The 115343-nt window shown below is 69.5% G+C and carries 98 protein-coding genes and 3 pseudogenes (1 of these 101 running past the window's edge); 31 read left to right on the plus strand and 70 right to left on the minus strand.

The window, feature by feature from the left end:
• The first annotated feature begins 335 nt into the window (after positions 1–335).
• Positions 336–545, plus strand: a complete 210-nt coding sequence (locus IPN03_05210) for a hypothetical protein (protein MBK9373124.1) — start codon at positions 336–338, stop codon at positions 543–545.
• A gap of 154 nt (positions 546–699) precedes the next feature.
• A complete protein-coding gene (locus tag IPN03_05215) occupies positions 700–969 on the plus strand; it encodes a hypothetical protein (GenBank protein MBK9373125.1) in 270 nt (89 codons plus the stop codon).
• A gap of 134 nt (positions 970–1103) precedes the next feature.
• On the opposite strand, the gene IPN03_05220 is transcribed toward IPN03_05215, so the two are convergent.
• The 12 genes from IPN03_05220 to IPN03_05275 form a co-directional block, all read right to left on the minus strand.
• Positions 1104–2111 (minus strand): protein phosphatase 2C domain-containing protein, encoded by a 1008-nt coding sequence (locus IPN03_05220; GenBank protein ID MBK9373126.1) that lies wholly within the window; start codon positions 2109–2111, stop codon positions 1104–1106.
• The gene (locus IPN03_05225) at positions 2072–2548 is read right to left on the minus strand and encodes a hypothetical protein (protein MBK9373127.1); all 477 of its coding nucleotides are present in this window, start codon (positions 2546–2548) and stop codon (positions 2072–2074) included. The genes IPN03_05220 and IPN03_05225 overlap by 40 nt, the downstream gene beginning before the upstream one ends.
• Before the next feature lie 40 nt (positions 2549–2588).
• Entirely contained in the window at positions 2589–3959 is a 1371-nt protein-coding gene (locus tag IPN03_05230) for a VWA domain-containing protein (protein ID MBK9373128.1), read from the minus strand.
• A 427-nt stretch (positions 3960–4386) separates the two neighbouring features.
• Complete coding sequence (locus IPN03_05235) at positions 4387–5313, minus strand: hypothetical protein (GenBank protein ID MBK9373129.1); 927 nt, start codon at positions 5311–5313, stop codon at positions 4387–4389.
• A 4-nt stretch (positions 5314–5317) separates the two neighbouring features.
• Positions 5318–5638 carry a hypothetical protein gene (locus IPN03_05240; GenBank protein MBK9373130.1) on the minus strand — a complete coding sequence of 107 codons (321 nt, stop codon included), beginning with the start codon at positions 5636–5638 and terminating at the stop codon, positions 5318–5320.
• Positions 5639–6407: 769 nt separating this feature from the next.
• Positions 6408–6698 carry a hypothetical protein gene (locus IPN03_05245; GenBank protein ID MBK9373131.1) on the minus strand — a complete coding sequence of 97 codons (291 nt, stop codon included), beginning with the start codon at positions 6696–6698 and terminating at the stop codon, positions 6408–6410.
• Positions 6699–6771: 73 nt separating this feature from the next.
• Entirely contained in the window at positions 6772–8697 is a 1926-nt protein-coding gene (locus IPN03_05250; GenBank protein ID MBK9373132.1) for a hypothetical protein, read from the minus strand.
• Positions 8694–9110, minus strand: a complete 417-nt coding sequence (locus IPN03_05255) for a hypothetical protein (GenBank protein ID MBK9373133.1) — start codon at positions 9108–9110, stop codon at positions 8694–8696. The genes IPN03_05250 and IPN03_05255 overlap by 4 nt, the downstream gene beginning before the upstream one ends.
• Positions 9111–9117: 7 nt before the next feature.
• Positions 9118–9348: a hypothetical protein gene (locus IPN03_05260; protein ID MBK9373134.1), complete on the minus strand. Its 231-nt coding sequence runs from the start codon at positions 9346–9348 to the stop codon at positions 9118–9120.
• A gap of 68 nt (positions 9349–9416) precedes the next feature.
• Positions 9417–9830 carry a hypothetical protein gene (locus IPN03_05265; protein ID MBK9373135.1) on the minus strand — a complete coding sequence of 138 codons (414 nt, stop codon included), beginning with the start codon at positions 9828–9830 and terminating at the stop codon, positions 9417–9419.
• Between the two features lie 178 nt (positions 9831–10008).
• On the minus strand, positions 10009–11445 hold the full coding sequence (locus tag IPN03_05270; protein ID MBK9373136.1) for a HAMP domain-containing protein: 1437 nt from the start codon (positions 11443–11445) through the stop codon (positions 10009–10011).
• On the minus strand, positions 11442–12116 hold the full coding sequence (locus IPN03_05275; GenBank protein ID MBK9373137.1) for a response regulator transcription factor: 675 nt from the start codon (positions 12114–12116) through the stop codon (positions 11442–11444). Before IPN03_05275 ends, IPN03_05270 begins: the two co-directional genes overlap by 4 nt.
• 651 nt (positions 12117–12767) lie before the next feature.
• Between IPN03_05275 and IPN03_05280 the strand changes: the two genes are divergently transcribed.
• The 9 genes from IPN03_05280 to IPN03_05320 all read left to right on the plus strand — a co-directional run bounded on the left by IPN03_05280 (position 12768) and on the right by IPN03_05320 (position 25137).
• Entirely contained in the window at positions 12768–14102 is a 1335-nt protein-coding gene (locus tag IPN03_05280) for a TolC family protein (protein MBK9373138.1), read from the plus strand.
• A gap of 8 nt (positions 14103–14110) precedes the next feature.
• Positions 14111–15595 (plus strand): efflux RND transporter periplasmic adaptor subunit, encoded by a 1485-nt coding sequence (locus tag IPN03_05285; GenBank protein ID MBK9373139.1) that lies wholly within the window; start codon positions 14111–14113, stop codon positions 15593–15595.
• Between the two features lie 50 nt (positions 15596–15645).
• On the plus strand, positions 15646–18945 hold the full coding sequence (locus IPN03_05290; protein ID MBK9373140.1) for an efflux RND transporter permease subunit: 3300 nt from the start codon (positions 15646–15648) through the stop codon (positions 18943–18945).
• Positions 18946–18986: 41 nt separating this feature from the next.
• Positions 18987–19460: a hypothetical protein gene (locus IPN03_05295; protein ID MBK9373141.1), complete on the plus strand. Its 474-nt coding sequence runs from the start codon at positions 18987–18989 to the stop codon at positions 19458–19460.
• A gap of 10 nt (positions 19461–19470) precedes the next feature.
• Entirely contained in the window at positions 19471–19992 is a 522-nt protein-coding gene (locus IPN03_05300; protein MBK9373142.1) for a hypothetical protein, read from the plus strand.
• 243 nt (positions 19993–20235) lie between these two features.
• A complete protein-coding gene (locus IPN03_05305; protein MBK9373143.1) occupies positions 20236–20655 on the plus strand; it encodes a hypothetical protein in 420 nt (139 codons plus the stop codon).
• A 40-nt stretch (positions 20656–20695) separates the two neighbouring features.
• Positions 20696–21217: a hypothetical protein gene (locus IPN03_05310; protein ID MBK9373144.1), complete on the plus strand. Its 522-nt coding sequence runs from the start codon at positions 20696–20698 to the stop codon at positions 21215–21217.
• Between the two features lie 54 nt (positions 21218–21271).
• Positions 21272–23623, plus strand: a complete 2352-nt coding sequence (locus IPN03_05315) for a heavy metal translocating P-type ATPase (GenBank protein ID MBK9373145.1) — start codon at positions 21272–21274, stop codon at positions 23621–23623.
• Positions 23620–25137: a serine/threonine protein kinase gene (locus tag IPN03_05320; GenBank protein ID MBK9373146.1), complete on the plus strand. Its 1518-nt coding sequence runs from the start codon at positions 23620–23622 to the stop codon at positions 25135–25137. The genes IPN03_05315 and IPN03_05320 overlap by 4 nt, the downstream gene beginning before the upstream one ends.
• A 73-nt stretch (positions 25138–25210) precedes the next feature.
• Here the strand turns inward: IPN03_05320 and IPN03_05325 are convergent, their stop codons facing one another.
• From IPN03_05325 to IPN03_05335, 3 genes are all read right to left on the minus strand, one after another.
• Positions 25211–25684: a class I SAM-dependent methyltransferase gene (locus IPN03_05325; GenBank protein MBK9373147.1), complete on the minus strand. Its 474-nt coding sequence runs from the start codon at positions 25682–25684 to the stop codon at positions 25211–25213.
• Positions 25685–25903: 219 nt separating this feature from the next.
• On the minus strand, positions 25904–26794 hold the full coding sequence (locus tag IPN03_05330) for a hypothetical protein (GenBank protein ID MBK9373148.1): 891 nt from the start codon (positions 26792–26794) through the stop codon (positions 25904–25906).
• Positions 26791–27351 carry a methyltransferase domain-containing protein gene (locus IPN03_05335; protein MBK9373149.1) on the minus strand — a complete coding sequence of 187 codons (561 nt, stop codon included), beginning with the start codon at positions 27349–27351 and terminating at the stop codon, positions 26791–26793. The genes IPN03_05330 and IPN03_05335 overlap by 4 nt, the downstream gene beginning before the upstream one ends.
• A 756-nt stretch (positions 27352–28107) precedes the next feature.
• Here IPN03_05335 and IPN03_05340 point away from each other — a divergent pair.
• Positions 28108–28395 (plus strand): hypothetical protein, encoded by a 288-nt coding sequence (locus IPN03_05340; GenBank protein ID MBK9373150.1) that lies wholly within the window; start codon positions 28108–28110, stop codon positions 28393–28395.
• Between the two features lie 89 nt (positions 28396–28484).
• On the plus strand, positions 28485–28889 hold the full coding sequence (locus IPN03_05345) for a hypothetical protein (GenBank protein MBK9373151.1): 405 nt from the start codon (positions 28485–28487) through the stop codon (positions 28887–28889).
• A 3-nt stretch (positions 28890–28892) separates the two neighbouring features.
• Here the strand turns inward: IPN03_05345 and IPN03_05350 are convergent, their stop codons facing one another.
• On the minus strand, positions 28893–29546 hold the full coding sequence (locus IPN03_05350) for a response regulator (GenBank protein ID MBK9373152.1): 654 nt from the start codon (positions 29544–29546) through the stop codon (positions 28893–28895).
• Positions 29547–29699: 153 nt separating this feature from the next.
• Here IPN03_05350 and IPN03_05355 point away from each other — a divergent pair, with 153 nt between their 5' ends.
• The 4 genes from IPN03_05355 to IPN03_05370 all read left to right on the plus strand — a co-directional run bounded on the left by IPN03_05355 (position 29700) and on the right by IPN03_05370 (position 32332).
• Positions 29700–30113 (plus strand): hypothetical protein, encoded by a 414-nt coding sequence (locus tag IPN03_05355; GenBank protein MBK9373153.1) that lies wholly within the window; start codon positions 29700–29702, stop codon positions 30111–30113.
• Between the two features lie 28 nt (positions 30114–30141).
• On the plus strand, positions 30142–30759 hold the full coding sequence (locus IPN03_05360) for a cytochrome c (protein ID MBK9373154.1): 618 nt from the start codon (positions 30142–30144) through the stop codon (positions 30757–30759).
• A gap of 390 nt (positions 30760–31149) precedes the next feature.
• Positions 31150–31512, plus strand: coding sequence for a hypothetical protein (locus IPN03_05365; protein ID MBK9373155.1), 363 nt, complete (start codon positions 31150–31152; stop codon positions 31510–31512).
• Between the two features lie 106 nt (positions 31513–31618).
• Positions 31619–32332: a hypothetical protein gene (locus IPN03_05370; protein ID MBK9373156.1), complete on the plus strand. Its 714-nt coding sequence runs from the start codon at positions 31619–31621 to the stop codon at positions 32330–32332.
• A 365-nt stretch (positions 32333–32697) separates the two neighbouring features.
• Here the strand turns inward: IPN03_05370 and IPN03_05375 are convergent, their stop codons facing one another.
• The 25 genes and pseudogenes from IPN03_05375 to IPN03_05495 form a co-directional block, all read right to left on the minus strand.
• Complete coding sequence (locus IPN03_05375) at positions 32698–33633, minus strand: multicopper oxidase domain-containing protein (protein MBK9373157.1); 936 nt, start codon at positions 33631–33633, stop codon at positions 32698–32700.
• A gap of 86 nt (positions 33634–33719) precedes the next feature.
• Entirely contained in the window at positions 33720–34415 is a 696-nt protein-coding gene (locus IPN03_05380) for a hypothetical protein (GenBank protein MBK9373158.1), read from the minus strand.
• 210 nt (positions 34416–34625) lie between these two features.
• Positions 34626–35354 (minus strand): FecR domain-containing protein, encoded by a 729-nt coding sequence (locus tag IPN03_05385; protein MBK9373159.1) that lies wholly within the window; start codon positions 35352–35354, stop codon positions 34626–34628.
• Complete coding sequence (locus IPN03_05390; protein ID MBK9373160.1) at positions 35351–36736, minus strand: sigma-54-dependent Fis family transcriptional regulator; 1386 nt, start codon at positions 36734–36736, stop codon at positions 35351–35353. Before IPN03_05390 ends, IPN03_05385 begins: the two co-directional genes overlap by 4 nt.
• A 20-nt stretch (positions 36737–36756) precedes the next feature.
• Complete coding sequence (locus tag IPN03_05395) at positions 36757–37158, minus strand: HAMP domain-containing histidine kinase (protein ID MBK9373161.1); 402 nt, start codon at positions 37156–37158, stop codon at positions 36757–36759.
• On the minus strand, positions 37044–38546 hold the full coding sequence (locus tag IPN03_05400) for a CHASE2 domain-containing protein (protein MBK9373162.1): 1503 nt from the start codon (positions 38544–38546) through the stop codon (positions 37044–37046). The genes IPN03_05395 and IPN03_05400 overlap by 115 nt, the downstream gene beginning before the upstream one ends.
• 152 nt (positions 38547–38698) lie before the next feature.
• On the minus strand, positions 38699–41002 hold the full coding sequence (gene ccsA, locus IPN03_05405; GenBank protein MBK9373163.1) for a cytochrome c biogenesis protein CcsA: 2304 nt from the start codon (positions 41000–41002) through the stop codon (positions 38699–38701).
• Between the two features lie 208 nt (positions 41003–41210).
• Entirely contained in the window at positions 41211–43514 is a 2304-nt protein-coding gene (gene cadA, locus IPN03_05410) for a cadmium-translocating P-type ATPase (GenBank protein ID MBK9373164.1), read from the minus strand.
• Positions 43504–46608 (minus strand): efflux RND transporter permease subunit, encoded by a 3105-nt coding sequence (locus IPN03_05415; GenBank protein MBK9373165.1) that lies wholly within the window; start codon positions 46606–46608, stop codon positions 43504–43506. Before IPN03_05415 ends, cadA begins: the two co-directional genes overlap by 11 nt.
• Position 46609: 1 nt before the next feature.
• Complete coding sequence (locus tag IPN03_05420; GenBank protein ID MBK9373166.1) at positions 46610–47845, minus strand: efflux RND transporter periplasmic adaptor subunit; 1236 nt, start codon at positions 47843–47845, stop codon at positions 46610–46612.
• On the minus strand, positions 47842–49101 hold the full coding sequence (locus tag IPN03_05425; protein ID MBK9373167.1) for a TolC family protein: 1260 nt from the start codon (positions 49099–49101) through the stop codon (positions 47842–47844). Before IPN03_05425 ends, IPN03_05420 begins: the two co-directional genes overlap by 4 nt.
• Before the next feature lie 228 nt (positions 49102–49329).
• The gene (locus IPN03_05430; GenBank protein ID MBK9373168.1) at positions 49330–49632 is read right to left on the minus strand and encodes a hypothetical protein; all 303 of its coding nucleotides are present in this window, start codon (positions 49630–49632) and stop codon (positions 49330–49332) included.
• 678 nt (positions 49633–50310) lie between these two features.
• Positions 50311–50624, minus strand: a pseudogene (locus IPN03_05435) (hypothetical protein).
• Positions 50625–50674: 50 nt separating this feature from the next.
• On the minus strand, positions 50675–53176 hold the full coding sequence (locus IPN03_05440; protein MBK9373169.1) for a DEAD/DEAH box helicase family protein: 2502 nt from the start codon (positions 53174–53176) through the stop codon (positions 50675–50677).
• Complete coding sequence (locus IPN03_05445) at positions 53173–53667, minus strand: DUF3368 domain-containing protein (protein MBK9373170.1); 495 nt, start codon at positions 53665–53667, stop codon at positions 53173–53175. Before IPN03_05445 ends, IPN03_05440 begins: the two co-directional genes overlap by 4 nt.
• Positions 53648–53908, minus strand: a complete 261-nt coding sequence (locus tag IPN03_05450; protein ID MBK9373171.1) for a UPF0175 family protein — start codon at positions 53906–53908, stop codon at positions 53648–53650. Before IPN03_05450 ends, IPN03_05445 begins: the two co-directional genes overlap by 20 nt.
• 324 nt (positions 53909–54232) lie before the next feature.
• Positions 54233–54934: a hypothetical protein gene (locus IPN03_05455; protein ID MBK9373172.1), complete on the minus strand. Its 702-nt coding sequence runs from the start codon at positions 54932–54934 to the stop codon at positions 54233–54235.
• 20 nt (positions 54935–54954) lie between these two features.
• Complete coding sequence (locus tag IPN03_05460) at positions 54955–55467, minus strand: hypothetical protein (protein ID MBK9373173.1); 513 nt, start codon at positions 55465–55467, stop codon at positions 54955–54957.
• Positions 55468–55982: 515 nt separating this feature from the next.
• A complete protein-coding gene (locus tag IPN03_05465; GenBank protein MBK9373174.1) occupies positions 55983–56327 on the minus strand; it encodes a DUF86 domain-containing protein in 345 nt (114 codons plus the stop codon).
• Positions 56320–56613, minus strand: coding sequence for a nucleotidyltransferase family protein (locus tag IPN03_05470; protein MBK9373175.1), 294 nt, complete (start codon positions 56611–56613; stop codon positions 56320–56322). Before IPN03_05470 ends, IPN03_05465 begins: the two co-directional genes overlap by 8 nt.
• Positions 56614–56655: 42 nt before the next feature.
• Positions 56656–56736: pseudogene (locus tag IPN03_05475) on the minus strand (transposase).
• 63 nt (positions 56737–56799) lie between these two features.
• Positions 56800–57660, minus strand: a complete 861-nt coding sequence (locus IPN03_05480) for a phosphatidate cytidylyltransferase (protein ID MBK9373176.1) — start codon at positions 57658–57660, stop codon at positions 56800–56802.
• A 59-nt stretch (positions 57661–57719) separates the two neighbouring features.
• Positions 57720–58307, minus strand: coding sequence for a 1-acyl-sn-glycerol-3-phosphate acyltransferase (locus tag IPN03_05485; GenBank protein MBK9373177.1), 588 nt, complete (start codon positions 58305–58307; stop codon positions 57720–57722).
• Between the two features lie 92 nt (positions 58308–58399).
• On the minus strand, positions 58400–59680 hold the full coding sequence (locus IPN03_05490) for a serine/threonine protein phosphatase (GenBank protein MBK9373178.1): 1281 nt from the start codon (positions 59678–59680) through the stop codon (positions 58400–58402).
• Positions 59677–61437 carry a bifunctional alpha/beta hydrolase/class I SAM-dependent methyltransferase gene (locus IPN03_05495; protein ID MBK9373179.1) on the minus strand — a complete coding sequence of 587 codons (1761 nt, stop codon included), beginning with the start codon at positions 61435–61437 and terminating at the stop codon, positions 59677–59679. Before IPN03_05495 ends, IPN03_05490 begins: the two co-directional genes overlap by 4 nt.
• A 139-nt stretch (positions 61438–61576) precedes the next feature.
• Between IPN03_05495 and IPN03_05500 the strand changes: the two genes are divergently transcribed.
• The gene (locus IPN03_05500; GenBank protein ID MBK9373180.1) at positions 61577–61990 is read left to right on the plus strand and encodes a hypothetical protein; all 414 of its coding nucleotides are present in this window, start codon (positions 61577–61579) and stop codon (positions 61988–61990) included.
• Between the two features lie 158 nt (positions 61991–62148).
• On the opposite strand, the gene IPN03_05505 is transcribed toward IPN03_05500, so the two are convergent.
• The 4 genes from IPN03_05505 to IPN03_05520 all read right to left on the minus strand — a co-directional run bounded on the left by IPN03_05505 (position 62149) and on the right by IPN03_05520 (position 65730).
• Complete coding sequence (locus tag IPN03_05505; GenBank protein MBK9373181.1) at positions 62149–62892, minus strand: aldo/keto reductase; 744 nt, start codon at positions 62890–62892, stop codon at positions 62149–62151.
• 56 nt (positions 62893–62948) lie between these two features.
• Positions 62949–64037: an alpha/beta hydrolase gene (locus IPN03_05510; protein ID MBK9373182.1), complete on the minus strand. Its 1089-nt coding sequence runs from the start codon at positions 64035–64037 to the stop codon at positions 62949–62951.
• Between the two features lie 64 nt (positions 64038–64101).
• The gene (locus IPN03_05515; protein MBK9373183.1) at positions 64102–64479 is read right to left on the minus strand and encodes a hypothetical protein; all 378 of its coding nucleotides are present in this window, start codon (positions 64477–64479) and stop codon (positions 64102–64104) included.
• Between the two features lie 27 nt (positions 64480–64506).
• The gene (locus IPN03_05520) at positions 64507–65730 is read right to left on the minus strand and encodes an NAD(P)-dependent alcohol dehydrogenase (GenBank protein ID MBK9373184.1); all 1224 of its coding nucleotides are present in this window, start codon (positions 65728–65730) and stop codon (positions 64507–64509) included.
• A 99-nt stretch (positions 65731–65829) separates the two neighbouring features.
• Between IPN03_05520 and IPN03_05525 the strand changes: the two genes are divergently transcribed.
• Positions 65830–66720: a LysR family transcriptional regulator gene (locus IPN03_05525; protein MBK9373185.1), complete on the plus strand. Its 891-nt coding sequence runs from the start codon at positions 65830–65832 to the stop codon at positions 66718–66720.
• A gap of 33 nt (positions 66721–66753) precedes the next feature.
• On the opposite strand, the gene IPN03_05530 is transcribed toward IPN03_05525, so the two are convergent.
• The 4 genes from IPN03_05530 to IPN03_05545 all read right to left on the minus strand — a co-directional run bounded on the left by IPN03_05530 (position 66754) and on the right by IPN03_05545 (position 70300).
• Positions 66754–67713: an EamA family transporter gene (locus IPN03_05530; protein MBK9373186.1), complete on the minus strand. Its 960-nt coding sequence runs from the start codon at positions 67711–67713 to the stop codon at positions 66754–66756.
• Between the two features lie 44 nt (positions 67714–67757).
• The gene (locus tag IPN03_05535; GenBank protein MBK9373187.1) at positions 67758–68822 is read right to left on the minus strand and encodes a metallophosphoesterase; all 1065 of its coding nucleotides are present in this window, start codon (positions 68820–68822) and stop codon (positions 67758–67760) included.
• Between the two features lie 52 nt (positions 68823–68874).
• On the minus strand, positions 68875–69528 hold the full coding sequence (locus IPN03_05540; GenBank protein ID MBK9373188.1) for a hypothetical protein: 654 nt from the start codon (positions 69526–69528) through the stop codon (positions 68875–68877).
• Positions 69529–69634: 106 nt separating this feature from the next.
• Positions 69635–70300 (minus strand): DNA alkylation repair protein, encoded by a 666-nt coding sequence (locus tag IPN03_05545; protein MBK9373189.1) that lies wholly within the window; start codon positions 70298–70300, stop codon positions 69635–69637.
• A 564-nt stretch (positions 70301–70864) separates the two neighbouring features.
• Here IPN03_05545 and IPN03_05550 point away from each other — a divergent pair.
• Positions 70865–71281, plus strand: coding sequence for a transcriptional repressor (locus tag IPN03_05550; GenBank protein MBK9373190.1), 417 nt, complete (start codon positions 70865–70867; stop codon positions 71279–71281).
• 1 nt (position 71282) lies between these two features.
• Entirely contained in the window at positions 71283–73478 is a 2196-nt protein-coding gene (gene katG, locus IPN03_05555) for a catalase/peroxidase HPI (GenBank protein MBK9373191.1), read from the plus strand.
• A gap of 31 nt (positions 73479–73509) precedes the next feature.
• On the opposite strand, the gene IPN03_05560 is transcribed toward katG, so the two are convergent.
• The 8 genes from IPN03_05560 to IPN03_05595 all read right to left on the minus strand — a co-directional run bounded on the left by IPN03_05560 (position 73510) and on the right by IPN03_05595 (position 82548).
• Positions 73510–75042 (minus strand): aldehyde dehydrogenase family protein, encoded by a 1533-nt coding sequence (locus IPN03_05560; GenBank protein MBK9373192.1) that lies wholly within the window; start codon positions 75040–75042, stop codon positions 73510–73512.
• 102 nt (positions 75043–75144) lie between these two features.
• A complete protein-coding gene (locus IPN03_05565; protein MBK9373193.1) occupies positions 75145–75903 on the minus strand; it encodes a ParA family protein in 759 nt (252 codons plus the stop codon).
• Between the two features lie 64 nt (positions 75904–75967).
• Positions 75968–76960, minus strand: coding sequence for an aldo/keto reductase (locus IPN03_05570; protein MBK9373194.1), 993 nt, complete (start codon positions 76958–76960; stop codon positions 75968–75970).
• Between the two features lie 35 nt (positions 76961–76995).
• Positions 76996–77652, minus strand: coding sequence for a cytochrome c biogenesis protein CcdA (locus IPN03_05575; GenBank protein MBK9373195.1), 657 nt, complete (start codon positions 77650–77652; stop codon positions 76996–76998).
• Between the two features lie 15 nt (positions 77653–77667).
• Positions 77668–78081 carry a hypothetical protein gene (locus IPN03_05580; protein ID MBK9373196.1) on the minus strand — a complete coding sequence of 138 codons (414 nt, stop codon included), beginning with the start codon at positions 78079–78081 and terminating at the stop codon, positions 77668–77670.
• Between the two features lie 61 nt (positions 78082–78142).
• The gene (locus IPN03_05585) at positions 78143–78538 is read right to left on the minus strand and encodes an OsmC family protein (protein MBK9373197.1); all 396 of its coding nucleotides are present in this window, start codon (positions 78536–78538) and stop codon (positions 78143–78145) included.
• 69 nt (positions 78539–78607) lie between these two features.
• Positions 78608–80395 (minus strand): long-chain fatty acid--CoA ligase, encoded by a 1788-nt coding sequence (locus tag IPN03_05590; protein ID MBK9373198.1) that lies wholly within the window; start codon positions 80393–80395, stop codon positions 78608–78610.
• A 50-nt stretch (positions 80396–80445) separates the two neighbouring features.
• Positions 80446–82548, minus strand: a complete 2103-nt coding sequence (locus tag IPN03_05595; protein ID MBK9373199.1) for a dehydrogenase — start codon at positions 82546–82548, stop codon at positions 80446–80448.
• A 173-nt stretch (positions 82549–82721) separates the two neighbouring features.
• On the opposite strand from IPN03_05595, the gene IPN03_05600 reads away from it, so the two are divergent.
• On the plus strand, positions 82722–85649 hold the full coding sequence (locus IPN03_05600; GenBank protein MBK9373200.1) for a DUF3300 domain-containing protein: 2928 nt from the start codon (positions 82722–82724) through the stop codon (positions 85647–85649).
• Positions 85650–85781: 132 nt separating this feature from the next.
• Here the strand turns inward: IPN03_05600 and IPN03_05605 are convergent, their stop codons facing one another.
• The 3 genes from IPN03_05605 to IPN03_05615 form a co-directional block, all read right to left on the minus strand.
• A complete protein-coding gene (locus IPN03_05605; protein ID MBK9373201.1) occupies positions 85782–87923 on the minus strand; it encodes a hypothetical protein in 2142 nt (713 codons plus the stop codon).
• 52 nt (positions 87924–87975) lie between these two features.
• A complete protein-coding gene (locus tag IPN03_05610; protein ID MBK9373202.1) occupies positions 87976–88743 on the minus strand; it encodes a sulfite exporter TauE/SafE family protein in 768 nt (255 codons plus the stop codon).
• A gap of 130 nt (positions 88744–88873) precedes the next feature.
• A complete protein-coding gene (locus IPN03_05615; GenBank protein ID MBK9373203.1) occupies positions 88874–89554 on the minus strand; it encodes a glycine cleavage system protein H in 681 nt (226 codons plus the stop codon).
• Positions 89555–89899: 345 nt separating this feature from the next.
• Between IPN03_05615 and glgC the strand changes: the two genes are divergently transcribed.
• The 3 genes from glgC to IPN03_05630 are packed head-to-tail and all read left to right on the plus strand — an operon-like array spanning position 89900 to position 94396.
• The gene (glgC, locus tag IPN03_05620; protein ID MBK9373204.1) at positions 89900–91201 is read left to right on the plus strand and encodes a glucose-1-phosphate adenylyltransferase; all 1302 of its coding nucleotides are present in this window, start codon (positions 89900–89902) and stop codon (positions 91199–91201) included.
• A gap of 44 nt (positions 91202–91245) precedes the next feature.
• The gene (locus IPN03_05625; protein ID MBK9373205.1) at positions 91246–93867 is read left to right on the plus strand and encodes a protein kinase; all 2622 of its coding nucleotides are present in this window, start codon (positions 91246–91248) and stop codon (positions 93865–93867) included.
• Positions 93868–93922: 55 nt separating this feature from the next.
• Positions 93923–94396, plus strand: a complete 474-nt coding sequence (locus IPN03_05630) for a hypothetical protein (protein ID MBK9373206.1) — start codon at positions 93923–93925, stop codon at positions 94394–94396.
• 19 nt (positions 94397–94415) lie between these two features.
• On the opposite strand, the gene IPN03_05635 is transcribed toward IPN03_05630, so the two are convergent.
• Entirely contained in the window at positions 94416–95348 is a 933-nt protein-coding gene (locus IPN03_05635) for an aldo/keto reductase (GenBank protein ID MBK9373207.1), read from the minus strand.
• Positions 95349–95412: 64 nt separating this feature from the next.
• On the opposite strand from IPN03_05635, the gene IPN03_05640 reads away from it, so the two are divergent.
• A complete protein-coding gene (locus IPN03_05640; protein MBK9373208.1) occupies positions 95413–96414 on the plus strand; it encodes a PepSY domain-containing protein in 1002 nt (333 codons plus the stop codon).
• Between the two features lie 12 nt (positions 96415–96426).
• Here IPN03_05640 and IPN03_05645 read toward each other — a convergent pair whose 3' ends face one another.
• Both IPN03_05645 and IPN03_05650 read right to left on the minus strand, forming a co-directional pair.
• On the minus strand, positions 96427–97332 hold the full coding sequence (locus tag IPN03_05645; GenBank protein MBK9373209.1) for a DUF1684 domain-containing protein: 906 nt from the start codon (positions 97330–97332) through the stop codon (positions 96427–96429).
• A gap of 32 nt (positions 97333–97364) precedes the next feature.
• The gene (locus IPN03_05650; protein ID MBK9373210.1) at positions 97365–99671 is read right to left on the minus strand and encodes a GAF domain-containing sensor histidine kinase; all 2307 of its coding nucleotides are present in this window, start codon (positions 99669–99671) and stop codon (positions 97365–97367) included.
• A 271-nt stretch (positions 99672–99942) separates the two neighbouring features.
• On the opposite strand from IPN03_05650, the gene IPN03_05655 reads away from it, so the two are divergent.
• Complete coding sequence (locus tag IPN03_05655; GenBank protein ID MBK9373211.1) at positions 99943–101679, plus strand: NAD-dependent malic enzyme; 1737 nt, start codon at positions 99943–99945, stop codon at positions 101677–101679.
• A 240-nt stretch (positions 101680–101919) separates the two neighbouring features.
• On the opposite strand, the gene IPN03_05660 is transcribed toward IPN03_05655, so the two are convergent.
• The 4 genes from IPN03_05660 to ric all read right to left on the minus strand — a co-directional run bounded on the left by IPN03_05660 (position 101920) and on the right by ric (position 106644).
• Complete coding sequence (locus IPN03_05660; protein MBK9373212.1) at positions 101920–102891, minus strand: quinone oxidoreductase; 972 nt, start codon at positions 102889–102891, stop codon at positions 101920–101922.
• A gap of 111 nt (positions 102892–103002) precedes the next feature.
• The gene (locus IPN03_05665) at positions 103003–103635 is read right to left on the minus strand and encodes a hypothetical protein (GenBank protein MBK9373213.1); all 633 of its coding nucleotides are present in this window, start codon (positions 103633–103635) and stop codon (positions 103003–103005) included.
• A gap of 10 nt (positions 103636–103645) precedes the next feature.
• Complete coding sequence (locus IPN03_05670; GenBank protein ID MBK9373214.1) at positions 103646–105952, minus strand: nitric-oxide reductase large subunit; 2307 nt, start codon at positions 105950–105952, stop codon at positions 103646–103648.
• Positions 105953–105966: 14 nt separating this feature from the next.
• Positions 105967–106644 (minus strand): iron-sulfur cluster repair di-iron protein, encoded by a 678-nt coding sequence (gene ric, locus IPN03_05675; GenBank protein MBK9373215.1) that lies wholly within the window; start codon positions 106642–106644, stop codon positions 105967–105969.
• Between the two features lie 80 nt (positions 106645–106724).
• On the opposite strand from ric, the pseudogene norR reads away from it, so the two are divergent.
• Positions 106725–108325: pseudogene (norR, locus tag IPN03_05680) on the plus strand (nitric oxide reductase transcriptional regulator NorR).
• 52 nt (positions 108326–108377) lie between these two features.
• Here norR and IPN03_05685 read toward each other — a convergent pair.
• Positions 108378–108764 carry a hypothetical protein gene (locus tag IPN03_05685; GenBank protein ID MBK9373216.1) on the minus strand — a complete coding sequence of 129 codons (387 nt, stop codon included), beginning with the start codon at positions 108762–108764 and terminating at the stop codon, positions 108378–108380.
• A 424-nt stretch (positions 108765–109188) separates the two neighbouring features.
• Here IPN03_05685 and IPN03_05690 point away from each other — a divergent pair, with 424 nt between their 5' ends.
• On the plus strand, positions 109189–109326 hold the full coding sequence (locus IPN03_05690) for a hypothetical protein (protein ID MBK9373217.1): 138 nt from the start codon (positions 109189–109191) through the stop codon (positions 109324–109326).
• 250 nt (positions 109327–109576) lie between these two features.
• On the opposite strand, the gene IPN03_05695 is transcribed toward IPN03_05690, so the two are convergent.
• A complete protein-coding gene (locus IPN03_05695; GenBank protein ID MBK9373218.1) occupies positions 109577–110248 on the minus strand; it encodes a hypothetical protein in 672 nt (223 codons plus the stop codon).
• 122 nt (positions 110249–110370) lie between these two features.
• Between IPN03_05695 and IPN03_05700 the strand changes: the two genes are divergently transcribed.
• Complete coding sequence (locus IPN03_05700; GenBank protein MBK9373219.1) at positions 110371–110979, plus strand: NAAT family transporter; 609 nt, start codon at positions 110371–110373, stop codon at positions 110977–110979.
• Positions 110980–111031: 52 nt separating this feature from the next.
• Here IPN03_05700 and gltA read toward each other — a convergent pair whose 3' ends face one another.
• Complete coding sequence (gltA, locus tag IPN03_05705) at positions 111032–114004, minus strand: NADPH-dependent glutamate synthase (protein MBK9373220.1); 2973 nt, start codon at positions 114002–114004, stop codon at positions 111032–111034.
• A 363-nt stretch (positions 114005–114367) separates the two neighbouring features.
• On the opposite strand from gltA, the gene IPN03_05710 reads away from it, so the two are divergent.
• On the plus strand, positions 114368–115343 hold the 5' portion of the coding sequence (locus IPN03_05710; protein MBK9373221.1) for a cobalamin-dependent protein. Its footprint extends 890 nt past the window's final position; 976 of the gene's 1866 nt are visible here — the first part of the coding sequence; the start codon lies at positions 114368–114370; its stop codon lies beyond the right edge, outside the window.

Genomic DNA, 115343 nt, shown 5'->3' on the forward strand with positions numbered 1-115343 from the left:
CCCGCAGGACTCCAGGAGAATCTGGTCGATCTTCCGGAAGACGGCATGTGCCACTGACGCTGCTGCCGCCGAGGTGCGCCCGCCCGACGCGAACTGAGGCCTCGTCGATCGGGATGACCCGGCCGTCACGGGAGGCGGAGGAGCCAGTCAGGGAATCCGCCGCCGCATGCCGGACAGGCGATCTTGGACGGGTCGACGAGGAAGGGCATGGAGCAGTTGTCGCAGATGTGGAGTGCCTTCAGCGCCGCCAGAGTGCCGACCCTCGGCGCTGGTCGACGGACGCTCGTCGGGGTCCGGACTGAAGCGAGAGGCGGAAGAGCCGCTGGAGGTCGGCGTTGATCGCCTCGCGGGGCACGCCTCCGGCGCTCTTCGGCCGGTTCGCGGGCCGGGTCGTGGACAAAGCCGCCCATCATGGCCTGCTCGAACATCTCGGGCGTCGCGTCGCCGCCGGTCAGGTGCAGGAGGAGAACGACCTCGTGCATGGTGACGCCGAAGGCGAACCGGTCGGAGCGCAGGTCGGGAATGGCCGGGTGGCCGTCGCGTAGGGCCGCCCGGAGCTCCGGGGCGATGTGAGAGGATCTCAGCCGACCATGGGCGGGGAGAGACGCGGGGCCCGGCGAAGTTGTCGAAGTCGATGATCCCGGGCTGGAGCGTGTCGCCCGCCACCGCGACGAGAACGTTCGAGGCGTGGAGGTTGCCATGCCGACGATGCCGGCTGTGGAGCGTCGACCGCGTGGGCCAGGGCGACCGCAAGCGAGGGTGTGGAAGATGGTGAGGCCTGGTGGGGAGGACCTCTTCGAGCGGTTCTCGGGAAGAGCTCGCGGCGACGTAGCCGACGCCCGACGGGCCGACGACGAGGTCGCGGGGGCCGATCAGGACCGGGCAGAGCCTATCGAGGCGCTGGGCGATGAGGTACTCGAGGCGCCGTTGCGTCTCGGCGCGGTCGAAAGCGGTCGTGGAAGAGCTTGAGGACGCCGGGTGTGCCGGTCCGCGACCGTTTGACGAGATAGGCGCAGCCCTGGCCGCCCGGCGCCAAGGCTTTCTCGATGGTCACCGACTCCCCGGAGGCGCACTGTGATGACGGTTCTGGCGGCGAGCACGGATCACCTCCCGGCCAGCGCCGGCCGCTGGACGGTGACGGCGGGGGCTGTCGCCCGGAGGGGCGGGCGTGCAGAGGATCGCGAAGCTGAGGTTGTCGTCGCAGACGTACCAGGAGCCGTCCCTGGCGGAGGCGAAGTCGGAGACGACGAGGAGGCCACGGCCTGGGCGTCGCCGTCGTGGGAGCCGAGGAGCCGAACGACGAAGCGGCGAAGCCTTCCGGAACCCGGTCGAAGACACCGTCCGTGCCGACGAGGAGAGTTGTCACCAGCGCGGCGGGGAGCTTGCCGACGACGGGCGTTCCCTGAAGGACGGGACCGAGGCTCCCGGCGACGATGTTGGCGATGCCGTCGGCCTTCTGCGGGACGAGGAACGTATCGATCGTCCCCTGCCCAGACGACGACGCCTCCGCCGTCACCGAGGTAGCAGTAGCCGTACGTTGAAGGAGTGCCGACAACGACGATCAGAGTCGAGCGAAAGCCGTCCGGGGTCCGGCCGCCCTGCTGCCGGGCCTGCCGGCAGAAGGCCGCCGCGCTGTCGAGGAGCTTGCCCGGCCACGAGCCCGGGTGGGCGGGAACCGCTGGCGACGTTCCGAGCGCCTCGGCGGCCGAAGAGCGGCGGCTCCCACCGCATGAGCCGGGCGGCCTCCCTTCCCGTGCGGGAGGCCCACCGGGGCCGTCCGCGACGGCGAGCACCGCCGTCGAGTTGACCTCGAAGGCGATCGCGGCATCCTGGTTCTCCTTCGGACGTTTCCGGTGATTGAAGCGACGCCGGCGCCCCAGCTGCGCGTGGCGGCCCTCGGCAGCGTCGCTACACCGCGGCGCTTGGCTTCGGCTATGAGGGCGCCAGGGGCGGCCTCGGGGCTCTCGGCGTTCAAGAGGGCCGGAGGTTCCGGGGAGCGGGTGGTCGGCACCTCGCTCTCCACCGCGCGATCGAGGGCGAAGTGATCTGGGCCTCGAGCCGAGGGCCGCCTCTATGCGTCCAAGCCGGAGCCGAGCTTCCGGCGGTCCCATGCGAGGTAACCGAGCCCCGAGAGAAACGCCATGCCGACGACGGTCTCGATTCCGGAAGAGGATTTCTGCTGCGGCACGCTCCCCGCGGCGGGTCGACCGGCGGGCGCCCCGGAGTTCGGCGTCGGCAGGAGGACCGGTGTGCGCGCTTCAGATGTATCGGGCTCTGGCGAGGTGCTCTCCGCGTGGGCGACCGCCTCGACCTTCACGTTCGGCTCCGCCGACGCCTGCACCGGGAGGGTGGCGCGCTCGCTGTCCTGTGGTTTCGGGGACGGGGCCTTCGGCTTCGATGACTTCGAGCTCGGGCGCTTCTGCACGGCGGGCAGCTCCTCGGGAGACGGAGAGGCGGAAGTGGCCACGGGGGTCGGGGCCGGAAGCTCCTGGGCGAGCACTCCGCTCGCCATGAGCAGCATCACGAGGAGGACGACGGCGGCCGCCACGGCGAAGAGCGCGACGGCCCACTCGACGATCGGCCACCACTTAGGGAGGTGACGCGGCGTGGGGAGGCGCCGAGGCGAGGGAACCGGGTGGGGGCGGGTGGGTTTCCTCTCGGCCGGCCGGCGGGCAGGGTGCCGGCCGACCGAGACGGCGACGGGCGAGCGGGCGGGCGACGGGGAGGTAGGAAGAGGCGAGACGGGTGCCGGAGCCGGAGCCGGCGCCGCGGGAGCACGCGGAACGGCGACCGACAGGCTCGGCGAATGACCGTCGACACCGATCTGCTGGAGGTAGTCCAGATGCTCCGGAGGGGGGACGGCGCGGCTCACGGCAGCCCTCACCGGGTGATCGACGCGAGGGGCCGGCGGCCGGGACACCGGCGGCGATGGAGCGGGTGAGCGTGGCCCCGACGGCTGCGAAGAACTTCCGGAGTTCCCGGCCGTCGCGGCACCGGTAGGCGTGCGCCGGCGAGGAAGCGATCTCGCGGAGGAACGCTTCGTCGGCGTCGGAGCCGAAGGCGACCGTCACCACGTCCGCAACCGCCTTCAAGCTGGCCGCGACCGTCCGGGCGTCGCCGCCGCAGTTGGGCCGGCCGTCGGAGAAGAGGAGGACGACCGGGCGCGACGCGGCGAGGTCCGCCGGAGCGCCGCGGGCGATTCGCTCCGCCTCGGAGAGGGCATCCGCGACGTTCGTCGAGCCGGAGGCGGTAAGCGGCGCGAGGTGCCCGACGAGGGTGTCGGCGGCTTCTGGCGGCTGGACATTCGAGACGGACGTCGAGAAGTCGATCACCGCGATGGTGAAAGCACCGCCGCTGGCGGGAGCGGCGAGCTCGGCGGCGAGCGTGCGGGAAGCGGCGTCCGCCTCCCGCGCCTTCTCGCCGGACATCGACGACGACGCGTCCCGGACGAGGATTGCGAGCTGCTGCCTGCGGCACGCGGTCAAGGGCCGGGCGAGTCCGGTCGAGAAGGTGCCGACGCGCTGGAGGGTGGGGATGACGCTCTTCACCGCGCACCTCCCGGCATCGTCATCGGGAGCGTGCCCCCAGCGCCGAAGGTCGCGATGAGCGATGCGCTCACCTGGGCGGCCGCATTCCGCAGTTCGGTGCGATCCGGCGTGTTCGAGATCGGCATCAGGAGTCCACCTGCCGCGCTCACGAGGGCCTCGAGCTCCCTTCGTCTTCTGGCAGACGGCGTAGAAGAGCAGGTCCTTGTCGCGGATCGCCTTCCCGATCTGCGTCGCGGTCGCCCCGGTCCGGTCGGGCTTCGTGTCGTCTGTGAGGAAGGCGACGAAGGCGCCGCGCGTCCGGCTCTTGTCCATGGGCCAGGGAACCGTCTCGAGGAAGTTGCGGATGCCGTCGAGGTGAGTCTCGGGTGCGTCGCCGCCGCCGCCGAAGGTGATGCCGCGGATGTCGGCCATCGCCTGCTCGCGCGTCCCGCCGGCAGTGTGGAGGACCGGCGGGCGGCTGGGCGAATGGACGACATCTTCGGGACGAGGAGGGACCCCTGTTTCCGGTTGGCGCCGATCGACGTCCCGAGCGCGGCCCCGCACGTGGGGCAAGTCGGCGGGAGCGTCCCCGTGAAAATGGACTGGCACGACGGGCAGAGCGTCAGTGGGTTTCTTCGAGGGAGCAAAGGTGGTCATGTGGATCTCCTTTCGGTGTGGTCCGGTGCGCCTGCGACCTTCACCCGAAGGGACTCTCCTGCCCTGCACTCCGTCGAACTGACTCACTTCGGCGTGCTGAAGAGCAACTGCAGCGCCCAGCGCCCTTTCGCCGCTCACTCATTCGCTCGCGCCCCTAAGCGCCGCGAAGCCGAAGGGTGCGAAATGTCTGTGGCGTGCGGGCTTACGCCGGACCGGGGTGCGAAGGCGACTTTGCACCCACCGTGAGCAGGGTCCGGAGGGCGGCGAATGCCGGCCGGCCGGCCGCTGGGGGCAGGGAGTCGACGACGACCGGAAGGGCGATCGAGGCGGAGGCCACAGCCTGCTGGATGGCCGCCACACGCCTGGAGCCCCGGGTCAGCACGGAGATGAAGGCCGGAGACGTTCCGGCGAAGGGGACGAGCGTCTCAGCGAGGGCGACGAGCCTCGGGACGAACGTCCGCCGGATCGCCTCCGTCCCGATGTCGATTTCGAGGGCCAGGAAATGCCCGGGGCTCTCACGCGTGGGCCGCCAGATGGCCAGGACGTCCGGAATCGCGGCTGGCCGCGGGTTCCACCGGCGCTCGAGGACCCAGGACGGCTGTGCCGAGGTCGGAGGGGCCGGGAGCCTCTCGATGATGAGGCGGCAGTCGACGACCCAGAGGTGATGGGCGACAGCCGACTGGGCGAGCGGGGCACGAAGGAGGAAGAGCTCGTCGTCGCGGGCGCCGTTTCTCTCGACGACGGCATCGCGGCCGGCCGGCCGGAGACGCAGGCGGTTGATGCCGACCTTGTTCCACCGCTCGATGGCGAGGAGGCCCCGCGCAGCAAGCTTCCGAATTCGACGCGAGACGACAGCCTCGCCGAGTCCGGGAAAGACCGCTTCGTGGAGCTGGTACTGCGCAGCCTCTTGCGACCGGCCGATGAACGCGAGCGCGGAGACGTCGCGATCGGTGAGCGTCTCGGGGGGCCGTCGCGGGTCGAGCGGCCCGATCGCCGCGGACCGGGGCCGCCCCGAACTTCCCGTTGCTCCGGAGAGGATGACGAGGTCGCTTCGAGCGCTGTCTCCTCGGTCCGGCGGTTCGTGCGGGGTCGGCCCCGGGTCGGCGCCCGCCCGGTCGGAGAGCACCATGGTCCTAGAACGCGACGGCTCGCGCCGGGAGAGTCTCGACGAACGTCGCCTGCTGCCTGAACTGGCGACGCACGTAGTGATCGATAGACGACGCCACGCGATCCGTGAGGTGCTCGGGGACGGTCACAGCGTACGACCGTGACCGGTCTCGCATCACGCGACCGTCGGGCGCCCTCCAGGCTCCCTCGACGTCGCCGCGGCGGGTGAAGCCGCCGGCAAGCTGGACGAGGAAGTCCTCGAAGGCGGCGAAGGCCGCGTCGGAGAACGGGGCGGTGTCGTTGTCCGCGAGCGGAACGAGGAGCTCGAGTCGGGTCGTGTCGCGCATTGAGGTGTGAGGAAGGGGATACCAGGCAGCCAGCGAGAGTCGCGTGTTCGGGCCGAGGGCTTCCTTCCGGGAGAGAGGTGTTTCGGTGGAAGTGAGATGCCTCGTGCCCCGCCAGCCGTGGACTGCCATCCTGCCGATCCCGTCCGGGACGGACGTCTCTCGCTCGAGACGAACGGCGGCGGTCGGGGGCGTTCCTGCAGGCCAGAGGGCTGGCGGGGTCGAGAGCAACCTGAGCGAGACGACAGGAGAGCCGGGGTGCGCGCCGGTCCCGGGGAGTGGGTCGGTGTCGGTGTCCGGTCTGGCAGTCAGTGCGGCCAGTGCACGTAGGCACTCCGCGCGAAGAACGCGGCGCCGACGAGTAACCAGGTGAGTGGCTCGCGGACCGCTCGCTCCGCGAACCTGAGAAACACGAACAGCGCGACCGAGAGCACGCGCAGAACGCGGAGCGTGAGCCGAAGCCACACGGATCGGCGGCGCCGACGCTTCGTCGACATAACCGGTGCGATCGAGGGGGTCTGGTCCATAGGGGTGACGGTTTGGAAGTGGTACCGGGATCAGCAGCGCACATGGCTCGGGCGTCCGCCCAAGATCGAATTCTGAAGGGGCGACGGTCACTCCGTGCCCCGCCGGGACGAGGCCGCACTCCGGAGGTGCTGCGGGGGCCACGTCGCCGTTCGCGTGTGGGGCCCGGCAGGTCTTTCGTGCAGCGTCCCGTCCCGGCGGGGCCGGTGGCGACGTCCAGGGGGAAGGGGCCGTCCGGTTGGTGCCGTCAGACGTTCTCGGTGTGGGTGTTCGCGATGCGGACGAGCTCCGGCTGAACGACAGTGGCGATGTCCTCGATCGGGTGCTCGGACCAGACGCGCACGAGGTAGACCGGGATCTCGACGACGCTCCCGAAGAGGAGGACGCGGAGACCGGTGTGCGTCGTGATTTCGATTCGCCCGTCGAGGTGTTCGCGCACGATGGAGCGGAGGTTCTCCCAGTCGGCGTCGTGAAGATCGAGGACGCCTGTAGGCGGTTGGACGGCGGGGACGACGATCCCGAAGTGGTTCTGGGGCATAGGGGTGAGGTGTAGGTGGAGTAGCGGGCGGCACCTTCCTTCCTGGCACGAGTGAATGACGAGGTCGTCACGATCAGAAGACCTTCACGGTGGCGTGGCAGCGCGCGCAGTCGAACCAGCGCGTCACCTGCCGGCAGTTCGAGCAGTAGAGGCGGCTCCCGAACTCCGTGACGCCGCAGCGGTGGCAGGTCGAGAGCACGTTGATCGGATTGACGAAGGAGCAGTGGGGACAGGCGATCGTCCCGCGCCGGACGATGGCGAGGCCGCGGGCGATCCTGCGCCACTCGCCAATCGCGCGGATCAGGTAGACCGGCGCGGCGAAGAGGTAGAGCGTCGCCAGCGCCGACAGCCGAAACGCCGTGCGGAACGTCGGGCCCACGTCTATGCCCCCGTCCCCGGTGAGCCACCCATCATCCGAAGGAGGTCCGCGATTCCGCGGACGGGCGCCGCACCCTTGGGGGCAGCCTTCTTCGGTGGAGCCGGCGGGATGGTGGCGCGGTCGACGACGTCGGCCTCGAAGCGGGCGATGAGGTCGGCCGCCGTCTTGGCCGGGACCATCGAGACGGAGGCGATCTCGCGGCGGAAGACCTCGAGGAGCTCGGCCTCGGATCGCTTCGCCATGTCCGAGGGGTCGTTCACCGTCGGGGCGCGCATCGGCAGGGCCGGCTCGCCCTTCACGTGGAGGAAGTACTTCCGGGACGGGAGGCCGACCATGAGGCGACGGAACTCCTTCTGCCTGTCTCCCTCTGAGAGCGCGGCGCCGACCTCGTCGACGAGGAGGTGGGGATAGATCCAGTCCGCTTCCTCGTGGGAGCGGGAAAATCGCCCACCACCACGTGTTGAGCTGGAGCGTCCGGACCATGGGGCCGGGCAGGGCGTTCGCTACGTCCTGGCCGCAGAAGACGACGCCGAAGCCGACCGAGCGGAGCGTCCGGGCCGCCGTCGTCAGGGGCTCGACGAGCTCGCTCCCGCCGGCCAGGAGCGTCGGCGCTTCCTCGAGGAAGAGGAGGCCCGGGCGCTTCGGGTTCCGGCGCGGCGCGCGGAGGAGGACGTCGGTCACCCGGTGGGCGGCGCGTTCTTTCCCGACGGAGGCGGGGAGCGCCATCCCTGAGCCGTAGTTTCCGAGGGTGATGCGCGGGGAGCCGGCCGGGAGGATGTTCCGGAGCGACGCGGGCGGGATGCCGATCGAGAGCCGGACCTCGGGGAACGACAGGTCGTGCTGGAACCGCCGGAGGAGTGCGTCGGCCGTGGGCCGCGCCATGTGGCGCTCGAGCTCGGCGAAGTAGTTGCGGAGGTCGGGCTCGGCGACGTCGGCGATGACCTTCGCCCGGAACGCCGGATCGGAGTAGAGCTTCGAGACGAACCGGAGGTTCGGCGGGAAGCCCTTCTCCGTGAGGAGCCACGAGAGCATGAACAGGGCCTGCTTCAGCGACTCCGTGTAGGTCTGCGGGCTGGCCTGGACCGTGGCGTCGGTCCGGAGGTGGGCGAGGTAGGCGTTCGAGACGATGCCGTCTGTATTGTCGAAGGGCGTGACGGGGGAGACGGCTTCGCGTGACCAGTCGATGACCCGGACGCGCCGCCGTATCGCCTCCCTGAGAGCGAAGTCGCCGCCGAGGTAGAGGGCGGCGAGGATCTGGCAAGTGAGGCTGTACGTCTCCGTCTTCGGATCGACGAGCTCGATCTCCACCTCGTCGCGGAGGGCCCGGGCGATCAGCTCGATCAGGAGCCCAAGGAGGAACCGGGTCTTGCCCGACCCGGGCGCCCCGATCACGAGGGCGCTCTTCATCGACGTGTCGCCCTTCACACGGACGATCTGGCCGGACGGCAGCCTTCCGAAGGTGAGTGCGCCAGGCCCGGCGAGCCGGCCGCGGACCTCTTCCATCACTTCGGACGAGGGCTTCGGCGGCGCGAGCTTCGGCAGCTCGGCGGCGACGGCCATTTCGTAGGCGCGCTTCCGCTCCCGATGGAGGATCGACCCGACGAAGTCGAGGAAGCTCACGGAGAGCCTCCGAACGGACCGAAGGTCCCGCCGGGCAGGACGGGCTTGGCGGCTTTCGGGTCCACGACCTTCTTCCCGGCCGCCTTCCGGTCGACGTAGTCGGCCCACGGGTCGCGGCTCTTCGGGTTGAAGCGCTTGCGGAGCTGGAGGATTCCGTAGGCGAGGGGAGAGAGGATCAGGAACCCGAGGAGCGTCCCGAGCGCGTCGACGCCGCTGCCAGCGCCGGTTCCGGCGTGGGGCGTGCCGCTCGAGCCGCCCATGGCGCCGATCAGCCCCACGAAGAGCGCCGGCGCCAGCGCCAGGAGGAAGAGCACTCCGGCCCACCTCCGAAGCGTCTGCCCGGCCTTCGTCGCCGAGATCGGCAGCGACAGGACGAAGACGACGCAGGCCGAAGCGATGAGGAACGAGATCACCGATTCCTCAGCGGTCGAGATCGGTCGAACTGTCGCCGGTTCCGTTCCTTCCGGCGTCGCCCGCCTGGCCGTCAACCGCGGCGGAGCCGGAGTCCTTCCGGGTCGCCCGCCGGGCCGCCCGGGTCCCGGCGAGGACCTCCTTCAGCTTCACGTAGACGGGCAACGCCTGGTCGTCCGGGAGCTCGACGCTCGTCGAGTCGTTCGCGGCGCCCTGGATCGAGACGGTGAGGGTGTGCATGGCGTCCTCCTTTCGATAGGAGGACGGTAGGGTTCACGACCGTGGTTGCCGGGACAGCGTCGAACTGCTCATTTCCCCTGGAGCTCAGCGGCGCGGAAGCCGTGGTACTCGGCGAACTTCTCCGCGTCCACGGCCAAGGCCTCGGCGTCCTTGATGTAGCGGTCGCAGTGGTCACGCATTTTGCGGAGCCACGGATTCTCAGGCGCCTTCGGGTGGGTGGCGACGGTCATCTTGTAGTCGGCGTACATCTTTCTGTGCATGGCGGCCTCCTCGCGGTAGGCCGCTGCCTTCTTCCGGTACTCGGCGGCTTTCGCGAGGTGGTCTTCCGCCGTGACGGCAACCTTGGGCGCCTGCGCGCTCTCAGACTGGGGCGCGACTGACTGTGGCAAGGCGAAGGCGCCGGACGCGGAGAGCGCAACGCAGAGGGCGAAAACAGCTGCGCGACCGAGCCGGGCAGCGTCGTGTCCGTTCATGAGTGTCATGTGCGAGTACCTCCGCGCGAATGTCCCCGGACCCCGAGCGTCCGAGGATGGGTGAGCACCAGAGGGCGGGTTGCGAGTCGCCGGACGATCCAAGGCGACCGGCGCCCGTCAGGCCCGGTGTCTTCGGAGGGAATATGCGCGGGCGAGATTAGAGCCGCCTTAGAGGAACGGCGCTTCTCTACTGCGGCTGACTTGAGGACCTTGGCACCGCCAGAATCATGCGGGTGCCGCCTTCGGACCGTTGGAGGGCGCGAATGGTCCCACCGTGCTCGCGCACGATCCACGCGCAGATGGCCAGGCCGAGGCCGGCGCCGCCGTCCACCAGCCGCGTGCGGGCGGCGTCGCTGCGGAAGAACCTCTCGAAGACGCGTTCGAGATCGGACTCAGGGATGCCGGGCCCGTCGTCGTCGACGGCGAGAAACGCGAGCTGGCCCTCGACCCACACTGTGACGCGGACCCCGCCCGCGGCGGCGTGCTGCGCTTCCGCCCCGATTGAGAACCGGACGGCGTTGTCGACGAGGTTGAGGACGAGCTGGCGAAGCCAGCGTTCATCGCCCGGTATGACGACGGCGGGCGCTGGCGCCATTTCGAGGTGGGCTCCGAGGGCGTTGGCCCGCTCCGAGAACGACTCCACCACCTCGCCGGCGAGGATGTCGAGACGAACCGGCTCGAGCTGGAAGGGAACCTTGCCGCTGTCGGCTCGCGCCAGGAGGAGGAGGTCGGCCACGATATGCCGAAGACGGCCCACCTCTTCGTTGAGGCTCGCCATCGCGGAGCGGTATTCGTCCGCCTCCCGTGGCTGACCGAGAGCCACTTCGAGAGTGCTCTGCATGTTCGCGAGCGGGCTTCGGAGCTCGTGGGAGGCGTCGGCGGTGAAGCGCTTCATCGACTCGAACGAGTTCTCGAGACGACTGATCATCTGGTTGAACGTGTCGATGAGCCGGCCGATCTCGTCAGGGACGGGACGGGTCGGGAGCCGGCGGCTGAGCTGTGTCGACTCGATCTCTCTCGCCAGCTCCGTGACCTCGACGACGGGGGCGAGCGCGCGACCGGCGAGCCAGTAGCTGACCGCGGCAGATCCTGCGACCGCGATCGGCGCGAGGAGGAGCAGTGCGAGGCGGAGGTTCGACAGAGGAAGCTCGACGTCTCCCGTTCGCTCCATGACTCGGATGACGCCCTGGCGTCCGGCATGGGACTTGTAGGGCCTCGTGTAGACCCGAAGGAGGCCGCCCTTCTCGACGTACGTGCGGAAGGCCGAGCGTTCTTCGAGGAATTGCGGCCGCGCTGCGAGCTCCTTGGCGGCCGGCACCGACTCGAGGTCGGGCGAGCGGTAGAAGACCGCCGGGTCGCCGTCGACGGAGTGGAACAGAGCGAGCTTCGAGTATCGGTTCAGCTGCGCGACCTGCTCCGGAGTCAGGTGTTCGCAGTCCTCGTGCTGCCCGATGACGGCCTGGATCGCGTCGGCCGTCTCGGTGAGCTCCCGATCGTGGTGGCGGAGGAGCTGGTCGCGGACGATGAAATAGAGACTGAGGCCGAAAGCGGCCAGGATGAGCGTGAGGACGAGGGAGTACCCCAGGGTCAGCCGTCCGCGAAACGTCCTTGGCAGCGCTCTCACTTGGGCTCCTTCAGGACGTACCCCGAACCGCGAACCGTCTGGATGAGCTTCACATCGGCGCCCTGGTCGACCTTCTTTCGGAGGTAATTGATGTAGACCTCGACGAGGTTCGAGCCGCCGTCGTAGTCGAGGTCCCAAACGTGATCCAGGATCATGGCGCGTGTCAGGACGACCCCCTTCCGCTTCATGAGGTATTCGAGGAGGCCGAATTCCTTTGAGGTGAGCTCGATCGGCCGGTTCCCGCGACGCACCGAACGGTGCACGGTGTCGAGCTCGAGGTCCCCGGCGGTGAGCGTGGTGACGGGCTCGGCCGCAGGGCGCCGGCTGATCGCCCTGAGGCGCGCGAGGAGCTCCTGAAAGCTGAAGGGCTTCGGAAGGTAGTCGTCCGCTCCGAGGTCCAGTCCCCGGACCCGGTCCTCGACTGCGGACCGGGCGCTGAGGATGAGGACGGGCGTCGCCCGGTGGCGGGTCCGCAGCTCGCGCAGGATGTCGAGGCCGCTCTTGCCGGGGAGCATCACATCCAGGATGAGAGCGTCGTAGTCGACTCCGAGCGCAAGCTCGAGCCCCAGGCGCCCATCCGGTGCCACATCCACGGCGAATCCGTGTTCCTTCAGCCCCTGCCGGATGCTGTCCAGAAGCTTCGGGTCATCTTCAACGACGAGCACTCTCATGCGTTTCACCGGCCGAATCGAAGGGTCTCACGATACCGCGGCACTAATCCGTTTCTAATGTTGGGGGGGTAAGTTCCCTGCGAGCCGAGTTGATCGTGTTTCGCCAGCAGAACCCCGCAGCCCGCACGCAGATGCCTCCCGAGACCGCCAGAGGCGGAAATCGGGGGCGCTGGTTCTATCGTGGGGCGGCTCTGGCTCTCTCCGTGCTCCTGCTCGGCGCGAACGTCGCGCCGGCTACCTGCGCGGCGACCGCGGCCCGCTGGCTGGGGGGCGAGCATCGGGGAGCCCGGGGGATTGCTGCGGTGGCGCGGTTCGCCCGGCGGGAACCCCGGGGGACACCCTGTCGGACGACTCAGAGGGGTGCTGCTGCCCGCCCGGGGGGCCCTGCAGCGTTTCTCGGGACCCCCGGGGCCCGGAAGGGCCGCCGCCCGAGGGTACGGCCCGGGCCGGGGTCTCGGAGTCGCCGGGTCGGGAAGTTGACCTGGACCTTGGTTCGGCGCGCCAGAACCTGCGGACACTGGTGCGGCGCCGGCCCGGGGACGGCCTGCTCTTCCTCCGGATCGGCATTCTCAGGATCTGATCCTGGGGCGTGGCCTTTTCGTCGCTGCCTGACGCAGGCGGCGCCCGACCACCGGAGCACGAGGTGAAGAGATGTCCATCCTATGGTCCCGACGGGGAGTCGCGCTCTGCGCCCTCCTGTCCGTCGCTGCATTCAAAACCCAGGGGGTAGAGCCTCCGCCGCCGGTGGATCGCGCCGAGGTGGAGCGTCTCGTCGCGGAGGCGCTCGAGGCGAATCCCGAGATCCGGTCGGCGCGGGCCACGGCAGCCTCTGCGGAGGCGCGGATTGACCCTGCCGGCGCTCTGCCGGACCCGATGGTCTCGCTGAGCTACGAGAACGACGGAGTTTCGCCCTCGCTCGGGACGATGGAGATGACGCGTCTCCAGCTGATGGCGCAGCAGGCGATTCCGTACCCGGGGAAGCTCCGTCTCGCCCGGGAGGTCGCGCAGAAGGACGCCGAGAGGGCGGGGACAGTGCCCCAGCGGGTCGTCCTCACAATCGGGGCTTCGGTCCGCCGCGCCTACGCGGACCTCCTCGAGGCACGCGAAGCCTTGCGGCTCGTGGACGAGCAGGCCGAAACGTGGAAAGGCATCGAGGAAGTAACCCGAGGTCGGTACGCGGCGGGTCTCGCGAGCCAGCAGGACGTCCTCCGAGCGCAGAGCGAGCGGACGCGGCTTCTTCAAGAGCGCCGCCGCGAGGAAGCAGCCGAGCTGACGGCCCTGAGCGAGCTGCGTCAGCTCCTCTTTCGGCCGCCTGACGCGCCTATTCCTACCGAGCAGCGCCTCACACCGGGACGCCTCGTGACGATCCCCTCGAGCGCGGAGACCCTCGCACGGGCCGTCGACGAGACCCCGGAGCTGAAGGAGATCGCACTCGTGAGGGAACGATCCAAGCTCTCCGTCGATCTCGCGCGCCGAAACCTCATGCCCGACTTCGTCGCCTCGGCCGCATACATGAACCGTGGAGGGCTCCCGCTCATGTGGTCCGCCGGCCTCGGCGTCTCGATCCCTCTCTGGGCCGGCCAGAAGCAGCGGCCGCTCATCGTGGAGGCCGAGACCCTCGCCTCAGCGGCAGCCGCCACCGAGGAGTCCCTCCGTCGCCGAGTCCAGGCTGCGACCGAGGAGCGTCTCATCCGCCTCAACCAGCTTGCCCAGGAAGCGCGGCTCGATGCCGAGGGAATCCTCGTGCAGGACCAGCTCTCCGTCGATGCCGCCCTCGCCAGCTACCGGACCGGCACCGTCCCCTTCGTGACGGTGCTCGAGGCGATCGGCACGTACTTCGGCGATCGCCGAGCCGCCCTCGGACGGCTGGCGAGCCTGATCCGCGCGCTGGCCGACCTCGAGGAGTTCTCTCCCGAGCGGAGCAGCCAGGCGCCCATGGCGTCTAAGACAGCCCCGGCGGCCGCCTCGGCCAGCCCGAAGATGTGAGCAGAGAAATGAAGAAGAAGCGCGTCCTCACGATCACCCTCACCGTCGCTCTGTTTGTCGTTGCCGGCGGGGTCGTCCTGGTCTCGTCCGCATGCCAGAAGAGTGGTGAACACTCGGCTGCCGCCAAGCGGTTTCACTGCCCGATGCACCCGGACGTCGTCAAGGACGGTCCCGGCGACTGCCCGATCTGCGGCATGAAGCTCGTCCCCATCGAGGAAGAGGCCCACCAGGCCGCGGTGGCGGGAACTGCCGCTCCGTCCGGGGAAAGGAAGATCCTCTTCTACCGGTCCCCGATGAATCCGCAGGAGACGTCGCCCACCCCGAAGAAGGACTCTATGGGGATGGACTTCGTCGCGGTCTACTCGGACGAAGTCGACGCGGGAGCGAAGGGGCCGGAGGGTCTCGCCACGGTCACGATCGACGCCCAGAAGCAGCAGCTGCTGGGTCTCAAGACGATCGAGGTGAAGAGGGCCTCCTTCGAAACGTCCATCCGGACGACCGGACGCGTCGCCTATGACGAGCGCAGGGTCCACCACGTCCACACGCGCTACGAGGCTTACGTCGAAGCGATCGAAGCGGACTACACGGGAAAGTACGTCAAGAAGGGCGACGTCCTGGTGAAGGTCTACAGCCCGGAGCTGTACGCGACGCAGCGGGAGTACCTGATGGCGCTCAGGGCGGCGAAGTCCACCTCGGGATCGGCGATTCCGTCCGTCTCGCAGGGTGGGCAGGACCTCGTCGCCGCCGCCCGGCAGAGGCTTCTCCTGTGGGACATCACCCCTCAGGACATCGACGCCCTCGAAAAGCGCGGCGAGCCGACCAGGACGCTGAACATCTACGCTCCGATCTCCGGATTCGTCACGGGCCGGATGGCCTATCACGGGATGAAGGTCATGCCGGCCGATTCGCTGTTCGACATCGTCGACCTCTCCGCTGTCTGGGTCATCGCGGACGTCTACGAGTACGAACTCCCGCGGCTCTCGCTCGGCCAGACGGCGGCCATGACGCTCTCGTACTGGCCCGGGAAGTCCTGGACGGGGCGCGTCACCTACGTCTACCCGGCCGTCGACGAGATGACACGAACCGTGAAGGTGCGTCTCGAGTTCGCGAACCCCAAGGCGGAGCTGAAGCCCGAGATGTACGCCCAGGTCACGATTCACGGGCAGTCCAGGGAAGCGCTCGTCCTTCCCGACGACGTCGTCATCGACAGCGGCACACGAAAGGTCGTGTTCGTGGCAGAGGGGAAGGGAAGACTCTCGCCGCGTGAGATCTCCGTTGGTGACCATGCCGGCGGCCAGTACGAGGTGACGGGAGGCCTCTCCGCAGGGGAGACCGTCGCGCGGGGCGCCAATTTCCTCGTCGACTCGGAGTCGCGCCTGAAGGCTGCTCTTTCCGCGATGACCACAGCCTCGCCCACGAAGGCGCCCGGCGAGAGGACGAAGGCGCCCGAGCCGCCCTCGCCGTCGGCGACGCCTGCCGGCCACGCCCACTGAAGGAGGACGCGATGAGCCACGCGAGCCCCAGCGAGGGCGGAGGCGAAGGGGTGATCAAGCGGATCATCCGTTTCTCCGCCGAGAACAAGTACCTCGTCCTCTCCCTCTACGTCGTCGCCATCCTGATCGCCGTCTGGGTCATGAAGCGGACGCCCCTCGACGCGATCCCGGACCAGTCCGACACGCAGGTCATCATCTACTCGAAGTGGGACCGAAGCCCCGACATCATCGAGGACCAGGTCACGTACCCGATCGTCACCGCCCTCCTGGGCGCGCCGAAGGTCAAGACGATCCGGGGCTCCTCCGACTTCGGCTTCTCCTACGTCTACGTCATCTTCGAGGACGGCACCGACCTCTACTGGGCCCGCTCCCGCGTCCTCGAGTACCTCTCGAAGATTCAGGGGAGCCTCCCCCAGGGGGTCAAGACCGAGATGGGCTCCGACGCGACGAGCGTCGGGTGGGTCTTCCAGTACGCGCTCGTCGACGAGTCGGGAACGAACAGCACCGACGAGCTGAGAACTTACCAGGACTGGTTCCTCAGGTACGCGGTCCAGTCGGTGCCGGGCGTGGCCGAGGTCGCGACGGTCGGCGGGCGGCAGAGGCAGTACCAGGTGACGATCGACCCGAACGTCCTCTCCGCCTACGGCGTGCCTCTCTCCCGCGTCGCCGAGGCGATCCGGATGAGCAACGAGGAGGTCGGCGGCCGTCTCATCGAGCTCTCGGGGCGGGAGTACATGGTGCGCGGGCGCGGCTACCTGAAGTCGGTCAAGGACATCGAGCAGATCGTCCTGAAGACGAACGAGAGGGGCACCCCGCTCACGGTCGGCGACGTCGGCCGGGTCTCGCTCGGCCCCGAGATCCGGCGGGGCGTCGCGGACCTCGACGGCGAGGGCGACGTCGTCGGCGGCATCGTGGTGATGCGAAGCGGCGAGAACGCCCTCAACGTCATCGAGCGGGTGAAGCAGAAGCTGAAGGACATCGAGCCCTCGCTGCCGAAGGGCGTGAAGGTCGTCACCACCTACGACCGCTCGGACCTCATCGAGCGCTCCATCGACACGCTGAAGGGGAAGCTGATCGAGGAGATCATCGTCGTCTCGATCATCATCCTGATCTTTCTCTGGCATGTCCCAAGCGCGATCGTCCCCATCCTCACGATTCCGATCTCGGTCGTCCTCGCGTTCATCCCGTTCGGGCAGCTCGGGCTGACGATCAACATCATGTCCCTCGCCGGGATCGCGATCTCGATCGGCGTCCTCGTCGACGGCGCGATCGTCGAGGTCGAGAACGCCTACAAGAAGCTCCAGCTCTGGAACGACGGAGGGCGGCCGGGCGACTTCCACAAGGTGCGCCTCGAAGCGCTCATGGAGGTCGGGCCGTCCGTCTTCTTCTCGCTCCTCGTCATCGCCGTCGCCTTCCTTCCCGTCTTCACGCTCGTCGACCAGGAGGGGCGCCTCTTCCGGCCGCTCGCCTACTCGAAGAACCTCGCCATGGCGATCGCAGCGTTCCTCGCGATCACGCTCGACCCGGCGCTGCGGATGCTCTTCGCGCGGATGGACTTCCTCCACTTCCGGCCGAAGTGGCTCGCCTGGGTCGTCAACCAGGTCATCGTCGGGAAGTACTACGCCGAGGAGAAGCACCCGGTCTCGAGGCTCCTCCACAGGATCTACGAGCCTCCCTGCCGGTTCGTCCTGAAGCACCCGAAGTCGACGATCGCCGCCGCCCTCCTCGCGATGGTCGCGACCGTGCCGGTCTTCTTGAAGCTCGGCTCGGAGTTCATGCCGCCCCTCTACGAGGGGAGCATCCTCTACATGCCGACGACCATGCCCGGCATCTCCGTCACGGAGGCCGAGCGGCTCCTGCAGGTGCAGGACCGGATCCTGAAGTCGTTCCCCGAGGTCGAACGGGTCTTCGGCAAGGCGGGCCGCGCCGACAGCTCGACGGACCCGGCTCCGTTCTCGATGATGGAGACGACCGTCATCCTCAAGCCCGAGAACGAATGGCGGGCACGCGAGCGCTGGTACTCTGCCTGGTCGCCGGAGTGGCTCGCGTCGGTCTTCCGCCACGTCTGGCGCGACCGCATCTCGCACGATGAGCTCGTCGACGAGATGGACCGGGCGCTGAAGATCCCCGGAACGACGAACGCCTGGACGATGCCCATCAAGGCCCGCATCGACATGCTCTCGACCGGCATCCGGACGCCGATCGGAATCAAGGTCTTCGGCTCAGACCTGAACGAGATCGAGCGGATCGGCAAGGAGATCGAGACGGCCGTGAGGGCCGTCCCCGCGACCCGCTCGGCCTTCGCGGAACGGGTCGCGGGCGGCTACTTCATCGACTTCGAGCTCAAGCGCGACCAGCTCGCCCGCTACGGTCTCACCGTGGACGACGCGAACATGGTCATCATGACGGCGATCGGCGGCGAGCCGATCACGACCCTCATCAAGGGGCGCGAGCGCTACTCCGTCTCGCTCCGCTACCCCCGCGAGCTCCGTGAAGACCTCACGCAGCTCGAGCGGGTGCTCGTCCCGACGATGTCCGGGGCGCAGGTCCCGATGGGACAGCTCGCCGACATCCGGCTCGTCCAGGGACCCTCGATGATCCGCAACGAGAACGGCCTCCTCTCGGGGTACGTCTACGTCGACTTCGACACCGGAAAGGAGGACGTCGGCGGGTTCGTCGAGGAGGCGAAGAAGGCCGTCGCCGAGAGGGTCACGCTCCCCTCCGGCTATACCCTCGTCTGGAGCGGCCAGTTCGAGAACATGATCCGCGTCCGGGAGCGGCTGAAGGTCGTCATCCCGATCACGCTCGTCCTCATCTGGCTCCTCATGTACATGAACACGAAGTCGGCGATGAAGACCTTCATCGTCCTCCTCGCCGTGCCCTTCTCGATCATCGGGGCCGTCTGGTTCCTCTGGATCCTCGGCTACAACATGTCGATCGCGGTCTGGGTCGGCGTCATCGCCCTCATGGGCCTCGACGCCGAGACGGGCGTCTTCATGCTCCTCTTCCTCGATCTCTCGTATGACGAGGCGAAGGCGAAGGGCCTCCTCCGCAACAAGGTCGAGCTGATCGAGGCGATCATCCACGGCGCCGTCAAGCGGGTCCGGCCGAAGGCGATGACCGTCTTCGCCGCGATGCTCGGCCTCATGCCGATCATGTGGTCCGTCGGAGCGGGCTCCGACGTCATGAAGAGGATCGCCGCTCCTATGGTCGGCGGCCTCGTCACGTCCTTCGCGCTCGAGCTCCTCGTCTATCCGGCGATCTACATGCTCTGGAAGCAGCGAAGCTTGCCGAAGCCGGACCCGGATGCTCCCGTCCCTGCCCCGGAACCGTCGCTGATTCCGGCATGACGTCCACCGCACCACCAGGCAAACCGATTAGGAGAAGCCCCATGACGACAGCCACCCGTCTCCGCCGCTGGATCACCGCCGCGGTCGCGGTCCTCGCCATCTCGTCGGCCGCCGCCGCCCCGCCGTCGAAGGCCGCCCCCGGGAAGATGGTCTTCAAGGACGTGAAAACGCAGACGCTGGAGTTCATCGGCTACGCCGACATGAGCCTCGCGCCGGAGCAGCAGAAGATCAAGGACGACGTCCTCTCGTCGATCCCGACCGTGTGCTGCAAGAAGTTCTCCATGAAGACGTGCTGCTGCCCGTGCAACATGGCCATGACGATCTGGGGACTCTCGAACTACATGCTCGTGGTGAAGGGCGCCGACGCGGCCCAGCTCAAGACGGCGGTCCTGGATTGGGTGAAGTTCATCGGACCCGCCGGATACACGGGCGATGCGTGCTTCAAAGGTGGCTGCAACCGGCCGTTCGCGAAGAACGGTTGCGGCGGCATGGACCACAAGAGCGTCATCTTCTAGGGGCTGAGCGATGAGACTCCTTCGAACGCTTCTCCTTTCCATGGCGATGGTGAGCCTTCCGGCCATGGCCCAGGAACACGTCCACGGCGACCGGGGGGTGCCAGACGAGGCGCCCTCGGCGGAACGGCCCGTTCGGGACCTGGATGCGGCGCTTCGCGACGAAGGGAGCGCCCTGCGTGCGCTCCGAACGAGCGTCCGCTCGCGCGAGCGCGATCGGGTTGACCGGGCGGTCGGGGACTACGTCTCGGTTCAGGATGAGCTGCGCGTCGGCCTACGCGCGGGTGGAGGGGACGAAGCGCGTGCGCGAGATGCCTCGCGGATACAGAAGGTCTGCCGGGAGAGCCTGGCGACGCTCCGTGGCCTGGCGGACGGGGCCCCGCCCGCCCTCGGGGAGCGCGTCGACGAAGCGATCGCCGCGGCGGAGCGGACTTTCGGGATCGCTGCCGAGCTCGCAGGTGAGGACGCGGACTCTGCACCGAGGACCAGCCGGGGCGGATGTGGCATGGGGAGCTCCGGCCATCGAGGGCACTGACCGCGACTCCTGACGAGGGGAGCGCGACCGGGCCTGAGGCGCCCGCGGTGTCGCGCGAAGCGAAGTGATCGATCCGGGCGGCGTCGTCCCTGCCGATCCGCGGAACGAAACGTTCCCCGGGGAGGAGCGGACGACGCCGCATCTCTCTAACGTCTCTCTAAGGTTCAGCCCCTATCTTTCCGTTCAAGCGCCGGCGCCGGCGTGAAGAGCCCGCCGCCGGAAGCGGGACCAGGAGAAGACGACATGCGCAGACCTCTCGCCACTCTCACGGCTCTCGCCCTCTCGCTCTGGCCCCTCGCGGCCCCGGCGAACCAGGGCCACGCCCACGCCCACGGCCAGGACGCAGTCCTCGGCACCATCGCCAAGGTCGAGGGCGACCGCCTGGAGGTCGCTGACCCCGACGGCAAGTCCGTCATCGTCAGCCTGACTCGCACCACCATGTACCTCAAGGGGGCTGAGGAGGCGAAGAAGGCTGACCTGAAGCCCGGGCTGAGCGTCGCCGTCGAGACGGCAGACGGGAAGGCCGGGCTCGAAGCGAAGGTCGTCCGGATCGGTCCCGCCGACGGAGCGGTCTGGGCCTGCCCGATGCACCCGGAAGTGACCGGCTCCGGTCCCGCCAAGTGCCCGAAGTGCGGCATGTTCCTCGAGAAGAAGAAGGCCTGAGGAGCGCCCGGTGTACCGAGCAGGAGCGCTCGCTCGAGTCATGGCTCGGCTCCTCTTCGGCGCGCTCCTCGGATCGGGCGCGCTGGCGGGCCAGGAGCCTCCACGTCTCGACACGTCGGTCGCTCCGTCCGCTAACGGGGAGCCGGCGAATCCAGTTGTCAGCCGGCTCGACCGCTCCGAAGAGCTTCTGGCCTCCGTCCGGACGGCCGCCGCCGAGAGAGACGGCACCGCACTGGCTTCGGCCACGGCAGCGTACGTGTCCTACCTCGCGGTCCTCCGGGACGAGATCAGCCGCGCCCCGCGTGTCGATGGCCCGGTGTTGCCGGACAAGCTCGTGGTGGGAAAGACGGTAGCTCTACAGGCGACGGAGCTCGATTCACTGGCGAAGGCGGCCCCACGGCGGCTGCGAAAGGACGTGGAGCGGGCGCTGGCCGCCGCCGACGGGCTCCTCGAGACTCTGGCGAGAGGCTGGTCGGCGCCAGCGCCAGCGGTGCGCCCGCAGGCCGAGTCGCACGCGGGCCACGGCCGCTCGACGTCGGCCTCGAGCGGTGGGCACCATTGAGGGCCTCTGCACTAGGCTCGTGCTGACGACGCGTCCGTCAGGTTGGAGGCACCCATGAATCATGACGAGCACGAGCACACCGGGCACGATCGGTCGACGGCCGGGCGGCCTCAGAAGAAGGACCCCGTCTGCGGAATGTCGGTGCCGGCGGACAGCCCGAACCGACACGAGCACGCGGGTACCGAGTTCGTGTTCTGCAGCGCGACCTGCCGCGATCGGTTCACCAGGGACCCGGGCTCGTTCCTCGAGCAGGCCCCGGCGGCCACGGCCGCTCCTTCTCGGGTCATTCCGGGGGGCTACACGTGCCCCATGCACCCGGAGATCGTGCGCGATGCGCCGGGCTCGTGTCCGATCTGCGGCATGGCGCTGGAGCTTCGGGCGCCCGCGGCGGACGCCGGAGAGAACGCCGAGCTCCGCGACATGAGCCGCCGGTTCTGGTTCTCGGTAGCGCTTACCGTGCCGCTCCTCGGCCTGGCGATGGGCGACATGCTGCCGGGAGAACCCGTGTCTGCGCTCCTCTCGGCGCGCCTGCGCACATTCCTGGAGCTGGCGCTGGCGACGCCCGTGTGTCTCTGGGCCGCGTGGCCCTTCTACGTGCGAGCCGTCCAGTCGGTGAGGAACCGCAGTCTCAACATGTTCACACTCATCGGCCTCGGCGTGAGCGTCGCGTACGGCTACAGCGTCATCGCGACGCTTCTGCCGGGCCTGTTCCCGGCCTCCTTCCGGAGCGCATCCGGCGAGGTCGCCGTTTACTTCGAAGCGGCGGGGGTCATCGTCACGTTGATCCTGCTCGGGCAGGTCCTGGAGCTTCGCGCGCGCAGCCAGACAGGCGCAGCGATTCAGAAGCTGCTCGGGATGGCGGCAACATCCGCGCGACGGATCAAGGCTGACGGTTCCGAAGAGGACGTGCTGCTGGAGGTCGTGCAGGCCGGCGACACGCTGCGGGTGCGGCCTGGCGAGAAGATACCGGTAGACGGAGTCGTGCTCGAGGGTGCGAGCTCCGTCGACGAGTCGATGGTGAGCGGCGAGCCGATACCCGTGGAGAAGGGCCCCGGCGACAAGGTCGTCGGAGCTACGGTCAACGGCACCGGAGCCCTCGTGATGCGGGCCGAGAAGGTCGGCGCCGAGACGCTTCTCTCGCGCATCGTCGCGATGGTCGCCGAGGCCCAGCGGAGCCGGGCGCCGATCCAGAAGCTCGCCGATGTCGTGGCCGGCTATTTCGTGCCGATCGTCATCCTGATCTCGATCCTCACATTCGCGGCCTGGGCGATCGTCGGGCCGGCGCCCCGAATGGCGCACGCGCTGATCAACGCCGTGGCGGTGCTCATCATCGCCTGCCCCTGTGCGCTGGGGCTCGCCACCCCGATGTCGATCATGGTGGCAACGGGCAGAGGCGCGACCATGGGCGTTCTCTTCAAGAACGCCGAGGCGATCGAGGTGCTTCGAAAGGTCGATACGCTCGTCATCGACAAGACGGGGACACTGACGGAAGGGAAGCCCGAGCTGGTGAGTGTCAAGCCGGCCGCCGGCTTCTCCGAATCCGACCTCCTCCATCTGGCCGCCAGTCTGGAACGAGGCAGCGAGCACCCGCTCGCGGCGGCCATCGTGAAGGGAGCCGAGAAGCGCGGCGTGGCTCTCTCGGGCACGGACGGGTTCGAGTCCGTGACGGGAAAGGGAGTGAAGGGAACCGTAGACGGCAGATCCGTGACGCTCGGGAACACGTCCCTGATGGCGGACCTGGGAATCGACCTCGGAGAGTTGGGGACCGACGCAGAGGCACTCCGCAAGGACGGGGAGACGGCGATGTTCGTTGCGGTCGACGGCGAGGTCGCGGGCATCCTGGGGGTGGCCGATCCGATCAAAGCCAGCACGCCCGAGGCCATCAAAGAGCTACACGGTGAGGGCCTCCGCATCGTCATGCTCACGGGCGACAGCAGAACGACCGCCGAAGCGGTCGCGAGGAAGCTCGCGATCGACGAGATCGTGGCCGAGGTGCTGCCCGATCAGAAGGCGGAGGTCGTGAAGCGGTTCCAGGCTCAGGGACGCGTCGTCGCGATGGCAGGCGACGGCATCAACGACGCCCCCGCGCTCGCACAGGCGCAGGTGGGGATCGCCATGGGGACGGGCACCGACGTCGCGATGGAGAGCGCCGGGGTCACGCTGGTGAAGGGGGACCTCCGGGGCATCGTCCGGGCGCGGCGCCTTTCCCGCAGCACGATGGCCAACATCAAGCAGAACCTCTTCTTCGCATTCGTCTACAACGCGGCAGGGGTGCCGATCGCTGCGGGTGTGCTCTACCCGGTCTTCGGGCTATTGCTCTCGCCTGTGATCGCGGCTGCCGCGATGAGCTTCAGCTCGGTCTCGGTCGTCGGAAACGCGCTCCGGCTTCGACGGGCGAAGATGTGAGCCTGGACGACGAGACGATCGAGGCGGTGCCCGGCGGCGAGAGATCGCGCCCCGGTCGCCCCGATCGCGCGACTCCGCGCTATGAGCTCGGCGAGACGCTCGGCAGCGGGGGGATGGCGACGGTCGTGCTCGCGAGGGATCGCCAGCTCGGACGCGACGTCGCCATCAAGCGCATGAGGCCCGAGCTCGCCGAGGACCCGGGGGCACGGCGCCGGTTCGAGGAGGAAGCGCTGATTCTCGCGGGGCTCGAGCATCCAGGGGCAGTCCCGGTGCACGACGCGGGGACGCTCGAAACGGGCGAGCCGTTCTACGCAATGAAGCGCGTCCAGGGACGGACCCTGAAGAGCCTCCTGTCGGCGCGGCGGCCGGAGGAGATCCGGTCGCGCCAGTCGATCACCCACTTCGTCGACGTCTTCGAGCGGGTTTGCCAGACGCTTGCCGCGGCGCACCGCCAAGGCCTGGTTCATCGCGACGTCAAGCCAGCGAACATCATGGTGGACGATATGGGCTCCGTCTACCTGGTGGACTGGGGCCTCGCCGTACGGCTCGAGGGCGACAGTCAGTCCCGCGCGCATCCAGGAGGGTCCGTTGCCGGGACGCCGGCGTACATGTCCCCCGAGCAGGCGCGTGCTGCACCGACGAACCCGGCCTCCGACGTCTTCTCGTTGGGCACGGTCCTGTACGAGATTCTGACCGGCGCGAACCCGTTCTCATCTGCCGATGCGCTCGAATCGATGCGCCGCGTTCGGGAGGAGTCGCCTGCGCCGCCCGTCGCGAGGAACCGCGCAGCCGGGAGGGCGCTCTCTGCCGTCTGCATGAAGGCCCTCGCCAGGGACCCGTCGTCGCGATACGGCTCAGCAATGGAGCTGGCGGAGGAGATCCGCCGGTACCGGGAGTTCCGTCCGGTGGACGCTGCGCCTCCGACCTTCATGGAGAGGGCTGTGAACTGGATGCGCCGGCACCCTGCGGTCGCCTCGGCCGTCGCGGCCGCGCTCGGCGTCGCCCTCCTTGGAGGAGCCGGGGTCGCCGTCCGCATCGCTTCCCGCCACAGTCTGCACGTGATGGCTTCGGAGCGCCTGGACGCCGCGGACGCGAGCCTCGCCCGAGTCGATGCCGAGATCGCTCGCGCCACCGCGGCCCGCGAAGCCGCCCCACCGGACGGTCGAGCCCGGCTCGACCTCGAGCTCGACGAGCTTCGAGCCCTGAGGTCGGAGGAGTACGAGACCGTTCACGGATTGGCCTACGCCATTCTCGGGTTCGGGGCGGGCTCGCCGGACAGGGTCATCCAGGCGCGAGTCCGCCGATATCAGGTCGAGGGCGTCGAACGCTACCTCGCCGCTGGGCAGGAGCTCGCTGCAGCTGCGTCACTGAGGAAGGCTCTCAGGGCCGCCGAGGCGGCGAATCCGCTTGGCTTCTCGAAGGACGAGATAGCGGCGATGGAGGCGAAGCTGATGCAGGTCGAGGCGAGGCTGGCAGCCTCCCGCGGACCCGAATCAGAGCCGACCGGACACTGAAGAGCCGCCGTCGGCGTGGCGTACCACCATAGAGGAGCGGCCGGAGGTCTGAACGGGCCCCACCGTCACGAGATTACTCGCAGGGCAGGCGGGCAAGGACGAGCGCAGAGGTCCCTCGGCCCAGCCGCTCGACGGCGACGCCGCTGTAGCCGTGCGCGACGAATAGCATCGTGAGCTCCTCGACCCAGGCGGAGCGGCGGACGATCTCGGGCAGCTCGTCGAATACCCGGATCGCCGCGGGCCACTCGTTCAGCGCGGTCTGTCGGAGCCGCTGAAAGTGGCGCTCCCATGCCTTGCGGACGACAGGGTGCTCCGGGTAGGTCAGGTCGTGCATGACCACGAACCCGCCCGGATTCAAGAACGACCTCAAACGCGAGACGAGGCGGGGGAGATCTGCGTACTTGGCCAGGTAGCAGCTCGTAACGGCGTCGAACCGTCCGGCAGGAGCGACGCGCTCGAACGAGCCCAGGACGAAACGTGCCCGATGGTCCCGTCGGAGATGCGCCCGCTTCAGCGCGTGGTCGAGAAGCGCGACCGAGATTTCCATACCGACGACCTCCGCCTCCGGGGAAACGATCCCGAATCATGAACGTGAGGGTCCCGGTGCCGCAGGCGAGGTCGAGAACCCGCGCCGGGGCGTCGAGGTGCGCCAGGAGCGCCTCCTTCCAGCGGCGGTCTGCGCCGCGTGTCGCTGCGAAGAGGATCTCGTCATACGCTTCTGCTGTGCCGTCGGAGAGCTCCGCTGCGATTCTCTGGTGCGGGAGCGTCATGCGCTTCTCCGGGCTGCGCTCGTGGCGGGCGGGCCCTCGCCGACACTCGGCGGGAACCACTGCGCGTCTGATTCCGCGAGCGCCGCGGAGAGCTCCTCGACGGAGCGGGCGGCGCGGCGAAGCCGGCGCTTCGTCCCGTCGTCGCGTACGGAGCTTGCTTCGAGCTGGCTCAGCTCCAGGTGAGCGTTTCTCAGAGGTCCGAGCGTTCTCTCGCGGATGCCGGCGAGGGCCGCGGCCACGGCGCAGCGCCGCTCGGCGGCGATCCACTGGCGGGTCTGCTGTTCAAGCCCCGGCCCCAGTGCTCGCAGGGCCCTCGTGAGCCGGTCGAGCTCGAGATCCGTCGCAGGGACGCTCGCGAGCCAGCCCCCGCCTTCCGTGATCCGCTCGATCTGTCGGGAGATCGTGCTGAGCGGCCCGAGGAGGCTTCGTCGGAGGATCCACTCGATGCCTGCGACGAGGCCGGCGATCGTCAGCCCGGCCTGAAAAAGCTGGATCGCGAGCGCGCTTCGGAACCGGTCGCGTACGAACCGGCCGTCGCTCCAGTAATGAAGCGTCCACCGGCCGTCGGAAAGGTCCAGCGCCTGGCAGGCCACGATCCCCGAGCCTGAGGGCGCCTGCGACGCCGAAGAGAGCGGGACGAGGTCGACCCGGCCCCCAGCCCGCTCGAAAGAAGGGGCAAGCATCCGGAGGTGCGCCCGGGCCGTCCGCGAGTCCGCTCGGAACTCGGGCATCGCGGAAAGATGCTCGAGGAACCCAGCGAGGTAAGCGACCTCCGCGCGTTCGATCTGCCGGCGATCCTCGACGACACCAAGCGTCGTGACGAGCCCGACCGTGAGGGTCGTCGACGCGACGACCCACCATCGGATTCGGGTCCGGAGGCTTTTCACGGAGCCCACCCGGAGCGCGGCTTGTACGCGGTGATGAACCCGATGGTGCCAAGGGCCGTGTTCAGCCGCAGCCGCTCGGCCACGTTCGCGAAACCCGCTTCCTCGACGAAGGCCGGCATTCGGCCCCTGGCGTGGTCCTCGGTCTCCCGGCGGCCGTCGAGTGTGCGGACGATCGAGAAGGCGAGGGCGCGGAGGCGCCCTTCCGGACGGGTGAAGTCGACGAGGACGAGGCGCCCACCCGGCTTGAGGAGCCTCGACGCCGCCGCGAGGGCGGATCGCTTCCCGGAGGGGAGGAGATGGTGGAGGAGGAGGGAGGAGGTCACGAGGTCGAAAGACTGATCGGGGAAGGGCGGATCGTCGGCCGGGCCGCGGGCCCAGGTCACGGAGATCTGCGCCTCCCGTGCCTTGTGCTCGGCGATCGCGAGGGCCGCCGGGTCGATGTCGTAGCCGACGACGGTCGCGCGGGGGTGCTCCTGTTTCAGCCGGACCGCCAGAGAGCCGGTCCCGCATCCGATGTCGAGCACGCGCTCTGCCGGCTCAGGGCGAAGGAGGGACAAGGTCAGTCGCCTCAGCTGTTCATCCCTCATGACGAGCTGCATGAGAGGGTCGAAGAGACCTGTCAGGGCGTGGAAACGTAGAGCCGGGATATATGCGGCCCCGCTCGTAGGGTCGCGCTGAAGAACCCGGACGGCGGCGTCGACGCTGACCGGTCGACCGCACGTGAGGCCCTGTTCGCTCTTTGGCATACCTACCTCTCGGATTCCTCCGCCGATACCCTTGGCGGAGCAATGAACTCGAGTTCGGTGAGACCCTGCTCCGCCTTCGCCGTCCTCTGGTCGAGAAGATAGCCCCGGCAGATTAGAGGCGCCTTAGACGAAGGAAGGGAAGCAGCGTCCGCCGTTCGGTTAGCCGATTCGCGTTTCGGGCCGCCCGCGTTCCGACCCAGGGCCGAGGGGCTTGCTGGCTCAGATCCGACCGAAGGTACCCGACGACCGTATGCCTTTCCGTGGAAGGAGCGGCACGCGTTTTAAGGCGCCTCTAATCCACTCGACCCATTCTTGAGGTCAAGAGGCAAACGGGAGCATTCCGAATGCCCCGGATCAAAGTCCTTTCACGCTCGTCCCGAAACGTAGGCCAGCCGGCGAAGCACAGCCCAAGACGATGGCAGGAGGTTCGCGATGTCCGCAGAGCGTCCCAAGGTAACTCGGCATCTGGCATCCGTCATTCTCGTCGCTTCCGCACTGATCTCGTCCGTCCGACCGGCTGCCGCTAGCCCACAAGTGCCGGCCTCCGCTGCGGCCGAGAGCCGAACCGTGATGAAGGTCGCAGTCACCCCGAAGGACCACCTCGACAGGGCCGTCGAGTATCGAAAGAAGGCCGCCGCCTACCGCGAAGAGGCGAACGTGCATCGCGAGATGATCCTGGCCCTCAAGAAGCGACTGCCGCCCGATACCCGGCCAGGAAACTACGAGCCTCCCGAGCTGGAGAAGCTGCGGAGCCACTGCAACGGCTACATCAAGGACGCAGAGGCACTGGCGGCGAAGGCGGAGAAGCTGGCCGAGTACCACGAAATGCGTGCGGCCGAGCTGAGCGGCCAGTGAGCCTGTCCAAGTGCGGGTGCGCCGCGTCTGGGCCCGAGGTGCCGACTCCGCTTCGCCTCCCGACATCCCGCCCATGGAAAGGAGCTGCCATGCTCAACCACGCTGTCCACAAGATCCAGAGCCTCGCCTTTGCCGCCCTGCTCGCAGCGCCACTCACTCTTCTGCCGCTCGTTGCGGACGCGCAACAGGAGGGAGGGGCTTACCCGATGTTCGCCGACGAAATCGCGAGGCTCCCGGAGGTTCATCTCGCAAGAGCCGAGGAATACGAAAGGAAGGCGGCGTCGTACCGCAAGGAAGCCGCCAAACAGCGAAAGCTGCTCGGGGATTCCATCACCGGGAACAGAGAACCGGAGCGGGCGGACACCGATCCGATGATTCTGGAGATGAGGCGACACTACGAAGCGTATATAGAGAAGGTGGAGGCCGTCGCGCTCGAGGCGGAGCGGTTCTCCACCTTCCATCGGAAGCAGTGGGAAACACTGCGGGGAAAGTAGCTGTCACGGAAGATCGCAGAGGGGGAAGCCCGCCCGGGCAGACGGAGCGCGGACCCGGGCCGCAGGGGGCCCGGCGCAGCGTTGCCTTTGGGGCCGGAAGGCGGGTCGAAGAGACCCGTGAGGGCGTGGAATCGGGGCGCGGGCACGAGAGGGCTCCGCCGCGCTCACCGCCTTCCCCCGGCCGATGCGGACTCGGGCGTCTTCTCGGACCCTGCGGTGAGCCCGGGCACGGGGACGGACTCCACGCTCCGGCCAGGACGCGACTCGTGAGGGGCGTTCCGCGAGGCATACCCTGAGCCGGGCCTCCAGGTCCCAGAGGCTCCCTTTCTCGACGACGAGGTCGGCGCCGAGACGGAACGCTTCCTGTCGTACCTCGGTCGTCGACGAGCCCGTCCAGACGAAGATCACGGGGCGCGGCTCGAAGCGCGCCGCCGCGGCGACGACTTCCAGGCCGTCTCGCGTGTGCCGTCCCGTGAGGTCGAGGTCCGTGACGACGGCCGCCCAGCGCCGGGCAGCCAGGAGGACCAGGGCGGAGTCGAGGTCGAGAGCCTTCGCTGCCTCGAAACCTCGCCGCGCGAGGAACTCGGCAGTACAGAACGCGAACGAGACGTCGTCCTCGACCAGGAGCAGAGTGGCGCGGGGAGAGGTTCGTTCCATGTCTCAATGTTGGGGACCGGACCTTAGAATTCGATGAGAGAGAAGGCATCTCACCCTCTAATGCTGCTCTAAGGTATGGGTCCTATCTTTCCGCCCATACACGGCTGCGGTGCGAGACGCTCGCTCAGCGGCCGATCGACAGGAGACATCGACATGCGTAAGGCTCTCTCCGTTCTCGCGGCTCTTGCTCTCGCGCTCTCGGCCGGCGTGGCCTCCGCCCACGACGGGCACGCCCATGGGAAGGAAGCGATCCTCGGTACTGTCGCGCAGGTCCACGGTGACCACCTCGAGGTGGCGGACCCCGACGGCAAGACGGTCTCCGTCACGCTCACGAGCGCGACGACCTACCTCAGGGGAGACTCCGAGGCGAAGAAGGCCGACCTGAAGCCCGGTGTGCGCGTCGCCGTGGAGACGGCCGATGGCAAGTCGGGGCTCGAGGCCAGGATCATCCGGATCGGCGCCGAGGAGAAGGCTGTCTGGACCTGCCCGATGCATCCCGAGGTGAAGAGCGCCGGCCCCGGGAAGTGCCCGAAGTGCGGCATGTTCCTGGAGAAGAAGAAGGCGTGAGGGCCGGTTCGGCCGGAGGGGGTTCGACGTGACGCGCACAGGCCGGGTCCTCCTCGTAGCGGGAGCCGTCGTCGCCGTCGGCTGCGGGTACGCCCTCGCCGCGGCCGTCCGCCGGGGGTTCAGCGCTCGCGAGGAGCCGACGAAGGCCGAGGAGGTCGTGGCACGGACCTTCCGGGGGTGGGCGACACCGGAGGCGGCGCGCCGTGTGCCGAACCCCGTCCCCACAGGCCCCGAGGTCCTCGCCCGGGCGCGGGCACACTTCGCCGACCATTGCGCGAGCTGCCACGGGAACGACGGGAGCGGGCAGACGCCAATGGGCCGCCGCCTCTACCCGCGGGCGCCCGACATGCGTTCCGGCGAGACCCAGCTCCTCACCGACGGCGAGCTCTTCTCCATCATCAGGAATGGAATCCGCCTTACCGGCATGCCCGCGTGGGGCAATGGCACGCCGCCGGAAGATGTCGGCACGTGGGAGCTCGTCCACTTCATCCGCCACCTTCCGAAGCTCACGCCGGCCGAGCTCGCGGAGATGGAGTCCCTCAACCCGAAGAGCCCGGCCGAGTACGAGAAGGCGAGGCAGATCGAGGCGTTCCTTTCCGGCTCCGGTTCGTCCGACGCGTCCCCGCGAGAACGGAGCGCGCATTGAAGCGCGAAGTGCAGCCTCGTGATGTCGTCCGGCTCGGGCAAGGGATGTAGGGCCGATGCCCATCGTCGAGCTCGTCGCCTTCGACGGCTGCCCGAACCGCGACAGGGCTCGCGCGAACCTCCGGGCGGCCCTTGCCGAAGCCGGCCTCCCGTCCGTTTGGCACGAGCTCGACGCGAGCGGACCGAACGTTCCCGACCGCGCCCGGAGCTGGGGGTCTCCGACGATTCTGGTGGACGGCGTCGACGTCTCCGGGGCATCCGCGCCACCGGGCGGCCGCGCGTCCTGTCGCCTGTACGGTTCCGCGGGTGATCACGGAGCGCCTTCCGTGGCCGTGATCGTCGCAGCGCTTCGGTCCGGATCGGCTCGTCCGGGTGACAGCGGAGCGTCATCGTGACCCCTCCAGCGGCCCGTGCTCTGAGCAGAACGAGCCTCGTCGCGGCGCTCGTCTCGGCAATCGGCGCCTCCCTCTGCTGTATCGGTCCGCCCGCTGCAGGCATGCTCGGCCTCGCCGGGGCCGGCTCCTTCGCCCTCTTCCACGAGTACCGGCCGTACCTCGCCATCGGCACGATCGTCCTGCTCTGGGCGTCAGTCGGGCTTACCTACAGGACGAGTTCCGCGGCCTGCTGCGCGACCGGGACCGATTCGAGGCCATGGAATCCAGACCCGCGCGACCGGCGATGGCGGCGTCTGCTCTGGATCGTCGTCGCCCTCACGCTTGCCTTCCTGACGATCCCCTGGTGGTTCAGCCCCTAGCGTTTCAGCTGGCGCGACGCCAGGGCGAAACACGATATGACCATAAGGTGATAGAATGACCCGTGACGAGCCAAGGCCGTCAACGGTCCGAAACAAGGAGGTTCCTATGCGGTGTCTCAAGTCCATTCTCGGTGCAGCGGCTCTCGTCAGCGCCCTCGTCACGTTTCCCGCCACGGCCCAGATGGGCGGCGGTGGGGCGAACGGCGGGCCCGGTGACGGCATGACGAACGGGACAGAGGATCTGGTCATTCCTGCGGGTGTTCGTGGAGAGGGCCGGTTCAGCTCCTTCTTCGTCACGGATCTCTGGATCAAGGCGACCGGGACCGGAACGGCAACGCTCTACTTCCACGCGGCGGACTCGACGTCGACCGCCCCAGCCGCCACGGCGACGGTGAACCTCACCCAGCCGATTACGTACCTGCCCGACGTCCTTCAGGCCAACTTCGGTCTTGCTGCGGGCTTCGGGGCGATCCGCGTAGCGGCGAGCATCCCGATCTCGGCGACCGTGCGCGTCTACAACCAGACCGGGGCGGGTGCCTATGGCCTGGCGTTCATGGGAATGCCGAGCCGGATGGGAATGACCTCAATGCCCATGGGCGGCTCTTACGGCATGGACGAATACGCGATGTACATGCTCGGGCTCCTTCCGCAGCCCGGTAACCGCGTGAACGTAAACGTCGTTGCACGGCCTCGACGGGCGCTACCGGCGTCGTCGAGATCGTCGACGCCGACGGATCGACTCCGACGGGCACGGGCGCCAAGAGCCTTCCATTCACCCTCGCGGGGTACTCTTCGCACCAGTTCAACGACGTCCTTCTGAACGTCCATTCGAAGTTCCCGACCGGTGACGCCGGCCTCCAGATCCGCGTGCGGATGAACCAGGGCGGAACCGGAATGGTGATGGCCTACGCCGTCGTGAACGACAACACGACGAATGACGGCTATGTCGTCATGGGCAGCATGATGAACGGCGGCCGTGGCATGGGCGGCGGGATGATGGGCGGGCAGTAGCCCGGCGATCGGGCGTCCGAAGCCCCTGCCGTTTCGACGAGACATAGGCAGCGATGAGGGCCTCCCTTCAAGGGAGGCATTTCTCGATCTCGTTCGTTACTGCGGCTCCGCAACGCACGGCGGCAATAGCAGCCCTGCATCGAGGCTGAGGTCCGGCAGGGCGGCTCCTCCCGTTCACGGCTCGACGACGACCATCATCGAAAGCCCGGTCGCGCCCGCCGCGCTGTCTCCCACGTGCTGCAGGTTGTGGCAGTGGAGCATCCACGTTCCTGGGTTGTCCGCTTCGAGGAGGCCGTCGTAGCGCTCCCCGGCGTTGAGCGGCAGCGTGTCCTTCCGGTAGGGCGACGGCAACGGGAAGCCGTCCGTCGCCGTGACCGTCCAGCTCATCCCGTGCAAATGCATCGGGTGGACCATGTTTCCGGTGTTCACCATCCGGAAGAGGACCCTCTCGCCCTTGCGCACGCGGATGTCGGGGACGTTCGGGCCCGTCTTTCCATTGATGAGGAGCGTCCCCGTCATCATGCCCGACGAGGACATCCCGCCCCCCATTCCCATTCCTCCGCCCATCCCCATGCCGCCGCCCATCGCGCCGGGCATGGAGCCGAGCTCACCGACGACGAGGGAGACCTCGCGGTCCCATTCCTTAGGCGCGGAAGCCGGCGGCTCGACGACGAGGAGGCCGTAAAGGCCGCGGGCGATCTGAGCAGCGGAGCTGAAGTGAGGGTGGTACCAGTACGTCCCGGGCTCGGGGGCCGGGAACTCGTACGTGAACCGCGCACCGCGCGCCACGGCCGGTGCGGTGACTCCCGGGACACCGTCCATTCCGTGGGGAACGGGGACCCCGTGCCAGTGGATCGTCGTCGCCTCGGGGAGCTGGTTCACGAGCGTGACTCTGACGACGTCTCCGGCGGAGACGCGCAGCTCGGGGCCGGGGAGCGTCTGGTTGTACGTCCAGGCGACGACCTTCTGCCCGGGCGAGATCTCCCAGGTCGAAGCGGCGGCGGTGAGGGTGAACTCGCGCACCGCGCCGAGGGCGGGGGAGGCGGCGGTCGCGGCGAGAGCCCCGAGCAGGGGGAGCGCCGCGGTCAGGCGGAGTCGGGCGGTCGTCATCGGGAGCTCCTTCTTGAGAAGAAGGGCGGCGCGACCTCGGGGTCGCGCCGCCCGGTGATCGTGGGCAGGGGCGGCTTCGCCGCGGGCTACTGATCGAGGGCGACCGTCCAGAGGAGGCGGCCGGTGAGGTCGACGGCGACGAGGCTCCGCCGCATTCCCTGGAAGCCGGCATCGCCCGGACCCATGTGCCCGGTCGTCGTGCCGCCGGTCGTCGTCGACGTCGGCGTCCCGACGAGGAGGACGAGCCGGTCCGAAGCAGCCTCGACGCGCATCGCGACGCCGTCGATGGCGAGCCGCCACGCCTCGGCGCCGGTCGTGGAGCGAAGCGCGACGAGCGCGCCCGTTCGGGGTGCAGTCCCGGTCGTGCCGTACCCGTGTGGTTCACCGGTGGAGACGACGAGGAGGTCGGCGGCGAGCGTCAGGTCCCTGATGGCGTCCGTCGACCTCCAGGACCAGGCGTTGGTGCCGTTCGGGCCGATGGCGAGGAGCTCGTCGGCGATCGCGGACGTGCCGGTGCCCGTCAGCTCCCGGGAGACGACGAACGTCGTCCCCGCAGGCGAGACGAGGACGCGGCCCATCCCTCCCATGTCGTCGCCCATGCCCCAGCCCATGCCCGAGCCGGAGCCCATCCCGCCGGTCCCTCGGGGACCCGTCGTCGACCCGCCGTGCCCGCTGCCGTGCCCACCGCTCCCCATGCCTCCGCCCATCATCTGCGCCGCGGCGGCGCCGGACAGGGAGCAGGCCAGGAACGCGATTGTCGCGATGGTTGCCGTTCGTCTCATCGATCTCACCTCTTCACGAATTGCCCCGAGCCGAGGCTCGCGGGCTGCTTTCATCAAGCGCAACGCCCGTGCCACTTCATGGGCGCTCCTTCCGGCCTCGTTCGGGTCGAAATGCCGCTTTCGGGCTTCGGCGAGGTGCCGGAGAAAGGGGCAAACCGACCCTGACCCGATCGGCGGCGCCGACGGCATCTCGCGCGGACCGGCGGGTCCTCAATGGCCCTTCGGTCCCATCGGGGTGCTGCCGTGCGAGCCGCCCCCGTGGCTCTGGGGCATCTTCCCGTCCGGCGCCGCGCCCGGCATCCCGTGCTCGGACCCGGAGGACATGCCCGTACCGCCGTGCATTCCCCAGGAGTGCTCGCTCATCCCCATCGACCTCATCGGCGTCGATCGCGGCGCCGCCATCGGGCCGAACGTGCAGGCCTCGTCGGCCCGCACGAGGACCGGAGCCGCACCGGCCTTCGTCGGCCTCACTTCCACCGTCCCCTCGAAAACTGCGAGGAACGAGCGCCCGTCTTTCGCCACCTCCAGCCCGTACCGCGTCCCGCGGACGGCGAGGAGGGCACCGGGCGCGGCGACCGTCCGCGCTTCGGCCGATCCGTCGGTCAGCGCCTCGAAGAAGGCCTTGAGGCGCCCCCTCTCCACCGTGAGAAGGACGCCCGGGGCCCCGGCCGCGAGCCGGGCGCGCGTGCTCGAACCGATCTCGAAGCGCGCCTTCCGCTCCGGCACGGAGAGCACCGCCTTTCCCCAGAACCCGGTCCGGACGAGGTCTCCGGCCGCGGCCACGTCCCCGGCGGCGACCCGCACCTCGGCCGCCTCGTCGCCTCCCGGGGCGCGCAGCACCTTGCTCTTCACCTCGTCGAAACGGTAGGCCGGCGTCCCGGGCTCGATCGCGGCCAGGATGCCGGCGGCGAGCGCGGCCAGCGGCAGGATGAGCTTCATCGTTCCTCTCCTTCGCCTCCCTCGGCGACCGGGCCTCCCGCGGCCCGCAGCTTCCGGGCGAGCGTCTTCCTCTCGATGCCGAGCAAACGCGCGGCCAGCGTCTGGTTCCCTCCCGCCGACGCGAGGACGGAGAGGATGTGGTGCCGCTCGACCTCCTCCAGCGTCGGCGGCGTCGCGGGCAGCGGCTCCCCCCCGATCGGCCTCGACCACGAGGAGGCCGCCGCGGGGCCGGCGCCCTCCTGGAGCGCGTGCTCGAGGGCTGCGGTGTCGTCGAGCCGCCCGGCGTCGATGAGCGCCCGGCGGACGACGTGGGAGAGCTCCCGGACGTTTCCCGGCCAGGTATGACCGGCGAGCCTCTCGAGGACGGCGGCCGAGACGGTCGCCACCTCGGGGAGACCGAGCTCTCGCCGCCCGAGGCGCTCGAAGTGGGTGACGAGCGCCGGCAGGTCGCTCAGCCGCTCTCGGAGCGGCGGGATTCGGATGACGTAGCCGGTAAGCCGGTAGTAGAGGTCCTCCCGGAAGCGTCCCTCGCCGACCATCCCTTTCACGTCGCGATGCGTCCCCGCCACGACGCGCACGTCGACCGCTTCGCCCGCCTCGGCCCCGACGGGGGTCACGACGCGGTCCTCGAGGAACCTCAGGAGCTTGACCTGGAACGCGGCGGACACCTCGCCGATCTCGTCGAGGAAGAGCGTCCCTCCCGCAGCCTGCGACAGCGCGCCGCGGCGATCCCGCGAGGCGTCGGTGAACGCGCCGCGCCGGTGGCCGAAGAGCTCGCTCTCGAGGAGCGTGTCGGGGATCGCCCCGCAATGGACGGGGACGAGGGGGCCGGAGCCGCGGCCGCTGAAGCGGTGGAGAGCGCGGGCGACGAGCTCCTTCCCCGTCCCCGTCTCGCCGAGGACCAGCACGGGCACTCGGAGGCGCGCGACCCGCGCGACCGCCTTGTAGACCTCGACCACCGCCGGGTGCGACCCGACGATCATGCTCTCCGGGCCGTCCTCGGCGGGCGCGTGACCGGCGGGCCGCGCGGCGAGGGCGGCCGACACGCGGTCGAGGAGGACCGAGACGTCGAACGGCTTGGCGAGGTAGTCGAAGGCGCCCGTCTCCTCCGCGGCGGCGGCCGTCTCCACCGAGCCGCGCGCCGTCATCAGGATCACCGGAGGCGGCGCCGGCCGCGCCTGGACCTCGCGAAGCACCGACAGGCCGTCGCCCCCGGGCATGTAGATGTCGCAGAGAATCACGTCCGGGCGGGCCGTCTCGAGCTCCCTCCGCGCGTCGCGCGCTCCGCGGGCGCGCGCCACCTCGAACCCGCTCGCCTCGAGGGTCAGGGCCACCATCTCCCGGATGGCGTCGTCGTCGTCGATGACGAGGGCACGCGGCATCTACGTCCTCCTTCGGGGCTCTACGCCCCCGCCCGCCGCGGGAAGCGTGACGCGGAAGAGGCTCCCCCCGAGCCGGGAGCCTCGACGTCGATGCGGCCCCCGTGCCACCTCACGATCTCGGCCACGAGGGCGAGGCCGAGACCGAGCCCCGGGACGGTCGCCGCGGAGCCCCCGCGGGCGAATCGCCGGAAGATCTCCTCTCGCTCGCCGGGCGGGATTCCCGGCCCCCGGTCGCGGACCGTGAGGCAGACCGATTCGCCGCCGGCCGGGCCCACCGCCACGTCGACCGGCTCGCCGGGCGCGAACTTCAGGGCGTTGCCGACGAGGTTGTCGACGACGCGGACGAGGAGCGCCGCATCGCCCTGTACGGCGAGCCCGGGCTCGCCCGAGAACCGGATCTCCCGCTCCGCCCCCCGAGGCAAGGAGCGCCGTTCGCTCCTGGACGAGCTCCGGGAGGTCGACGAGCGAGGAAGACCCTTCGGAAGTCCCTCAGCTTGATCCTCTCGAGGTCCAGGAGCGTCTCCACCATCTCCGCGAGCCGCGCGCTCTCCCGCGCGACCATCCCGGCGACCGACCGGCGGCGCTCCTCGCTCAGGTCGAACCCGGAGAGGAGCTGCGCGAGCCCCCGCACCGACGTCAGCGGCGTCTTGAGCTCGTGCGCCAGGACGCGGCGCGCTTCCGCGTCGTCCTTTCGCTCGCTCTCGAGAGTGGCGGCGAGCGCTTCGAGCTCGACGATGCGCCGGACCGCGACCGCGGCCCGGCGGCGGTCCGCGAGGAGGCGCCACAGCTCGGGGCCCGCCGTCGCGGCGAGGCCGCCGAACGCCGTCGCGAGGAGCGGCAGCTCCCGCCCGGCCCAGAGGAGCAACACCATCCCGGCCGGAACCGCGAGCAGGGGGACGGCGGCCGCCGCGGGAGCCAGACGAGGCGCGACCCGCCGTCGCAGAGCCGTCGCACCACCCGTCAGGAGACCGGCGAGTCCCCCGGCAACGAACGGAGGGAGCCGTTCGTACAGGTCTCCCGTCAGGAGCGACTCGGTCGCCGCCGCCTGCACGAGGACGCCCGGATCGGGCGTTCCGCGCTCCGATAGAGGCGACACGACGCGGTCTCCGACCCCTGCCGCGACCGAGCCGACGAAGCAGACCCGGCCCCGGAGCGCGCCCTCCGGCAGGCTCCCGCTCAGGACGTCCGCGGCGCTCCAGGTCGGCACCTCGTCCGCGGAACGGAAGCCGGGCCGGATCGGTGCCCCGACCGGCAAGGGGATCTCCGGCCGCAGGAGCCGGGCCGCCGCGAAAGGCATCGCGCCGAGGGAGAGCCCGTCGAGCTGCCGGGTCGCGAGGAAGCCGCGAACGACGCCGTCGCGATCGACGGCGAAGCTGACGTGCGCCACCTCTGAGGCCGCGCGCAGGCCGGAAGCGGGGAGAATCCATCGCTTTGTCCCGTCCGGCGCGGCGGCGAGGACCGACGGTCTCGCCGCGAGCGCGGTAGCGAGGGCCTCGTCGCCCGGGCGTGTCTCCGCGAGGAGGAGGTCGATCGCCACGGCGGCGGCCCCTGCCGCCCCGATCCGGTCCACGAGGGCGGCCAGGCGCTCCCGCTCCCAAGGCCACGGCCCGACAGCGCCGATCGCCTCCTCGTCGACGACGACCGCCGCGACGGATATCGCGGCCGCCCTCGGCCGGGTCCGCAGGAGCGCGTCCCGAACCAGCAGCTCGGCGGAATCGACCCAGCCCGCAGCGGCAACGAGCGTCACGAGGAACGCAGCCGCCAGCGGCGGGCCGAGACCTTCAGCCGCCCGAATCCGGGTCGCCTTCACCTCGGGGAGAGTACGTCTGCGCACATTAGAACCGCCTTAGAGGTACGGGCTCCTCGCGCGGTTCGTGCAGGCGACTGAGCACCTCCGGCGAGGCGCGGTCGAGGCCCGATCCCCCCGCTCGGGTTCGTCCCTCCCTGCTTCTCCCATCGATCTCACGCCTCCACCATCCTCTTCCGGTCGCGGAAGGCGACCCCGCAGACGACGAGGAAGACGACCTCGACGAGGGCGACGACGATCATCCACTTCACGATGGGCGAGTCGCCCATGCCGTAGGAATGCATACCCGCGTTCAGGACGTAGTTCACGCCGAGGTACGTCATCAGAATCGTCTGGAAGGCGAGGATGCTGATTGCCGCCGCGCCGAACGTCCCGATCACCTTGTCGACCTTCAGGTGGAGGATCGCCATGTAGGCGAGGAAGGCGACGAGCGACCAGACCTCCTTCGGGTCCCAGCCCCAGTAGCGGCCCCACGACGAGGCGGCCCAGACGGAGCCGGTCAGGATCCCCGCGAGGAGAAAGATCGACCCGACGTGCATGTACCAGTAGAGGAGCTCGTAGAGCTTCTCGACGAGCGCGCCGCGCCCCCTGCCGAACGCGGCGAAGCCGATCTGCATGTGTGCGACGACGACGCCGAGGGCGAGGACGGCGTAGCCGACCATGATGATTGGGACGTGGATCGCGAGCCACGGCGTCCCCGCGAGAACCGGAGCGATCGGATGGATGAAGCGGTCCATCGGGAGGAGGTCGGTGAGCGCCATCGTGAGCGCGGACATCGCGGCGGCGTTCAGGACCACGGTCCGGTTCCGCATCAGGAGGTAGGCGATCACGGCGAAGAGGCCGACGCCCCAGCCGAGGAAGAGGAGCGATTCGTACATGTTCGCCGCGGGGATCCGCTCTCCCGCGGCCCAGCGCATCCCGATCCCCCACGTCATCGCGCCGAAGCCGAGGACGAGGAGGCCGAACGAGGCCCAGTCGAGGGCCTTGCTCGCCTTCCCCGACGCCGCGATCGAGACGACGAGCGAGGCGAGGAGGACGAGCCAGGCGAGGCGCGAGGGGTTGACCCGGTTGTAGAGGATCTCCCCCTCCACCTTTTCCTTCGTCGGCCAGCCCGGAAGGCGCGGCCCGTTCGCGAGGGCAAGGAGCGCCGGCGTCGAGACCTCGAGCGGGACGTTCCAGCGGGCCTTCGGGTCGCCCGGGGAAGGGATCGGCCGGACGACGTCCCGCTGGAGGACGGCATAGAGAGCGTTGAGGCGTTCCTCGAGCTTCTCGGCGTCCTTGAGGACACCGAGACGCGGCTGGTCGTGCTGCGCGGCTTCACCGGCCGACTCGATGAGCCGCATCACCGTCGGGTTCGAGACGAGCTGGTGGAAGGATGCCTGCCTCGCCGCCGGGTCGAGGCCCGCCGCGGCGGCGAGTTCCTTGCTGACCTTCACGGCCGGTGCCGCTGACGCGCTTTTCGGGTCGAGGAGCCACCCGATGAACGTCGCCGCCGGGTCCTGGCCGTTCCAGGAGCGGGAGCCCGTCACGTTCCAGACCGTCTCTCGCGCGAGCGTGTCGAGCGGCATCACGCGTCCGTCGTGCTGCACCGGCAAGCGCTTCAGCGCCTCGACCTCTGCCGGCGTCTGCGCGCTCGCCGTGCCGGCCAGCCCCGCGAGGGCGAGGACGGCGCCGAGCGCCTTCCCCATCGTCGGAAGGGACATCCCGGCCTGCGCGACCTTCGCCTCGAGCTCGCTCCGGCTCTTCTCGCGCTCGCGAGCCTGCGAGACGCGCGTCAGGAGGACGAGGATCATCCCGAGGACCAGCGTCGCGTAGCCGGCGAAGACGACGAGCTGGCCCGGGTCCTTCGAGACTGAGAGCACAGTCGCCTCGCGCCCGCCCTGTTGCTGGTAGCTCGACTGGAAGAGTGACCAGCCGCGGTGATGGAGCGGGGTGTTCATGAAGATCCGCGTCGGAAAGCTCTTTCCAGTGTCGAGGTCGGTGACGACGACCTGGCTCGCGAAGCCCGAGGGACGCTTGGTGCCCTGGTAGGTCTCGAGGACGAAGTCGTCGAGCTTCACCGAAAAGGGGAGGTCGTGCTTCGCGAGGACCGTCCCCTTCTCGTCGACGTGCTCGACCGTCGAAGACGCCTGCCCTTCCCAGAGCCCGAGCTGCCCCTCCGTCTTCCCGAAGTAGGTCAGCGCCGCGCCGACGAAGATGAGGAGAAGAGAAGCGTGCGTCGTGACGAAGCCGATCCGCTGCTTCCCCCACGGGAAGTGGGTCGCGATCGAGCAGGCGACGTTGACCGCGAAGAGCCCCTGGAGCCCCAGGAACCACCACGAGTAGTAGACGAGCCGTCCCGCGGTCGCCGCATCCGTGCGGGACTCGAGGATCGTCCCGGCCGAGAGGCCGAGGAGGAGTACCACGAGGAGGACGACGGCGAGCTTGAGGGATGCAAGGGTGCCGACGAGCTTGTTCAAGGGTTCAGTCCATTTCTGCGCCGATCGGGCGGCAGAGCCGAAAGGCAGCTGTCGTTCACTTCAGAGGTGGAGGTGTCGAGGAGGCAGGTGCCGGCGGTGCCCCGGAGCGATCGTTTCAACTTGGCAGACCCGCGCCCTGGCCTCGGAAAACAGGGCCGTGAGCAGACCTGAGCGCTCGCGGCGCCCGGACTCCCTCCTGTCGCGTCATTCAGGTCGCTTCAGCGATCGGGTTGTGGTGCCGTCCTCCCTTCAGCGCGCGAAGGCCGTTCGCGACGGCGAGCAGCTCCGCCGCTTCGTGGGCGACGACCGTCATCGTGATGCTGATGACCCCGCTGAGCGCCACCGGTATCAGGACCGCCAGCACGACGATGGAGAAGACGACGTTCTGTCGGACGATCGACCGGACGCGCCGGCCGATGAGGAAGGCTTCGTCGAGGTGCTCGAGGCTGTCAGCCATCAGGGCCACGTCCGCAGCCTCGATCGAGGCGTCGCTCCCGAGCGCTCCCATCGCGATGCCGACGTCGGCGGCGGCCAGCGCCGGCGCGTCGTTGATCCCGTCGCCGACCATCGCGAGCGGACCGGACTCCAACGAGAGCGACTGTACGGCCTTGACCTTGTCTTCGGGCCGGAGCCCCCCGCGAGCCTCGTCGATGCCGACCGCCTGTGCGACGTTTTGGGCAACGAGGGGTCGGTCGCCCGAGAGGACGACGAGCCGGGTGACGCCTGCCGCTCGAAGGCGGCGGAGCGCCGCGGCCGCTTCGGGTCTGGGCTCATCGCGAAAGCCGAGGATTCCGAGGAGACGGCCGCCGGCGACGACGATCGCTGGCGTGATGCCCGTACCTGCAAGCTCCTCGAGCCGGTGTCCGAGACCGCCGAAGGGTGCGCCTCCGGCGTCCGGCTGGAGGATCTGCACGCGCTCGCCGTCGACGATGCCCTCGACACCCGCGCCCGGGAGCGCCCGGAACTCGCTGACGGCACGGGACGCTTCAACGCCCTTCGCCTTGGCTGCTCGGAGAACCGCTTCGGCCAGCGGATGCTCAGAGAGCGCCTCGATGGAGGTTGCCTTCCAGAGCAGCTCCCAGGCCGTCATGCCCTCCGCGGGCTCCACGACGACGAGCTCCGGCCGCCCGCGCGTGAGCGTCCCGGTCTTGTCGAAGGCAACGGTCCGGACCCGGCCGAGTACCTCGAGGTACCGGCCGCCCTTGATCAGGATGCCGTGGCGACCTGCGGCAGACATTCCGGCCGCGAATGCCACGGGCGTCGACATCGCGAGAGCGCAGGGAGCCGCCGCGACGAGGAGGACGACGGCGTACCTCGCCCACACCGAGAAGCTCGCGCCGGTTGCGATGGGGACGAGGAGAAGGAGCACCGCGGCTCCGAGGACGAGGGGAGAGTAGATGTTGGTGAAGCGCTCGACGAGCTGCTGGCTCCGGCCCTTGGACTTCTGGGCCGTCTCGACGAGCTTCACGAGGCGGCTCACGGAGTTCTCGTCCGCGGCGGCGGTGGCGCGGAAGACGAGGCTTCCGGTCCGGTTCAGGGTGCCGGCGAAGAGTCGCTCTCCGGGCTTCTTCTCGATCGGTATGGGCTCGCCGGTGAGGCTGGACTCGTCGACGGCCGAGGAGCCCTCTTCGACGACACCGTCCGTGGGAATCGATTCGCCGGGACGGACGCGAATCCGATCCCCCCGCTGGAGGCGTGCGGCCTCCACGATGGTCTCGGTTCCATCCCGGAGGACGCTCGCCTGAGCGGGGACGAGGTCGAGGAGGCGTTCGATCGCGCGTTTCGCCCGGTCGTACGTGAGGTGCTCGACGGATTCGGCCAGACCGTAGAGGAAGACGAGCGCAGCGGCCTCGTCCCAGAGGCCGAGCGCCGCGGCGCCGACGGCCGCCGCGGCCATGAGGGCCTCGATGCCGACCTCCCGGCAGTGGACGAGCTCCTCCCAGCCGTGGCGGCCCCAGTCCGCGCCTGAGAGGAGGATCGAGGCGAGGTAGAGCGGAACGACCCAGGCATGGCCGAATCCGAGCTGCTCCAGGGCGAGGCCGCCGGCGAGGAGAAGTCCGCCGGCGAGGACTCGCCGGACGGCGGGGGACCTCCAGAATGAGAGCGGGGCGAGGGAGGCGGAATCAGCCATGGGGGTTGTCGTCTGGGTAGCCGCAGAGGAGGACCTCGGGTCCCTCCTCGCCGGTCCGAATACCGACGACCCGGGCGAGAGGGCTGACGAAGATCTTTCCGTCGCCCGGGTTCCCTGTATGTGCCGTCTCCGGATCGTGTCAACGATCGCCTTCAGCTCGGCGTCGCGACAGTAGATCTCGATCCGCAGCTTCTCCTCGAACGGCTCCACCTCCGTTCGCTCGCCCCGGTGCGGCGCGTGCGCGCAGCGACGGCCGAATCCGCGGACCTCACTCACGCTCATTCCCGGGAAGTTCGGGACGAGACGGAGGGCATCGACGACCGGCTCCAGCATGAAGGGCTGAATGACGGCGACGACACCGTGCATCGACTCACTGTCCATGGGATACCTCCGTCTTCGCGGCACGGCCGGCCCGGCCGAAGAAGCTGTAGATCGTGGGGAGGATGAAGAGGGTCAGAATGGTCGATGTCACAAGGCCGCCGATCACGACAGTGGCCAGCGGCCGCTGGACCTCGGCGCCCGACCCGGTCGCGAGCGCCATCGGCACGAAGCCGAGGGATGCGACGAGGGCGGTCATCAGTACCGGACGGAGGCGCAGTCCGCACGCCTTTCGAAGGACGTCGGCGATGTCCAGGTGTGATCGTGCCTCGAGGTCGCGGATCTGCGTCATCAGGACGACGCCGTTCAGGACGGCGACGCCGAAGAGCGCGATGAACCCGACGGCCGCGGCAATCGAGAAGGGAAGCCCTCGGAGGGCCAGTGCGATGACGCCGCCCGTGGCGGCCAGCGGGACGTTGAGGTAGATGAGAACGGCCGGCTTCAGCGCCCCGAAGGTGAAGTAGAGCATCGCGAAGATCAGGGCGAGGGCGAGCGGCACGACGACCATCAGCCTCCGGGACGCTCTCTCGAGGTTCTCGAACTGGCCTCCCCAGCGGATGTAGTAACCGTCGGGGAGCTTGACGGCGCTCTGGAGCTTTGCCTTCGTCTCCGTCACGAAGGACGCGACGTCGCGGCCCCGGACGTTCACCTCGACGACGACGCGGCGCTTCACGGCCTCGCGCGAGATCTGGGACGGCCCGGTGTCCAGGACGATGTCGGCCAGCTGTCCGAGCGGGACGAGGGCACCGCCGGGGGCCGCGACGGGCACGTTCCGGAGGCCCTCGATCGTCTGGGCCGCCGAGTCGTCGAACCGCACCGCAAGTGAGAAGCGGCGCTGACCTTCGAACACGGTCCCGACGATCTTCCCGGCCCGCGCCGCCTCGACCGTGTCGAGCACGTCGCCTACTGAGATGCCGTAACGGGCGCAGCGATCGCGATCGACCTTCACACGGAGCACCGGGAGACCGGCTGTCTGCTCGGCCTTGACGTCGGCCGCGCCGGGCACGGTGGCGACGACCCGCGCGATCTCCTCGCCCTTCTGCCGGAGGAGCTCGAGGTCGTCTCCGAAGAGCTTGATGCCGACGTCCGATCTCACGCCCGCGATGAGCTCGTTGAAGCGCATCTCGATCGGCTGCTGGAAGGAGAAGCCGACGCCGGGAACGGTCTCGCCGAGGGCCTCCGCCATCTTCTCGACGAGCTCCCCCTTGGATTTGGCCGACGTCCATTCGTCCTTCGGCTTCAGCATCACGAAGACGTCCCCTAGCTCGATCCCCATGACGTCGGTGGCGAGCTCCGGGCTACCCGACCGGCTCACCACAGTGATCACCTCCGGGAACCTCTTCAGGACCCGCTCGATCCGCCCCGTGCTGGCCGCGACCTCGGAGATGCCCACGGAGGGGGGGCGGACGGCGCTGATCGAAAGGTCGCCCTCGTCGAGGCGAGGCAGGAACTCGCCCCCGAGCGTCGAGGCGACGGCGGCGCCCACGGCGACGAGGACGACCGCGGCGATGACCACGGGGGCCCGCCGGGAGAGGCAGACGTCGAGGCCGCGAAGGTACAGAACCCGCAGCTTTCCGACGAAGCGAGGCTCGTGGTCGTGCCCCGTCTTCTTCAGGAAGAGCGACGCCAGGACCGGGGTGAGGGTCAACGTGAGCAGGAGGGAGCCGGCCAGGGCGAAGACCACGGTCCAGGCCATCGGCTTGAACATCTTTCCCTCGACGCCCTGGAGGCTCAGGATGGGAAGGTAGACGAGGATGATGATGCCGATGCCGAAGGTGATCGGCCGGACGACCTCGTGGGCGGCCTCGGCCGTGAGCTGGCGCACCGTCTTGTCGCGCCCTTCTGGCTCGGAGAGCCGCCGGACGACGTTCTCGATGAGGACGACGGCCCCGTCCACGATCAGCCCGAAGTCGATGGCCCCGAGGCTCATGAGGTTTGCCGAGATCCGCGACTCGACCATCCCCGTGAAGGCCAGGAGCATCGAGAGAGGGATCGCGGAGGCCACGATGAGGGCCGCGCGCACGTTCCCGAGGAACGCGAAAAGCACGGCGATGACGAGGATGCTCCCCTCGAGGAGGTTCGTCTCGACGGTGCGGATCACCCTTCGGACGAGGGCGGCCCGGTCGTAGTAGGGAACGATTCTGATTCCCTTCGGGAGCGTCGGCTGGAGCTCTTCCACAGCCTCGCGGGCACGCGTCGCGACCTGGAGCGCGTTCTCACCCGCGAGCATCTGGACGAGGCCGATCACGGTCTCGCCGTGGCCGTCCGCCGTGGCGACGCCGATTCGCAGCATCGACCCTTCCCGCACCTGCGCGACGGCGCCGACGGTGACGGGCGTTCCCTCGGGGGCGGCCTTCAGCACGATCTTCTCGATGTCGGAGAGCGAGCTGACGAGGCCCTCCCCGCGGACGATGTACTGCTCGCGGTTGTGCTCGATGTAGCCGCCGCCGGCGTTCGCGTTGCCTCGCTCGACGGCCTCGAAGACCTCCTTCAGGGACAGGCCGTGCGCCCGCAGTTTCGCGGGATCGACGACGACCTGGTACTGCTTCGGAAGGCCGCCCCAGGTGTTGACCTCTGTGACGCCGGGAACGGCGCGCAGCCGGGGCGCGATCATCCAGTCGAGGATCGTCCGGCGCTCCATCGCGGAGATGCCGTCTCCCTCGACTGTGAACTGGAAGACGTCGCCGAGCCCGGTCGTGACCGGACCCAGCTCGGGAGTGCCCAGACCCTCCGGGATCGCTTCGCGTGCCTGGACGAGGCGCTCGGAGACGAGCTGGCGGGCGAAGTAGACGTCGACTCCGTCCTGGAAGACGATCGTCACCGCAGAGAGGCCATAGCGGGAGATGGAGCGGATCTCCTGGAGCTTCGGAAGGCCGTTCATCGCGGCCTCCACCGGGTACGTCACGAACTGCTCCATCTCCACGGGCCCGAGGGCCGGAGCCTTCGTGAGGACCTGTACCTGGACGTTCGTGATGTCGGGCTGGGCGTCGATCGGGAGCTGCGTCAGGGAGTAGGCGCCGCCGGCGATGAGGAGGACCGCGGCCAGTAGGACGATCGCCCGGTTTTCGAGGCTGAGGTCGACGAGCCGCCGCAGCACCTCAGTCCTCCTCCACGAGCGAGGCCTTGGCGAACTCCGACTTCAGGACGAAGCTCCCTTCGGTGGCGACGACGTCGCCAGCCTTGATGCCGGCGAGAATCTCGGTGAAGCCCTCGAAGCTGTGTCCGACCTCGACGTAGTGCCGTTGGAAGACGCCGGGCTCGACCTGAACGAAGACAGTCGAGCGACCCTCCAGCCTCTGGATGGCCGACTGGGGAACGGCCACGATCGGGTGCGCCTCGCTCTGCGGCTTCGGGACATCGACCTGGGCAGTGACGAAGAGACCCGGGCGGAGCTTCTCCGAACGGTTCTCCACCGTCGCGCGGACCCGGACGCTCCTCGTCTGCGGATCGACGACGCTGCCGAGGAAATCCACGCGGCCACGGAAGGTCTCCTGGGGATACGCGTCGGTTCTCAGCGTTACAGACAGCCCTTCGTGAAGGAGGGCGAGGTCTTTCTCGTAGGCATTGAGGAACACCCAGACGGACCCCAGGTCGGCAATCGTCATGAGCGGCTGCAGCGCCTCGAAGAGGGCGCCGGAGGTCACCTTTCGGTCGATGACGCGGCCGGCGAAGGGAGCCCGGAGCGTGAGCGTGGCGCCGTCAGCCGCGGAGAGCCTGTGGTCGACAGCGTTGGCTCGCAAACGCGCGATCGTCTCTTCGCTGTCACCGTAGAGGTGGAGCGTCCTCTCGGCGGAGGCGACGGCGGTCTTCTTCGCCAGGTAGTCGCCTTCCCGAGCCTGGAACTCCCCGGCGCTGATGGCATTCGCCTCAACGAGCTTCCTGGCTCTCTCGTAGGCGCTGGCCGATACGTTGAAGCTCGACAGCTCCGTCACGAACTCCTCGCGCGTCCGACCGAGGTCGACGCTCTCGATCACGAGGAGCGGATCGCCGGGCTTTACGCGAGCGCCCAGGTCGACCGGAATCGACGTCACCCGGCCCTTGACGTTCGCGGCGACCAGGAGGAGGCGGTTCTCGTCGAATCCCACGCTGCCGGTGAGAGAGAGAATGTGTGAGAGGTCGACGATCTGGACCTTCCACGTCGTGATGCCGGCCTCGGCGATCGCGGCGGCGGTGAGATGGACGCGCTGCGGGGTCGCAGGCTCTTCGACCTTCTCGGCGGTTTTCGCGGGGGCTTCAGGCGCGGGAGCGGCACCGCGGCCCTTGCCGCAGCCGGCGAGAGCGACGGCGGCGGAAAGGGCGAGGCCGGAAAGGAGGATGGTGGGCTTCCTGTTCACTTGCTATCTCCCGTGGTGTCGTCGTTCGGGCCGAGGAGCCGCCGAAGCTCCGCGATCGCGGTCGCGAGCTCGAAGCGGGCGCGGATCTCCTCGCGGCGGGCCTCGCGGGCCGTGCGCTGGGCGTCGAGGAGGTCGAGGAGGGACGTCTCGCCCTCTTCGAAGAGGAGGCGGGCGAGGCGGACGCTCTCGGCGGCGGATGGGAGGAAGTCTCCCTCGAGGGAGGCGACCTGGACGGCGAGCGTCTCGACGTCCCGGCGGCGTGTCGCGAGGTCGGAGAGGAGCGCGAGCCGCACGCGCTCGGCGTCCGCGGCCCGGAGGCGACTCTCGGCCTCGGCCCGCGCGACGTCTCCTCGTCGGGCGTTCCAGAGGGGCAGGGTGAGGCCGAGGGCGCCGCCCCATGCCTCGCGATCGAGCTCGTTCTGCCGGAAGAAGGAGAAGCCGAGGTCCGGGACGCGTCCTCTGCGGGCGCTCGAGAGGAGCGACGAGGCGCGGGCGGCCTCGGCGCGGGCGCGGATCAGCGCCGGGCTTCGCTCGAGGGCGTCGGGGTGCGCGTCGAGGAGGGCGCGCATGCCGTCGGGGTGCCGTGGAAGCTCGCCCGCGAGGCGAAGCGGGGTGGGGAGAGGCTCTCCCGCGAGTGTCCTCAGGATGCCCTCCGCGGCGAGCTCCTCCCTGTAGGCGGCGCTCAGCTGACGATCCTGCCGGAGCCACTCGACGCGCGCCTTGATCCGATCAACCTCACGCGCCTCGCCGAGCGAGGCACGGCGGGTCATCAGGTCGAGGAGGGAGCGGGCGTCCTCCGCGGAGGCCCGGCCCACCTCGACCTGCGCCCGCGCGAACAGGAGACGCTCGTACGTGACCTGCGCGTCGAGCTCGAGGCCCCAACGCGTCGCGAGGCCCTCGGCCCGCAGCGCGCGGGCCTCGTGGTCGGCGGCCTCGATCGACGCCGATCGGGCCGGAAGCCAGGGGATCGACTGCGAGACGGAGAAGCCCTTCTCGGTCTTCGGCGACCCCGAGCCGTCCGCCGCCCGACCCTCTCCGAGGCTCAGCTCGAGCGTCGGGTCGGGGAGAAGGCGTGCCGCCTTCGACGCCGCCGCGGCGCTTGCGTCGAGCGCCTGCGCCGACCGCGCGGACGGGTGCGACTCCAGGACGAGCCGGACGTAGTCGTCCATCCGGAGCGCGTCCTGCGCGTGTGTTTCGAGGGTGCCGGCCATGGCTGCAAGCGCGAGCACCCGGCCGCAATACGATCGAATTCCCATTCCGTCCTCCTGGAGGCGGCGGGAGAGAGGCGCGCTCCCTGGTCGTGACCGAGGGCCTGGTCCGGAACCGACTGAATCAGATCCAGACCGCGTGCGTCGTCCCGTCGCGGTGGCGGCGTGCCGGCCGGTATGGCCGACCCGTCAGCGAAGAGGTCCGAGGGGAGTGCCGTCTCCGGGGCGCGTCGCTTTCTGCGCGACGCTTCCGGAAGGAGCCTCTCTCAGCCGCTGCTACGCGAGGGCCGGTTTCGGGACGTGCAGGATATCGCCGACGTGCCGGGAGGCCGAAGGAACGGACGCCTCGAACGAGGAGCGGCACGGGCGCGAGGCGGGGCTAGCGAGGGCGGGAATCCCCGGCGAGACAGGGTTGACGTGGGTGCCGCAGGCGCACGTGGCGCACGTCGGCGGGCAGTGGCCGGGACTGGTGTCGTCGGGGCAGGTCTCCACACACTCGGCCCCGAGGAAGAGGGAGCCGAGGTTCGTCTCCTGGATCAGGAAGACGGCGAAAACCAGAAAGAGGAGTCTTCTCAACACCGGCGCGGAAGATAGCACACGGTCCGCTCAGTCTTCGAAAGCGGGAGCCGACGGATCCCGCAGAGCCCTGTTCCGGGCACGCGAGGAAGGGTATCTATTTTCGTTGTCCCATGCTATCCGTAGATACCCGCGGAAGTGAAGTGTGCCAGCGTAAATCTATGGTATATGGCTAGTTGCGGCTGTCCGCAGACGGAGGTGCCGAATGGGGTTCAAGGGGTCGCGAGTTCGAATCTCGCCGTCCCGACCATCTTTAAATCACTCACAGGAAATGGTTTACAGGTGTCCACCGATGCTCCGTTCGGTGCTGCTGGTATCCGGTGGCCGGATCAGGATGTCCGTAGCTGTCTGCGGTTTCGCCGTTTAGATACCCATCTCGGGTGAGGCGATTCAAGGAGTCGCGGGTTCACCTGGTCCGACCGGGTCGCACTCCGGGTATATCCAGGACGTAGAAGCGATCAGCCAGAGTCGCTTTCGACATCGGAGCTGTTCTGCCTGGCTGCCGCTGGCTCCGCGTCCTACGCCCAAGCGCAGGTACGCTGTTGTCAGAGCCAAGGCGTCTGATCCAACAGCTTCAAGAGGTTCCTGTTGGCCTCGTGAGTCGTCCGGAGGAAGAACAGGTGGCGAGCGAATTCGGCCTACCTCCAGTTGCGGTCCATGAGCCCGTGGTCCTCTACGTCGTCACGCGCGCCCTCGACGCCAGTACCGATAGGCTTCGATCCACTCGGTGCCGCTGGGCGGGCGGGCAGGCAGGGGCAGGTCGAGGATGGGGATTCTCTGCCGGGGGGGCCCGCGACACAGAGGGCAACGATGCCGTCGTCCGTCAACTCCACTCGCTTGACCGAAACCGCCACGCCAAGAATTTCCGTCGAGAAGGGGAGGGCGAGGTGATCCTCTATCAGCGTGTAGAGCCCCGACTGCTGCTCGTCGTCGTTGTACGTATCGACGGTCGCCTCGGCGACCAGCGCATCGAGCTGTGGGCCTGAGAGACGCACCCGTCGCCCGGCGGGGCGAGCGGGGGCCGGCCGGACCGTCTGGCGACTCTTCATGGCGAGGACCCGGCGGGAATCGCCCTGGCACCGATCTCTTCTTCTCCGCGTGTTGAGTCAGGGCCAGAGGTTTCGGCCACTCTGTACCCGATCTCTCGGTAGCCGCGCATCCTGCGTTCGAACATACGGGCGAGGACCGGAACCTGGCGGTCGACGTAGTCGACGATGCGGGCTTCAGTCTTCCCCGGGAGCGGGCGGTGGAGCCGACCAGCGTACTGGACGAGCGTGCCCCTCCAGGAAATCGGCATGGCGAGGAACAGCGTGTCGAGCCGCGCGTCGTCGAAGCCTTCGCCGACGTAACGGCCGGTCGCCATGAGGAGACGCGGTTCATCCGGCGGAATGGCGCGAAGCCTTGCCATCGACTCTCGCCGTTGCTTTGCCCCGGTTCCACCGCGGAGTACGACGACGTGCGGGCAGGCCGCGGCAAGGCGGGCGGCGAGAAGGTCCAGATGATCTCGGCGTTCCGTGAGGACGAGTGGTGTGCGTCCCTCGCCGAGCGCGAGCGTCACGTCGCGAACGATGGCGTCGTTTCTCGCTTCGTCCCGGGCCAGCGCACCGTAGAGGCTCTGGATGGAAGGATCGGTGTCCTGTGCGGAAGAAGTGAACGACGTTTCGCGAACGACCAGGGTCTTCGTCAGTGAGTCCGCCGACTCAGCCGGCTTGCGGCCCACGTCGAACCGGACGGGCCCGATCTGCATGTGGAGGATCGGCTGGTGGCCGTCCCGACGCTTGGCCGTGGCCGTCAGCCCCACGACGAACTTCGCCCGGATTCCCGAGAGCACTCGTTCGAACGAGACGGCCGGGATGTGGTGACACTCGTCCACGATGACGTGGCCGTAGCCGCCGACGATCTCGTCGATCTCGTCGCCCCGGACGAGGCTCTGGATCATGGCGACGTCCAGGTGCCCGTTCGGCTTTCGGACGCCCCCTCCGACTCGACCGATCTCTCTCGGATCGACGCCGAGGTGCAGGGACAGCTGCTCCACCCACTGGTCCAGGAGCGGCTGGCGGTGGACGAGTACGACCGCCGAGCGGGCCCGGGCGGCGATCAGGTACGAGCCGACGACCGTCTTCCCCGATCCCGGCGGGGCCACGAAGACTCCGGTGTCGTGGGCCAGCAGCATCTGGGCTGCCTCCTCCTGCCGGGGAGTGAGGCTGCTGGCGAACGACACGTCGAGCATCGGCCCTTGGTGGCGCTCGTCCTCGAGGTCCAGCCTCACGGCGTGCCCGCCGAGAAGGGGGCGGAGGTCATCGAGGCAGCCTCTCGGCAGCGAGACGTGGCGAGGGTGATCCTCCGCACAGCTGATCACACGAGGCGTGAGTGCCGTCGAGAGGCGCAGTCCCTGCTTCTTGAAGAACTCCGGATTCTGGAAAGCGGCAAGACGCTTGATCTGGTTGAGCAGCGGGGAGGGGAGCCCCTCCTTCGCGACGAAGAGCCGGTTTGCGAGGACGGCGCGAACTTCAGTCGGGAGCGGTCCGAGGAGAAGGCGAGCGGTCGATCGCCGGGACGGCGTCTGGCGCCACGGCCGAGCGGCATCCTCATCCTCCCCGTCCTCGGTGGTCCGGACTCCGACGACCAGCCCTTTCCTCGCGGCCTCCGAGGCAATCGTCTCCACGTAGTCCCGGCTCATCCGATTGACCCCGAGGAGGTATGCCCACTGGTCCGGGTGGGGCTCGAGGTTCGCGTCGAGAAAGACTGTGTTTCCCTGAGTGCGGGGATGGCGCTGGAGCGGAAGGGCGATCAGGTTGCCGAATCCGCCCCGGGGCATCGTGTCCTGGCTCGGGAAGAGGCGGTCGTACGACGCCATGCTCAGCTCGTGCCTGCGGGACATCGTCTCGGTGATCAGGAACGAGGCCATCCGCCGGGCTGCGGAGGCGGGGACGGGCGCAGAGAAGAAGAGCCAGGCATGGGCCCCGTTGCCGGACCGCGACCGTTCGACGGCAATCGGAACTCCCAGCTCTCCGCACGTGGCGGCGAAGGCCGAAACATCGGCAGCCCATTCGGCCTCGTCGAAATCGGCGGCGACAAACCAGCAGGTCTCGTCGGCGAGCAGGGGATAGCAGCCGATCACGTGACGACCCTGGAGGTGATCGAGGAGCACCTGGTCGGACATCGGGAGAAAGGCCTGGCTCGGGCAGTCGCCACAACGGACGCGCGGCTTCTCGCAGACTCCTCGCACCCAGTCGTTCCGGCAAGTTGGGGAGTACCCCTTCTTGCCCGTCTTCGGGCTGACCCAGAGCTTGGGGAACACGTCCTCCCGGCCACGGAAGAGACTCCGGAAGAGGCCAACCTTCTCTTGCGCGTTCAGCCGACCGGCGGGAGCCGGCGTCGCGACGATGGTGCGGCCTTCGCTGTCATCCTCTGCGCGAAGGGCGTTCCGGAGGTCCTCGACTTGCTTCTCGAGTGCGTCCCGGCGTCTGCCGAGGTCGGCGATCTCCGCTTCTGCGGCCTCGATGGCAATGGTGAGAGCTGCCCGTCGGTGACCGCGGGCGTTCATCCGGCGACGTCTTCTCCCGCCAGTGAGAGGACGCGTTTTCGAATGTCGGGCGACATCCACATCCCGGAGGCAGCGAGAAGGTCCACGAGCGGAGCTACGGAAGGGACGAGGCGAGCCTTCTTGGCCTCGAGCAGGACACGGAGGGTGCCCCAGGTGGTCAGGCCGGCGGCGCGGGCCGTCCGCCGCGCGAGCGCATCGTCGAGAAGGAGGATTCGCTGAGGGTTTTCGAGGGCGAGCGCCATCGCGGCGAGCTCTCCGGCTCCGAGATCGAGAGTCAGCCACTCGGAGGGGGTCGATTTCGGGTCGACGGTCTCCAGCCAGGCCAGGTTGTCCGTGTCTGGCACCTCGAACCCGAGTGCCCGCCCTTCGCCGAGCTCCCTCAGGACCGCCGACGGAACCCAGACCGACCCGAAGAGCTGGTCAAGCCAGCCGAGAGCTCCGATCCGACCCAGGTAGAGAAGGGGAGAGGTGTTAGTGATCGAGCCTGGCATCGCCTTCGAGCTCGGTAAGCTCGGCTTCCAGCGGGAACGTCTTGTAGCGCTTCAGCTCGTAGAGGAACTCGACCCGGCCCATTCCAGCGAGCTCTGCCGCTCGGCCCGAGGAGAGCCTGCCCAGTTCATAGAGCTTGACCGCCGCGAGGACCTGCAGCTCCCTCGCGAAAGACACCTCGTCGGTCTTCTCGGATAGAAGGACCTTTTCCGGAACCGCGACAACTACCGACCGTGACGCCATCTCTTTGGACTCCCATGGCGATTGTCTCTCAAGAGCGCTGCCCGATCCTGTCGGATCCTTCCCGCGGGGGGCCGAACGCAGGTTTCAGAAGCGTCGTTCATTGAGAGCCTCAAGGTATCTACTTTCGTTGTCCGATGCCGTCTGCGGATAGTCCGGGCGGCATCTCACCCAAGCGTAAATTCATGATATATGGCCAGTTACAGCTGTCAGTGGACGGAGGTGTCGCATGGGGTTCAAGGGGTCGCGAGTTCGAATCTCGCCGTCCCGACCATTGATTCCAAAGGATTTAGACGCCGCCGGGAACGGCGGCGTTTTTGCGCCTGTCTACTTCTCTCTGACCGACCTCGTCACCTGACCCGTCCCTGCGAGGGCGCGAAGTCGCTGAAGCAGGATCGGCACCCGCGCCTGGCTTCCGCTATCCGACGGGAGATGACCCGGAAGCGCCGAGAGGAAACGCTCCTCGGTCAAGAACCTCCCGAGTTCGATGCCGAGAAACGAGCGAAGGTCATCGGACGAGGCCGAGACCTCCTCCACGATCCCGTCGCGGCCGTCGACGACGCTGACGAAGTCCTCGAGGTCGTGGCTGGAGGCGTAGTCGCCTCGCCCCCTTCCCAGGAACGCCTCCAGCTTGGTGGCCAGGAAGGCCGGCGGCGAGACCACCGCGATCTCGACGCCGCTCGGAAGCCGGACGGTCCGCTGCGTTCGCAGCGCTTCCGGGTACCAGCGGTTTGCGAAGCCGAGCACCGAAGGATCGATCGGCATGACGTCGAGGAGAGTCTCGCCGAAGGTCCATCGGCAGATCGGAGCCCCAGCGCTCTGATCGTGGCGGAATCCGCGCTCCGTCATCTCCCTCTCGAGCGCGAAGTACGCGGACCGGTCTGGTGTCTCGACGATCACGTCGACGTCCCGCGTAGCTCGGATCGGCGCGGCGGCAGGATCCGTGATCAGGAGTCCCGTGGCACACCCCCCGAGGAAGACCATGCTGTGGCGCAGGGGCCCGAGGGCCTCGGCGATACGCTCGAGCATGGCGAGGTTGGGGTCCGGGGTCACCTCAGCCGCTCCTCGAGGAGTCGCGTGGCCATCTCGCGCTCGCGAGCACGTCCTGCCCGCAGGGCATCGAACAGAGCGAGAAGCTCGTACAAGGCGGGGTCTTCCAGCGCGGCGCCCGGTGCGGAAGGAATGAGCGGCGCGAGGCTCGGTCCACGCGCGGTGCCGTTCGGGTGAGGCCAGACGGGAGGCGGTTCGGAGGCGTCCGCGAGGAGTTCCTTCAGCGGCGAGGCGGCGTGCGCGGTCGGGATTCCCCTCGCCAACTCGCCCCGAAACGCCGGGAAGGAGTACTTCGCTCCGTGGACGAGAAACTCCCGGAGCGCCTCGGCCCGGGGTCTGACGCGCAGTCCTCCTGGCGGCAGCAGGCCGGCCGCGACCGCCCGCTTCACCGCGCCGTGAGCCTCCGACACGCTCATCCCCAGGGACCGGGCGAGGAGCGGGTAGGTCCAAGCCTGGTCGCGTCCGACCCAGAGCTTGAGAGCGACGAGGAGATCCTGCGGTTTCAGGGCCATGGAGGGAGTGTATTCGTGATTCGCGAAACGCGAAAGGGCGAGAACTCGAACCGGTTCTATTGGCCCGTCGCGAGGCCGCGTCTCGCAGGAACCCGATGCGATCCTCACGACCCTCGCCGCCAGTGTCGATACGCCTCAATCCACACCGCCCCGCCGGGAGGAAGATCGGGGAGACTCGGTGAGCCTTGTGTACGAAACGTCGGGGATCGCAGGCGGAAGTCAACAGTTTGTTCTTCGCCGGGAACCACCCGAGAACGAACGGCGAATCGGAGGTGCTGCGAGGCGAGGAGGTGTCCACACTACTGTCCAAAACGGCCGGACCCATCGGGCTCCCGGCGTCGAAAGCGCTCCTTTTCCCCATGGGGTTCAAGGGGTCGCGGGTTCGAATCTCGCCGTCCCGACCACTCTGATCGCCGAGACGGAAGCCGCGGACGACCTCCACGGCGTCGAGCTTTTCGCGCGTCGACCAAGCCTCGTCTTGACGAAGCCGTTGGCCGCGCCGACCGGTTGAGGCGTCAGTCGAGGGAGTCGCGAAGCCGACGAAGTCGCGACGCGAGAACGGGCAGGTCGCTGACGACGATCATCCAGACGAGCTCGAGGTCCACCGCGAAGTACCCGTGGACGACCCGGTTCCTGAGGCCGACGACCCGCGGCCATTCCAGGTCCGGTGTGCTTGCCCTGAACTCATCCGGCACGTGAGCGGCTGCTTCTCCGAGAATCTCGAGGTTCCTCACGACGGCGTCGGAGGTCTTCTCGTCGGCGAGGAATGCGGGCTGGTCCATTCTCGCGACATACCGCTCGATCCGCTCCGTCGCCTCGAGCATGTCGTCGAGCAGGAGGCGGACGGAGCGTCTAGACATGAAGAGCTTCGAGCCGGATAGCGTCCATGTGACGTGGACGCAGCGCCCGCGTTGAGATGAGGTCGACCGGTCGGCCGAGGGCCTCTTCGAGCTTGTCGGCGAGCGTGACGAAATCGAGTCCGATCGCGGGATCTACTTCGACGAGGATGTCGATGTCGCTTCGGTCGGTCTCGTCGCCCCGCGCGAACGAGCCGAAGAGGGCCAGGTCGCGCACGCCGAAGCGACGTCCGAGGTCGGGCTTCATTGCCCGGAGGGTCGAGATGATCTCCTCGCGGGATCGAACCATGGCGAGGCGAGTCTAGCCGGAAGCCGGGAAACGGGGTCGAAGCCAGTGTTGCGAGAGGCACTCTCGTCTGACCGTGGCGTTGAAGGACTCGGCGAAGGCGTTGTCCACCGGCTTGCCAGGCCGTCGCGGAAGGCGGCGGACGAGAGGCCCGCCCGCCCGTTCGGGACGGCCGTCGCGTGAGCGAGCTCAGCCGAGGAGCAGCCGGACGAGGTGGTAGTAGACGGGCGCCGACAGGAGGAGCGAGTCGACCCGGTCGAGCATCCCGCCGTGCCCGGGCAGGAGCGCGCTCCAGTCCTTGAGGCCCAGGTCTCTCTTCACGGACGAGAGGAGGAGGCCGCCCGCAACCCCGAGGAGGTAGACCACCAGTGCGAGCGCCGCACCCTGGCGCCAGGTGAAGGGAGTCGAGCCGTGGAGCAGCACGCCGAGGCCGACGGCGAAGAGAAGCCCTCCTGCGAAACCTTCCCACGTCTTGGACGGAGAGCGGGCGGAGAGCGGGTGCCGGCCCAGGAGGCGGCCGGAGACGTACTGGGCCACGTCGCTCGACTGGACCACAAGAAGCAGGAAGCCGGCGAGGAGCGGGCCCGAGGCGGGAGCGGCCTGCGGCCGGAGGTACCAGAGCGCGGCGACGTGGGGAAGGCCCCAGAGAGTGCCCAGCAGCGCGAGGTGAAAGTGCAAAGCGCGCCGTCTCGCGTCGCCCGGCGGCGAGGATGCCCACGCCGCCAGGACGAGGCCGAGGCCGGCGAGTCCGATGACCGGCGAGACGAGCCAGTAGCCGGAATACGGCACGAGCGCGAACAAGAGAGGCAGTGCCCCGTAGAAAAGGACGGACATCGAGGTGTAATCCCGGACACTCGAGATTCCCCGCCTCGAGAGGAGTTCCCGGAGACCTTGCGCGGCAACCACGGCGAAAAGGAAGAGGGCGCCGGGCGGTCCCGCGAAGTAGGCCGCAGCGAGGACGCCGAGGATCCAGGCCCAGCCGACGGCCCGGTCCACGAGGTTGCGGCCCGTGGCGTTCCCGGGCCCGAGCCGTCGGCGGATCAGGAGCACGACGGCGGTGCCGAGCGCCAGCGCGCCGGCGACCCACGTCCAGAGGCGCCAGACCTCGGTCAGGCCCGGCCTCCGGACGGGGACGAGGGTCGGAGGGCCAGGAGAGCTGCCCGGGCGCGTTCGAGGAAGTCCTCCTGGCTCTCTCCCGCAGCCGTCGCGAGGAGGGGACCGAAGAAGGCGCGGCAAAGAAGGGGTATCGGTAGGTACGCCCCTTTCGGCAGGCCCCGTCCCGGGTTCTCCAGCCAGACCGGCTGTATCTCGGCCCACGGGCACCGCCTGACGATGTGGTAGAGGCCGGGCCGGAACGGGAGAAGGCCGTTCCCGAGGTTCCGGGTCCCCTCCGGGAAGAGGAGCAGCGAGTCGCCGTTTCGAAGGGCGGCCTCCATGCGCTCCACCGCGTCCCCCGGCCCCCCGTTCGTCTGGCGTTCGACCAGGACCGCGTGGAAGACCCGTTTGGCGAGGTATCGCCGGACGGGGCCTGCCGTCCAGTAGTCGGCGGCGGCGACGGGTCGGAGCCTGGGTCTCTCCCGCGCTGGAATCGAGGACCAGACGAGCGCCGAGTCGGCGTGGCTGGCGTGGTTCACGTAGAAGACGCGCGGGCGGGCCGGGTCCCAGGGCACGCTCCAGGCGGTCTCCAGCGAGGTCATCGCCTTGCAGAACCCGGCCAGCGCGTGACCGCAGAGGCGGTCGAGGAGTGGGGGGCGGATCCCGGGAATCGATCCTTCAGGAAAGGGAGGACTCAAGAAGTCTCCCCGATCCCGAGGAGAGCGAGCTGGGAGGGCTTCGCGCGGGCCTGCGGCCGAGCCTCGCGGGCTCTCTCCCAGGCCGCAGCCGGCTCGATCCCGCTCCGCGCCAGGACCGCGCTGGCCACGAGGACGCTCCGCTGGAGGCCCATGGCGCAGTGGATCAGAACGGGTCCTGCCGACCAGGCTGCCGAGGCTGCCGCGACGGCCCGATCCCACTCGTCGGGCGACGGAGTGGCGAGGTCGAGGAGCGGGGCTCGGACCCGGACGACTCCTTCGCCCGGACCGGGAGCCAGGATCTCCGGGGCGAGGTTCACCACGGTCTTCACGCCCAGTTCCGCCGCCTCGCGTGCGCGGGGTGCGCGTCCGACCGAGAGCCCCGGAGCGAGCTCGGCGAAGGCGGGAAGGCCCCGCGTCTGCAGCCGTGCGGAAAGGGTTGCCGCGAGCCGCACGGGGAGCATGAGGGCGCGCCAGTGCCACGGCGCTTCCGTCGGGCCGAAGACCCCCGGCCCGAAGCCGAGGTATCCGGCCGCCACCAGCGTCAGGGCGAGCCCGGGCCAGGCCAGGAGCCACCCGAAGCCTCCCTGCCACGCCGCGATGACGAAGGCGGCGAGGCCCCCGAGCAGGTAGGAGAGGCCGATGACGGACTCTCGCCGGTCGGGCCTCAGGATCCGGAGCCGCAGCGGTATCGCGCAGAGGCAGACGACGCCGGCCGCGACGCCGGTCACCACGTCCACCGCGTGGTGCTGCCAGGTGGTGAGGACCGAGAGGCCGACGAGGAGACTCCAGCCGTGAACCGCCCACCGCCACGGTCCGTGGACCTTCCCCGCGTAGAAGGTCCAGAGAACGAGGAGCAGCGAGACGTGCAGCGACGGGGCCTGGTTGAACGGCAGGTCGAAGGACGAGAGCAGGGCGAAGAGGGCCCCGGGCAGGCCGTCCGCGGCCGGCCTCTCGAAGCTGAAACGGAGCGGAAAGGCGAGAAAGCCGGCCAGGGAGACGACTGAGGCAAGGACGAGGCGCGCGACGTGGACGCGGAGCTCGCGCCGGGTCGCGCACAGGAGGACGGACGCGGCGTAGGCGAGGTCGATGCTCCAGTACGGGACGATGGTCCAGGGCAGGAACGGGATGTGGCGCTCCCAGGCCCAGACCACGATTCCCACGTCCGTCCGGGTCGCCGTGAAGGCGTTGGCCCAGCCGTAGGTCCCGAAGAAGAAGACCCCGAGGAACGCGAGCCACAGTGCGGCCTCTACCCGGGGGCGGCGTTCGGCTCCCGTCATGCGGCGCGCCGGGCGAGGGAGACGGTGAAGAGGCCCGCCTCGTCGACCCGCTGGTCCGCCTTCTCGAAGCCGGCTTCCTCCACCAGCTGGTCCATCTCCCGCTGCGAGCGGCAGCGCATCACCCACGGTGCGCCGCCCCGGTGGCTCGTCAGGAGGCGCGCGATCATCTCGAGCTGGGGATGCCACGGCTGGTTCGTGTAGACGAGCCACCCGCCTGGCGCCATCGCGGCGGCGAGGCCGGAGAGGCTCCGGCGCACCCCGTCGTTTTCGGGGAACAGCTCGAAGAGGCCCGAGACGACGGCCACGTCGGGGCGCGGCCTCACGTCGGCGAGAGAGTCGGGGTCAAAAGCGTCGCCCTGCTCGAACCTCACGCGGCCGTCGAGCCCTCGTTCGCGGATCCGCGCGCTTCCTTCCCGGACGTTCTCGGGAAGCAGGTCCCGGAGGAGCGCCGTCGCCTCGGGCACGCTCTCGAGGACGTCCAGCAGGTATCGCCCGTGTCCCGCGGCCGGGTCGAGGAGGTGCGGCGCCCGGCCCGTGGCCGCCACCCGCTCGCACGCGAGGCGGATCAGCTCGCCGAGCTGGCGCCTCCTCACCCGGACGCCGCGCCACCCGGGAGCGTCGAGGTAGACGCGGTCCACGAGCCGCCCCACGCCGATCCGCCCGGCGGCCTCGTCACCGTAGACGTGGTCGAGGCTCGCGCCCGAGTCGAAGCCGGTCCGGCAGCCGAGGTCGATCCCGTGCGACAGGCGGCCCAGCGTCCGGAGCCCGACGCGCTGCGCGTTCCAGAGGAAGCCCATCGGGGAAAGCGACGGCAGGGGGCGCGACAGCCGGCGCCAGGTCTCGAAGGAGGGCCCCGACCGGTCCTCCGCGGTCCGGTCAGGGTCCTCGAGCGGCGCCTGGAAGATCCGGTCGAGGAAGCCCCGCAAAGGGGTCAGGGCACGGGAGCGTTCCTTCTCGCCCAGCGTGTCGTGAAAGAAGTCCCGCAGGACGATGCATTCCTTCGTCGCCGCGCCGAGCCGCTCGAAGAAGCGGAGCTGCGGCGCGCGGCGCACGACCCAGTCCTTGCCGGAGACGAGGAGCAGCGTCGGGGTGCGGATCGCCTGGGCGTCTGCCACGAGCCGGTCGCCCGCCTCGAGGAGGCCGAGGAGGATGTCCCCCGAGATGACGCGGGAGACGAGCGGGTCCGTTTCGTACGAGGCGACCCGCTCCGGGTCGTGCGTGAGGACGTTCCCTTTGACGTAGGACGTCACGGCGAAGTTGCCCCTGAGGCGCCGCAGGAGCGAGAGCCCCGGTCGTGCGAACGGGACGTAGAGCTTCACCGAGAAGGCCGGCGTCGCCAGGACGAGGCCGCGGATGCGGGGGGCGTAGTCGTGCACCCACGCGGCCGCGAGGACGGCGCCGACGCTCTGGGCCACGAGGGCGACGTCCTCTCGCCCGTGCGCGTGCCGGGCGCAGAGGTGGTCGACGAAGGTCCCCACGTCGCGGATCGAGGTGCCGAAGCTCGGGCTGTGTCCCCGCTCGCCGGGCGACAGGCCGTGCCCGCGCGCGTCCCAGGCGTAGACGTCCACGCCGGGGAGCTCGAGCTCGTCCACGAGGTGCTGCAGGCGGCCCGAGTGCTCGTGACCGCGGTGAAGGAGCACGAGGGCGGGCCGGGCGGGCCAGCCCTCGGGGGCCGATCCGCGCGCGGGCCAGTGCCGGTAGACAAGCTCGACGCCGTCGTGGGTGGGAAAGGTCAGGAGCGCGGCGTCCCGCGTCACGGACCACCCCACGGAGCAATGTCATGCATGAAAGCGAGGCATTGTAGCGTCCGATCGCCGGACGCCGCCGGCTTCCTTGACGGTCCCCCCTCGCCGCTCGAAAATCCGGCTGCTGCCCACGACACGAAAGGATGTCCTCATGAGCTACACGGACCTCGTCCAGATGTACTTCGAGCGGTCCAACGGCCTGCAGTGGCTCTGGACGCTCTACGTCGTCATCGCCGGCGGCCTCCTGGCCTTCTCGTCGATGCGCAAGCAGCGGGACGTCGCCACCACGTCGCTCATCACCGTCCTGTTCTGCATCTTCGCGTACAAGAACCTCGGCGGCCTGAAGGACATCACGATGCAGCGGTTCGCGGTCCTCGACGCGTTGAAGGCCGTTGCCGCCGACTCCGGAGCGAGCGGCGCCGCGCGGCTCATCGAGCCCACCCTGGTTCCACCCCCCTGGGAAGAGGGGCGGAACACCCACGTCGTCAGCGACGTCCTCCTCGTCGCGGCCCTCTGGGCCATGGAGCTGCGGAGGAAGAGGCAGTCCATGGAGACCTCGTCGTAGGACCGGCGCCCAGCCCTTGGCGGCGTCGTAGGGAGACCTCGAGCGCACCGAGCCTGCGGCGCCCGCCGGTCAGGGAGGGCAGGGGACCCTGGGTGGAGGTGCTGCCGGCAGAGGGCTGCGCTCCTGTGGCGGCCCTGTCTCGAGTCCCGCTGCGCCGATCAGCGGCCGACGAGCTTCTGCAGGTGTTCCGGGTAGCGGGCGCCGTGCAGCGTGACCTTCGCGGAGACTTCGTCGATCTCGCGGAGATCCTCCGGGGAGAGGGTCAGCCCGGCCGCGCCGAGGTTCTCGCCGAGCCGGTGGAGCTTCGTCGTGCCCGGGATCGGGACGATCCACGGCTTCTGCGCGAGGAGCCAAGCGAGGGCGATTTGCGCGGGCGTCGCCCCCTTCGCTTCAGCGATCCGCCGCAGCATCTCGACGAACGCGAGGTTCGCCTTGCGCGCTTCGGGCGCGAACCGGGGAACGACGTTGCGAAAGTCGGTCTTGTCGGAAGTCGTCTTCTCGTCGATCGCGCCCGTGAGGAGGCCTTTCCCGAGCGGGCTGAAGGGGACGAATCCGATCCCCAGCTCCTCGAGCGTCGGAATCACCTCCGCCTCGGGCTCTCTCCACCAGAGGGAGTACTCGCTCTGGAGCGCGGTGACGCGCTGGACGGCGTGAGCGCGGCGGATCGTCGCTGGAGCGAGCGGACTGGTCGCGCTCGTGGCGGCCCAGGCGCGGGCGTCGTACGAGGTCGATTCGACCTTCGAGGTGCCGGCGGGCTTGGTGTTCGTCGCTTCGGTCATTTCGGGTCGCCTCCCGGCGTCGACAAGGTAGGGCGTCCGGGCCGGTCGGTCATTAGCAAAACGCGCCAATGTGGTGGCGGAACGCGCCAGGAGGCCGATACCTGCAGCCGATTCGGCTGTCATGCGGCAACCCCGAGACGTTCGCCAGGGTCACTTCATCCCTGCTCGCAGCCGTGATGTCACTTCAGGTTCGTGCCGAAGAACACTGTGATCTTGTCGAACGGAATCACGTCCATCCGGTCGTAGAGATCAGTGTGGCTGGCGTCCGGGATGATCATGAGCTCCTTCGGCTCCGCCGCAGCCGCGTAGGCGGTTTCGCTGAAATAGCGCGAGTGGGCCTTTTCGCCGTGGATGAACAGAACCGGGCGCGGCGAAATCTCCGCGATGTAGGTCAAGAGCGGCATGTTCATGAACGACAGCGGGGTCGTGAGCGTCCACGAGCCGTGCGAGTTCACCGCCCGCGGATGGAAGCCCCGCGGCGTCCTGTAGTAGTCGTGATAGTCCACCAGGAACTGCGCTTCGCCGCCTTTCAGCTCGTTGGAGACCGGGCCATACGCCGGAGCTCCCTTTTCCGCATCCTGCCAACGCTGCCGGCCCAGCTGCTCCAGTGCTTGCGTGCGCTGTTCGAGGGTCACACTGTCGTTGTAGCCCCTGGACATGACGCGCGTCATGTCGTACATGGTGCTGACCACGACCGCCTTCACGCGCTTGTCCACGGCGGCTGCATTCAATGCCATGCCACCCCAGCCGCAAATGCCGATGATGCCAATGCGCCCGCGGTCCACATTGGGTTGCAGGCCGAGAAAGTCCACGGCGGCACTGAAATCCTCCGTGTTGATGTCTGGTGAGGCCACATTCCGCGGTTCACCACCACTTTCCCCCGTGTAGGACGGATCGAAAGCCAGCGTGACGAATCCGCGTTCCGCCATGGTCTGCGCATAAAGGCCCGACGACTGTTCCTTGACCGCGCCGAAGGGGCCACCAACGGCAATCGCTGCAAGCTTGCCGCTGGTACTTTTCGGCTGGTACAGGTCAGCCGATAGGGTGATGCCGTAGCGGGTCTTGAAAGTGACTCTCTGATGGTCCACCTTCTCGTTTCTTGAAAAGGTCTTGTCCCACGTTGCGACTCGTGGCATGGCGGCCTCCTTGTTCGCGGCGTGGAGTGCCTGCCCCGAACCCGACTGGCAGGCCGCCAGCACTGTTGTGAAAGCGAGAGCCACGCTCAAAGCAAATCTGCCGCTCGGCAAGCTTCCTGGCGAAGCGTCCATCTGCGCGGCTTCTGGAATGGGTCGGTTCATGGTCGGCTCCTTCTGTTCGATGCTCGGGTTCGACTCATCTCAGCCTTCGGCGGACCGGCGACCTGCCGGTCTCCTCCTCGACGGGTTCGATCGTCACTCTCAGCGGCCCGGGGCGGTTCAGAACCTCGAGGCCGGAGTCGATTCGTCCCAGCTTGATCAGCCCGGCCGAATGGCGGAAGTCCTCGTAGAAGATGGCCAGATTCCCCCAGGGCGAGTAGTAGGTGAGATCCCCCACGACGGGATCGATGCCCGGGGGAGCACCTTCCGTGCTCAGCCTCCTGGGCAGATCGCTGATCTTCTCCGTGGCGGCATAGTCCGTGAGCGTCAGCTCGAGCGGGAGCTGGGAGGCGAAGTCCCGGGCCGTGTCGTTGTCGGCGAGGGTGGCCGCGATCGACCCGCCTTCGATGCTCATGCGGATCCTCACGGTCGTCGCGGGGCGTCAGGCCTTTGCCGACGCCAGGTCGATGACGAAGCGGTACCGCACGTCCTTCCGGACGACGCGATCGAAGGCCTGGCTGACCTGGTCGGGGCGGACGAGCTCGACGTCGGCCTTGATACCGCGGGCGGCGCAGTAGTCGATGACCTCCTGCGTCTCGGCGATCCCGCCGATCATCGATCCGGCGATGCTCTTGCGCGCGTACACGAGCTGGATCCCGCTGACACCCTGGATCTGCTCCATGGCCCCGACGTTGACGAGCGTGGCGTCGGCCTTGAGGAGGTCGACGAACGGCTGCATCGGGTAGGCCTTCGGCACGGTGGAGATGAGGAGGTCGAAGGTGTTCGCGAGCCGCTTCATCGCCGCCGCGTCGCTCCAGAGGACGGCCTGCCGGGCGCCCAGCCGCTCGGCGTCCCCCAGCTTGCCGGGGGTGGTGGTGAAAACGGTGACCTCGGCGTTGCGCGCGGCCGCGAGCTTCACCGCCATGTGACCCAGCCCGCCGAGCCCGATCACCCCCACGCGCTGCCCGCCGCCGAGCCTCCAGTGCTGCATCGGGGAGAAGGTGGTGATCCCGGCGCAGAGGAGCGGGGCCGTCGCCGCAAGGTCCGCGCCGGGCGGGATCCGGATGACGAAGTGCTCGGTGACGACGATCCTGTCGGAGTAGCCGCCGTAGGTGACCGGCGCAGCGCCGTGCGCGTCGGGCGAGTTGTAGGTGAAGGTGGCCGACCGGGCGCAGTTCTGCTCGCGGTCGGCGCGGCAGCCGTCGCACGTGCGGCAGGAATCGACGAGGCATCCGACGCCGCCGATGTCGCCCACCTTGAACTTCGTGACCTTCTTCCCGACGGCGCCGACCCGGCCGATGACCTCGTGGCCGGGGACGCACGGGTAGACCGTCGGCCCCCATTCGTGCCACTCGTCGCGCGCCTGGTGGATGTCGGAGTGACAGATGCCGCAATAGAGGACGTCGAGAAGCACGTCGTGCGGCCCGAGGGCGCGCCGGGCGATCTGCAGAGGCGCGATGGGGCTCGTGGCGCTCGTCGCACCCCAGGCCCGCGCGGAGGCGGGCCGATCGCCGGTGGGCGCTCCCGGCTGCGCAGCATCCAGCTTGCCGGCCACGCTTCCGACGAGGGGCGCCGCGACCAGGGCCGCACCCGCCTTCAGGACCTCGCGCCGGTCGTAGGCGCCGGCGCCCGCCTCATGGCTCGAATCTCCGCATCGATCGCACATCTGAAGCTCCTTTCTGCTTTCCACGGGAAAAGGATAGGAACGTCGCGAGCGGTCGACAAGACGGCAAAGGCGGCATAGGCTGGTGAAGTGAGTGCACCAATAGCCCGTGACGAGCTCGCGGTCCTCGCCGCCTTCGCGGTGGTGGCCGAGGAGCTCAGCTTCACGAAGGCGGCCCACCGGCTCGGTCTCAGCCGGTCGGCCGTGAGCCACGCGATTCGGTCCCTCGAGGAGCGACTGGGCCTGAGACTCCTCGCCCGGACGACGCGCACGGTCGCGCCCACGGAGGCGGGCGAGCGTTTGCTGGCGCACGTGCGCCCCGCGCTCGAAGAGATCGAGGCCGCGCTCGCCGAGGCCGGCCGGCTGCGTGCGAGGCGGGCCGGCGTCGTCCGGCTGGTCGCGCCGCCGATGGCGATCGCGATGGCCCTCTGGCCGAAGGTCGCGAAGTTCGTTCGAGACAACCCCGAGGTGGTCCTCGACATCACGACCGAAGGAGAGAACCGCCCCGACCTCGTCGCAGGGCGTTTCGACGCCGGCATCCACCTCGGGGAGTTCGTCCAGAGGGACATGGTCGCCGTCCGGATCAGCGGGGAGCAGCGCGCGGCCGTCGTCGGCGCGCCGGCGTACTTCGACTCGCATCCCCGGCCGAAGACGCCGCGCGACCTGACGGCGCACAGCTGCATCTCCCACCGCCTGGGGGTCAGCGGCCCCGTCTACCGGTGGGAGTTCGAGAAGCGCGGCCGGCCCGTCGTCGTCTCCGTTTCAGGACCTCTCGTCGTCACCGACCCCGTGTTCACCCTGCGCGCCGCGCTCGACGGCCTGGGACTGGCCTACCTGCTCGAGGAGGACGCCGCCGACCTCCTCGGGCGGGGCGACCTCGTGCGCGTGCTCGAGGACTGGTGTCCGCCGTTCGACGGTTACTTCCTCTACTACCCGAGCCGGCGCCATCAGCCTCCGGCCCTTCAGGCGCTCGTCGAGGCGCTCCGCGTCTGACCGGGACGGCCGACGTCTCGACCTGCCGCTTCGTCAGCGCGCCCGTCGTTCGTCGGAGAATGGAACGGGATCGCGGACCACCCGCTCCTTCGCCCGGAGGACGAGCACGGTGCCGCCGAGGACGAGGAGCATGCCGGCGACGGGCGCCGCCGACCAGCGGTATCCCTCGAACGCGGTGGACGCCAGCATCGCGATCAGCGGAATCACGGCGGCGGTGTAGCCGGACCGCCCCGCGCCGATCCGCTTGAGGAGCGTGAGGAAGGCCATGAAGGCGACGACCGACCCGAAGAGCGCGAGGTAGGCGAGGGAGAGGACGTATCCAGGCCTCGCGTCAAACGCGAAGGGGATACCGGTCACCGCGCACCAGGCCAATACCGAGAGGGAGGCGTAGCCCATCGCGAACGCGATCGACGGGGCGACGGCCAGGCCGGTTGCGAAGAGCCGCTGCGAGTAGAGGTTCCCGGCCGAGGCGAAGAAGGTCGCGACGAGGGCGAGCCAGAGTCCGCCCGCCTGACCGGCGCCCCCACGGAGGCTCGTCACCTCCGGCCAGAAGAGGAGCGCGACGCCTGCCACGCCGATCACTGCGCCGAGGGCGACGGCCGGCGGCGTCGGCGTTCCGAAGAAGAGCCGGGCGCCGATCAGGTTCCAGAAGACGAGGAAGGAGAAGACGACCGCCACGAGTCCGGAGGCGAGGTGCTGCTCGGCGCGGTAGACGAGGACGTAGTTCAGCCCGAAGAGGAGGAACCCGAGGAGCGCGAGGCGGGCGTGGTCGCGCGCCGTGAACCGGAGCGAGACGCCGCGCAGGAGGCACCACCCGACGAGGAGGAGAGAGGCGAGGGCGAACCGCCACGCCACGGAGACCTCGGGAGCCACGACGCCAAGCTGGAACTTGATGGCGAGCCAGGTCGTTCCCCAGATGAACGAGGCGAGGAAGAAGAGGAAGACGTTGGACGAGGCGTCTGGCTTCGCCGGCGTCGCGGAGGGGTGGTCCATCCGTCGATTCTGCACCGCGCGGCGGTGGGGAACCGCGAGCAACGTTACGCCCGAGGACGCGATCTATCCGCCGCTGGATCGTCGCGGACGTTTCGTTCGAATGCGTCTCGCCAGGCGACCGAGACGGTCATCGTGGGTGGCGCGGCGCGACGAAGGGCTTTCGCGCCGAGGAGCTCGGCGACGGCGGGGGAGGGCTCGCGCGAGAGGCGGAGCCGGACGAGAGACGCCGGGTCGAGGCGCGAGAGCGCGGCACGGAGGCGAGCCTCGAACGACGCGGCGTCGTCGTCCGGGTCGAGCTCGAGGTCGACCATCGGCCGGACCGGGAGCTCGCGAAACTCCCAGGTCGCGGTACCGCCACGGCCATCTCGTTCGAGCTCGAGGAGAAGCGTTCCCTTCGGCTCGTTCCGCTCGGCGAAGGAGGTCCGGTCCGTCGACCCGGCGAAGAGGACGGGCGAGGCGAGAGGGCGCGCTGCGAGGTCGTGGGTGAGGACCTGCGCGCGGTGGATGTGCCCGGAGAGGACGGCCGCAAAGCCCGCCGGGACGTCCCGGCCGCGAACGACGTCGGCCCCGTTGCGAAAGGTGAATCCGACCGGCCCGACCTTTGCCCCTTCGACGGCCTGGTGGAAGCAGAGGAGGCGGACGTCGGCCACGGCGTCCGCGTGCCCCGTAGCCGCGAGGAGTGCGGGAAAGCTCGTCCGCACGTCGGGAGCGAAAGGGAAACCGGAGAGCGCGAGGTCGAGGCCGTCCCGCCGGACGACGAACGTCCTGGGGCGGTCGAAGGCGCGGATCCGCGGATGCGTCAGGAGCAGGCCGCGCGGCACTCCGGACCGCTCGTGGTTCCCGGGGACCCAGAAGACGTCCAACCCGAGATCGGCGAGCTGGGCGAGCCGCGAGAAGACTCTCTCCGCGAGCCAGGCCGGAATCCGGCTCCGGTAGAAGAGGTCGCCGCCGTGGACGACGATGCCGGCCTCGCCGCTCAATGCCGGTGCGAGCGCCCGCTCGAAGCTCTCGAAGAGGTCGTCGCCGCGGCGGCGCCTTTCGACACGGGGCCGCGACGGAAGGTCGAGGCCGAGGTGCGTGTCGGAGAGGAAAAGGACCCGGACCGGCATCGCGCCCGAGGCTACAGGACCCGCCTCGCCCGCGGGGCAGCGCGGGTCCGGATCAGCCCTGGATTCTCTCGCGGGGAGGGTGCTTCTGCCCCGGCAGGAGCCCCTGTGCGAAGGCGACCGGCTCCACGCGGCGAAGGCCTCTCGCCTGGGAGGGCGTGACGAGAGGCCGGACGGCGTGGAGGCCGATCCACTCGCTGACGCCCCAGATGTCCTCCTCGCTGCGCTCCCAGTTCCGCCCGTCCACGCGCGAGAGGTCGATCGGGCGCGAGATCGCGCGGAGGGTCTTCTCCGCGTCGTCGTTGTAATAGCTCTCGAAGTAGCTCATCGCGAGCTCGCGAGGCGTGCGGTAGACCGGGTCGCGGAAGCGCAGGCCGACGAACTTCGATTTGCCGACGGCCCCCCACGCGCCGCCGTCCTTCTTCTCCCGGAAGAGCGCGAGGAGGTGGTGCTCGTCGCGGACCGCGGCGAGGAGGAGTACGAGCGGCCGCCGCCCCTGGAACCGGAAAACGGCGGCCGCGAAGACGGCCGCCTCGAAGCACTGGGCCGTCTGGTCCCGCAGGACGCGGCGCGGCGATCGGCACGTCTCGCCGCCGTCCTCCCTGTTGTAGGGAAGCTCATCGACGAAGCGCTGGACGTCCTCGGGGCGGCGGAGCGTCCGGAGGACGTCCCGCTCCTCCACGCTCCACGTGCGATGTCGGCTGCTCATGCCCGCGCAGGTTACCGTGGACGCAGGCAACCGCCGGCCTCGACCTGCCGGCGTGGAAGCGGAGCCAGGCGCCCGATGAGCCCGGGGAGTCACCGCTACGCCGGGCTCACCCCTGCCGCCGCACCATCTCGTTGATCCAGATCGGGGCGAAGGGTGAGGTACAGCCCTTGGAGACCGGATAGTCGCGGTAGATTCCCAGGGTTTCGCCGATCGCGATGGCGCGTTTGCGGAGCGCGGGAAAGTGAATCCCTATCGCCGCCAGGGTGGCGTTCATCGTCCACTGGACTTCCGAAGCGGCGCCTCCCATCTCGGACTCGATGCGCGCCAGGAGGGCCGGCACGTCGAGCCCTTCCGGACTCCTGGCGATGCGTCCGGCGGTCAGTCCCCATCCGGCGCGGGCGGCCCAGGGATCGTCGTCGGCCATCCACGCCTGGCGCAAGGCCTCCTTCTCGGGATGCTCCTTGAGGACATAGGAGCTGAGCCAGTCTGCCAGCTGCGCGAACCCGACGGACCGCACCATCCGATCCATCTCGCCGCCAGACAGCTTCCGTGGCTCGATCACGAGGGTGGCCAGGAGCCGGGCGTCGATGTTTCCCGTCTCCCAGAGCGCGAGGGCCAGCGCGTGATCGGTCTTGATCGCGGCGGCGAGCTTTCGGATATCACCGAGCAGAACGCCGAACTGACTCTCGCCGGCGCCCCTCTTCCTGTTCTGCGCTCGCATCTTTTCGCTGCCGAGCGCCTCGAGCTTGCCGAGCGCTTCGTCGAGGGTCATGGTCGCTGGCCCATGCACGCCGCGGGTGGATCGACGAGCGCGATGGAAGCCGTCCCTCCGGCGGGGATCGACGCCAGCGGATCGAGCGCGCCGACGGCGCTGGCTGCGAAGACGTCGTTCCCTGCGGAGTGAGGGGGGGCCGGGGTCAGGAGAGGACCTGGGGGGGCGAGGGGCGGGTCGTTTGGGTCCGTCGGCACGGACCACCACACTGCCATCGAGATGGCACCGGGTGACGGTGATCTTCAGGGTGGTGCGAGCCCGTGACGTCGCGTCCGGCTCGGTGGGCGAGGAGCCACACGAGGCAAGCGACGACGCAACCGGCAGGGCCACGGCGAGGAGAAGGGCACGCTTCATGACGGGCTCCTTGCGGCTGCGAGAAAGTATAGGCGAAGGACCCCGACGGGCCCGAGCTGCCGAGCTCCGATTGACGGGATCGACCTCTCCGGATATGTTCCTACTTGCGGCTAATCCGCAACTAGGAAGTATGCGCAGAGCGGACCCAGCGGCGGCAGCAAGAGAAGGCTCCGGCACCTCGAGGTCGTTGCCCGGGAGGCGGGCCTCAAGATCACCCACCAGCGGCTCGAGATCTTCCGGGAGCTGGCGGGGACGGAGGAGCACCCCGACGCGGAAACCATCTTCCGCGCCGTCCAGCTGAGGATGCCGACCGTGTCGCTCGACACGGTCTACCGCACGCTCTGGATGCTCCACGACCTCGGGCTCGTCACGACGCTCGGGCCGCGAGGCGACGGCGTGAGGTTCGACGCGAACCTCGACCGGCACCACCACTTCTCCTGCGTGCGCTGCGGGCTGGTGCGCGACTTCGAGAGCGCCGAGCTCGACGGCCTCCGCGTCCCCGACTCCATCAAGCGGCTCGGCAGCGTCGTGGAAGCGCACGTCGAGGTGCGCGGGCTCTGTGCGGCCTGCCAGCGCGGCCAGGAAACGTCGAAAGACAAACGCCAACCCGGAACCCGAGGAGGATGAAATGAGCGAAAGCGGCAAGTGCCCGTTCACAGGTGCTTCCAGCCACCCCGTTGCCGGCCGCGGCACGACGAACCGCGACTGGTGGCCCAACCAGCTGAACCTGGGGATCCTCCACCAGCATGCCCCCGCGTCGAACCCGATGGGCCCCGGCTTCGACTACGCCGAGGAGTTCGGCAAGCTCGACCTGGCGGCCCTGAAGAAGGACCTCTACGCCCTCATGACCGATTCGAAGGAGTGGTGGCCGGCCGACTGGGGCCACTACGGGGGCCTTTTCATCCGGATGACCTGGCACAGCGCGGGCACCTACCGCATCTCGGACGGGCGCGGTGGCGGCGGCACCGGCAACCAGCGCTTCGCGCCGGTCAACAGCTGGCCCGACAACGGCAACCTCGACAAGGCGCGACGCCTCCTCTGGCCCGTCAAGCAGAAGTACGGCAACCAGATCTCCTGGGCCGACCTGATCATCCTCGCCGGCAACTGCGCTCTCGAGTCGATGGGCTTCCAGACGTTCGGCTTCGGCGGCGGCCGCGCGGACATCTGGCAGCCCGAGGAGGACATCAACTGGGGCCGGGAGAAGACCTGGCTCGGCGACGAGCGCTACAGCGGCGATCGCGAACTCGAGAACCCGCTGGCCGCCGTGCAGATGGGCCTGATCTACGTGAACCCCGAGGGCCCCAACGGCAAGCCCGACCCCGTGGCCTCGGGCCGCGACGTGCGCGAGACCTTCGCCCGCATGGCGATGAACGACGAGGAGACCGTCGCCCTCGTGGCCGGCGGCCACACGTTCGGCAAGGCGCACGGCGCGGGCGACCCGAAGCTCGTCGGTCCGGAGCCCGAGGCGGCCCCGATCGAGGAGCAGGGCCTCGGCTGGAAGAACGCGCTCGGGACCGGCAAGGGCGTCCACACGACGACGAGCGGCATCGAGGGCGCCTGGAAGCCGAACCCGACGAAGTGGGACATGGGCTACTTCGACATGCTGTTCGGCTACGAGTGGGAGCTCGTCAAGAGCCCCGCCGGCGCGTGGCAGTGGCTGGCAAAGGACGTCAAGCCGGAACACATGATTCCCGACGCCCACGACCCGTCGAAGACGCACCGGCCCATGATGACGACGGCCGACCTGTCGCTGCGCTTCGACCCGATCTACGAGCCGATCTCGCGCCGCTTCCACGCGGACCCGCAGGCGTTCGCCGACGCGTTCGCCCGGGCCTGGTTCAAGCTGACGCACCGCGACCTGGGGCCGAAGGTCCGCTACCTCGGCCCGGAGGTCCCGGCCGAGGATTTGATCTGGCAGGACCCGGTCCCCGCCGTCGACCACCCGCTCGTCGACGCGAAGGACGTCGCCGCGCTGAAGGCGAAGGTCCTCGCCTCCGGCCTGCCGGTGGCCGAGCTCGTCGCCACGGCCTGGGCTTCGGCCTCGACCTTCCGCGGCTCGGACATGCGCGGCGGCGCCAACGGCGCGCGGATCCGCCTCGCGCCGCAGAAGGACTGGGAGGCCAACGAGCCGGCGCAGCTTGCGAAGGTGCTGGGCGTTCTCGAAGGGATCCGGAAAGAGTTCAACAATGCCCAGGCGGGCGGAAAGAAGATCTCCCTGGCCGACCTGATCGTCCTCGCCGGCGGCGCGGCCGTCGAGGCGGCGGCGAAGGCCGCGGGGCACGCCGTCGAGGTCCCCTTCACGCCGGGCCGCACCGACGCCACGCCCGAGCAGACCGACGTGGAGTCGTTCGCGGTCCTCGAGCCGATCGCCGACGGCTTCCGCAACTACCAGAGGAAGGGGCTCGGAGCGCCGGCCGAGGAGATGCTCGTCGACAAGGCGCAGCTCCTGACGCTGAGCGCGCCGGAGATGACGGTCCTCGTCGGCGGCCTGCGCGTGCTCGGCGCCAACGTGGGCCGCTCGCCGCACGGCGTCTTCACGAAGCGGGCCGGGGCCCTGACGAACGACTTCTTCGTCAACCTGCTCGACATGGGGACCACGTGGAAGGTGACGTCCGAGGCAGGGGAGACCTTCGAAGGGCGCGACCGCACGACGGGCGAGCTCCGGTGGACCGGCACCCGCGTGGACCTCGTCTTCGGCTCGAACTCGCAGCTGCGCGCCCTCGCCGAGGTCTACGCGCAGGACGACGCGAAGGAGAAGTTCGTGCGCGACTTCGTGGCGGCCTGGAACAAGGTCATGAACCTGGACCGCTTCGACATCGGCTGATCGTCGCGGTGGCGGCAGGGGATCGAGCCGTTCAGAGCTCCAGCTCGATCCCCTGCGCCAGCTCGATCCGGCCGCTGAAGTTCAGGGCGTTCGTCTGGCGGCGCATGTAGGCCTTCCAGGCGTCGGAGCCGCTCTCGCGCCCGCCCCCGGTCTCCTTCTCGCCCCCGAACGCCCCGCCGATCTCGGCGCCGCTCGTTCCGGTGTTGACGTTCGCGATCCCGCAGTCGCTCCCCTCGACGGAAAGGAAGATCTCGCTCTCGACGAAGTCGTTCGTGATGATGGCGCTGGAGAGGCCCTGGGGCACCCCGTTCTGCAGCGCGATCGCCTCCTCCAGGGTCCGGTACGGCATGACGTAGACCACAGGGGCGAAGGTCTCCTCCTGGACGATGGGCAGGTTGCCCGCCACCTCCACCAGGCACGGCGTCACGTAGCAGCCACCGGGGAGGTCCAGCCTCTCGCCGCCGCAGGCCACGCGCGCGCCCTGGCCCTTCGCCGTCTCGATGGCCTGCAGCATGGTCACCACGGCCGAGCCGTCCACCAGGGGCCCCATGAGGTGCTCGTCGTCGAGCGGGTCGCCGATCGTCGTCGCCTCGTAGAGCGCCTTCAGGCGCTCCACGAAGGTCTCGTAGATCGACGCGTGCACGATGACCCGCCGCGTCGACGTGCAGCGCTGGCCGGATGTTCCGATGGCGCCGAAGTAGATGGCCTTGAGGGCGATCTCGAGGTCGCCCTTCTCGCTCACGATCACCGCGTTGTTGCCGCCCAGCTCGAGGATCAGGCGGCCGAAGCGTTCCTGCACGAGCTTGCCCACGTGACGGCCGCCGGGCACGGAGCCGGTGTAGGAGACGAGCGCCACCCGGGGGTCGGTGTTGATCAGGTCGCCGATGTCGCTCCCCCTCCCGATCGCCAGGCTGCAGATGGCCGGGTCGAAGCCGTGCCGCTCGAGCACGCGCTGCGCGAGGTGCGTGACGGCGAGGGCGGTGAGGGGTGTCTTGCTGGAGGGCTTCCAGAGCACGGTGTCGCCGCAGACGAGCGCGAGCGCGGCGTTCCAGCTCCAGACGGCGACGGGGAAGTTGAACGCGGTGATGACGCCGACGACGCCCAGCGGGTGCCACTGCTCCTGGAGCCGGTGCCGGCGCCGCTCGCTGGGCATGGTCAGCCCGTAGAGCTGCCGGCTGAGGCCGACGGCGAAGTCGCAGATGTCGATCATCTCCTGGACCTCGCCGAGGCCCTCGCGGAGCGTCTTGCCCATCTCGAGGGAGACGAGCCGGGCGAGGGCGTCCTTGTGGAGCCGCAGCTCGTCGCCGATCGCCTTGACCACCTCGCCCCGCTTGGGAGCCGGGACCGTCCGCCAGCCGGCGAAGGCACCGTGGCAGCGGGCGAGAATCGTGTCGAACTCGTCCTTCGTGACGTTCACCACCGTGGCCAGGAGCTCGCCGTCCACCGGGGAGACCACCGCCTGGGCCTTGCCGCTGCCGATCCACTCGCCCGCGAAGCCGCCGAGGTTCCGCTCTTCGATTCCCAGTCCGGAAAGGATGCTCGCCGTCTTCTGCGTCGTGGCCATGTCCCGTACCTCCAGGGCGCCCGTTATAGAGGGTCGTGAGCTATTCACATAGCTCATTGTTTTCATCCATTGAATGACTACGAGTCATGAGGCGCCGCGGGCTCAGACGAGGCCGAGATCCTCGGCGAGGAGCGCGTAGTCGACCGCGCCCCGCGCGGAGGGGTCGAGCTCGTAGATCGTCTTTCCCGTCCGGGGTGCTTCGGCGAGCGCCGCGTTGATCCGGATGGGGGACAGGATCTTCGTGAATCTCTCGCGGATCGCGTCGAGCGTCTCGTCCGACACGCGGGTCCTCAGGTCGTAGAAGGTCGGCAGGACGCCGTCGATCCGCAGCGGCTTCGGCCGGTCCGCGTCGATTGCCGCCACGAACCGCTTCGTGCGCTCGAGGGCGGGCAGCGAGAGCGGCTCGAGCTTGGCAGGCAGGATGAGCTCGTGGGCGGCGAACCAGGCGTTCTCGAGGAGGAGCGAGGCGGAGGGAGGGCAGTCGAGGAGGACGACGTCGTAGTCCTCCCCGTCGAGGTCCCCGAGGCGCCGCTCGAGCCTGTGACGCCGCTTTTCCTTCCCCTTCTCGCGCAGCTGGTCCTCCGCGGCCAGGAGCCGGGCTCCCGCCACGACCACGTCGAGGTTCGGCCGGTTCTCTCGCGCGACGACGTCCTCGAACGCCGCCTCACCGACGAGCCAGGCGTCGAGGCCCACGTCGCCGCCGAGCCCGATCGAAGAGCCCACGCACCCCTGCGGGTCGACGTCCACGAGCAGTACCCTGCGCCCGGCCCGCGCGCAGGCGGCCGCCAGGTTGACGGCCGTGGTCGTCTTTCCCACGCCGCCCTTGAGGGCGGAGATCGCGAGGAGCCGTCTTTTTCGCATCGGAGACCGCCGGAATTCTGACACGGTGACGTCCGCCGGCTCGAACCGGCGCGCCGGCGGGCTGTCAGCGACCGACGAGCTTCTGAAGGTGTTCGGGGTACCGGGCTCCGTGCACCGGGATCTCCGCGGCGGCCGTGTCGATCTGGCGGAGGTCCTCGGCCGTCAGCTCGATCTGGGTCGCTCCGAGGTTCTCTTCCAGGCGGTTCAGCTTCGTGGTCCCCGGGATCGGCACGATCCAGGGCTTCTGCCCGAGCAGCCAGGCGAGCGCGATCTGGGCGGGGGTCGCCCCCCGGACCGACCCGATGGCGGCGAGCAGGTCGACGAGGCCCCGGTTCGCCTTCATGGCTTCGGGCTTGAAGCGGGGGAGCCCGCTGCGAAAGTCGGTGGCGGCGAACTCGGTCTTCTCGTCCATCCTTCCGGTGAGGAACCCCCTGCCGAGCGGGCTGTAGGGAACGAATCCGATCCCGAGCTCCTCGAGGGTCGGCAGCACGTCGACCTCGGGCTCCCTCCACCAGAGCGAGTACTCGCTCTGGAGCGCGGTGACGGGCTGGACCGCGTGCGCGCGGCGGATCGTCCCCACGCCGGCTTCGGAGAGGCCGAAATGCCTGACCTTGCCCTGCTGGATCAGCTCCTTGACGGCCCCGGCGACGTCTTCGATCGGGACCTGGGGGTCGACGCGGTGCTGGTAGAAGAGGTCGATCGTCTCGACCCTGAGCCGCCCGAGCGAGGCCTCCGCGACCTCCCGGATGTGCTCCGGCCGGCTGTCGAGGCCCGCCCACGGCCCTCCCGCCTCGCCCAGCTTGAATCCGAACTTCGTGGCGATGGCCACCCGCCCGCGGAAGGGAGCGAGGGCTTCCCCCACGAGCTCTTCGTTCGTGTACGGGCCGTAGACCTCGGCGGTGTCGAAGAAGGTGACGCCGCGATCGACGGCCGCGTGGAGGAGCGAGGTCATGTCCTGCCTGTTCCGGGGCGGGCCGTACGAGAAGCTCATCCCCATGCAGCCGAGGCCGAGGGCGGAGACTTCGAGTCCGTTCCTGCCGAGCACGCGTTTCTGCACGCCATCCTCCTGTTCGGTGGACTATGGAGTGGGGCTCACCAGGGGGACCCGTAGAGCCCCTTGACGAGGATCCAGGCGGAAAGCCCGATGAGAAGGCCCCCGCTCACCAGTCTCACGAGCAGGGGTCGGGTGCGCAGGAAAGAGGTCTTCTCCCGAAAGGCCTGGGAGGCGTACGCCGCGACGAGCATCGGCAGCGCGAACCCGAGGCTGTAGAAGCCGAGGAGTGCCATGCCTTCGCCCAGCTGGGCCCTGGCCGCGACCATGCCGAGGATCGCGCTGAGGAACGGGCCGACGCAGGGGATCCAGACGAGCCCGAGAGACGCGCCCAGGACTGCGCCCGACCAGAGACCTTTCGTGCGATTCGCGGAGATGCCGACCTGCAAGCGTTTGAACGGGTTGACGTCCGCCAGGACGAGGATGCCGATGACGCCGATGAGGACGGCGACCGGCTTCTCCAGTCGCACGAGGAGCGGCCCGACCACGGCGCCGAAGAGCGACGAGAGGGCCCCCATGAGAACGAATGCGGACATCAGCCCGGTCACGATCGCGAGCGGGCGGAACCGGTGCTCTCCCGGCTGGCCCGCCATCACGATCGGCAGAACCGGAAGGACGCACGGGGAGACGATGCTGGCGAGGCCCGCTCCGATGGCGAAGACGGCGTTGGCCAGGCTGAACCCGGCGGGCGAATCCACTCCGGCGCCCCCGACTCAGCGGCCCGACTTCTCGCGGATGCCCGACAGGATGGTCTCGGCCGACTGGATACCGGGGGAGTAGCGGTGAACCTCCCTGCCGTCGGCACCGACGAGGATCAGGTTCGGGAGGGAGCGGACGCCGAACCTGTAGAAGGCCTCGCGGTCGGCGGGGACGTCCGTGCGGACGTAGCGAAGGGCCGCGAGCGGCTCCCACCGGGCCCGGCTCGCCACGAGGATCTCGTCCTGGGTGCGGCACGGGCTGCCGCCCGGATTCATGAAGAAGTAGAGGGTCGGCTTGGGTGCGCTCGGCGTCGACGGCTTCGTCCCGGAAGGCGGGGCCGGCGCAGCGCCAAGGGGGACCGACACGACGGCCGCGAGGAGAACGAGCAGGAAACGGCCGGGGGTGAAGGGTCTCCGTGTAGAGGTCATGTCGCCCCCCCCGGGGGGGGCCGGGGGAGAGGGGGGGGCCCCCGCCGCCCCCGTCAGGGCGTCAGACCGCGACGGTGTGGATCGCCGGCGCTTCCACCAGGTGCCTCTTCACGGCGCACTGGTCGGCGGCGCGGACGACGGCGGTCCGGTACTTCTCGGGAAAGCCGGGGGGAAGGGAGATCTGGATCCTGATGTCGGAAATGAGCTTCGTGTCGGGGTTGCGCTCCCAGGCCATCGAGACGGACATCCCCTCGGTGGGGATCTCCCTTTCCTGGCAGAACCGCAGCGCGTAGAACCCGGCGCAGGTGCCGATCGAGGCCAGGAAGAGCTCGAAGGGGGCGGGTGCCGTTCCGCCGCCTCCGTGGCGCACGGGCTGGTCGGTCCTGATCGTGGTCCCCTCGAAGTGAGCCTCGACGGCGACGCCTCCCGGGAAAGTGATCTCCATGTTGCTGGCCATCGGTTCCGTTCCCCTTCTCGATGTGGGTGCTGGCGGCAGGTCCGCCCCGGGAAGCATAGCACTAAATGGTTATATAGTTATGTCGACGGGGCCGTACATGGCGTCGATGGTGTCGCCGTAGTGCTGCTCGACCACGCGCCGCCGGACCTTGAGGGTGGGCGTGAGCTCCCCGGCGTCCTGCGTCAGCTCCCGCGGCAGCACCTTGAAGCGCTTGATCTGCTCGTAGCCGGCGAGCTCGCTCGAGCGCTCGAGAAGGACTTGCCTGTAGATGGCCTCGACCTCGGGACGGTTCGCCAGCTCCTCGCGCGAGGAGAAGGGGATCCCGTCCTTCCTCGCGCGCTCCTCGAGCGCCGGGAAGTTCGGCACGATGAGGGCGCTGAGGAAGCTCCGCCGGTCGCCGATGACGACGACCTGCTCGAGCAGGGGGTGCCCGGCGAGCATCCCTTCGACGCGCTGGGGCGCGACGTTCTTGCCCTGCGAGGTGATGATGAGGTCCTTGATGCGATCCGTGATGCGCAGGTAGCCGTCCGGCTCGAGCACGCCGACGTCGCCGGTCTTGAACCACCCGTCCTGGAACGCCGCGGCGGTCTCGGCGGGCTTGCCCCAGTAGCCCTTCATCACGTTGTCGCCACGCACCTGCACCTCGCCCGCGTCGCCGATCCGCACCTCGCAGCCCGGGATGGGGCGGCCGACGGTGCCGAAGCGGAAGGCGCCGGGTGCGTTGCAGGTGACCATGGGCGAGGTCTCGGTGAGGCCGTAGCCCTGGCAGACGAGGAGGCCCACCGAAAGGAAGAACTCTTCGATCTCCTTGCTCAGCGGCGCGCCGCCGGCCGAGAAGAACCTCTTGTCGCCGCCCACGGCCTCCCTGATCTTCGAGAGGACCAGCTTGTCGGCGAGCGCGTGCCGCACCCTGAGCGCAGGGCTCACCCGCTGGCCGGTGCGGCTCGCGTGCTCGAAAGCCGAGCCCACGCCGAGCGCCCAGCGGAACAGGCGCCTGCGCAGGGGCGAGCTCTTCGAGACGCGGTCCTGTATGGCGGCGAAGACCTTCTCGTAGAGCCGCGGGACGCTCACCATCGCGGTGGGCCGGACCTCGGGCATGGCCGTGACGGCGTCCTTGGGGTCACGCACGTACACGTTGGCCGCGCCGCTGCGAAATACGAAGTACGACCAGGCGCGCTCGTAGACGTGGCTCAGCGGCAGGAAGCAGAGGCTGCGGTCCTCGGGGCCGAACTCGAAACGCTCGTCGAGAGCGCGGAACTGCGAAGCGAAGTTGGCATGGGTGAGCATGGCGCCCTTGCGGTCGCCCGTGGTCCCCGAGGTGTAGATGATGGTGGCGAGGTCCTCGAGCCTCGCCGCGGCCAGGCGGGTCTCGACCTGGGCGGCGCTCTCGGGCGTGGCGCGGGCGAGGAAGTCGGCGAGCGACGAGGAGCGTGGACCGGAAAGGCGCGTCGCCGGGTCGAACGCGACGAGCGCGGGCGCGCCCGACTCGAACGCCATCACCTTGTCGTGCTGCTCTTGTCCGCCGACGAAGACGAGCTTCGCGCCGGAGTCGAGGAAGACCTGCTCCGCCTGCTTGCTCGTGTCCGTCGCGTAGATGGGCACGCCGACGGCGCCGGCCATCAGCACACCGAAGTCGGCGATGGCCCAGTCGGGTCCGTTCGGCGCGAAGATCGCCACCCGGTCTCCGGCTGCGATGCCGGCGCTGACCAGGGCGCGCGCCATGGCCTCGACGCGCGTTGCGAGCTCGGCGTAGGTGATGGAGCGCCAGCCCTGGGGGTCGCGGGTGCGCATCGCCTCACGCGGGCCGAAACGAGCCGCCGATTCCCGGATCAGGCGTGACAGATGGACCAGAGCCATGGTGCTCCTCCCTTCGGTTGTGACGGGGTGCTCCCCGAGGTCGGCAGCCGTCATGGCCGCTTTCTCCGGGCCGGGGCCCGTCCCGCCCGGGTGGCCGCCTTCGGCGGCATCCGCGACGCCGCGGCCCGCGCCCGCGCGGCGAGCGCGAGCTCGCGCACGCGATCGATGTCCGCGTCGGAGTAGGGGCCGTTGACCCCGGAAATGGCGGCGAGCTGCATCCCGTGCTTGAGGCCGAGTCGGTAGATCTCGCGGACCTTCTCCCACTCGATGTCGCGGCCGACCGTGTAGCTCTCGAACTTTCCCTCGAGCGCGAGGACGATCGTCTCGGCGAGGCAGGCGTAGGCGACGTTCTCCGGCAGGCCGATGTTCTTCATCTTCACGTCGCCGGGAAGGTGGATCTCGCCCGACTCGATCACGAGGACGTCCGGGCGCTTTGCGACCTCGCTCGGCGGCAGGTCGAGCGGGCGCGCCACGTCGGTGATCACGCAACCGGGCTTGACCTTCATGATGTCGAGGATCTTCTTGCCGGCCCCCGAGGTCGCGGTGACGATCACGTCCATGTCGGCGATGTCCTTGTCGGCGCGCGACGAGAGGAAGAGCTTCGCGTCGGGTGTCTCCCTGAGGATCGACTCCTTGACCGAGAGGAGCTTGGCCGTCTCGGGCGACACCATGTAGACCTCGTCCGCGGCCATCGCCAGCAGGCGGGCGCAGACCGAGCCGATGGCCCCGGTGGCTCCCACGACCATCGCCTTCATCGCGATCTTCCCGTCGGGTTTCGGCGCGGGGAGGAGCCGGAGGCGCAGGAGCGCGTCGCGCGCCGCCCAGAGCGCGCCGGAGGCGCTGTAGCTGTTGCCGGTCGTGATCGGCAGGGGCGCCTGCCTCGCGACCGTGGCGCCCGCGTCGCCCACGACCTTCGTGAAGGCGCCCAGGCCCATGATCTGCGCGCCGAGCTGCTTGGCGATCTTCGCGGCGTCCAGCAGGCGGCGGTACGTGAACTCCGGGTCGTGGCTCATGATCTCCCTCGGCGTTCCCCCGACGGAGATGAGCCAGCCTTCGGCCTCCACGCCGGTGGGGGACCGGATGCCGGTCACCTTCGAGTAGACGAAGGGCGGCATGTAGGCCATCGCCTTCTCGAGGGTGTCCATGAAGACCGGCGGCGACACCTGGGAGAGCAGCTCGATCGGCTTGACCTTCTTGAAGTACTCCTGCGAGAGCGGGTGGATGACGAAGGCGAAGCGGTTGACGCGCTTGAAGCCGTTGGGGTAGAGGACCCGCGGCTCGACCTCCAGCCGGGTGAGGATCTCCAGGTAGTCGTCCTCGAGGAGCTCCCCGGGCCGCTTGCCCGTCGCCGCGATGATCATGGCGTCCAGGAGACTCGGCGCGATCACGTGGTCGAACAGGAACGGCGACCCGTCGACCACCATCGCGACGCCCTTGTCCCTCAGCTTCGCGAGGCGCTCGTCGCCGACGGTGGAGGTGACGACGGTCTTGCCGGCGAGGTCATCCCGGTCGAAGTCGTCGAGGTCGTGTACGGGGGCCACGACGACCGTGGCCCCGTGGATCGCCTTTCGCAGCAGGAAGCGGCTCCACTCCTTCATCAGGTCCGACGACATCACCCCGGGCAATGCCCAGTCGAGCACGTGGTGGGCGCCGGCGGAGTAGAGCCGGAGCGCGTCCAGCGAGGTCAGGAGCTTGGGGATGCCGAGCTGGAGCAGCGGATCGGCGAAACTGACGTTCTGCGTGTACTCGTGCACGGTCTGCGCGAGCTTGAGGTTCGACATTCCCGAGAAGAAGAGGACGTTGGCGTTCGTGAAGTAGGAGCCGAGCGTGTTCTGGACGTGGCGCACGGCCCATTCCTGGAGGATGTCGGCGAGGCGCGATCCCGAGGTGACGGGGACGCGCGTCACGGCGCTCGTCAGCTGCGCGATGTCCTTCTCCTGGTAGCGCCGCGAGGGAAGCGTGTACCTGTCGTTCACGACGCCGATGCCGATCGCGTCGGCGGTCCGCTCCCAGCTCTTCAACAAAGCCACGGTCTTGGTCATGCTGGCGTCCGTCCCGAGCCGCCACACCTTGAGACGCCGGCCCAGAAAGTCCGTCTCGAGCTCGAAGTTGTGCTCGCCCGAGCCCAGGCTGACGCCAACGGCTGTCTTCATCTCGTCCTCCCGCCGGGGCCCGTCTTCGGGGGTGGGCACGTCGAACCGGCGCTTCGCCCGAGCGGACCGGGTGCCCTCGGAATCGTAGCGCGTGTCGTTGCCGTTGCGTGCGTTCGCGGAGATAACATCGACCCGGGGGCTCGGGCACGAGACGGCCTCGAGGAGCGCGCGGGATGAAGACTCTGGCTCTCCTGGGTACCACGCTGGGGCTCAGCTTCACGGCGGGACTGAACCTCTACGCCACCGTCCTGATGACGGGCCTGGCGGTCCGGATGGGCTGGGTTCGCCTGCCGCCCGGGCTCGAGGGGCTCTCGGCGCTCGCGCACCCGGTCGTCCTGGGAGTCGCCGGGCTGCTCTACGTCATCGAGTTCCTGGCCGACAAGATCCCCGCGGTGGACCATGTCTGGGATGCCGTCCACACGTTCGTCAGGCCGCTCGGAGCCGTCCTGATCACGTGGACCGCTGTCTCCGGGGCGAACATGCCGCAGGCTCTGGAGGTCCCGCTCCTCCTCCTCGCGGGCGGCGTGTCCCTCTCGACGCACGCCGGGAAAGCCGGGACACGCCTCGCGAGCGCCGGCACCGGAGCGCACGCGGTGGGCGGTGGCATCGGCCTCAGCCTGCTGGAGGACGTCGCGGCGTTCACGATTGCACCCCTCGCGCTCGCATACCCCGAGGCCACGCTGGTCGTGGTCGTCGTCGGACTGGCGCTCCTGGCTGTCGTCGCGCCCCTCGGCTGGAGGCTGCTCCGGTCCCGCATGGCGGCGATCGTCTACCTCCTGCAGCACAAGGTCGTCGACCGGCAGCTGCCCGGCCTCGACACCTCCCACCTGCCCGAGTCCGTGACCCTCGCCTTTGCCGAGAACGGCGTCCTCACCGGAGAGGAGGGCCTCATCCTCCCCGCGTACGTGAGCTCGCTGCCCGGCATCCCGCGCTGGACTCCCGGCTTCTTGGCGGTGGTCCCGGGCGGCGCCGTTTTCGCCTGCCGCGCCTGGTTCCGCACCCGGCTGGCGCGGGTCTCCTGGGCCGACGGGAGGCCGGTGCTCGCCCCGCGCCTCACCGGCTATGTGCTTCACGCCAGAACCCCGAAGGGACGTGCGACCTTCACCTTCTTCCCGCTGACTGCGCCCATGGGAAGGGCCCTGGAACGGACGGTGGCACGAGAGGGCGAGGGGTTCTCCAGGGACGTCCGGAGCCCCGAGGATCTCTCCCGGGCGTTTAGAGCGCGAGGACGGCGGGCACCCTCCGCTTCGCCCGACCTCCCGCCTGCGAGGGTCTCCACGAAGGGACATTCACTCTGGCGCGGGTCTTGCGCTATCCCCGCCGGGTCCATGGGGAGCGGCGAGCCCGGCCGAGTCCTCATGGCGGCGTCTGGTCACGAGAAAGTCACGGACAGGGCTGGAGGTCACATGGAAAACAGGATGTTGCGGCGAATCTGCTTCGTGGTGGCGATCTCGGGGATCCCTGCGCTTTCGATGGCGCAGGGGCAGGTGTCTCCTGCCGAGGTCGGCAACCGGGCCCTGAGCCAGGTCCCGAGCCTGACGATGGCCCAGCTCTCCGACCTCGTGGCCCCCATCGCCCTCTATCCCGACGCCCTGCTCAGCCAGGTCCTCGTCGCGAGCACTTATCCGCTGGAGGTCGTGCAGGCGCAGCAGTGGCTGCGGAGAAACGAGCTCCTGCAGGGTCAGAAGCTGATGGACGCGGCCAGGCAGCAACCCTGGGACGCCAGTGTCCAGGGTCTGGTGGCCTTTCCGGACGCCCTCTCGACGCTGAGCCAGGACGTCCAGTGGACCACGGAACTGGGTAACGCCTTCCTTGCGCAGGAGTCGGACGTCATGGTCGCGGTGCAGCGGTTGCGCACGCAGGCCCAGGCGGCGGGCAGGCTCGCATCCGACGAGCAGCAGACGGTCTCGGCCGTGGCCGAGGAAGGACGGACCGTCATCGAGATCGTGCCGGCCAATCCGGAAGTGATCTACGTGCCGCAGTACGACCCGTACTACGTCTGGGGATCGCCGGCGTGGGGCGGCTATCCGTCGCTCGCGTACGGCTATGGCTACGGCTACGGCCCGGGAATCAACGTCGGATTCTGGTTCGGCGGCTGGTCCTGGGGCCTGGGCTGGGGTTGGGGTCCGAACTGGTACGGGGGATCCGTCTACGTCAACAACGCGTTCTTCCGGCACTGCGGCTACAACTACGGTCGCCACGGCAGCTACTACGGCGGCCACGACGGCGGATACAACGGAGGCCACAACGGAGGCCACAACGGCGGGAAGCAGGCCGGAGGACATGGCGGCCGGGAGAACTGGCAGCACGACGGGGGCCACCGCAAGGGAGTCCCTTACGCGGGCGGTGGGCGCGGCGGTCAGAATCGCGGCGGCTCGCAGACTTCACGGTCGACGATGACGAACTCCGGGACCTCGGGACGGTCGGGAAACCTGGCGGCGTCGCCGTCCGGGAGCCGAACGATGACTTCGGGTTCTCGAAGCGGCGGAACGGACGAGGGTTGGCGATCCGGGAACCGGACGGAAGCGTCGGGACTTCGGCGCGGCGGAACGGATCAGGGTTGGCGCGCCGGGAACCGGACGGAGAATCCGGGCTCTCGCAGTGCCGCTCCCGATCAAGGGTTGCGTGCCGGAAACCGGACGACAGCGTCGGTCCCGCGCACCAGTGGGGCGGATCGAGGGTGGAGCTCGACGGGAGAACAGCGGCGCAGCCCGCAGGGCCTGTCCCAGGGCCAGCGCTCGGCGGCAAGATATTCGGCACCCGCGCCCCGCAGCTCGGCCTCATCTCCGCGCTACACGGCGTCGTCGCCCCGCAGCTCGGCCTCGTCGCCGCGTTACCCGGAGTCCTCGCCCCGGTACTCGGCTTCGTCACCGAGCCATTCGGCTCCCTCCCGGAGCTACTCGGCTGCGCCGCGTTCGTCTTCGTCCTCGGCTCCGTCGCGCGGTTTCCAGACGGCGCCGCGTATGTCCACGTCCAGCGGCTCGGGGCGAAGCTCCGGAGGCGGGATGTCGCAGAGGTCCGGCGGTAGCGGTAGCTCGCGCGGATCGTCCGGTGGCCGCAGCTCGGGTGGAAGCTCGTCCGGTGGAGGCCGCCGCCACTGACCTGTTCCCGCGGCCTGGCCGCCGCGGGGCGAATCGATCGGGGAGCCTCGGGAGCGCTCGGGGGCGGGGCGATTCGTCGCCCCGCCCTTCTGCGGGTTCTCTCAGGCGCCCCGCGAAGGGTCGCCCTGGTCGCTACCAGTCCTTGACCTTCAGACTCCGGTAGCAGCGGTACCCGGGACCACGCACGTCCCGGCAGAAGCCACGGTAGGGGTAGGCCAGGTCCGGATCCCCACGGCCGAGAGCGGTGTTGACGAGGGTCCGGCGGCGGCCCCAATCCCCCTGGATGAACATGAGGCACGACCGGGCCACGTCTTCCTGCCCCCTGGGCGGGGACTCGTGGTCGGTCGTGCCGACGACGTGCCCTACTTCGTGCAGGAAGACCGCCGTCTGTAGCTTGCCGGCAACCCGCTTCCGCAGGTCGGGGTTCGCGAGGAGGGACCAGGCTCGATCTGCGTCCTCCAAGGGAATGCTCGCCGCCGGGCCTTCGTTCCTCAGCTCCCGCCCTTCGGCCGAGTCGGGCTGGAGGATGGCCCTGTCGAGCCACCGGTAGTCCTCCTCGATGCGGAGCTGGAACCGTGACGGATCCACGTAGACCGCCTCCGCGTTCCGGATGCACCAGGGCAGTCCGTCGAGCGAGAGGACGGCACAGGCCGGATTGGGGCCGCATTCCCCGGGAACAGGTCCGACCTTGATCATCAGGGCGTAGAAGGGGTGCGTTCCCCGGTCATCGGCGTTGAAGTTCACGAGGGGGCTTTCCCCCGGTCCGGGATTCCCGGCGGGATCGACGAGAGAGTCGTTCAGGCGGTAGGCGCGGATCGCCGTGATCGCTTCCCACTTCGCCATCGGAAAGGCGTTGCCCGAATCGAGGAGGAACATCTCTTTCGTGCCGGGCTCGAGACGCCGGAACGTGTGTCCGCTCTTGCCCTCGGGGAACGCGAGCCCCCGGTACTCGTTGAAGAGGGTGATTCCGTCACCCTTGAAGTCCTGGCCCGAGACCTCGTCGCCGTCCCATTCCCCGGGCCGGTTCTCCTTCAGGATCCCCTTCTCCTCCTCCCAGGCGTCCGCCACGTGGTTGTCGTTGTCGTCCTTCGGCACGAGGAGCTCCTGGCGCGCTGTCTCGGGCTCCTCGGCCGTCAGCCGCAGCTCCTTGCAGACGGCCTGGACGCCTCCCCAGGCGCCGCCGTCCTCCGAGGCGACCATCACGACGGCCTCGCTGACCTTCTCCGTCGTGAAGGCGTGCTGCCCGTCCGGGTCGACCTGGATGCCCTCGGGCTGCTCCGCGGCGAAGCGCAGGTCCGGTTTCTCCGAGGGGCTCCGGGGGAAGTTCCCGCACTCGCCCCGCTGCCGGCTCACGTTGCGAAGGGTGAAGTCGATGCGGCCGGAGGGCTTCGAATCGTCGGGCTTCGCGGCGTGCAGCTCCGCCTTCACGCCGACCGTCTCGCTCCCGGACGTGCGATCGAAGAGGGGAGAGGGGACCCACTTCTCGTACGCGGCCCGATCGAGAGGAACGATGGTCATCCTCTTCCTGCGCCTCGGCTCGTCGGGAGGAGGCGGACCGAGGGTGACGGTGTAGTCGACGGTGAACGTCCCGCTCGTGAAACCGTCGCCCAGTCCCCGGAGGTCGGCGCTGCCGTGACCCGAGACCTGCCGGGGGTTTCCCTGCGCCGGGAGGGTGAAGTCGAGCTGGCGGCGCATGGGTGTGACGACGGTGGGACTGCCGGAGTGGAGCGCCTCGTCGCGTCCATTCTTCGCGAGCCCGAAGGCGCGCATCGCCACCTGGTCCCAGGGTTCCTCCGCCTTGACCGTGGCTCTTGCACCGAAGGCGAAATCCTCGACGTTCACGCTGCCGTGGAGGCCGTCCCTGCTCAGGGTCAAGCTGCCGCGCGCGCTCGTCGGCTGGGTGCCGGGCCCGTAGGTCCACGTGACCGTGGGGAGGTCGCCCCCCCAGACTTGTGTGCCGCCGCCTTCCACCGTGACGTGGTTCCGCCAGGAGACGAGGTCCAGGTCGACGCGGTCGGACGAGCCTGTAATGCGGAACACGGCGGTTTCGGTGAAGGTGACCAGGATCGAGTCCTGCTCGGAGCTCCCCCCATCGGAGTGCTTCGACCGGGCCGCGGACGTCGCCCTTACCGAGAGCGTGACGAGGTCCTTACCGGCTGGCGCCCGAGAGGAACCCCCGGCCTGGTTCGGCGTGGAATCCGCCGGCGCCACGAGGGGCCAGGCCACGAAGAGAACCGCAAGGCCGCCGAGCCGCGAAGCACGCCTGTGGGCCATCAGCTTCCTCCTGGCATCTCGAGGCCAACGAAGCACTTTGGACCGAGAGTATCTACCCGCGCACGAAGTAGACGATCGAGATGGCGACGCCGACCGTGACGACGACCCAGCGGAGGGTGGAGGGCCTTACGCGCCCCGCGAGCTTTCCGCCGAGCGTTCCACCGAGGAGGGCGCCGGCGGCCATCACGACCGCCATGGGCCAGACGACCTGGCCCGAAAAGAGGAAGAAGACGGCCGCCGCCACGTTGACCGCGAACGCGACCGCCTGCTTCAGCGCGTTCAGGCGCGTGAGGGAGTCGTGCACGGTGAGGCCCAGCGACGACAGGACGATGACGCTCAGGCCCGCGCCGAAGTAGCCGCCGTAGACGGAGGCCAGCCCCACGGGGAGCCACGTCCACTTCTCGAGGCCCGCGTGGGAGTGGTCGTCGCCCATCCGGCGCAGCAGCCAGGCGCGGACCGGGTCCTGGATCGCGAGGAGGCCCGAGGCAAGGAGGATGAGCCACGGGACGAGGCTCCGGAAGAGCTTCTCGCCGGTGTGCAGGAGGAGGATCCCGCCCAGGACGCCGCCGACGATGCTGGCCGGGAGGATGAGCCAGAGCCGACGCTTCTGCCCTCGCAGGTCGTTCCTCTGGGCGATCGTCCCGCCGAGGTAGCCCGGGCAGAGCGCGACCGTGTTCGTCACGTTCGCGCCGACGGCCGGCACGCCCAGCGCGATCAGCATCGGGAAGGTGATCAACGTGCCGCCGCCCGCCAGGGCGTTGACGGCCCCGGCGCCGACGGCGGCCACCGCGGCGAGGGCGAGCTGCAGCGTCGTGAACATCGTGGATCCGCGAGGATAGGGAGCCTGGTGAGGACTGGCAAACGTCGTCGTCGTCGGCCTCGCCCTGAAATCCGGAGGGCCCCGGACGCCTGAGGGCGGCCGGGGCCGGGAAACGGGAGGGCGGGGAGGTTCAGGCGATCGGGGTCTGGGCGGGGGCGTTGACGAACTCGCGGGAGAAGGTGTCCCAGGAGGCGTCGTCGAGGCTGGCGGCCGAGCCCTTGCCGGGGAGTCCGCCGTCGGCCATGACGGGGACGTGGGCCATGGTGCGGGAGGGGACCATGAAGTCGGCGAGGCGGTGGAGCTCTTCGCGCAGGAAGTGGGTGGCGGCGGCGCCGATGCGCAGGGGGGCGATGGCGGCGTGGTGGTCGCGGGTCCAGATGGAGGCGACCCAGCCGGAGCCGTAGGGGTCGCGGACGACGGCGGAGGGGTCGCGCATGGCCTTGTCGTTGGCCGACATGACGGTGCCGGAGGCGGGGGAGGGGATGACGAGCTTGCGGCCCTTGACGGTGAGGGTGAAGAGGGGGCTGCCGCGCTCGATGGTGGTTCCCTGGGCGGGGACGTCGACCTTGTCGATCTGGCCGACGGCCTCGGCGAGGAAGTCGTCGATGCCGACGCGCAGGCGGCCGTCGGAGGTGATGCGCAGCCAGGTGTGGGCGGCGTCGAGGAAGACACCCTGGGGAGGCTGGGGCACCTTCATCGCCACGATCGGCTGGAGCGCTTCGACGCTGGCGGTCCGGCGCTGGCGCGCGAGGACGAAGCTGTCGACGGCGAGCGCGAGGACGATGGTGAGGATGACGAGCAGTGCGACCATGTTGTGCCTCCTGCGGGGTGCGTCCGATGTCTCTCGGCCCCGTTTCACCACGAGATATCGCAAGGTCGCTGCCAGTTGCTGTGCGATGCCGATAAAGCTACGAGGGTCAGTCGTTTACGTCTGTACGCCCTCCGTCCTGCAGCTTGGCCGGTGGTGAACTCCTCAACGCCCGGCATACGTGGGGAAACGCACCCAAGCTTCTCCTTCCCAGCAACTTGCGCGTAGAACGGGACCGGCTGCAGGGGGTGTCGGCGCTGCTGAGATTCGCAACGTCTCGCGGTTCCCGGCACGCTAAGCTCCGCCGGGCGAGCTCGCGGCAGGGCAAGACCGCGAGAGGAGAGCAGGATGGAAGACACGCTGGCGTTCGTCATGGCAGGTGGACAGGGGGAGCGTCTGAAGCCGCTCACCGACGTGCGGGCGAAACCGGCGGTTCCCTTCGGGGGCATCTTCCGGATCATCGACTTCACCCTGTCCAACTGCGTCAACTCGGGCCTCCGGCGGATCTTCGTCCTCACGCAGTACAAGTCGTATTCCCTCTCCAACCACCTCAAGACGGGCTGGAACATGTTCAGCTCGCGCCTCGACCAGTTCATCGACGAGGTGCCGGCCCAGCAGCAGCGCGGAAGCAGCTGGTACCAGGGAACGGCCGACGCCATCCGGCAGAACGCGAACTTCCTCGAGAACAAGCGCCCGCGGCTGGCGCTCATCCTCTCGGGCGATCACGTCTACAAGATGGACTACCGGCTCCTCAGGGCCCTCCACGACGAGAAGCACGCCGGTCTCACGGTCGCCTGCGTCCGGCTCCCGGCGGAAGAGGCTGCGGGGAACTTCGGCGTGATGGAGGTGGACGGGGAGGGGCGGATCGTCGGGTTCGAGGAGAAGCCGGCGGAGCCGAAGACGATACCCGGCACGTCCGACTGCCTCGCCTCTATGGGGATCTACCTCTTCGAGGCGGACTGCCTCCGGGAGGCCCTCGACAACGACACCCTCGATTTCGGCAAGGACGTCATTCCCATGCTCATCCGGCAGGGGACCCCGGTCTTCGCGTACGACTTCACGCGGCGCAACGCGATCCCCGAGTGGGAGTTCGTCAAGGCCGACGGCCTGCGCCGCAAGGAGCTCGTACCGAGGTCCAGCGACTCCGACTACTGGCGCGACGTCGGGACGCTCGAGCAGTACTGGCTCGCCAACCTCGACCTCGTTCAGCCGCACCCGAGGTTCAACGTCTACGGCGAGCACTTCCCTCTCTTCTCGGCTCCCGGGCATTTCCCGCCCGCGAAGTTCGTCCACGAGATGCCCGACCGGACGGGGGTGGCGGTCAACTCGATCGTCGCCGACGGCGTCATCGTGAGCGGTGCCACGGTGCGCGAATCGGTGCTCGGCAGCGGGGTGTACGTCCACAGCTGGGCGATGATCGAGAAATCGGTCCTCCTCGGCGGGTCCATCCGCGGCGGCATCCTCACCGAGACGAGCATTGGCCGGCACTGCCGGGTCCGCAACGCCATCATCGACAAGAACGTCCACCTCTCGGAGAACACGTCGATCGGCTACGACCGCGCCGCGGACGAAGGGCGCGGGCTGAAGACGGTTTCGATGACGGGGAGCAGCGACTACATCGTCGTCGTGCCGAAGGACTACTCCCTGTAGCGCTCTTTCGAAGCCATGTCTCGATCTGAACGACGGGCGCGCCTGTGAGCCTCAGGCCGGGAACCCGCCTCGGGCCGTACCTTGTTCTCGCCCCGCTCGGCGTCGGGGGAATGGGCGAGGTCTGGAGGGCGCGCGACACGCGGCTCGACCGCGAAGTCGCAGTGAAGGTCCTCTCTCCGGGCGTTGCGGACGTGCCCGACCGGATCTCCCGCTTCGCTCGCGAGGCCCGGGTCCTCGCGCAGCTCCGGCACCCTGCCATCGCCGCCCTCCATTCCTTCGAGGAAGTCGACGGACGCCCTCTCCTCGTGATGGAGCTGGCCGAGGGAGAGACGCTGGCGGAGAGGATCGCCGCCGGCCCGCTGCCGCTCGGAGAGGCTCTCTCCATCGCGCGCCAGATCGGCGAGGCGCTGGAGGAGGCCCACGAGAAGGGGATCGTCCACCGGGACCTCAAGCCCGCCAACGTGAAGGTCTCGACCGACGGGAAGGTCAAGCTGCTCGACTTCGGCCTCGCCAAGGCGTGGGCGCCGGAGCCTTCCTCATCGGGGAGCTCGGACGAGGCCGCCGGCCTCGAGACGATGACCACGGACCAGACGACGCCGGGGGCGGTCGTCGGCACGGTGTCGTACATGGCTCCGGAGCAGGCCAGGGGCCGTCCCGTGGACAAGAGGGCGGACATCTGGGCCTTCGGCGTCGTCCTGTTCGAGATGATCACGGGTCAGCGTCTCTTCGCGAGGGAGACGCCCTCGGACGTCGTCGTCGCCGTCCTGACGCACGAACCGGACTGGGCCCTGCTTCCCGCAGGGACTCCCGACGGGGTTCGACGCCTCCTTCGCCGCTGCCTCACGCGAGACACGCGGAATCGCCTGCACGACATCGCCGACGCCCGGCTCGAGCTCGGCGACTCCGAGTTCTCGGGGCAGGCCGCCGCTGCCCCCGCCCCGGCAGCGTCCGTCGAGGTGCGTTCCCCCCACGCGACGGGGCGGGCACGAGCCGGCCGGGCGGCCCTCGTCGCGGCGCTCGTGGTGGCGGCCGCGGCCGCATCGGCCTTTCTCGCGGCGCGTCGGGCGAGGACCGAGCCGCCGGTCTTCCGGAACCTGACCTGGTCGCACGGAGACGTTTTCTCGGCACGCCTGACCCCCGACGGGGAGAACGTCGTCTACAGCGCTGCCTTCGACGGACGGCCTCTCGCTCTCTACTCGGCGCGGCTGGACGCCATCGAGTCCCGCCCGCTCGACCTGCCCGCGGGCGACGTCGTCGGGATCTCGAGGAGCGCGGAGATGGCTCTCCTCACCGCGCCGCGAAACGTCGGGAGCTGGAAGCGGGTCGGCACGCTCACGCGAGCCTCGCTCTCGGGCGGATCGCCGAAGCCCGTCCTGGAGGACGTCTTCGCCGCCGACATCTCTCCGGACGGGAGCGCCTTCGCCGTCGTGAGGGCCGCCGCGCCCGGGCAGCAGCTGGAGTACCCGGTCGGCCGCGTCGTCCACAGGAGCCGGGGCTGGATCTCGCATCCGCGCATTTCCCCGGACGGGCAGCGGGTCGCCTTCATCGACCACGACGTCGACGGCGACGACCTCGGTTCGGTGTCGATCCTGGAACGCGACGGGCGCGTCGAACGGTTGTCGCCGCAGCTCGACTACTCGCAGGGCCTCGCCTGGTCCCCTTCGAGCGAAGAGGTCTGGGCCACGAGCTACCGCGTCGAGGAGGGAGCGCTCCTGCAGGCCTTTTCCCCCAGGCGCCCGACGAGGGTCCTCCTGCGGGTGCCCTCGACGGTCCGGATCCTCGACGCCGCTGGGGACGGCCGCGTCCTGATGACCTACGACGACACCCACGTCGAGCTGGAGGGGCGGCTCGCGGGCGACCCCGCGATGCGGCCGTACTCCTGGTGGCGGGCGAGCTTCGTCACCGGGATCGCCCACGACGGCGCTCTCTTCTCCGGAGACGGTGCGATGAGCCTGGAGAAGGGGGGGAGCGCGGCGTTCTACCGTCGCGCGGGCGGGTCCCCGCCGGTGCGGCTGGGCGCGGGCTTCTCCGCGGGCGTCTCGCCCGACGGACGCTGGGTCTTCCTCACCCCCACGAGCGGCCGCGGGAGCCGGTTGCAGGCGGTGCCGACCGGTCCTGGCGAGCCTCGCGAATTCGAGCTCGGTCCGGTGGAGGCGCTGGTCTCGGGAACGCGCGTCCTGTCGTACTCCGTCGACGGAAAGCTCCTCGGGTTCACCGGCACCGCAGGGGGCTCGGACCTGCGCGGCTTCGTTCTCGACCTGCAGGTGGGAGGGGTACCGCGCGCCGTGACGCCGGAAGGGGTCGACGAGGTTCTCCTCTCGCCCGACGGGGCGTCGATGGCAGGCGTCGCACGCGGCAAGGGGGTCATGCTCTTTCCGATCGGTCCCCAAAACGCCACGCCCCTCGCCGGCACCACGAAGCACGACCTTCCCGTGGCCTGGGAGAGCACCTCGAAGGCGCTCTTCGTCTGGGACAGGGGGATCCCGCTCCGGGTCTTCCGCGTCGACCTCGCGACCGGAGAGCGGACTCTCGCGCTCGAGGTCTCGCCCCGGGACCCGACCGGGGTCCTCTACGGGCACGTTCGCTTCACGCCCGATCTCGCGTACTTCCTCTTTCGTTTCCGCCGCCACACGAGCTACCTGGCCGTGGTCACGGGAGTGAAGTAGGAGGCGGCGCCTCGTCGCCCGGTCTATGCTGACGAGGAGACGGAAGGGAGAGCCGATGCGCAAGCAGGTCATCGCTCAGGAATCGCGGGGAGAGCGTGGCGAGGAAGGGACGTTTCTCGACCTGGAGACTCTCGCCCGGGTGGAGATCACGTCGGAAGACCCGGGTCACCCCTTCGAGTCCGCCCTCGTCGCCGGCCGCGGTGACGGGTGGCGCGCGGCGGAACCGGGGCCGCAGAAGATCCGGATCGTCTTCGACGAGCCGCAGCGGATCCGCAGGGTCCGTCTCGTCTTCGAGGAGGCGCACGCCGAGAGGACCCAGGAGTTCGCGCTCTCGTGGCTTCCCTCGGGGGCGAAGTCCGGCTCACTCCTGGTGCGGCAGCAGTACACGTTCAGCCCGGGTGGCGCGACCCGCGAGCTCGAGGACTACGAGCTCGAGCTGAACGCGGTCGCGGTGCTCGAGCTGGAGATCGTCCCCGACATCAGCCGGGGCCCGGCGCACGCCTCGCTGGCGTCTCTCCAGGTCGCCTGACGGTTCCGTCGGACCGCGCCTAGGCCGAGGCGTCGATCAGGAGCTTCAGCTCGTCTTCGGCGAGGTGCAGGGAGACGGCTGGAAGAAGCTCTGCGAGCTGCCGGGGCGTTCGGGCGCTGGCGATCGGCGCGACGACGGCGGGGCGCGTGAGGAGCCAGGAGAGAGAGACGGCCGCGACGGTCGTCTCCCTGCGTGACGCGATCGCGTCCAGCGCCGCGAGGACGCGAAGGCCCCTGTCGTCGAGGTACTTCGCCGCTCCGGCGGCGCGGGCGCTGTCGACCTTCACTCCAGGGCGGTACTTGCCGGCGAGGAAGCCGCTGGCGAGCGCGTAGTAGGGAAAGCACGCGAGGCCTTCCCGGGAGCAGAGGGGTGCGAGGGCGCTCTCGTACTCGGCCCGGTGGACGAGGTTGTAGTGCGGCTGGAGGGCCACGAAACGGGCGAAGCCCTCCCGCAGCGAGACCGCGAGAGCCTCGGAGAGCCGCGCCTCGGTGAAGTTCGAGGCGGCGACGTGGAGGACCTTTCCCTCGCGCACGAGCGCGTCGAAGGCGCCGAGGGTCTCCTCGAGAGGAGTCGCCGGGTCGTCGGCGTGGGCGTAGTAGAGGTCGATGCGGTCGGTCCCGAGGCGCCGGAGCGAGTTCTCGGCGGCCGTCCGGATCGTCTTCGCCGAGAGATCGTCCAGGCCCGGGAGCTTTCCCACCTTCGTCGCGACGACCATCCGGTCGCGGTTGCGCCGCCCGGTCATCCAGCGGCCGAGGATGGCCTCCGACTCGCCCCCCGCGTTTCCCGGCACCCAGGAGGAGTACATGTCGGCCGTGTCGACGAAGTTGCCGCCGGCGGCCGCGTAGGCGTCGAGCACCGCGATGGACTGCGGCTCGTCGATCGTCCAGCCGAAGACGTTTCCGCCGAGGCAGAGCGGGAAGACGTCGAGGTCCGTGGTGCCGATCCGATTCATGAGTCAGGCTAGCATGGGCGGATACTCCGACTGAGCTGCCCAGCCGGCTCGACCAGGAGACCCGATGGATTCTTCGACCCGCCGCCCGTCGATTCCCGTCCTGCTCTGTACCCTCGCCCTCGCGGGGGCCCCCGCGACCGCCGCGGACGAACCGAAGGCGGCCGAGGATGCTGGCTTCACGGGCCGGTGGGCGCTCACGCAGGCGAAGGACAACGTGAACCTGAGATCGAAGTCTTCGGGCTGGAGCGTGACGCCGGGCAGCGAGCTGGGCGCGGGCGGCGTGGGCGGAATGAGCGGCGGAGGCGGCTTCGACCTCCCGCTCGAGGTGATGACGGATGCGCGCCTGCTCGTCGTCGTCGACGACGGCAAGACGCTGCGCGTCACCTATCCGACCGGACGGAAGAGGGACTTCGTGACCGATGGCCAGAAGCGCTACCTCGACGACGGCGACGGCCCGGCCGACGTCACGTCGCGCCGGTACGGGTCGACGGTCACCGTCGCGTCCGAGTGGTTCCGGGGCTACAAGCTCAGGGAAACGTGGGAGCTCTTCGCCAGCCCGCGCCGCCTCGTGGTGTCGGGGAGGGTGAAGGGGCGCGAGTCGCAGCAGTACGTCCGGACGTACGAGCCCGCTCCGCCCGAGCTGCCGTCCGCGTCCGCGGGGGCCGCGGGCGCGGGGTCTTCGGCGTCGACCGCCCCTGCCGAACCGACGCCGGACGCGGCGCCCGTCGCGGCGGGGGAGCCGACGCCCGCCCTGGTGGACCGCCTGGGCGAGTGCACGATCCTTGCTCCGCGGAACGCGACCTCCGCCGAGCTGAACCGCCTCGTTCGCGTCTCGCAGGACGAGGCGGGCAAGGTGGCGGTGGCGTCCGTCGCGCCATTGAAGGCCGGCGACGTGATCTCCTCCGACGTCGAGCCCTTCGAGGGTTGTCTCGTCTGGCCCTTCACGCTCCGGCTGGCCGGGAGGAAAGGCGTCCAGGAGGTCTTCGTGGACGCCGGCGACGGGAAGGTCGTCCGGTCGGAGTTCGTTCCGATGGGTCCCTCGGCGGGAGAGGCGCCCGCCCCCTGAGACGACCCGGGGTCAGTGCCCGGCGGGAACCTTCTCGCCGGCCTCGATCCTCACGGGAAGGACGTTCCTGGGCAGCGGGAGCGGGCAGGTCGCGTAGGGGGTGAAGGCGCAGGGAGGGTTCTCGGCGAGGTTGAAGTCGAGCAGAACCCGGGTTGCGCCGGGCGCCGGCGTCTCGGCGTAGAGGAAGCGGCCCGCACCGTAGGACTCGGTGCCGGCGGTCGCGTCGCTGAAGACGAAGAAGAGGGTCTTGTCGGCCGGCGACTCGACCGTCGGCTCCAGGGTGAGCTCGCGTCCGCCGATGGTGAATCGGACGACTCCGGGAGCGAGGGCCTTCTGGGGTGGTCCTTGCGCCGACGGCACCTCGACGTCTCGCGGCGCCTCGTAGGGCTCGAACCGGCCCTCGACGCGCAGCGCCGGATCGACGGGAAAGTAGTCGAGACCCGCGAAGGACGTTCGCCGGGGGCTTTCCGGGTCGCGGGCCCTCACGGCGAGCCGGCCGCCGCGTTCGATGACGGTCAGGCGGACGCGGCCGATGGTGACGACGTCCGGCTTTCCCTCGCGATCCGAGAGGAGCGCCGCGCCGGTCGGAGAAGCGCCGTTCACGGCGACGGGTGCTCCGGGCTCGACGCGCAGGTGCACCTTGCCGTCCGGGTCCAGGTCGAAAGAGGCCGCCCTTGCCGGCACGCCGGGGGCTTCGAGGGCGATCGGGGCCGCCGGGTCGGCGCCGACGGCGTTGGCTCCGGGGGCCAGCCAGTGGAGCGCGACGAGCGTGAGCCAGCCGGTCTCCGACGCCAGTCTCTTCTCGCGAAGGGCTCTCGCCGTTCCGATCTGGGCCGCGTAAGCGGGGTCGGCCGCCGGCGGACGCCTGCAGGCGAGGGTCGCGAGGACGATGAGGAGCGCGGGATGGGCTCGGCGCATGCACCCTTCTAGCACGGGTGCGGGGTCCGGGTTCAGGCCGCCGGTGGTCCGGCGACGGGGAGGCTGAACGCGAAGACGGCGCCGGGGTCCGTGTGCTCGAGCCGGATCCGTCCTCCCTGCGCCTCGACCGCCAGGCGGCAGAATGCGAGGCCGAGGCCGGTCCCGCGCCCGGGCCGGTTGCCGACGACGAACCTCTCGAAGATCCGCGGCCGGAGCGCTTCTTCGATCCCCGGTCCCGCGTCGCACACCAGCAGCTCGACCATCGTCCCGTCGACGCGAGAGCTCACGCGGACGGGCCCGGCTCCGGGTTCGCTGAACTTCACGGCGTTTCCGACGAGGTTCTCGAGGACGCGTGCGACGAGCCCCGGGTCCGCGAGGACGCGGGGAACGCTCTCGGGGATCTCGGAGATCAGCTCCAGCCCGCGCGCTTCCGCGGCCGGCATCGCCATGTGCAGCACGTCGTCGACGAGCGGGGCGAGCGGTACCTCCTCGCGCCGGACGGGAAGGGCCCCTTCCTCGAGGCGGGCCAGCTCGAGGATTCCCTCGACGAGCTTCAGCTGCCTGCGGGTGTTCCGCTCGGCCGCGTCGAGCAGCCTCCGGTTGCCGTCGTCCAGGCCGGGCGCCTCGCCCAGCAGCTCCAACGCGCCCATGACACCGGAGATCGGACCCCGCAGGTCGTGGACCATCATCCGCGTCAGCTCTTCGCGGGCCTGGGCGAGGCGGGCCTTGCCCAGGCCGAGGCTGATGGCTTCGGCCAGCGCCTCGGCCTGGTCGACGTCCGTGGTCCCGAAGGCGCGGGGCCGCGAGGTCTCGAAGGCCGCGACTCCGAGCGTCCGGCCGAGGTGCCGGAGCGGGACTGCCAGGCTGCTCCAGTGTCCGGTCTCGTCTGCGGTGCCAGGGGGGGCGTCGTCGTGCTGCGTCACTCCGCTCTCGAGCGCCCTGCCGAGAATCCCGTCGTCGATGCGCGGGCGCTGGTCGGGAAGGCCGTCCGTCTTTCCGTGGAGGCGGAAGTGCCCGTCCTCGCCCGGGATCGCGAGATAGACGCGTGACCAGGCCGGGTCCTTCGACAGGGCCTCCGCGGCGAGAGCGACGATCTCCTGCGCGTCGGTCCGCCGCGCCGAGACCTCGAGAACCTGGTTGAGGAGCGCCTGCCCTCGCGTCGCCCGCTGGCGCGCATCGGCGATCTGGGCGTTGCGAAGGGCGAGACCGATCTGGGCGGTCGTCGACTCGAGAAGGAGACGGTGCTCCTCGCCGAAGTGCCCTGGTTCGGGGTGCACGAGCGTGAGCACCCCGGCGAGAGCCGAGCCGCTCGAGATCGGGGCGGAGAGGGCCGAACGGGTCAGCTCTTCCTGTCCGGGTATCCTGTGCCAGCGGGGGTCAGCGTGCGTGTCGGCGACGATGCCGGCAGTCCGGTGGCGGACGACCCAGGCCGCCAGCCCCTTCTCGAGGATCGTCTCGGCCTCGCGTTGCCCGACGGCGACGTTCGTCGTCTCGTGCGTGAAGAGCCCCCGGACGAACCGCCGCTCCTCGTCGAGCATGAGGAGGCTGGCGCCCGCGGCCCCGGTGAGATCGGTGGCGACGCTGAGGACGCGCTCGAGGGTGGTGTCGAGGCTCGACTGGTCCCCGGCGGCGCGAGCCACGCTCAGCAGGTTCGCGAGGAGGTCGTTCTGCGACTGGACGACGGTGGTCAGCCGGCGGCTCGTGTTCGCCAGGAGCGTCGTCGTCCAGACGACCGCGCAGAGCGTGCAGAGAAGCGGCGGGACCGCCATCCAGGGGCTCGCGTCGAGCATCTCCCCGCCCACGAGCCCCGTACCGATGGCCACCGCCCGGGCCCAGAAGAGCAGGGCGCAGGCCCCGAGGGCGATCGCGGTGACCGTCTCGAGGGTCCGGAGTCCGGTGCGGGGGCGCCGATGCCAGCTCGTCCAGCCAGCGGACCCGAGGAGGCCGGCAACGAAGGCGCTCGAAAGGATGGTGCGCGCGTCGGCGTCGTACCGGACGAGGGTGTAGTAGCCGAACGCAGCCGTCGCGGCCAGCCCGGTCGCCACCGTGATCCGCCGTCCCGGGGGGCGGCCGAGGATGAGATTCGTCCCCTCGAGGACGAGAGCGGCGCCGACCACGATGAGGACGTTCGCCAGCCAGTACGAGAACACCGCCGGAATCTGTCCCTGCAGCGAGAAGAGGACGAGGCCGACGAGAAAGAGGGCGTAGCTCTTCGCGAAGCGGTCCGGACCGCTCAGCGATTTCAGTTCCCGCCAGGCGAGCGCGACGGAGATGACGAGACCGGCGAAGACGACGGCGCTGGCGACGAAGAGCGTCCGTGCGTCGATGACCGGCAGCATGTCAAGAGGGGATGATAAGTCGACGAGGGACGTTTGTCTTCCGCGGGAACAATGAGACGAGTCGGCGGGCTGCCTTGCTCAGGACAAGGCGGCCGCCGTGGCATCTCACAGAGCAGGAATTCGGGCGCCACTCAGTTGAGGCTGCCCCCGGGGCGAATCACCCTGTATTCTGGTCGGTGGACCCGGAAGAGGTTTCCGGGACGCGGTACGCGATGCGAAAGGGCCTCGGGGCGGGTCCGAGAACCCGGGAGCGGGGCCGTGAGGAGGATGAATGGATTTCTCGATCAAGGTCGACCCTTCGACGTGGCAGCGCTACATCTCGGTCCCGCGGAAGGGCGAGTACGTGCTGACGGACTCCTTCCTGAACAAGGGGACGGCCTTCACGGCGCGTGAGCGGGACGAGCTCGACATCCTCGGGCTCCTGCCCCCCGCGATCTTCACGATCGAGCAGCAGCTGAAACGGACCTACGAGTCGTTCAGCGCCAAGCAGACGCCGCTCGAGAAGTACATCTACCTCGCCAGCCTCCACGACCGCAACGAGGTCCTCTACTACCGTCTCCTCGACGAGTACCTCTACGAGATGCTCCCGGTCGTCTACACGCCGGTCGTCGGCGAGGCGTGCCAGAAGTTCTCGCACATCTTCCGGCGCGGGCGCGGCCTCTACATCGGCATCGACCAGCAGAACAACATCGAGAAGATCCTCCGCAACTACCACGCGACCGAGCCGTCGGTCATCGTCGTGACGGACGGCGAGCGGATCCTCGGCCTGGGAGACCAGGGCGCGGGCGGGATGGGAATCCCGATCGGGAAGCTCTGCCTCTACACGGCCTGCGCGGGCATCTCGCCCTACTCGACGCTCCCGATCACCCTCGACGTCGGGACGAACAACGAGGAGCGGCTCGCCGACCCGCTCTACGTCGGCCTGCGCCAGCCACGGGTCCGCGGCGCGGAGTACCAGGAGTTCATCGACAAGTTCGTCGCGGCGGTGAAGAAGGTCTTCCCGAACGTCCTCCTGCAGTGGGAGGACTTCCTCAAGGACAACGCGATCTTCCAGCTCGAGCGCTTCCGCGACGAGCTGCTCACCTTCAACGACGACATCCAGGGGACGGCGTCCGTCGTCGTCGCCGGCATCTTCGGGGCCCTGCGCCTCACCGGCGGGAAGATGAGCGACCACCGGCTCGTCTTCGCCGGCGCCGGCGCCTCGGCGCACGGCATCGCCGAGCTCTTCGTCTCGGCGCTCGTCGAGGAGGGGATGCCGGTCGGCGAGGCCCGCAGGCGCATCTGGACCTGCGACACGAAGGGGCTCGCCGTCTCCGACCGGGCCGGGCTCGAAGGCTTCAAGAAGGAGTTCGCCAGAGACCGCGCCGAGCTGGCCGGCTGGAAGGTGGCCGACGCCGGGCGGATCTCGCTCGAGGAGACGATCGAGAACGCGAAGCCGACGATCCTCATCGGCGTCTCGGCCACGCCGGGGACGTTCAGCGAGGCCATCGTGAAGAGGATGGCGGAGATGAACGAGCGGCCGCTCGTCTTCCCGCTCTCGAACCCGACGTCCAAGAGCGAGTGCACCGCGGAAGAGGCCGTCCGCTGGTCGGACGGCCGGGCCATCGTGGCCACGGGGAGCCCGTTCGCGCCGGTCGTCCACGACGGCGTGACGCACCGGATCGGACAGTGCAACAACGCCTTCATCTTCCCCGGCGTGGGCCTCGGGGCGTGCGTCTCCAGGGCGCGCCGTATCACCGACGGGATGTTCCTCGACGCGGCCAGGGCCCTGGCGACCCACGTCACCGAGGCCGACATCGCAGAGTCGGCCGTCTATCCGCAGATCGCGACGATCCGCGAGTGCTCGCACTCGGTCGCGTGTGCCGTCATCAGGCGGGCGGTGAAGGAAGGGCACGCCGACCCGGACATCCTCGTCAACCTCGAGGAGACCGTGCGGCGGGCGATGTGGTATCCGGAGTACCTGCCGATCCGGTACGAGCCGGCCGGCGGGAAAACGCCGAGACTCTGACACCCGGCGACGGCGGTCGTTCTCCCGACGGGCCGCCCTCCCCGCAATCCGATCCGGACGGCCCGGCGCGTGAGCGCCGGGCCGTTTCCCATCGGGCCTTCTGACGCGAGCCACTCGGCGAGGACGCCGGACGGCGCCGCGCCCCCTTTCGGCCGGAGGCTCTTCCAGTAGAACTCGTGGCCCCAGGACTGCGCGGCGTTGTTGAAGACCGGCTGTGCTCCGGCGGGCGGATCGAGCCCGCTACGGCAGGAGGACCGTCGACCCCGTCGTCCTCCGCGCCTCGAGCGCCGTGTGCGCCGCGGCGGCCTCGCCGAGCGGGTACGTCGCGTCGATCCGCACCTTCACCGCACCGGTTCGGAGCACGGCGAACAGGTCGGCAGCGGTCGCGAGGAGGTCCTCCCTCCGCGCCGTGTAGGTCATCAGCGTCGGGCGCGTCAGGAAGAGGGAGCCCTTCTGGGCGAGGAGGAGAGGAGAGATCGGGGCCACGGGGCCCGAAGCGTTGCCGTAGGAGACCATGAGGCCGAGCGGCCCGAGGCAGTCGAGGGACCCTTCGAAGGTGTCCTTCCCGACGGCGTCGTAGACGACGCGAACGCCGGCGCCGCCGGTGATCTCCTTCACGCGGGCAGCGAAGCTCTCGCGTGACGTGACGACGACGTGGTCGCAGCCCGCGTCGCGCGCGAGCACCGCCTTGGCCTCGGTGGAGACGGTGCCGATCACGGTCGCCCCGAGGCTCTTCGCCCACTGCGCCGCGATGAGGCCGACGCCGCCCGCGGCCGAGTGGAGGAGGATCGTCTCGCCGGCCTCGACGCGGTGCGTCCGGCGGAGCAGGTAGCGCGCCGTCATCCCCTTGAGCATCGCGGCGGCCGCGACGCGGTCGTCGACGTCCTCGGGGAGCGGGACGAGCCGGTGCGCGGGGACGAGCCGCTCCTCGGCGTAGGCGCCCACCGGGCCCGCGTAGGCGACGCGGTCGCCTGGCTTCACTTCGGAGACTCCGGCACCGATCTCCTCGACGACCCCGGCCCCCTCGGAGCCGGGAATCGCCGGGAGCGGCAACGGGTAGAGGCCCGAGCGGTGATAGGTGTCGATGAAGTTCAGGCCGATCGCGGTGTGGCGGAGGCGGACCTCGCCGGGGCCGGGAGGGCCGACCTCGACCTCGTCCCAGCGAAGGACCTCGGGGCCGCCGGTCTGGTGGATGCGGATGGCGTGCGTCATCGGATTCCTCGCGGCGAGCGTACCGCGCAAGGCCTCGCCTCGTACGGCACGAGGCGAGGGGAAGCCCCCGGGGACGGATCATCCCCGGGGGCTGGGACGACACGGCCACGGTCAGTCGCAGGAGTGGCCGGGGGCCTTCGGGCCGTGCGCCGCCGGCGCCGCGTGCCCCGCGGGCCCGGCGTGGACCGCTTCGACGATCGCCTTCGTGGAGTGCATCAGGTCGACGTAGGCGGCGACGTACGCCCGTCCGTCGGCCGGCGAGGCGTCCGCCTTCGCCTTCGCCGCGAGCGCGACCGCGAACTTCTCCTTCACCTTCGCCTCGGCGTGCTCGCCGACGAGCCTTGCGAAGTCGTCGACGGAACCGGCGGCGAGGGCCGACTCGAGGTTCCCGATGAAGGCGGGCTCCTTCACGCCCCTCTTCAGGCCGGTGTAGGGGAACCCCTCGGTCTCGCGGTGGAGCCGCACGAGCGTCTCGAAGAAGGCCGTGTCGGCCAGCTGCTGTGCCTCGGGGCCGAGCTTGCGGACCGCGAGTGTCTTCTGGAACGCGTCGCGGACCGCAGGCTCCTGCGCCGCCGAGATCCACTTCAGGACGGGCGAGACGTCGGCCCTGCCGAGCGCGGCCTTCGCGTCGACGACGACGGGCCCTTCGACCGAGTCGCAGTGGGCCTCGGCCCGCGGCGCGGTGACGAGGAGTGCCGCAGCCAGCGCGGCACCGGTGATGATCTGGGAGCTTCTCCGTTTCATTTCGTTTCTCCTATGCGCTTTCCGGAAGCGCGTCGTCGGGTTCGTAGCCCGCGTCCTCGGCCTTCTCGTAGCTCCACCCGGTGAGGAGTCCGACGAAGAACCAGAGGAGGAAGCCGACGCCGCCGAGGAAGACCGTGTCGCCGACGATGCGGAGCCAGCGGAGCGCCTGGATCGCGGGAAGCTGGAGGAAGTCGGCGCTGCGGGCGTACCAGAGGCCGTGCTCGACGCTCGCCCAGGTCTGCGCGAGGCCGATCGGGAGGAGGCTCAGGACGACCATCAGCGCGAGGCCGACGTTCATCCCCCAGAACGCCCACTTCAGCTGCGTCTCCTTCCAGGGGCGGACGCCCGAGAGCTTGCGCGCGATGACGAGGATCAGGCCGAGGGAGAGGAGGCCGTAGACGCCGAAGAGGGCGGTGTGGGCGTGGACGGGCGTCGTGTTGAGGCCCTGCATGTAGTAGAGGGCGATCGGCGGGTTGATGAGGAAGCCGAAGACGCCCGCGCCGACGAGGTTCCAGAACGCGACGCCGACGAAGAAGGTGATCGGCCAGCGGTAGGCGGCCATCCAGGGAGCGGCGGACTGCAGGCGGCTCGTCCGGAACGCCTCGATGCCGATGAGCGTCAGCGGAACGACCTCGAGGGCGCTGAAGCTCGCTCCGACGGCGAGGATGGAGACCGGCGTGCCGCTGAAGTAGAGGTGGTGGAACGTGCCGGGGATGCCGGCGAACAGGAAGAGGGCCGACGAGGCGATGACGGCCGCGCCCGCGTGCTTCTTGTCGACGAGGCCGAGCTTGGCGAAGAGGAGGGCGATCGCCGCCGTGGCGAAGACCTCGAAGAAGCCCTCGACCCAGAGGTGGACGACCCACCAGCGCCAGTACTCCATGACGGAGAGGTGCGTCTTGGCGGTGAAGAAGAAGCCGGCGCCGTAGAGGAGGCCGATGGCGGTCGTGGCGCCCGTGAACATCAGGACGAGCGAGCGGGCGTCGTCGCGGCGGCGCGCGGCCGGGAGGATGGCCCGGAGCATCAGGACGAGCCACAGGACGAGGCCGACGAAGAGGGCGATCTGCCAGACGCGCCCGAGGTCGACGTACTCGTAGCCCTGGTGGCCGAGCCAGAAGCTCAGGTCGAGGGGGAGGACCTGATGGATCGCGAGGTACTCGCCCGTGAGCGACCCGGCGACGACGAGGAGGAGCGCGCCCCAGAGGACGTTCACGCCGAGGCGCTGGAACTTCGGCTCGTGCCCCCCGACGATCGGGGCGAGGAAGAGGCCCGCCGCGAGGAAGGCGGTCGCGATCCAGAAGACGCCCGTCTGGACGTGCCAGGTACGCGTCAGGGCGTAGGGGAGCCACTGTCCGATCGGAAGGCCGAACAGCGCCTGCCCCTCGACCGTGTAGTGCGCGGTGAGCGCGCCGAGGCCGACCTGGACGGCGAGGAGGGCGAGGACGGTGCCGACGTACTTGCCGCAGGCGCGCATCGAGGGGGTGAGCGCGAGGCCCGCGAAGGGGTCCGTGGCCGGCGGTGTCACCGGTGGCTCCGGCTTCTCGCGGAAGGCGCTCCACCAGACGACCGCTCCGACGCCCGCGAGGAGGAGGGCGATCGAGACGAGCGACCAGACGACGTTCGCCCCCGACGGGACGTTCTCGACGAGCGGCTCGTGCGGCCAGTTGTTCGTGTAGGTGATCGACTGCCCGGGCCGCTCGGTCGTGGCGGCCCAGCTCGTCCAGAAGAAGAAGGCCGTCAGCGCCTTTCTCCGGCTGGCGTCGGGGACGGTCGACTCCGACATCGCGTAGTCCTGCCGGAGCGTCTTCAGCCCGGGGGCGCCGCCGTAGAGGGCGTCGTAGTGGGCGGCGACGCGCTTCATCGCCTCGGCCCGCTCGGCCGTGATCGTGACGGTTCCCGTGGCGGCGTCGAACGTGTTCGCCCGCATCTCGCGGACGAGCCCCGCGCGAAGCGCGGCCTGGCGGTCGGGGGAGAGCGAGGCGAAGTCCTTCGCCCCTTCGTTCTCGGCCCGCACGTCGAGGAGCGCCGTCGCCTCGCGGTGCAGCTGGTCGGCCGTCCAGTCGGGAGCCTGGTAGGCGCCGTGGCCCCAGATCGAGCCGAGCTGCTGGCCGCCGGCGGACTGCCAGACCTGCTGGCCCGTGAGGATGTCGTCCTTCGTCATCAACGTGACGCCTTCGGTCGTGACGACGCTCTCGGGAATCGGCGGGGCCTGTCGGTAGACCTCGCGCCCGAAGAAGCCGAGGACGAGGAACGTGAAGAGGAGCGTGCCTCCGAGAAGCGCCCAGCGGCGGTTGTCGTTGCCCGGGGTGGTCGTGCTCATCGTTTCCTTTCGAATCACAGCTCCGCGCAGAGCGCGCGGCGGAAGAGGACGTTGTTCTCGAGGTGGACGTGCTCCATCACCTCGGCCTCGAGCTCGTCGAGGCGGAGGTAGAGGGCGCGCCAGGTCGTGCAGGCCTCGGCCGGAGGGACGAGGTCCGTCGTCAGTGCGCGGGTCTTCTGGAGGGCGAGGGCGACGTCCTCGTGCTCGCGCTCGAGGGCGAAGACCTGGGCCGAGGGCTGGCCGCCCCGGCCGGAGAGGATCATCGGGAAGAGCCCCTGCTCCTCCTTGTCGAGGTGGTCGAGGAGGGTCTGCGAGAGGGTGTCCACGTGCGCGGCGAGACCCCGCGGGACGCTCTCCTTTTCCGCGTGGACCCCTTCGACCTTGCGCGCCATCTGGAGGAGGAGCGGCAGCTCCGTCCGGAGGCGCGCGTGGTAGTAGTCCACGATCCGCCCGACGATCTCTGGAAGGGGCCGGTCGAACCAGCTCTCCGCGTCCGCCGCCGTCCTGGCTTCGGCAGCGACCTCGGAGAGGAGCGTGCCCGCGTCGAGGCCGCGCTCGGCGCAGGCTTCGGAGACGGGGCGGCGCCCGTGACAGCAGTAGTCGAGGCCGTGGCGGCGGAAGACGCGGGAAGCGGAGGGGTAGGCGACCGCGAGATCGGCGAGGGTCGATTCGGGCTGCAGCGGGGTGTTCATGACGGCCTCCGGCAACCCACTTCGCACGCGGCGTGCCGTCAGCGAACGTATGACAGGCCAATGAGTTGAAAACCTGTGTTATGAGGTTCGCAGCAGGGGGTGTCGTGGAATTCGCAACGACGTCATCGACATCGCAACGGACGGACGCCCTCGAGGTTCTCCTCGAGATCGGGCGAGACCTGACGGCTTCCCTCGGATCGCTCGACCGGTACGAGCGCCTGCTCGTCGCGGTGAGGCGGATCCTCCCGTTCGACGCGGCGTGCCTCCTGCGGCTCCAGGGGACGAGCTCGTGCCCCTGGCCGCTCACGGTCTCGTCCCGGCGGCCCTGGAGAGGCCGTATCCCCGGCACCGGCATCCCCGCCTCGACGCGATCCTGCGCGCTCCGGCGCCGATCCTCTTCCCCCACGACTCGGCGCTCCCGGACCCCTTCGACGGCCTCCTCACCGCCGACCCTCACGCGCTCGAGCGGATTCACGCCTGCCTCGGTTGCCCGCTCACGTCGGGCGGTGAGGTCGTCGGGGCGCTGACGGCGGACGCCCTCGACCCGCACGCCTTCGACGGCCTGGACGCCCGCCTCCTCGCCACGCTCGGCGCGCTCGCCGGCGCGGCGCTCCGGACCGCGACCCTGATCGAGGCGCTCGAGCGGCGGGCCGAACGCGGAACACGGGTCGCGCGCGAGCTGCAGCGGAGTGCCGACGAATCGAGCGGCGCCGCCATCCTCGGAACGAGCGCGGCCATCGGCACCCTGCTGTCGGAGATCTCGGTCGTCGCCGCCTCGGACCTTCCGGTCCTCGTCACGGGCGAGACGGGCGTCGGAAAGGAGCTCGTCGCCCGGCAGGTCCACGCCCTCTCGCGCCGCCACGAGGAGGCGCTCATCCACGTGAACTGCGCCGCGCTCCCCGAGTCGATCGCCGAGAGCGAGCTCTTCGGCCACGCGGCCGGGGCCTTCACGGGAGCCGTGCGCGACCGGGCGGGGAAGTTCGAGGTGGCCGACGGCGGCTCGCTCTTCCTCGACGAGATCGGCGAGCTCCCGCTCTCGCTGCAGCCGAAGCTCCTGCGCGCGCTCCAGCAGGGGGAGATCCAGCGGATCGGGTCCGACCGGCTCCACCGGGTCGACGTGAGGATCATCGCCGCGACGAACCGGGACCTCCTGGCGGAAGTGGAGCGGGGCCGCTTCCGGGCGGACCTCTACCACCGGCTCGCGGTCTATCCGATCCGCGTCCCGGCGCTGCGCGAGCGGCGGGAGGACATCCCTCTGCTGGCCACGCACTTCGCCGACTCGACCCGGCGCCGGCTCGGTCTCGGGCCTCTCAGGCTCGGCGAGGAGGTGCGGGCAAGGCTCGCCGCGGCCGACTGGCCGGGCAACGTGAGGGAGCTGGAGAACGTCGTCAGCCGGGCCGTCCTGAGGGCCGCGGCCGGCAAGCCCCCGGGCGCTCCGATCGTCGTCGGCCTCGAGCACGTCGACGTCGCTCCGGGCGCCGTGCGCGAGGAGGCCATCTCCGTCGCCGCGCTCCCCCCGGCCGGCGGACCTCTGCGGGAACGGGTGGAAGAGTTCGAGCGCGGGCTCATCCGCGAGGCGGTGGAGCGGCACGGGGGAAACCAGGCTGCCGCGGCGCGCGAGCTCGGGATGCACCGCGCGAACCTCCACCACCTGGCGCGACGGCTCGGGCTGAAGGGGTGACGTCTCAACGACGAGCGCCCGGGGCACCTCCGGCTGCGTCGGGAGCACCCCGCTAACGATCCGGTGCGCCGGAGGCGGTGATGCTGTGCTCGCCGCCGCGGCGGTGGATGGTGACCGCGTAGCGCTCACCGGTCTTCAGGACGGCGTCGCAGACCTGCGAGCGATCGTCCGGTACGACGCGGGACGGGCAGTCGACCGATGCCAGCTCCAGTGATCGGGACGCGAACGACTTCCGGATCAGCCACGGCGCGTCGAGAACCTGGCACTTGAAGTCGTTCAGCTCGAAATCGTCGGTGCGGCCGCTCTGCTCGACCCTGACCGGCGCATCGCGTCCGGAGGCGAGAACAGCGGTCCCGAGTACCGTATCTCCGACGTTCTCGAGCTTCTCGAGCGGGGCGGCGATGCGGGTCACGGGCTCGCCCAGGAGACCCGAGACCATGTTACGTAGCGCTGCCCCGAGAGCGATGGACTGCAGGGGTGTGCCGGGTACGGGGTAGATCCGGAACGCCGTGACCCTCGGTACTTCCCCTTCGAGCCCGACGCGGAACCGGGCGATGCCCGGCCCGCCTTCGGAGTCGAGAGCCCAGACGAGTTCCGTATGGCGGATCTGAGGGTCCGCCGACGCGCGGACGGTGACGGTTTCGACGGTCGCGAGCCGGAACTTCCCCAGGACGTTCCGGGCATTCTCGACCTGCTCCCGCAGCTCGGCGAAAGTCGTCTTGCCGCGGAGCGCCGGATGGAGCGCCTCGTACAGGCTCTTCCAGGAGGAACGGCCGTAGGCGTCGAGGAACGCGCGGCAAGGAGGCTCCAGCTGCGCACGCTGGTCGGCGTCGAGCCGGGAGGCGGGGAAGGAAACCTGGACGATGCTCGCCCCCGCTGGCTCGTCGACGGTGAACGTGTACCGGAGCGAAGCGCTCTTCTCGTCGACGGCGTCGCAGTCGAAGTGGTCGCCCGGCCGGGACGCTCGTCGAAGGTCGCACGAGAACGACGAGAAGCCGTAACCGTTCGCGTTCCGGTAGACGGGCCCACGACGGCGCGGGCCGTCGCGGAGAGGCCGGCGGACGAAGACGGTTCGGCCTGCACAGGCCCCGCGGCCGGGGCGCCGCCGGCGAGGAGGAACGAAACGACCAGGACCGACGGGGTCATCGGCATGGGGACCTCCTGCACCGGGGCGAGTCTGGGTGAACGGAGCCTACCGCACCGCCGAGGGCGATGCCTCGCCCGAGCCGGCCGCACGGGAGGCTGGCCGCGTCAGTGGCCCCAGGGGGCCGGTGGAGGCTCGACCGGCTTCGAGAGGTCGAACTCGACGCGGAAGAGGCGGCCTCCGGGTCGCGCCAGCTCGTAGACGAACCGGCGATCCGGCTCGATCTCCATGGCCCAGACATTCGTGACCGAGGCCTTCAGCCCCTCCCGCTCGAACGTCGTGATCGACGCGGCGTCGACGGGAAACTCCTGGCGCGCGGCGGTGCCCGGCGTCTCGGTCTCTCCGCCGTACATCGTCGTCGCGTCGGGGGTGCCGTCCTCGTGCCTGTGGTCGTGCTTCAGCCGCAGACCCGAGGGAGTGCGGGAGAGGATCCAGGTGCGCGAGTGGTCGTCGCCGACGTGGAACGGAATCCTCCACACTCCGGGGCGGCACTCGCGAACGTGCATGACGAGGCGCTTCCCTGAAAAGGTGTTGCCGGGTGAGGGAGGCTCGTCGACCACGACCCGCCCCTCGAAGGCCTTTCCGCAGAGTCCGGCGAGCCGGGAGAGGAACTCGTCGGCGGCCCGCGGCGAGGTCGGCGCCCCGCCCTGCTCCGCAACGGGCGGGGCGGCTGCAGCCGCGGAGGGCCGCGGGGCCTGCACGCAGCCCGCGAGCGTCGCGGCGATGCCGAGAGCCGCCAGGAGAGGAGGAACGGGCCGGCGGCCTGCGGGACCGCGCATCGGGAAGACTCCCTTCACGGAAGGAGGATACCGGGTCGTTTCGCCGGCCGACCCGGCGCCTGGCGCTCCCGCCGGGGGCAGGCGAACGACGTCGGGTCCCGGTATCCTCGGCGCCCGAGCCGATGGACCAGACCTTCCTCTCCGCCACGATCCTCCTCGTCCTCATCACGGACCCGCTCGGGAACATCCCGTTCTTCATCTCCGCCCTGAAGCACGTGCGGCCCGAGCGGAGACGGTTCGTCGTCGTGAGGGAGTGCCTCATCGCGTTCGCGGCGCTCCTCCTGTTCCTCGTCGCGGGCCGGCCCATCCTCCGCATCCTCCACCTGAGCGAGGACGCCCTCCGGGTGAGCGGAGGCGTCGTCCTCCTGATCATCGCGATCCGGATGATCTTCCCGGACCGCGGGGCGCGGCTCGGCGAGGACGACGGGGACGACCGCGAGCCGTTCATCGTTCCCGTCGCGATTCCTCTCATCGCCGGGCCGTCGGCCATGGCGACGGTCCTCCTGATGGCGACGCCGGACCCCGTGCAGATGCTCTCGCTGGCCGGCTCGCTGACGGTGACGATCGCGATCACGGCGGTGGTCTTCGTTTCGAGCACGCGGATACAGAAGGTGCTGGGTGACCAGGCCATCACGGCGCTCGAGAGGCTGATGGGGCTCGTCCTGACGGCGATCGCCGTCGAAATGCTCCTCGGCGGCGTCGCGAGCTACATCCGCCGCATCCCGGGCTGAGGCTTCGGGAGGCGCCGGGCCGGCCCGAAGGGGCCAGCCCGGCGGCAGCGGGTCAGACGACGACCGGCTTCTCCGCCACGATCCGCGCCAGGACCGTCGAGAGCATGTCGACGTGCTCGCGCTCCTCGGCCTCGAGCTCGCGGTAGAGCTTCCACTCGTGCGAGCCGGTCGGGAACTTCCGGCCGGCGTCGAGGAAGAAGGCGCGGGCGCGCTTCTCGAGGTGAACCGCGAGGCGCAGGAGCGAGGCGCCCGAATAGTCCTTGACGTCGGCTCCCGCGAAGACCGCGACCTGGGCCGGCGTGAGCATCTGCGTCAACGCTTCGCGGGGCGCCTCGACGTGGTAGCGGCGGGCCAGGATCTCCAGGTGCCCCTTCTCCATCTCGGACAGCTCGCCGAAGAGGTGCGCGAGGTCAGGGTCCTTCGCCTCGATCTCCTTCGCGCCGCGGGCGTAGAAGGCGATGCCACCCAGCTCGATCTCGAACGCCTGCCGGATCGCCTGCACGGCGGCTTCGGACTCCAGCGTGACGTCGTGTCCCAGCTCGAGGGTCCCTCCGCAGGCGGGGCAGAGGCCGTAGGGGAACGCGAACCCTTCCGAGACCTTCTGGCAGGAGGTGCAGGTCCAGGTGATCCGCTCTCCGGCGCAGCAGATGTGCTCCTCGTCGCCCGGCTCGAAGGGGCGACGGCACTTGCCGCAGGCGGCCTCCACGGGCACCGGGACGGGGGCGGTCCCGGGCGCGGCCTCGTCCTCGAGGACGACCGGCCACTCCCTCGTCGTCAGGTACTTCTCGATCGCTCTCGCGGCCCGCCGCCCGGCGCCGAGGGCGAGGATCACCGTCGCGCCGCCCGTGACGATGTCGCCGCCCGCGAAGACTCCCGGGAGGTTCGTCGCCTGGGTCTTCGGGTCGGCGTTGACGTACCCCTCGCCGCGGACGCCGAGGTCCGGCGCGGAGCGGGAGATGACGGGGTTGGCGCGCGTGCCGAGCGCGTAGATGACGGTGTCGCACTCGAACGTCTCGTGCTCGCCCGTCGGGACGGGACGGCGCCGGCCCGACTTGTCGGGCTCTCCGAGCTGCATCTTCTCGACGACGACGGCCTTCACGCCGCCCTTCTCGTCGACCTGGATCTCCGTCGGGCTCATCAGCCAGTTGAAGTGGATCCCCTCCTCCTTCGCGTGGCGGATCTCCTCGACGCGGGCCGGGGCCTCGGCCTCGGTCCGCCGGTAGATGCAGTGGACCTCCTCGGCCCCGAGGCGCCGCGCGACGCGCAGGCAGTCCATCGCGGTGTTCCCGGCGCCGAAGACGGCGACCTTCTTGCCCATGGCGATCGGCGTGTCCTCGAACGGGAACTTGTCTCCGTGCATCAGGTTGATGCGGGTGAGGAACTCGTTGGCGCTGTAGACCTGACCGGCCTGCTCGCCCGGGATGCCGAGGAACATCGGGAAGCCGGCGCCGGTGCCGATGAAGACGGCGTCGTAGCCCATCTCGCCGCGCAGCTGGGCGATCGTGAACGTCTTGCCGATGACCTTGTTCGTCTCGAACTTCACGCCGAGCTTCTCGAGGGCGTTCACCTCGCGGTCGATCGTCGTCCGCGGGAGTCGGAAAGAGGGGATTCCGTACTTGAGGACCCCGCCGACGACGTGGAGCGCTTCGTAGACGGTGACGTCGGCCCCCTTGCGCGCGAGGTCCCCCGCGCAGGCGAGGCCCGCGGGGCCGGAGCCGACGACGGCGACCTTCCCGAGCTGGCCGGCGTTCGCGGGCGGGTGGACGTCGGGGAGCGGGGCGTGGTCGCCGACGAAGCGCTCGAGCCGGCCGATGGCGACCGGCTCCATCTTCTTCTCGAGGATGCACTGGATCTCGCACTGCGATTCCTGCGGGCAGACGCGGCCGCAGACGGACGGGAAGAGGTTGCTCTCCTGGATGACCGAGAGGGCGCCCGGGAGGTCGCGGACGAGGAGATGCCGGATGAAGCGGGGGATGTCGATGGAGACGGGGCAGCCCGCGATGCAGGTGGGGCGGGCGCACTGGATGCACCGGTCGGCTTCGACGAGGGCGTCGGCCATCGTGTAGCCGAGGTTCACCTCCTCGAAGTTGCGCGAGCGCTCCAGGGCGTTGCGCTCCGGCATCTTCATCGCGTGCTCGGGCAGCTCCTTGAACTTCTTGTAGTTCCGCTTGTTCAGCTCGAAGAGCTGCTCCTCGATGGAGCAGACCTTCGAGAAGTCGTCCTTCGCCTTCGTCTCCTGGGGCCTGAAGCGCTCCTGGCGCAGCTGCAGCTCGGGGAAGTCGACGAGGTGGCCGTCGAAGTCGGGTCCGTCGACGCAGGCGAACTTCGTCTCGCCGCCGATGCTCACGCGGCAGGAGCCGCACATCCCGGTGCCGTCCACCATGATGGCGTTCAGCGAGACCATCGTCTTCACGCCGAAGGGGCGGGACGTCTCGCTCGAGGCCCGCATCATCGGGAGCGGGCCGATGGCGACGACGAGGTCGGGCTTGTCGTTCTCGAGGACTTCCTTGAGGGCTCCGGTCACGAAGCCAGGCTTGCCGTAGGAGCCGTCGTCGGTGCAGACGATCAGGTCGTCGCAGTACCGCTTGAAGCGGTCTTCCCAGAAAACCAGGTCCTTGTTGCGGAAGCCGATGATCCCGGTCGTCCGGTTACCGGCCTCCTTGAAGGCCCGGAGCTGCGGGTAGATCGGCGCCACGCCGAGGCCGCCGCCGACGAGGACGACGTGGCCCACCTTCCCGACGTGGCTCTCGAGGCCGAGGGGTCCGACGAAGTCGGAGAAGGAGTCGCCCTCCTTGAAGTCCCGCATCATCTCCTTCGTCGTCTTGCCGAGCGCCTGGATGACGATGGTGACGGTGCCCCATTCGGGGTCGTAGTCGGCTACGGTCAGAGGGATGCGCTCGCCCCCCTCGTTCAGGCGGACCATCACGAAGTGGCCCGGCCGCGCCGCCCTCGCGACGTCGGGAGCGTAGACGTCCCAGAGGAAGGTGACGTCGGAGAACTGCTCGCGCTTGACGATCTGGTACACGGGCCCCCCTGCAGCGGTCCGGCGGGACGGCCGAACCCGACCGCGGATGATGCAACAAATCGGGGAAAGTGTGCCTGCGCCCCCGACCCTCCCCCCGGACGAGCCGGGTCCCGGCATGCCGGGGAGCTCGGGCGAGGCCAGAGCGAGACCGGTGTCGGGGCGTATCCTGACGGGTGGCGAAGCCTGTGCCCGGGATCACCCGGATCGCCACCAGCGGGCCCACCGCCTCGAGGCGAGGCGATCCCGGACGATGGCGGATCGCGGCGTGAGCGCACGCGGCCAGCCCCCGGAGGTCCCTTGACGAAAGTGCTCCTGACCAGTGTCTGCCGACCGCTCGGAGAGCGGCACGGCGATTCCCCCAGCGTGGGCTACGAGCTGCTTTTCGGGCAGGTCACGCGCAACCAGGGGCTCTTCAGCCCGCGGGCCAACCACGTGGCGTTCTCGCTGGAATACGTCGCGGAGAACGTCGAGGCCCCGACGACGGTCCTCCACTATCCGAGCAAGCGGGAGCTGGTTCACGAGCTCGGAAAGGGTTACGACGTCGTCGGCGTGTCGTTCGTCCTCTCGACCTTCCACCGGATGAAGGAGGTCGTCGCCCTCGTGCGTAAGCACGCGCCGGGGGCGAAGATCGTCCTCGGCGGCTACGGCACGGTGCTGCCCGACGCGATCCTCGCGCCGTTCTCCGACCACGTCTGCCGCGAGGAAGGGGTCGGGTTCATGCGCCGCCTCCTCGGGGAGCCGGCGGGGAGCGGTCCCGGGGCGTTCCGGCACCCGCTCGTCGTGAGCCGGCTCAAGGTCTTCAGCCGCGAGGCGTCCCGCACGGGGATGGTCTTCGCCGGGCTCGGCTGCCCCAACGGCTGCGATTTCTGCTGCACGTCGCACTTCTTCAAGCGCAAGCACATCCCGCTCCTGCCGACAGGTCGCGACATCTACGGCGTCGTCGAACGCTATCTGGAGATCGAGCCGGAGATGTCGATCGCGATCCTCGACGAGGATTTCCTCCTGAACCGCCGCCGGGCGATGGAGTTCCGGGAGTGTGTGAAGGAAGGCGGGCGGGCCCTGTCGGTCTTCGCCTTCGCGAGCGTGAAGGCGATCAGCCAGTACACCGTGGAAGAGATCCTCGAGATGGGGATCGACGGTCTGTGGATCGGCTACGAGGGAACGCGGTCAGGCTACGCCAAGCAGGAAGGGCGACCCGTCGACGCGCTCTTCCGGGAGCTGCGCGAGCACGGGATCAGCGTCCTGGCGTCGATGATCGTCGGCCTTCCGTACCAGACGCCGGCCGTCATCGACGAGGAGCTCTCGGGCCTCCTCGCCCTCCGGCCGACGCTCGCGCAGT

The organism is Holophagales bacterium (genome assembly GCA_016719485.1).
Taxonomy (GTDB): Bacteria; Acidobacteriota; Thermoanaerobaculia; order UBA5066; family UBA5066; genus UBA5066.

What these genes read in the sequence shown, in the direction of transcription:
- IPN03_05700 (MBK9373219.1), top strand. Translation starts at nt 110,371, where the DNA reads ATGGACCAGACCTTCCTCTCCGCCACGATCCTCCTCGTCCTCATCACG.
- IPN03_05355 (MBK9373153.1), top strand. Translation starts at nt 29,700, where the DNA reads ATGCGTAAGGCTCTCTCCGTTCTCGCGGCTCTTGCTCTCGCGCTCTCG.
- IPN03_05295 (MBK9373141.1), top strand. Translation starts at nt 18,987, where the DNA reads ATGACGACAGCCACCCGTCTCCGCCGCTGGATCACCGCCGCGGTCGCG.
- IPN03_05325 (MBK9373147.1), bottom strand. Translation starts at nt 25,684, where the DNA reads ATGGAAATCTCGGTCGCGCTTCTCGACCACGCGCTGAAGCGGGCGCAT.
- IPN03_05660 (MBK9373212.1), bottom strand. Translation starts at nt 102,891, where the DNA reads ATGACGCACGCCATCCGCATCCACCAGACCGGCGGCCCCGAGGTCCTT.
- IPN03_05350 (MBK9373152.1), bottom strand. Translation starts at nt 29,546, where the DNA reads ATGGAACGAACCTCTCCCCGCGCCACTCTGCTCCTGGTCGAGGACGAC.
- IPN03_05370 (MBK9373156.1), top strand. Translation starts at nt 31,619, where the DNA reads ATGCGGTGTCTCAAGTCCATTCTCGGTGCAGCGGCTCTCGTCAGCGCC.
- IPN03_05540 (MBK9373188.1), bottom strand. Translation starts at nt 69,528, where the DNA reads ATGAGCAGCCGACATCGCACGTGGAGCGTGGAGGAGCGGGACGTCCTC.
- IPN03_05545 (MBK9373189.1), bottom strand. Translation starts at nt 70,300, where the DNA reads ATGACCCTCGACGAAGCGCTCGGCAAGCTCGAGGCGCTCGGCAGCGAA.
- IPN03_05245 (MBK9373131.1), bottom strand. Translation starts at nt 6,698, where the DNA reads ATGCCCCAGAACCACTTCGGGATCGTCGTCCCCGCCGTCCAACCGCCT.
- IPN03_05300 (MBK9373142.1), top strand. Translation starts at nt 19,471, where the DNA reads ATGAGACTCCTTCGAACGCTTCTCCTTTCCATGGCGATGGTGAGCCTT.
- IPN03_05640 (MBK9373208.1), top strand. Translation starts at nt 95,413, where the DNA reads ATGGATTCTTCGACCCGCCGCCCGTCGATTCCCGTCCTGCTCTGTACC.
- IPN03_05390 (MBK9373160.1), bottom strand. Translation starts at nt 36,736, where the DNA reads ATGCCGCGTGCCCTCGTCATCGACGACGACGACGCCATCCGGGAGATG.
- IPN03_05630 (MBK9373206.1), top strand. Translation starts at nt 93,923, where the DNA reads ATGCGCAAGCAGGTCATCGCTCAGGAATCGCGGGGAGAGCGTGGCGAG.
- IPN03_05500 (MBK9373180.1), top strand. Translation starts at nt 61,577, where the DNA reads ATGAGCTACACGGACCTCGTCCAGATGTACTTCGAGCGGTCCAACGGC.
- IPN03_05220 (MBK9373126.1), bottom strand. Translation starts at nt 2,111, where the DNA reads ATGGGACCGCCGGAAGCTCGGCTCCGGCTTGGACGCATAGAGGCGGCC.
- IPN03_05515 (MBK9373183.1), bottom strand. Translation starts at nt 64,479, where the DNA reads ATGAGCATCGAAGGCGGGTCGATCGCGGCCACCCTCGCCGACAACGAC.
- IPN03_05285 (MBK9373139.1), top strand. Translation starts at nt 14,111, where the DNA reads ATGAAGAAGAAGCGCGTCCTCACGATCACCCTCACCGTCGCTCTGTTT.
- IPN03_05585 (MBK9373197.1), bottom strand. Translation starts at nt 78,538, where the DNA reads ATGGCCAGCAACATGGAGATCACTTTCCCGGGAGGCGTCGCCGTCGAG.
- IPN03_05305 (MBK9373143.1), top strand. Translation starts at nt 20,236, where the DNA reads ATGCGCAGACCTCTCGCCACTCTCACGGCTCTCGCCCTCTCGCTCTGG.
- IPN03_05690 (MBK9373217.1), top strand. Translation starts at nt 109,189, where the DNA reads ATGCTCGCCCCCGCTGGCTCGTCGACGGTGAACGTGTACCGGAGCGAA.
- IPN03_05560 (MBK9373192.1), bottom strand. Translation starts at nt 75,042, where the DNA reads ATGGCCACGACGCAGAAGACGGCGAGCATCCTTTCCGGACTGGGAATC.
- IPN03_05665 (MBK9373213.1), bottom strand. Translation starts at nt 103,635, where the DNA reads ATGAAACGGAGAAGCTCCCAGATCATCACCGGTGCCGCGCTGGCTGCG.
- IPN03_05240 (MBK9373130.1), bottom strand. Translation starts at nt 5,638, where the DNA reads ATGCGCGACACGACCCGACTCGAGCTCCTCGTTCCGCTCGCGGACAAC.
- IPN03_05280 (MBK9373138.1), top strand. Translation starts at nt 12,768, where the DNA reads ATGTCCATCCTATGGTCCCGACGGGGAGTCGCGCTCTGCGCCCTCCTG.
- IPN03_05650 (MBK9373210.1), bottom strand. Translation starts at nt 99,671, where the DNA reads ATGCTGCCGGTCATCGACGCACGGACGCTCTTCGTCGCCAGCGCCGTC.
- IPN03_05615 (MBK9373203.1), bottom strand. Translation starts at nt 89,554, where the DNA reads ATGGTCGCACTGCTCGTCATCCTCACCATCGTCCTCGCGCTCGCCGTC.
- IPN03_05310 (MBK9373144.1), top strand. Translation starts at nt 20,696, where the DNA reads ATGGCTCGGCTCCTCTTCGGCGCGCTCCTCGGATCGGGCGCGCTGGCG.
- IPN03_05440 (MBK9373169.1), bottom strand. Translation starts at nt 53,176, where the DNA reads ATGAACGCCCGCGGTCACCGACGGGCAGCTCTCACCATTGCCATCGAG.
- IPN03_05590 (MBK9373198.1), bottom strand. Translation starts at nt 80,395, where the DNA reads ATGGCTCTGGTCCATCTGTCACGCCTGATCCGGGAATCGGCGGCTCGT.
- ric (MBK9373215.1), bottom strand. Translation starts at nt 106,644, where the DNA reads ATGAACACCCCGCTGCAGCCCGAATCGACCCTCGCCGATCTCGCGGTC.
- IPN03_05520 (MBK9373184.1), bottom strand. Translation starts at nt 65,730, where the DNA reads ATGTGCGATCGATGCGGAGATTCGAGCCATGAGGCGGGCGCCGGCGCC.
- IPN03_05645 (MBK9373209.1), bottom strand. Translation starts at nt 97,332, where the DNA reads ATGCGCCGAGCCCATCCCGCGCTCCTCATCGTCCTCGCGACCCTCGCC.
- IPN03_05595 (MBK9373199.1), bottom strand. Translation starts at nt 82,548, where the DNA reads ATGAAGACAGCCGTTGGCGTCAGCCTGGGCTCGGGCGAGCACAACTTC.
- IPN03_05450 (MBK9373171.1), bottom strand. Translation starts at nt 53,908, where the DNA reads ATGGCGTCACGGTCGGTAGTTGTCGCGGTTCCGGAAAAGGTCCTTCTA.
- IPN03_05470 (MBK9373175.1), bottom strand. Translation starts at nt 56,613, where the DNA reads ATGGTTCGATCCCGCGAGGAGATCATCTCGACCCTCCGGGCAATGAAG.
- IPN03_05375 (MBK9373157.1), bottom strand. Translation starts at nt 33,633, where the DNA reads ATGACGACCGCCCGACTCCGCCTGACCGCGGCGCTCCCCCTGCTCGGG.
- IPN03_05235 (MBK9373129.1), bottom strand. Translation starts at nt 5,313, where the DNA reads ATGGTGCTCTCCGACCGGGCGGGCGCCGACCCGGGGCCGACCCCGCAC.
- IPN03_05685 (MBK9373216.1), bottom strand. Translation starts at nt 108,764, where the DNA reads ATGGTCTCGGGTCTCCTGGGCGAGCCCGTGACCCGCATCGCCGCCCCG.
- IPN03_05510 (MBK9373182.1), bottom strand. Translation starts at nt 64,037, where the DNA reads ATGGACGCTTCGCCAGGAAGCTTGCCGAGCGGCAGATTTGCTTTGAGC.
- IPN03_05385 (MBK9373159.1), bottom strand. Translation starts at nt 35,354, where the DNA reads ATGAAGCTCATCCTGCCGCTGGCCGCGCTCGCCGCCGGCATCCTGGCC.
- IPN03_05215 (MBK9373125.1), top strand. Translation starts at nt 700, where the DNA reads ATGCCGACGATGCCGGCTGTGGAGCGTCGACCGCGTGGGCCAGGGCGA.
- katG (MBK9373191.1), top strand. Translation starts at nt 71,283, where the DNA reads ATGAGCGAAAGCGGCAAGTGCCCGTTCACAGGTGCTTCCAGCCACCCC.
- IPN03_05580 (MBK9373196.1), bottom strand. Translation starts at nt 78,081, where the DNA reads ATGACCTCTACACGGAGACCCTTCACCCCCGGCCGTTTCCTGCTCGTT.
- IPN03_05275 (MBK9373137.1), bottom strand. Translation starts at nt 12,116, where the DNA reads ATGAGAGTGCTCGTCGTTGAAGATGACCCGAAGCTTCTGGACAGCATC.
- IPN03_05380 (MBK9373158.1), bottom strand. Translation starts at nt 34,415, where the DNA reads ATGAGACGAACGGCAACCATCGCGACAATCGCGTTCCTGGCCTGCTCC.
- cadA (MBK9373164.1), bottom strand. Translation starts at nt 43,514, where the DNA reads ATGGACAGTGAGTCGATGCACGGTGTCGTCGCCGTCATTCAGCCCTTC.
- IPN03_05345 (MBK9373151.1), top strand. Translation starts at nt 28,485, where the DNA reads ATGCTCAACCACGCTGTCCACAAGATCCAGAGCCTCGCCTTTGCCGCC.
- IPN03_05670 (MBK9373214.1), bottom strand. Translation starts at nt 105,952, where the DNA reads ATGAGCACGACCACCCCGGGCAACGACAACCGCCGCTGGGCGCTTCTC.
- IPN03_05600 (MBK9373200.1), top strand. Translation starts at nt 82,722, where the DNA reads ATGAAGACTCTGGCTCTCCTGGGTACCACGCTGGGGCTCAGCTTCACG.
- IPN03_05315 (MBK9373145.1), top strand. Translation starts at nt 21,272, where the DNA reads ATGAATCATGACGAGCACGAGCACACCGGGCACGATCGGTCGACGGCC.
- IPN03_05610 (MBK9373202.1), bottom strand. Translation starts at nt 88,743, where the DNA reads ATGTTCACGACGCTGCAGCTCGCCCTCGCCGCGGTGGCCGCCGTCGGC.
- IPN03_05490 (MBK9373178.1), bottom strand. Translation starts at nt 59,680, where the DNA reads ATGACGGGAGCCGAACGCCGCCCCCGGGTAGAGGCCGCACTGTGGCTC.
- IPN03_05445 (MBK9373170.1), bottom strand. Translation starts at nt 53,667, where the DNA reads ATGCCAGGCTCGATCACTAACACCTCTCCCCTTCTCTACCTGGGTCGG.
- IPN03_05505 (MBK9373181.1), bottom strand. Translation starts at nt 62,892, where the DNA reads ATGACAGCCGAATCGGCTGCAGGTATCGGCCTCCTGGCGCGTTCCGCC.
- IPN03_05455 (MBK9373172.1), bottom strand. Translation starts at nt 54,934, where the DNA reads ATGCTCGAGCGTATCGCCGAGGCCCTCGGGCCCCTGCGCCACAGCATG.
- IPN03_05565 (MBK9373193.1), bottom strand. Translation starts at nt 75,903, where the DNA reads ATGCGAAAAAGACGGCTCCTCGCGATCTCCGCCCTCAAGGGCGGCGTG.
- IPN03_05485 (MBK9373177.1), bottom strand. Translation starts at nt 58,307, where the DNA reads ATGACCTCGCTGGAGACCGCCTGGAGCGTGCCCTGGGACCCGGCCCGC.
- IPN03_05425 (MBK9373167.1), bottom strand. Translation starts at nt 49,101, where the DNA reads ATGGGAATTCGATCGTATTGCGGCCGGGTGCTCGCGCTTGCAGCCATG.
- IPN03_05655 (MBK9373211.1), top strand. Translation starts at nt 99,943, where the DNA reads ATGGATTTCTCGATCAAGGTCGACCCTTCGACGTGGCAGCGCTACATC.
- IPN03_05230 (MBK9373128.1), bottom strand. Translation starts at nt 3,959, where the DNA reads ATGGCCGACATCCGCGGCATCACCTTCGGCGGCGGCGGCGACGCACCC.
- IPN03_05465 (MBK9373174.1), bottom strand. Translation starts at nt 56,327, where the DNA reads ATGTCTAGACGCTCCGTCCGCCTCCTGCTCGACGACATGCTCGAGGCG.
- IPN03_05635 (MBK9373207.1), bottom strand. Translation starts at nt 95,348, where the DNA reads ATGAATCGGATCGGCACCACGGACCTCGACGTCTTCCCGCTCTGCCTC.
- IPN03_05530 (MBK9373186.1), bottom strand. Translation starts at nt 67,713, where the DNA reads ATGGACCACCCCTCCGCGACGCCGGCGAAGCCAGACGCCTCGTCCAAC.
- IPN03_05605 (MBK9373201.1), bottom strand. Translation starts at nt 87,923, where the DNA reads ATGGCCCACAGGCGTGCTTCGCGGCTCGGCGGCCTTGCGGTTCTCTTC.
- IPN03_05460 (MBK9373173.1), bottom strand. Translation starts at nt 55,467, where the DNA reads ATGGCCCTGAAACCGCAGGATCTCCTCGTCGCTCTCAAGCTCTGGGTC.
- IPN03_05265 (MBK9373135.1), bottom strand. Translation starts at nt 9,830, where the DNA reads ATGACACTCATGAACGGACACGACGCTGCCCGGCTCGGTCGCGCAGCT.
- IPN03_05260 (MBK9373134.1), bottom strand. Translation starts at nt 9,348, where the DNA reads ATGCACACCCTCACCGTCTCGATCCAGGGCGCCGCGAACGACTCGACG.
- IPN03_05695 (MBK9373218.1), bottom strand. Translation starts at nt 110,248, where the DNA reads ATGCGCGGTCCCGCAGGCCGCCGGCCCGTTCCTCCTCTCCTGGCGGCT.
- IPN03_05535 (MBK9373187.1), bottom strand. Translation starts at nt 68,822, where the DNA reads ATGCCGGTCCGGGTCCTTTTCCTCTCCGACACGCACCTCGGCCTCGAC.
- glgC (MBK9373204.1), top strand. Translation starts at nt 89,900, where the DNA reads ATGGAAGACACGCTGGCGTTCGTCATGGCAGGTGGACAGGGGGAGCGT.